Origin of the sequence: Pseudomonas sp. GD03862, assembly GCF_029840855.1 — a bacterium.
Taxonomy (GTDB): domain Bacteria; phylum Pseudomonadota; class Gammaproteobacteria; order Pseudomonadales; family Pseudomonadaceae; genus Aquipseudomonas; species Aquipseudomonas alloputida.
Window position 1 is genome coordinate 55786 of the sequence record NZ_JAOCDI010000005.1, and the last position, 114564, is coordinate 170349.

The window sequence follows — 114564 nt, forward strand, 5'->3', positions numbered from 1 at the left end:
CTTGATCTGCTTGGCCAGGAAATTGTTCGAAGGCACGACGATGTCATAGCCCGACTTGCCTGCCAGCAGCTTGGCTTCCAGGGTTTCGTTGCTGTCGAAGACGTCGTACTTGACCTTGATCCCCGTCTGCTTCTCGAACTTGGCGATGGTGTCCGGAGCGATGTAGTCCGACCAGTTATAGACGTTCAACACTTTGTCTTCAGCCTGAACAGCGGAGGCCATGGCACCCATCAGGGCGGCGGCCAGCAACGTCTTGCCCATTTTATTCATGCGTAATGCTCCAGATTTTTTATTTAGCAACTGTCCAGCAGCCAGAACCCACGGTGCAGAGCGCGCGGCGACTGAAACAGTCGCTAGTCTGGCAAGTTACAAGGCCCTGTATCAAGGAAAGCAGGGCCATGTAACGACTTAATGTCACAACGCTAGCCTAGCAAACGCTTATTGAATCGCCTCAAGGGTCAGGTCCAGGCACTTGCGCGCCTTTTCCACCAGTTCGTCGATCTCCGCATGGCTGATTACCAGCGGCGGCGCGATGATCATGGTGTCACCCACCGCACGCATGATCAGGCCGTTCTCGAAGCAGAAGGTGCGACAGATCATGCCAACGCCCTTGCCCTCGTAACGGCTGCGGGTGGCCTTGTCCTTGACCAGCTCGATCGCTCCCAGCATGCCCAGGCCGCGCACTTCACCCACCAGTGGATGGTCTTGCAGCTCGCGCAAACGCTTTTGCAAATACGGTGCCGCTTCCGTGCGCGCCTTCTCGACAATCTTCTCGTCACGCAGAATGCGCAGGTTTTCCAGGCCCACCGCGGCCGCCACCGGGTGGCCGGAGTAGGTGAAACCGTGGTTGAAGTCGCCGCCTTCGCTGATCACCTTGGCCACGGTGTCACGCACGATCACACCGCCCATGGGGATGTAACCGGAGGTCAGGCCTTTCGCGATGGTCATCAGGTCGGGCTTGAGGTCGTAGTAGTCCGAGCCGAACCACTCGCCGGTACGGCCGAAGCCGCAGATCACCTCGTCGGCGACGAACAGGATGTCGTACCTGGCGAGGATCTCCTTCACCTTCGGCCAGTAGGTTTCCGGCGGGATGATCACACCGCCAGCGCCCTGGATCGGCTCGGCGATGAAGGCAGCGACGTTGTCTTCGCCGACTTCGAGGATCTTCTTCTCCAACTGCTCGGCGGCCCAGACACCGAATTCGTCAGGGGTCATGTCGCCTCCCTCGCCGAACCAGTACGGCTGAGGGATGTGCACGATGCCCGGGATCGGCAGGCCACCCTGCTCGTGCATGCCGCTCATGCCGCCCAGGCATGCACCGGCGAAGGTGGAGCCGTGGTAACCGTTGATGCGGCCGATGATGGTCTGCTTGTGCGGTTTGCCCTTCAGCGCCCAGTAGTGACGCACCATGCGCAGCACAGTGTCGTTGCCTTCGGAGCCGGAGCCGGTGAAGAACACATGGGTCATACCTTTCGGCGCCACGTCGGTGATCGCCTTGGCCAGCTCGAGCGCAGGCGGGTGAGCGGTCTGGAAGAACAGGTTGTAGTACGGCAGCTCGCGCATCTGTTTTTCCGCCGCCTGCACCAGCTCTTCACGTCCGTAGCCGACCGCCACGCACCATAGACCGGCCATACCGTCGAGGATCTTGTGCCCCTCGCTATCCCACAAATGCACACCCTGGGCCTTGGTGATGATGCGCGGCCCCTTCTCCTTCAGCTGCTTGTAGTCACTGAAAGGTGCGAGGTGATGCTCCCCGCTCAGGGTTTGCCATTCACGGGTTTGCGGGTTGTTGACGCTCATGTGCTTCTCCGTTATTGGACCGCCGCGCTCCTGCGGCACCAGGGTTGATCAGACAGCGAACAGCAGGAACTCACGCTCCCACGAACTGATGACGCGCTTGAAGTTTTCATGCTCGGCGCGCTTGGTAGCGACATACCCGGTAATGAATTTCTTGCCCAGGTACTGCACCAGCGCACGGCTGTTTTCCATGCGTTCCAAGGCGTCTTCGATGGTCAGGGGCAGGCGCAGGTTGCGGCGTTCGTAACCACGGCCCTGCACTGGCGCGCTGGCCTCGATACCTTCGACCATGCCGATGTAGCCACACAGCAGGCTGGCGGCGATGGCCAGGTACGGGTTGGCGTCGGCGCCCGGCAGGCGGTTTTCGACGCGCCGGCTTTGCGGGCCGGCATCCGGTACGCGCAGGCCGACGGTGCGGTTTTCTTCGCCCCACTCCACGTTCACCGGCGCCGAAGTGTCGGGCAGGAAGCGGCGGAACGAGTTGACGTTGGGCGCGAACAGCGGCAGCGCCTCGGGGATGAACTTCTGCAGGCCGCCAATATGGTTGAGGAACAGCGCGCTCATGCTGCCGTCTTCATTGCTGAAGATGTTCTTGCCGGTGGCCACGTCGACCACACTCTGGTGCAGGTGCATGGCACTGCCCGGCTCGCCGGTCATCGGTTTGGCCATGAAGGTGGCAGCCACGTTGTGCTTGAGCGCCGCCTCGCGCATGGTGCGCTTGAACACCAGGATCTGGTCGGCCAGGTGCAGGGCGTCGCCGTGACGGAAGTTGATTTCCATCTGCGCCGTGCCGTCTTCGTGGATCAGCGTGTCGAGGTCCAGCTGCTGCAGCTCGCACCAGTCGTAGACGTCTTCGAACAGCGGGTCGAATTCGTTGGCAGCTTCGATCGAGAACGACTGACGGCCGGTTTCCGGGCGACCGGAACGGCCTACCGGGGGCTGCAGCGGAAAGTCCGGGTCTTCGCTGCGCTTGGTCAGGTAGAACTCCATCTCCGGTGCGACGATCGGCTGCCAGCCCTTGTCGGCGTATAGCTTGAGCACTTTCTTCAGCACGTTGCGCGGCGACAGTTCGACCGGGTTGCCCTTCTTGTCGTAGGTGTCGTGGATGACCTGTGCGGTCGGCTCGATGGCCCACGGGACGAGGAACACAGCGTTCTCGTCAGGGCGGCAGATCATGTCGATGTCTGCCGGGTCGAGCAGTTCGTAATAGATGTCGTCGTCGACGTAGTCGCCGGTCACGGTCTGCAGCAGCACGCTCTCGGGCAGCCGCATGCCTTTTTCAGCGATGAATTTGTTGGTTGGCGAAATCTTGCCGCGCGTGATGCCGGTCAGGTCGCTGATCATGCATTCGACTTCGGTGATCTTGTGCTCTTTCAACCAATCGGTGAGCTGGTCGAGGTTGTTACTCATAAATACCTCAGGAGGTAAGGTGGTCCGCGACTTGATTCTGGATGGAGTCGATTGCTAAAGCAAAAACCCACGCGCAGAGCCACAGTGGATACACTGAAATCAGCTGTGTCCGTAATGAGTTCAAAAGGCAGGAAGGTGAAGCGAAAGGCGGCAAGCCGCTGCGAGGACCGGTCCGGGAACGCGAAACGTCAATTATTGCGGCCAGGGCGACCACGCCATTGACGAAGCTTGCAAAAACGACGGATGTACCCGATGGCACTGCACAGGCAATGCTTTCAGGTCGCGGCAAGCGAACCATGTGACCCTCGTATTATTGTGTTTTGGGTTGAAACCGAGCTTAGCCTTGTTCATTTTTTTACACAACACCTCCGTAAAAAATAAAACACGGCGCACCGGAGATAGCCCTTTACCCGGGAAATAGCGGATAATGGATTGCCCCGATATGCAGCAAATCTGCCGTAGATGTGCCATTTCAGGGCATCATGGGGTCGGCTTGACATCAGTATCTCTTTTCGATTGACTGGTCTTGCAAGCCCCCCTTGATTGATATTTTTAACAACAAAGGTGTTGCATCATGTCGGTACCCCCGCGTGCCGTTCAGCTTAACGAAGCGAACGCGTTCCTTAAGGAACATCCTGAGGTTCTCTACGTTGACCTTCTGATTGCAGATATGAATGGTGTGGTGCGTGGCAAGCGCATAGAGCGCACCAGCCTCCACAAGGTTTACGAGAAAGGCATCAATCTGCCGGCCTCCCTCTTTGCCCTGGACATCAACGGTTCCACCGTCGAAAGCACCGGGCTGGGCCTGGACATCGGCGATGCTGACCGCATCTGCTATCCAATCCCCGACACGCTCTGTAACGAGCCATGGCAAAAGCGCCCCACCGCCCAGCTGCTGATGACCATGCACGAGCTGGAAGGCGAGCCGTTCTTCGCCGACCCGCGCGAAGTGCTGCGTCAGGTGGTGACCAAGTTCGACGAACTGGGCCTGACTATCTGCGCCGCATTCGAGCTGGAGTTCTACCTGATCGACCAGGAGAACGTGAACGGCCGCCCGCAGCCACCACGCTCGCCAATTTCGGGCAAACGCCCGCAGTCGACCCAGGTGTACCTGATCGACGACCTCGACGAATATGCCGACTGCCTGCAGGACATCCTCGAAGGCGCGAAAGAACAAGGCATCCCGGCCGACGCCATCGTCAAGGAAAGCGCCCCGGCGCAGTTCGAAGTCAACCTGCACCACGTGGCCGACCCGCTCAAGGCCTGCGACTACGCGGTACTGCTCAAGCGGTTGATCAAGAACATCGCCTACGACCATGAAATGGACACCACCTTCATGGCCAAGCCCTACCCGGGCCAGGCAGGCAACGGCCTGCACGTGCACATTTCCGTGCTGGACAAAGATGGCAACAACATCTTCACCAGCGAGGATCCCGAGCAGAACGCCGCGCTACGTCACGCTGTCGGCGGTGTGCTCGAGACCCTGCCCGCGTCCATGGCCTTCCTTTGCCCGAACGTCAACTCGTACCGCCGCTTTGGCGCGCAGTTCTACGTGCCGAACGCGCCAAGCTGGGGCCTGGACAACCGCACCGTAGCGCTGCGCGTACCGACCGGCTCGGCCGATGCCGTGCGCATCGAGCACCGCGTCGCCGGGGCCGACGCCAACCCGTACCTGATGATGGCTGCCGTACTGGCTGGCGTGCACCATGGCCTGACCAACAAGATCGAGCCAGGCGCGCCGATCGAAGGCAACTCGTACGAGCAGCTGGAGCAGAGCCTGCCGAACAACCTGCGCGATGCCCTGCGCGAGCTGGACGACAGCGAGATCCTGAACAAGTACATCGATCCGAAGTACATCGACATCTTTGTCGCGTGCAAGGAAAGCGAGCTGGAAGAGTTCGAGCACTCGATCTCCGACCTCGAGTACAACTGGTACCTGCATACCGTGTAAACGAAAACGCCGCCCCTCAAGGGCGGCGTTTTTGTTTGAGACCGGTGTCGCCCTCTTCGCGGGCTCGCCCGCTCCCACAGGGTTATTTCGAGGGCTGAAGCCTGTAACTTACCTGTGGGAGCGGGCGTGCCCGCGAAGAGGGCGGCCCAGGCTTACAGGGGCTTCTCGAAAATCTTCGAATTGCGCTGGTAGTTGTACAGCGAAGCCCGCGCCGCCGGCAGCCGCTCCACGCCACTCGGCGCAAAGCCGCGCTCGCGGAACCAGTGCGCAGTGCGCGTAGTCAGCACGAACAAAGTACTCAAGCCCATCTGCCGTGCCCGGCTCTCGATGCGTTCCAGCAGCTCATCGCCACGCCCGCCATGGCGGTACTCCGGGTTCACCGCCAGGCAAGCCAGCTCCCCGGCTTCGGAATCGGCAATCGGGTACAGCGCCGCACAGGCGATGATCATGCCCTCGCGCTCGACCACGCTGAACTGCTCGATCTCTCGCTCCAGCACTTCGCGCGAACGGCGCACCAGGATGCCCTGCTCTTCCAGCGGGCTGATCAACTCCAGCAGGCCACCGACGTCCTCGATGGTCGCCTCGCGCACCACTTCGAACTGCTCCTGCGACACCAGCGTACCGCCACCGCCCCGTGTGAACAGCTCGGTGAGCAGCGCGCCGTCCTCGGCATAGCTGACGATATGGCTGCGCGCCACACCGCCTTTGCAAGCCTCGGCCGCAGCATCCAGCAGTTCGCCCTGGTAGTCGCTGCCTAGACGCTGCAGATGCGGAGCAACCTGCTGCGGACGCAGTTCGCGCACCAACCTACCGTCAGCGTCCAACAGGCCCGGCTCGGCGCCGAACAGCAGCAACTTGTCGGCGCCCAGTTCGATGGCCGCGCGGGTAGCCACGTCTTCGCAGGCCAGGTTGAAGATTTCCCCGGTAGGCGAGTAGCCCAAGGGCGACAACAGCACGATGGAACGCTCGTCGAGCAGGCGGCTGATGCCCTTGCGGTCGACCCGGCGCACTTCGCCAGTGTGGTGGTAATCCACGCCTTCGAGCACGCCGATCGGCCGCGCGGTGACCAGGTTGCCGGAGGCCACGCGCAGGCGCGAGCCCTGCATCGGCGAAGCGGCGATGTCCATCGACAGCCGCGCTTCAATGGCCAGGCGCAGGGCGCCGACGGCATCGATCACGCAGTCCAGGGTGGCCGCATCAGTAATACGCATGCCCCGGTGGTAGTGCGGGGTCAGGCCGCGATCGGCCAGCCGGCTTTCGATCTGCGGGCGCGAGCCATGCACCAGCACCAGCCGCACGCCGAGGCTGTGCAGCAGCACCAGGTCGTGGACGATATTGCCGAAATTAGGGTGTTCCACCCCATCGCCAGGGAGCATGACCACGAAGGTGCAGTCGCGATGGGCATTGATATAGGGGGATGCATGACGCAGCCAGTTGACGTAATCGGGCATGACAGGGCCTGTGGATAAGTGGACGGAGAACGGCGATGCAGGGGGCGTTCAGGATCATCGTCGGAACAGGCTTGCGGTCACGCGCGGTCTCCTCTAGGCAGGAACGAATCAGTTCGATTGACGTTTAGTGCAGGCAATAGTGCCGGATCAGGTCACGCAATAGACGCACGGTAGGCTCGATTCGTGACATTTCAAGGTATTCGCCGGGCTGGTGGGCACAGGCAATGTCGCCAGGGCCCAGCACGATGGTCTGGCAGCCCAGTTGCTGAAGATAAGGTGCTTCGGTGCCGAACGCCACCGCTTCAGCGCGATGGCCGGTCAGGCGCTCCGCGACCTGTACCAGCTCGACATCGGCAGCCTGCTCGAACGGCGGCACCTCCGGGAACAGCGGCGCATAGTCGATGCGCACCTCATGGCGCTCGGCCACGGGTACCAGCTTTTCGCGAATGGCCGCGCGCAGCTGGTCCACGTCCATGCCCGGCAGCGGCCGCAGGTCGAACTCCAGGGCGCACTGGCCGCAGATACGGTTGGGGTTGTCGCCGCCGTGGATGCAGCCGAAGTTCATGGTCGGGGTCGGCACGGTGAATTGCGGGTTGCTATAGGTTTGTTGCCACTGCTGGCGCAGGCCCATCAGCTCGCCCATGACCGCATGCATGGCCTCCATGGCGCTGCGGCCCAGGCTTGGGTCCGACGAATGGCCGCTGCGACCGAGGATGTCGATGCGGTCCATGAGGATGCCCTTGTGCATGCGGATCGGCCGCAGCCCGGTAGGCTCACCGATGATCGCTGCACGGCCCAGTGGCCGGCCGGCCTCGGCCAGGGCACGGGCGCCGGACATGGAGCTTTCTTCATCGCAGGTGGCAAGGATCAGCAGCGGCTCCTTGAAGTCGTGCTCCAGCAGCGGGATGACCGCTTCGATGACCAGGGCGAAGAAGCCCTTCATGTCGCAGCTGCCCAGGCCGACCCAACGGCCATCGGTCTCGGTCAGCTTCAGCGGGTCGCTGGCCCACAGCTGTTCGTCATAGGGCACAGTATCGCTGTGCCCGGCCAGCACCAGCCCTCCCGGGCCCGTGCCACGGCTGGCCAGCAGGTTGAACTTGCCGGGGCTGACCTGCTGGATATCGCACTTGAAACCCAGGTCGCCCAGCCAACCGGCCAGCAGGTAGATAACCTGGCGGTTGGACTGGTCCAGCGCAGGTTGGGTACAGCTGACCGAAGGCGCGGCGATCAAGGCGGCAAACTGGTCTTTCAGCGTCGGCAACGGCATGCGCGTACTCCTCGGAAACGTTGCCCATCATAGGACTATCCGCTGTCTGGAATAAACCGTTGAGGGCTGACTGCTGTAGACTCTCTGCCAACCACGCCCCCTCTTTCGAGTCTGTGATGCACAAAGAAACCGAACTGAAGCTCCGCGCCAGCCGCGAGACCCTTGCCGCCCTGCGCGAGCACCCTCTGCTGAAAAAGCGCAACAAGTCCGGCTGGCAGACCCGTGAACTGCTCAACCAGTACTTCGACACCCCCGAGCGTGAGCTGTCCGCCGCCCGTGTCGCCCTGCGCCTGCGCCGCGATGGCGACGCTGTCATTCAAACCCTCAAGTGCCGCGGCCAGAGCGTGGCCGGCCTGTCCGAGCGCAACGAGTACGAATGGAACCTGGACAAGGTCAAGCTCGACCTGAAGAAGCTGGACGCCACCTGCTGGCCCGAGCAACTGGCCAACCTGGACAAGAAAACCATCAAGCCGCTGTTCACCACCGACTTCAGCCGTGAATACGCCGAAATCGCCTGGGGCCGTGGCAAGAGCAAGGTGGTGATCGAGGCTGCACTGGACCAAGGCTTCGTGATCGCCGGCAAGCGCAAGGAAGAGATCTGCGAGCTGGAGCTGGAACTGCGCGAGGGTGAACCGCAAGCACTACTGGAACTGGCCGCAGAACTTGCCGCCAGCCTGCCACTGATGCCGTGCGACATCAGCAAGGCTGAGCGCGGTTACCGCCTGCTGGAACCGGACAGCTACGAGCTGGACCTGCCGCACACCGCGCTGGAAGCCGAAATGGCCCTGGACGACGCCTATGCCGCCCTCGCCTGGCAGCTGCTGGGCAGCAGCCAGCGCCTGGCCGAGCAGTACCGCCACAACGGCCACTGGCGCCTGCTCCAGGACTGGGTCGAGTGCCTGAGCGAGCTGCGCGCGCTCACCGCCAGCCTGGGCCAGGCAGCACCGCGCGCCACCACCCGCGACCTGCGCGCCAGCCTTGATGCCTTGCTTGAAGACTGGCGCCCGCTGGTTCAGGCCGGCAACGATGACGAAGACATCCGTCGCGCCGCGCCCGAGCAGTTTGCCGAAGAGCTGGAAGACGTACGCTGGGGCCAGTTCTCGCTGGAAACCTCACGCTGGCTGATGGCCCGGACCTGGACCGCAGAGCGCAAGGGCCGCGGCGAACGCCAGGGCAAGGCGCAACTGGCCAGCTGGCTGGGGCACCTGCTGGGCGAGGAAGGCCGCGCACTGAAGCTGCCGCTGTACACCCAGCGCCCGGAAGACCTGGCCGAGCAGCTGCCACGTATCGAGCAGCTTCTGGCCTGGCTGCACCACGCCCGCCAGGTGCTGGAAGCGCCGCAAATGGACCGCTTGTACGGCGACCTGAAAAAGCTGCACGAGCTGGCCGAGCAGCCCATCAGCGATGAAGTGCTGGAAGCGCGTATCGAACAGGCTCGAGCGGTCGACCAGAGCCGCGGCTGGAAGCACCTGCTCAAGGCGTGATACCGCGTCGCCTGCTTCGCGGGTAAACCCGCTCCTACAAAGGTTCGCGCCAGGCGTAAGGCCGGTGTAGGCGCGGGTTTACCCGCGAATGGCCTCACCGGTGTAGGCACGGTTTACCCGCGAATGGCCTCACCGGTGTAGGAGCGGGTTTACCCGCGAATGGCTTCACCGCGGTAGCGGCAGGCTAGTGGTGGACTTGATCTCGGAAAGCGCCACAATCGAGTTCACCTCCTGAATCCCCGGCACGTTCGACAGTTTTTCGAAGAAGAACCGCTCGTAGGCCTCGATGTCCGACGTGACGATTCGCAGCAGAAAGTCCACGGCCCCCATCAGCACATAACACTCCAGCACCTCAGGGAACCCGCGGATCGCCTCGGTGAACTCGGTAAAGTTGGAGCGCCCATGGGCGTTCAGTTTTACTTCGGCGAAAATCTGCGTGTTCAGGCCGACCTTCTTGCGGTCCAGCAAGGTCACCTGCCCACGAATCACCCCCTCTTCCTTCAAGCGCTGAATGCGCCGCCAGCACGGCGATTGCGACAGCCCGACGCGCTCGGCGATCTGTGCACTGGACAGCGAAGCGTCCTCCTGCAGCAGCTCGAGGATGCGACGGTCGTAGGCGTCCAGCTCGCTGTGCATTATTTATTCTCCACACCATATTTTCTTGAATAAAAAAATTCGCCAACAGGGCAAAATCACCCAATCATAGCGAAAAAATACCGCCAGCAACGTGCAAGAATTTCTCCCTCATTTGCGGAGACCAGTATGAACGCACAGCCCCGTACCGACGCCTGGGCCGCCAACAACGCCCACAGCACCGTGCACTATCGCCTGCAGGCCGAGGCCGAGCCCGATAGCCTGTGCCGGGTGCTCAACCTGTTCGCCTTGCAGTTCCTGACCCCGCATAGCGTGCAGGTCAGCCAGCAGGATGACTGGCTGGATATCGAAATCGGCATTGGCGGGTTGAGCTGGCACCGGGCCGAAGTCATTGCACAGAAACTGCGTAACCTGGTGTGTGTGGGTGAGGTGAGCCTGACCAACTTGCAGCGAGTGGCGTTGGCAGTGGTCTGAACCACCCTTCAAGGCCCGTGCGATCCCTGTAGGAGCGGGTTCACCCGCGAAGCGTCCGGTACAGGCGCAGCAAAATCCCGAAACCTTTCACCTCCGATAGCCTCCCGCCGCCAGGCTAGCCTTGATCAGCACTACCCGATCAGGCACGGACGCCAACCATGCACACCCCCGACAACCCCGCACTCGACCTCAAGCGCGTGCTCCAGGCCCTGCTCGCTGACCAGCACCTGCACGCCAGCGATACCCTGCAAGTACTCGAGCACGCCGCTGCCCACCCCGCTAGCCACCCGCTGGAGCACATCGCCGCCTGCAGCCTGGAAAGCCGCCAGCACCCCGGCCAGCCCCTGGACTTGGAGCACCTTTGCCAGTGGCTGGCCGACAAGGTCGGCCAACCCTACCTGCGCATCGACCCCATGCAACTCGACCTGCCCCAGGTCACCAGCCTGATCTCCCCAGCCTTCGCCCAGCGCCACGGCATCCTCATCGTCGCGGCCGATGCCTCCAGCGTCACCGTCGCCAGCGCCCAGCCTTTCCAGAATGACTGGCAGGCCGACCTGGCCCGCAGCCTCGGCCGGTCGATCCGTCGCGTACTGGCCAGCCCGCAGCAGATCCGTCAGTCAGCGCAGTCGTTCCACCGCCTGGCCCAGTCGGTAAAAGGCGCGCAATATCAGCAGTCGGCGAGCCTGGGGGAACTTGAGCAATTGCTTGAGCTGGGCAAACGCCAGACCGAGGCCAGCGCAGACGACGCGCATATCGTGCATATCGTCGACTGGCTGTTGCAGTACGCCATCGAGCAACGCGCCAGCGATATCCACCTGGAACCACGCCGCGAACAGGGCCAGCTGCGCTACCGCATCGATGGCCTGCTGCACACCGTCTATGCCTTCCCCGCCGGGGTCACCCTGGCCCTCGTCAGCCGCCTGAAACACCTGGGCCGCATGGACGTTGCAGAGAAGCGACGGCCGCAGGACGGCCGGCTGCAAAGCCGCCTACCCGGTGGTGGCCAAGTGGAGCTGCGGCTTTCGACCCTGCCCACCCCGTTTGGCGAGAAACTGGTGCTGCGCCTGTTCGACCCGCACCAGTTGCAAGAGGGCTTCGACCGCCTTGGCCTGCACGGCCAGCAACTGGCCCAATGGCAGCGCCTGCTACGTCAGCGCCAAGGCATCATCCTGGTCACCGGCCCCACCGGCTCCGGCAAAACCAGCACGCTGTACACCAGCCTCAAACTGCTGGCCACCCCACAGGTCAACCTGTGCACCATCGAAGACCCGATCGAGCGCCTGGAGCCTGCCTTCAACCAGCTGCAGGTGCAGCCCGCGCTGGACCTGGGGTTTGCCAACGCGGTCAGGGCCATGCTGCGCCAAGATCCCGATATCATCATGATCGGCGAAATTCGCGACCGCGAAACCGCCCTGGTGGCAGTTCAGGCAGCGCTGACCGGGCACCTGGTACTGTCCACCCTGCATACCAACGACGCTTGTGCAGCGATTACCCGCTTGCAAGAGCTGGGTGTGGCCGACTACCTGATCAAGGCAACGCTTATCGGGGTGATGGCCCAGCGCCTGGTGCGGACTGTCTGCACCGACTGCCAGGCAGGTTCATCAGCCACCTGCCGAGCCTGCCGCGGCACCGGTTTTCAGGGGCGCACGGGATTATTCGAACTGCTCGAGCCCAGCGACACCTTGCGCGCATTGATCGGCCCTGATGCCGACCTGACCCGTTTGCGGCGCCAGGCGCTGGCCGATGGCCTGGTTGACCTGCGCCGTTGCGGCGAGGCCAAGGTGGCCGCTGGGCAGACCCGTGCCGAGGAAGTGCTGCGCGTCTGCAACTGACGAAAAGTCCTTTGTATTCAAGGAACTTGCCTTGCCCGAAAAGATCCAAGCGCGCATCTTCAACCATCACCCTTCGAGGTGTTTCAACATGCGTCTCAAAACCGCCATTGCCGCCGCTACCTTGCTTTCGCTGCCTCTTGGCTCGGCCATGGCCGATACCTTCTGGCGTAACGTGATGACTTCCGGTGCTACCACGGCGTCGAGCTACCTGACCTCGCGGGATCACAAGCTGGTAGTGGCCGCGCAGGATGACGCCAGCAGCTTCGTCGCCAGCGAAGGCGCGATCCGCGGGCCGTTCCTGGAAGCGGCCATGCGCGAGGCAAGGGCAGAGAACCCAGGGATGCAGGCTTCCGACATGGAGTTGGCCAATGCCATCCTGGCCAAGAATGCGGTAGCCGAGTAACTGCGTCGCCTGCTTCGCGGGTGAACCCGCTCCTACAGGCACCCGCGAAGCATCCAACACCAACCTCAGCGATAAGCCTCCACCGGCACACACGCACAGAACAGGTTCCTGTCCCCATACACGTTGTCTACCCGGTTCACCGCCGGCCAGTATTTGTGCTGGCGCACGTGAGTACTGGGGGCCACCGCCTGCTCCAGGCTATACGGTCTGTCCCATACCCCCAAGACATCAGCCAAGGTATGCGGTGCATGTTTCAGCGGGTTGTTCTCCGCTGGCCAGTTGCCCTGCTGTACTTCGTCAATTTCCGCCCGAATTGCCAGCATCGCCTCGACGAACCGATCCAGCTCGGCCTTCGATTCACTCTCGGTCGGCTCCACCATCAACGTGCCCGGCACCGGGAACGACATGGTCGGTGCGTGGAAGCCATAGTCCATCAGGCGCTTGGCCACGTCCTCTTCGCTGATGCCTGTCAGTGCCTTCAACGGCCGCAGGTCGAGGATGCATTCATGCGCCACGCGCTGGTTGCGCCCACGGTAGAGCACCGGGAACGCCGCGCCCAACTGGCTGGCCAGGTAGTTGGCCGAAAGGATAGCCACCTCGCTGGCGTCGGCCAGCTGCGGGCCCATCATGGCGATGTACATCCAGCTGATCGGCAAGATGCTTGCGCTGCCCCAGGGCGCGGCGCTGACCGCGCTATTGTTCGGGTCCAATCCAGGCACCGGCACTACCGGGTGGCTGGCGACGAACGGCTTGAGGTGCGCGCGGATACCGATCGGCCCCATACCCGGGCCGCCGCCACCGTGGGGAATGCAGAACGTCTTGTGCAGGTTCATGTGTGAAACATCGGCCCCAATGTCTGCGGGGCGCGCCAGGCCCACCTGGGCGTTGAGGTTGGCACCGTCCATGTAAACCTGGCCGCCGTGCTGGTGCACCACATCGCAGATTTCGCGTATCCCCTCTTCGTACACGCCGTGGGTCGAGGGGTAGGTGATCATCAGGCACGACAGACGTTCCCCGGCCGCATGCGCCTTGGCTTTGAGGTCAGCCAGGTCGACGTTGCCATCGTTGTCGCAATCGACGATCACCACTTCCATGCCGGCCATCTGTGCCGACGCCGGGTTGGTGCCGTGGGCCGACGACGGGATCAGGCACAACGTGCGCATCGGCTGGTGGCGGCTGCAGTGATAGCGGGTAATGGCCATCAGGCCGGCGTATTCACCCTGAGCACCGGAGTTGGGCTGCATGCAGATCGCATCGAAGCCGGTGATCGCGCACAGCCAGCTTTCCAGTTCGTCGATCATCGCCTTGTAGCCTGCTGCCTGGGCCGCCGGGGCGAAAGGGTGCAGCTGGGCAAAACCAGGCCAGGTGATGGGGATCATCTCACTGGTGGCGTTGAGCTTCATGGTGCACGAGCCCAACGGAATCATCGACTGGTTCAGCGCCAGGTCCTTGTTCTCTAGCTGCTTGAGGTAGCGCAGCATCTCTGTTTCGCTGTGATGCAGGTTGAACACCGGATGGGCGAGGAATGGCGTGCGTCGCACCAGGCTGGCGGGGATGCCTTCAGGCAGGGCCAGCTGGTCGAGGGCGGTGATTTCCAGGCCATGATCCACCCCCAGGAAGATGTCGAGCAGGCGCAGCACCGTCTGTTCGTTGCAGGTTTCGTCCAGGCTCACGCCCAGGTGCCCGCGACCGAGAATGCGCAAATTGATGTGCGCGGCCTCGGCGCTTTCAATGATGGCCGCCTGGGCACCGCCAACATTCAGGGTAAGGGTGTCGAAGAAGTGCTGATTGAGGCGTTTGATGCCTTTGGCCTCAAGGCCGGCAGCCAGGATGAAGGTCAGCCGGTGCACACGCTGAGCGATGCGTTGCAGGCCTTCCGGGCCGTGGTACACCGCGTAGAAGCCGGCGATGTTGGCCAGCAGCACCTGGGCCGTGCAGATGTTGGAGTTGGCCTTTTCGCGGCGAATATGCTGCTCGCGGGTCTGCAGGGCCATCCGTAATGCGGTGTTGCCACGGGCATCGCGCGACACGCCGATGATGCGCCCCGGCATGGCCCGCTTGTAGTCGTCGCGACAGGCGAAATAGGCCGCGTGAGGCCCGCCGTAGCCCATCGGCACACCAAAGCGCTGGGTCGAGCCCAGCACCACATCGGCGCCCAGCTCTCCGGGCGGTGCCAACACCACCAGGCTCAGCAGGTCAGCGGCTACGCAGGCCATGGCCTGCTGGCTGTGCAACTGGTCGATCAGCGGGCGCAAATCGCGCACTTCGCCGTGGGTGTCCGGGTACTGCAGCAAAGCGCCGAACACCGAGTGTTTGGCAAGGTTATCCACAGAATCGACGATCAGCTCGAAGCCGAAGCCTTCGGCGCGGGTCTTGAGTACCGATAGGGTCTGCGGATGGCAGTGCTCGTCGGCAAAGAAGGCGTTGCTCTTGTTGCGCGCCACCCGCTTGGCCAGGGCCATGGCCTCGGCGGCAGCGGTGGCTTCATCGAGCAGCGAGGCATTGGCCAGAGGCAGGCCGGTGAGGTCGATGACCATTTGCTGGAAGTTCAGCAGCGCCTCCAGCCGGCCTTGGGCAATTTCGGGTTGGTAGGGCGTGTAGGCGGTGTACCAGCCAGGGTTTTCCAGCACGTTGCGCAGGATGACCGTGGGGGTGATGGTGCCGTGGTAGCCCATGCCGATGAGGCTGGTCCAGACCTGGTTCTGTTCGGCATAACCGGCCAGCTTGGCCAGGGCGGCTTGCTCGTCCAGTGCCGCAGGGAGGTCGAGGGGGCGATTGAGGCGGATGTCTGGGGGAACGGTCTGCTCGATCAGCTCGTTGCGGCTGGCGATACCCAGCGCGTTGAGCATGGCCTGCTGCTCTGTGGCATCGGGGCCCAGGTGGCGGCGCAGAAATGGGTTGAGCTCTTGCAGTTGATGCAGGGATGGCGACTGGGACATGACGACGCTCTCTTCCTAGACCAGGCCTCATGGAGACTTACAAGTCTAGGAAGGGATTGCCGATTGTGCGGGGAAACTTGTCTGCAGGCCCGGCCTCTTCACGGCTAAAGCCGCTCCTACAGGGGCTGCACCCGTCTCGAATGCAGCGCTGTACCTGTGTAGGAGCGGCTTTAGCCGCGAAGCAAGCGACGCGGTCTTACTCGCCAATCAGCGCCTGGTAGCCAGCCGCATCCAGCAACTTGTCCAGCTCGGCCGGGTTGCTTGGCTTCAATTTGAAGATCCACGAACCGTAAGGCTCTTCGTTGAGCAGTTCCGGGCTATCGGCCAGCTCTTCGTTGACCGCAATCACTTCGCCACCGACCGGGGCATAGATGTCCGAAGCGGCCTTGACCGACTCCACCACACCTGCAGCGTCGCCAGCGCCAAACACTTTGCCGACTTCAGCCAGTTCGACGAACACCACATCACCCAAGGCTTGCTGGGCGTGATCGCTGATACCCACGGTCACACTGCCGTCGGCTTCCAGGCGAGCCCACTCATGGCTTTCGGCAAAACGCAGTTCGGCGGGGATATTGCTCATGTCTTGAATTCCTCGATTGGCTCAGCGGTACGCCCGCCGGTTATAAATTGTTCAGATCAGGATCTTGCCGTGGCGCACGAAGGTCGGTTTGACCACCCGCACCGGGTACCACTTGCCGCGAATTTCCACCTCGGCCCGATCACCGGTAGCCATAGGCACGCGCGCCAACGCAATGGACTTGCTCAGCGTAGGCGAGAAACTACCACTGGTGATCTCCCCTTCGCCAATGCCGGCTACACGCACGACCTGATGGGCGCGCAGTACACCGCGCTCTTCCAGCACCAGACCCACCAGTTTTTCCTGCACGCCGTGCTCGATTTCCGCAAGCAGGCCGACACGGCCGATGAAGTTGCGCTCGGCCGGTTCCCAGGCGATGCTCCAGCCCAGGTTGGAGGTGAGCGGGGTGTGGTTTTCGTCGATGTCCTGGCCGTACAGGTTCATGCCGGCTTCCAGGCGCAGGGTATCGCGGGCGCCCAGGCCGCTTGGGGCGATACCGGCGCCGACCAGGTCGTTGAAGAAGGCCACCGCCTGATCGCCCGGGAAGATGATCTCCAGGCCGTCCTCACCGGTATAGCCGGTGCGGGCAATGAACCAGTCGCCGTCAGCAACGCCCTCGAACGGGCGCAGTTCGCGGATGAGTGCAGCGCGCGCGGGGCTGAGCAGGGCCGCAACCTTTTCGCGGGCCCGCGGCCCCTGGATGGCAAGGATGGCCAGATCAGGGCGGACCTGGAAGTCCACGGAAAAACCGGCACGTTGCAATTGCAGCCAATCGAGCACCTTGGCACGGGTGGCGGCATTGGTGACCAGGCGATAGCCGGTTTCAGTGCGGTAGACGATCAGATCATCGATCACCCCGCCCTGTTCGTTCAGCAGCGGGCTATACAGCGCCTTACCGGTGTCGTCGAGGCGGGCCACGTCGTTGGCCAGCAGGCGCTGCAGCCAAACAGTGGCATCAGTGCCTTCGACATCGATCACGGTCATATGGGAGACATCGAAGACGCCGCAATCGCGGCGCACCTGGTGGTGCTCCTCGACCTGCGAGCCATAGTGCAGGGGCATGTCCCAGCCACCGAAATCGACCGTCTTGGCGCCTAGCGCCAGGTGCAGGTCATACAAAAGCGTGCGCTGTCCCATGGGTTTCTCCTTCCGGGCGTGGCGAAGCGGCAGCGGTCGATGACGTTGGGTCGTCAGCTTTTCTTGTTACTCACACCCGCCGCGCGAATGCCGCGCATTGTAGCCGCAAGGTCGCAAACTGACATCCTCAGTGACTGTGACCGGGTCGACGTGCCGAACGGCGAATCAGGCCGATGACCGGCAGCAGCCCCACCAATACCAAGGTCAGTGCCGGCAGCGAGGCGCGCGCCCACTCGCCTTCGCTGGTCATCTCGAACACCCGCACGGCGAGGGTGTCCCAGCCGAACGGCCGCATCAGCAAGGTGGCGGGCATTTCCTTGAGCACATCGACGAACACCAGCAGCGCGGCGCTAAGTGCCCCCGGCACCAGCAGCGGCAGATACACCTTGAAAAACAATCTTGCGCCGCCAACACCCAGGCTGCGCGAGGCTTCAGGGAGTGACGGGCGGATGCGCTCCAGGCTGCTCTCCAGCGGCCCGTAGGCCACCGCGATGAAGCGCACCAGGTAGGCCAGCAGCAACGCCGAGAGGCTGCCTAGCAGCAGCGGCTTGCCGGCGCCGCCCATCCAGCTGGACAGCGGGATGACCAGGTGGTTGTCGAGGTAACTGAAGGCCAGCATGATCGATACCGCCAACACCGAACCGGGCAGGGCATACCCCAGATTGGCCAGGCCAACCCCGGCGCGGATTCCGCCCGTCGGTGCCTGGCGCCGGGCGAAGGCCAGCAGCAGCGCCACGCATACCGTGACCAGCGCCGCCATGCTGCCCAGGTACAGGGTGTGCAGCACCAGGCCGACGTAACGCTCATCCAGGTCATGCCGACCGCGTTGCCAGAACCACACCAGCAACTGCGCCAGCGGGATGACGAAAGCGCAGGCAAACACCAGCAGGCACCAGCCACTGGCCAACAGCGCCTTGAGGCCGCGCAGGTGATACAGCGCCTGCGCGCGCGGCCGTTCGTTGCCGCTCCGGCTGGCACCGCGGGCGCGGCGCTCGCCGTACAGCACCAGCATCACCGCCAGCAGCAGCAGGCTGGCCAACTGGGCCGCACTGGACAAGCTGAAAAAGCCGTACCAGGTCTTGTAGATGGCCGTGGTGAAGGTGTCGAAGTTGAATACGGCCACTGCACCGAAGTCGGCCAGGGTTTCCATCAGCGCCAGGGCGATACCGGCACCGATCGCCGGCCGAGCCATGGGTAAGGCCACCCGCCAGAAAGCCTGCAGGGGCGATAACCCGAGTACCCGCGCCGCCTCCATCAGGCCCTTGCCCTGAGCCAGGAAAGCCGTGCGCGCCAACAAGTAGACATAGGGATAGAAGACCAGCACCAGGACGGTGATTACCCCACCGGTGGAACGCACCCGAGGCAGGCGCATTGGCCCGAACACCTCGCGCAGGGCACTTTGCACCGGGCCGGAAAAGTCCAGCAGGCCGACGAAGACGAACGCCAGCACGTAGGCCGGGATGGCGAACGGTAACATCAGCGCCCAGTCCAGCCAGCGTCGACCAGGGAAGTCGCAGAGGCTGGTAAGCCAGGCCAGGCTGACGCCCAGCACGGTGACACCAATGCCCACGCCCACCACCAGGGTCAGGGTATTGCCGAGCAGGCGCCCCATCTGGGTGTCGAGCAGGTGGGACCAGATCTGCAGGTCGATGGATTGCCAGGACAACAGCAGCACGCTCAGGGGCAGCAGCACCAAGGCGGCGATCAGGGAGACCGGGAGGTACCAGCGGCGTTGGGGGGTGTGGGGCAAATTGAATGTCTCTGTGGCTGATTTGCGACCGCTTTGCGGTCGTTCGCGGGTAAACCCGCTCCTACGGGGACCGCGCAAGGCAGTGCAGATCCTGTAGGAGCGGGTTTACCCGCGAAAGGGCCCTAACGGGCCCAAAGAGGATAAAGCCTGGCGCTTAGTTGTAGCCAGCCCGATCCATCAGGCGAATGGCTTCAGCCTGGCGCTTGCCGGCAATTTCCACCGGAATGCTGTCGGCCTTGAAGCTACCCCACGCCGCCACTTCCTCCGATGGTTTCACCTTCGGGTTGGCCGGGAACTCCTGGTTGATATCAGCAAACAGCTTTTGCGCTTCTTCGCCGGTCATCCATTCCACCAGTTTCTTCGCGGCTTCCGGGTGTGGCGCATGCTTGGTCAGGCCGATGCCCGAGAGGTTCACGTGCACGCCACGGTCACCCTGGTTGGGCCAGAAGATCTTCACCGGCAGGTTCGGGTTCTGCTTGTGCAGACGGCCGTAGTAGTAGGTGTTGACCACGCCCACATCACACTGCCCGGCCTCGATGGCCTGGATCACCGCGTTGTCGTCGGAGAACACATCGGTGGACAGGTTGTTGACCCACCCTTTGACGATTTGCTCGGTCTTGGCCTCACCGTGGGTTTCGATCAGGGTGGCGGTCAGCGACTGGTTGTACACCTTCTTGGCCGTGCGCAGGCACAGACGGCCTTCCCACTGTTTGTCAGCCAGGGCTTCGTAGGTGCTCAACTCCTCGGGTTTGACCCGCTCGGTGGAGTAGATGATGGTGCGGGCGCGCAGGCTCAGGCCGGTCCAGTCATGGGACGAGGCGCGGTACTGCGCCGGGATGTTCTGGTCGATGACGTCGGACTCGATCGGCTGCAGAATGCCCATCTGCTCTGCCTGCCACAGGTTGCCTGCATCGACGGTCAGCAGCAGGTCGGCCACGCCGTTGTCGCCCTCGGCCTTGATGCGCTGCATCAGCGGGGCTTCCTTGTCGGTGATGAACTTGATCTTGACCCCGGTCTTGGCGGTATAGGCATCGAACACCGGCTTGATCAGCTCGTCGATGCGCGAGGAGTACACCACCACTTCGTCCGCTGCCTGGGCAGTGCCGCCGAACAGGGTCAGGGCCAAGGCGGCCAGTAGGGGCTTGCGTGGCAACATTTGAAGCACTCCTCGATCGTATGAGAGGTGCGAATGGTAGTGAATCCCATTTTCTGGCTCACCTACCTAGGCGTTACCGGATGTTGCAAAGGACTGCCACAGGTGCATTGCGCCACGCTGTGGGAGCGGCCTTGTGTCGCGAAAGGGCCGCAGAGCGGCCCCGCCACTCTCAAGCCTTGGCCAGATCCGGCAGGTCACCACTCAAACCCAACGCCTGGCGCACAAACAGCGCCTTGGCCTCCGGCATCTGCTCCACCAGTTTCAACCCATTGTTGCGCAACCAGCGCAACGGCAGCGGATCGGCCTGGAACAACCGTTCAAACCCTTCCATTGCCGCCATTAGCGCCAGGTTGTGCGGCATACGCCGCCGCTCGTAACGGCTCAGCACCTTCACATCCGCCAACCGCTCACCACGCTCGCAAGCATTGACCAGTACCTCCGCCAACACCGCAGCGTCGAGGAAGCCGAGGTTAACACCCTGCCCGGCCAGCGGGTGGATGGTGTGCGCGGCATCGCCGATCAACGCCAGGCCTTCACCCACATAGCGCTTGGCGTGGCGCTGGCGTAGCGGCACGCATACCCTTGGGTCGGCCTGCAACACTTGGCCCAGGCGGCCCTCGAAGGCACGTTCCAGAGCCTGCAGGAAGGCAGCTTCATCCATCGCCATCAGCTGCTCGGCATGCTCCGGGGTGGTCGACCAGACGATCGAGCACCAGTCCTGCTGACCATCGCGGGTCAACGGCAGGAACGCCAGCGGACCTTCGTCAGTGAAGCGCTGCCAGGCCGTGGCCTGGTGCCCGGCGCTGCAACGCACGCTGGTGACAATGGCATGGTGCAGGTAATCCCACTCGCGGGTTTCGCAGCCGGCCAGACGCCGCACCGCCGAATTGGCACCGTCGGCAGCGATCACCAACGGTGCCCGCAGTTGCCGGCCATCCGCCAGCGTCAGCAGCCACTCATCGCCAGAGCGGCGTAATTGCTCCAGCCGCGCATTGGCCAGCAGGCCGATGTCGCTGTCGTGCAGGCGCTCCAGCAGGCCGTCCTGCACCACCCGGTTCTCGACGATATGGCCGAGCACCTGGGCATGCACACTGGCCGCCGAAAAGTGAATCTGCCCGGTGCCGCTGCCATCCCACACATGCATGTCGGAGTACGGCGTGGCGCGCCGCTTGGCAATGCCGTCCCAGGCGCCAAGGCGCTCGAGGATGCGCTGGCTGGCCGCCGATAGCGCGCTGACACGCGGCTCGAACGGGGCCTGGGCATCGAAGGGTACGACCGTCAGCGGGCCACCATCGAGCAACAAAATTTGCAGGCCACTGTGGCGCAACGCCAAGGCCAGGGCGCTGCCCACCATACCGGCACCGACAATCAACAGATCTGCGCGCATTTCCATGCCTTACGCCTGCCTCGCTTGCGGCTTGAGCCGCACGTATAGGGTTTTATCGACCCGCGCCACCAACTCGCCGGCGCCATCGCGGATATCGACCTGCAAACGCGGCAGGCATTTCTTGCCGGTGGCGGCCTGCTGGCGGATTTCGTCCAGCAGCGCATCATCGACGTGGAATTCGGCATAAACCGGGCCTTTGCCCGGCGAGATGAAATCGATGCTGGCGGCCTTGTCCCAGACGATGTAGTCGCGCCCCAGCTGCTCGATCAGCAGCAGCATGTAGAACGGGTCGACCATGGCATACAGGCTGCCACCGAACTGGGTACCGACGTAATTGCGGTTCCAGCGAGTCAGTTTCATCGCCACCTTGACGCTACGCAGGTCCGGGCTGATGTGCTGCACACGGATACCGGCACCCAGGTACGGTGGGTAGAGGTTCAGCATCCAGCGCAGCATGCGCGCCCGGCGCGCCAGTTTACGCGGGTTGCTCATGCCTGGCCCCGCGGATCAGGGCGGGTGCCCAGGCCCATGGCCTGGCGGGCGAACCAGCTTTTTGCCGGTGGCAACAAGTCGAGCCCAAGCAGGCCAAGGTTGCGCCCGGCAGCCAGCAACGGCTGATTGCTGCCGAACAGGCGGGTGACCTGGTCGGAGAAGCCGATGGTCATCGCCTGGTCCAGGCGCTGGCGCTGGTGATAGGCCTGCAACGTGGTCAGATCGCCAGGCTGCTGTGGACCCGCCAACAGCGCTTCGGCCAGGGTTTGCACGTCACGCAACGACAGATTGAAACCCTGGCCCGCGATGGGGTGCAGGCTGTGTGCTGCGTTGCCCAGCACCACCAGGTGCGGCCGCACCTGCTCCTGGGCCTCGATCAAGGACAGCGGGTAGAGGTGCCGTGCGCCTACCTGGCGCAGCGCGCCCAAGCGGTAGCCAAACACACCCTGCAGTTCGCGCAGGAAGCTGCGCTCGTCGATGTCGGCCAGGCGCCGCGCATCCATGCCCTGACGGGTCCACACCAGTGCGCAGCGGTTTTCCGGCAACGGCAGCAAGGCCATGGGGCCCTCTTCGGTGAAGCGCTCGAAAGCCTGGCCGCCGTGGGCCTCACCCGGGGTAATGTTGGCGATCAACGCGCTCTGCTGGTAAGGCGTGTGGCGCACATGGATGCCCAACTGCTCGCGCAGGCCAGAGCGGCCACCATCGGCCAGTACCGCCAGGTCACATTCCAGCTGGGTGTCATCGTTCAGCCGCAGGCGATAACCGCGCTCGATGGCCTGCATCGAGGTCACTTCGGCCGGGCAGCGCCAGCTCACCACCTCGCTGTCCAGCCCTTGCCAGAGGCACTGGCCGAGCCAGGCGTTTTCCACCACGTAACCCAGCGCCGGCACGCCCTCTTCCAGGGCATCCAGGCGGGTGGCGCCAAAACGACCACGGTCGGACACGTGAATCTGGCGAATAGGCTCGGCGCGGCGGCCGATGGCCTGCCACAGGCCCAGTTGCTGATAAATCTGCTGGGTGCCGAATGACAATGCCGAAGAGCGCGCATCGTAGCTGGGTTGGTAGCTGTCGCCGGGGGCGAACGGCTCGATCAGCAGGATCTTCCAGCCGCGCGCCTTGGCGCCGGCCTGCAGGGCCAACGCCAGGCTTGCGCCAACCAGGCCACCGCCGATGATCGCCAGGTTTACCCGGCTCATGCCACGGCCTTGCGGGCAGCCTGCATCAGCGCCTCGATCTCGGCGACCGTACGCGGCACGCCCGAAGTCAGGATTTCACAACCTTGCCTGGTCACTACCACGTCGTCCTCGATCCTTACCCCAATGCCGCGCCACTTTTTGGCCACGGCCTGATTGTCGGCGCCAATGTAGATGCCCGGCTCCACGGTCAGCGCCATGCCGGGTTCCAGTACCCGCCACTCGCCGCCTACCTTGTACTCGCCCACGTCGTGCACATCCATGCCCAGCCAGTGCCCGGCGCGGTGCATGTAGAAGGCGCGATAGGCTTCGCTGTCGATCAGCGCCTGCACATCACCTTCGAGCAAGCCCAGCTCCACCAGGCCTGCGGTGATGACCCGCACGGTCGCCTCATGGGCGTGGTTCCAGTGCTTGCCGGGGGCTATTTCGGCAAACGCCGCCGCCTGAGCCTTGAGCACCAGCTCGTAGATGGCCTTCTGCTCGGGCGAAAACCGCCCACTGACCGGGAAGGTGCGGGTGATGTCGCTGGCATAGCAGTCGATTTCGCAGCCAGCGTCGATCAGCACCAGGTCGCCATCCTTGAGCGGCGCGTCGTTCTGTTGATAGTGCAGGATGCAGCCATTGCGCCCGGCCGCAACGATCGAGCCGTAGGCCGGCATCTTCGCCCCACCCTTGCGGAATTCGTAGTCCAGCTCGGCTTCCAGGCTGTACTCGTGCAGCCCGGCGCGGCAGGCCTGCATGGCCCGCACATGGGCCCGCGCAGAAATGTCCGCGGCAGCACGCATCACCTTCACTTCCGCCGCCGATTTATACAGGCGCATATCGTGCAGCAGATGATCCAGCGCAACGAACTCGTTTGGTGGCTGGGCGCCCAGGCGTGCCTTGGAGCGGATCACATTGATCCAGTCCATCAGCCGGCGGTCGAACTCCGGGTTGCTGCCCATGGCGCTGTAGACCCGCTCGCGGCCTTCGATCAGGCCAGGCAGGATCTCGTCGATATCCGTGATGGGGAAGGCATCGTCGGCGCCGAAATCACGCACCGCCCCTTCCTGGCCGGCCCGCAGGCCGTCCCACAGCTCGCGCTCAGGGTTGCGTTCACGGCAGAACAGCACGTACTCGCCATGCTCGCGCCCTGGAATCAACGCAATCACCGCCTCGGGCTCCGGGAAGCCGCTGAGGTACTGGAAATCGCTGTCCTGGCGGTACACGTGCTCGACGTCGCGGTTGCGGATGGCAACCGCAGCGGCGGGCAGAATGGCGATGCTGTTGGGGACCATCTGCGCCATCAGCGCCTTGCGCCGACGGGCATACTCGGCCTTGGGAATGTGGCTCATGGGCAGACTACCCTTGGTTGATCAGTGCAGCGAGGGCTTGGGCGCGGGTGCGGCCGGCTTGGCCAGTTCGGAGAACAGCAGCAGGGGCGCCACGCGCAGGTATTCCATGACTTCCATGTAGTCGCTCTCACCGTCCTCGGACTCTTCGAGCGCTTCCTGGACCTGCGAAATGGCCACCAGGTCCTGCAGCACTTCCTTGGCCTCGTCGGACAAGTCCTTCCCGCCAGCGTTCAGGCCGAAACCGGTCACGAAGCCTTGGCACCACTGGCCCAGCGCGGTGGCGCGGTCGCTCAGTGCAGCATCATCGGTAGGCAGCAGCAGGACGATTGCCATGTCGTCGCTGGTCAGCTCGCCCTTGACCATTTCCTGCAAGCCGACCAAGGCATTGCGGACACTGTCACCAGGCTCGATTTCCAGCAGTTGGGCGGCATCGGCCAACCAGGCATCGGCATCGAAGCCGGCGCCGGCGCAGCTGCGGCCAATCAGCAGGCCGTGCAGTTCGGCCGGGGTGACAGGATGGCCATTGCTCGAGAGCAGCATGGCGAAAGCGTTGTAGGGCGATTGAGTATTGGGCATGGGCAGCTAGGCGCCAGACGGCGCAATGTCTAGAATGAAGACCTTGTATCCTAGCACCGGCAGGCGCGCCAAGACCATCGGCACTGGCCGTTGCCGCCCAGGGAGAGGCATCATCGCCAGGTGAGTCAACGACGGAGCGAATCGAGTGCAACCCACGCAAGAGAACGACCTGCAGGCACTGATGAGCCGATTCGAGTTGCTGATCGAACGCGTCGAGCAACTAAAACGGCAAAATGCACTCCTAGTAGCTCAGGAAAAATCCTGGCGCGAAGAGCGCGCCCACCTCATCGAAAAGAACGAGATCGCCAAGCGCAAAGTCGAGTCGATGATTTTACGCCTCAAGGCTCTGGAGCAAGACTCATGAGTTCAAGCAATAGCGTCACCGTGCAGATCCTCGACAAGGAGTACTCGATCATCTGCCCGCCCGAAGAGCGCAACAACCTGGTCAGCGCTGCGCGCTACCTGGACGGCAAGATGCGCGAGATTCGCAGCAGCGGCAAGGTGATCGGTGCCGACCGCATCGCGGTCATGGCAGCGTTGAACATTACCCACGAAATGCTGCACCGCCAGGAAGACCGCAACGATGCGCCGGTCACCGGCACGAACCGCGAACAGGTGCGCGACCTGCTGGATCGGGTAGATAAGGCTTTGTCCGACGACACGGATACCAAAATCGGCTGAGATTGGTATACTGGCGCCACTCCCTGGGGGATGCGCCAGTCGGTTATGTCCCTGAGCCGATACGCACAACCACGGGGGTTGCACGCTGGGGCCGGTGTGCATGTCCGCCCGACGGAAAGCCTTAACGCCCCCTGCAATCTCCACCTTGAACTTTCGGGTTCAAGGGCTACACCGATAGCGGTCTTATCGGGGAGCCTGAATTTTCTTGCCCGCCCCCAAGGCGGGCAATTCGTTTTGGCCGACTTTTTTCAAGCTTTGTACGACGATTCACCGCGCAGGCACTGTTCGTACCAAGCCAGCACATCTGGGATTGCCCGTGCCATGACCGAAAACGTGCCGCTCACCCGCCCCCAGCTTCGTCGCCTGCTTCGCAATGCCCGCCGCGCCCTTACCCCTGCCCAGCAACGCCAGGCCACCCTCGGCTTGTACCGCCAGCTGGCGCAACACCCCTTGTTCCGCCGCGCCCGCCACATTGCCCTGTACCTGCCCAACGACGGTGAAATCGACCCTCGCCTCCTGATGCGCGAAGCCCAGCGTCGCGGCAAGTGCATCTACCTGCCGGTGCTGCATGCCTGGCCGCGCACGCGCATGGTGTTCCAGCGTTTTGAGCAGGGTGAGAAGCTCAAGCCCAACCGCTTTCGTATTCCAGAGCCGATTATCGATCGCAAACGGCAGCGGCCGATCTGGGCGCTGGATCTGATTCTTCTACCGCTGGTCGGTTTTGACGAAGTGGGCGGCCGCCTGGGTATGGGCGGTGGCTTCTATGATCGCAGCCTGGCCTACCAGGCGCGTCGGCAAACCTGGAAAAAACCGTTGCTGCTGGGGCTGGCGCATGAATGCCAGAAGGTCGAGCGGCTGGCGCAGGCCAGTTGGGATGTTCCGCTGCAGGGCACGGTCTCGGACCGTGGCTGGTACCTGGCGCCACGTTGAGCGGCGCCAGCGGGGGGTATCAACGTTGTGGCTGGCTGGCGTCGACCGGCATCTGATAGGCGTTGTCCAGCTTGCGCTCCCAGAACCCTTGCGCATAACCGGTAGTGACCACACCCAGGCCAAAAATGAACACCAGGATCCACAGCAGATCCGGCTTTTTACGTTGATTCATCGAAGATTGCCCCCCAGGCAAACTGTTCAGTACTCGGCGATATTCTGGGTACCGCCGGCGCACGCGCTTTAAACGGGGCGCATTTTCCGACAACATGCGTCCGCACGCAAACCTTGACGCCAACCGGCTGTCGGTTTCGTGCAACAGGTTATTTCAAACCTTTTCAGGAGCAGCATTCATGGCTTACTGGCTGATGAAATCCGAGCCCGACGAGCTCTCCATCGAAGCCCTCGCACGCTTGGGTGAAGCGCGCTGGGACGGCGTGCGCAACTATCAGGCACGTAATTTTCTGCGGGCCATGAGCGTGGGTGACGAATTCTTCTTCTACCACTCCAGCTGCCCGCAACCCGGCATCGCCGGCATTGCCAGAATCACCCGCGCGGCCTACCCCGACCCGACCGCGCTGGACCCGGAAAGCCATTATCACGATGCCAAGGCCACGACCGACAGGAATCCGTGGAGCGCAGTGGATGTGGCCCACGTACAAACCTTCCCAAGGGTACTGGAACTGGGGCGGCTGAAACAGCAGGCCGGTCTGGTCGAGTTGCCGCTGGTGCAGAAAGGCAGCCGCCTGTCGGTCATGCCGGTAACGCCCGAGCAATGGGCGGTGATTGTCGCGTTGCGCTGAATGCGCAGCTAAGGTCAAGGGCTTGACCGATATCAACACGCCACACATGGCCGCCAGGCATGATGTACCGTGCATGACCGCAAGGATGCAGAACGATGAACCGATATGCCCCTAGAATCTTCGCCACTGCACTGATCGCACTGCTCGCTGCAGCCGGCGGGCTGGGGTACTGGAAGTCGCTCCACGACCAGTTGCCCGAAGGCCTGAGCATGGGCAACGGCCGCCTTGAAGCCACCGAAGTGCAGATCGCCAGCAAGATCCCCGGTCGCCTGGCCGAAGTACTGGTCGATGAAGGCGACAACGTGACCCGTGGCCAGCTACTGGCACGCATCGACACACGCACCATGGAAGCCCAGCGCAGCCAGGCCGAAGCCGAAGTGCTGCGCGCCCGGGAAAACTACGCCGCCGCCCAGGCCAGCGTGCAACTGCGCCAGAGTGAACTGCTGTTGGCCAGCCAGGAGCTCAAGCGCGTACGCGAAATCTTCCAGCGCAAGTTCGCCAGCCAGCAGTTGCTCGACCAACAGCAGGCGCGCTTTGACACGGCCAACGCAGCAGTAGTCGCTGCCCGCGCCCAACTGGCAGCGATCAAGGCCGCCATTGGCGCCGCCGAAGCCCAAGTGGCGCAGCTCACCAGTGAAATCGACGACAGCAGCTTGCGTGCGCCCATCAACGGCATCATCCAGCTGCGCCTGGCCGAACCCGGTGAAGTGCTGGGTGCCGGCGGCCGTGTGCTGATGCTGATCGACCCCAGCGACCAGTACATGAACCTGTACCTGCCGGCATCCATCAGCGGCCGACTGACCGTAGGCGACCAGGCGCGCATCGTGCTCGACGCCCTGCCCGAGCGCGCGCTGCCGGCCAAGGTGGCCTTTGTCGCAGCCAAGGCCCAGTTCACCCCCAAACAGGTGGAAACCCGCGACGAACGGCAAAAGCTGGTGTTCCGGGTCAAACTGCGCCTGAGCGACCCGGGCGCCGTGCCGCAAGCCAAACCAGGCATGCCAGGCGCCGGCTATGTACGCACGGCTGAGGTGGACTGGCCGGCCAACCTGCAATGAACGCCCCGGCACTGCTGGCCGAAGGCATCAGCCACCGTTACGGCGACCTGATAGCCCTCCACCCACTAGGCTTCAGCCTCCCTGTGGGTACCCGCTGCGCGCTGATCGGCCCTGACGGGGCTGGCAAATCGACCCTGCTGGGGCTGATCGCCGGCGTGAAACGCCTACAGCAGGGAGAGCTGCAGGTGCTGGGCGGCTCGATCCGCCAACGCCGCCATCGCACGGCGCTCTACCCCAAAGTGGCGTTCATGCCGCAGGGGCTGGGCAACAACCTGTACCCGGAACTGTCGATCAGCGAGAACATCCGTTTTTTTGCCACCCTGTTCGGGCTGGGCCGCCGTGAGTGTGAAAAGCGCATGGCCAATCTGTTGCAGGCCACCGACCTGCAGCGCTTTGCCCAGCGCCCGGCCGGCAAGCTGTCGGGAGGCATGAAGCAGAAGCTGGGCCTTTGCTGCGCGCTGATCCACGAGCCAGACCTGCTTATCCTGGACGAGCCGACCACCGGCGTCGACCCACTGTCGCGGCGGCGCTTCTGGGAGCTGGTTGAACAGGTTCGCGCACAACGCCCGCAACTGACCCTGCTGGTGGCTACCGCCTACATGGAAGAAGCCGAACAGTTCGAGCATTGCCTGATGCTCGATGGCGGCCGGCTGCTGGCCGCCGGCCCTAGCCACGAACTGGCTGCAGTCACCCCGAGCGGCAAGCTGGATGACGCCTTTACCCATTACCAGGGCGCGGGCAAGGCGCAGCATCAACCGCTGGCAATCCCGCCGCGCCAAGCCACGGACGGCCCGGTCGCCATCGAGGCACACGACCTGACCCTGCGCTTTGGCGACTTCACAGCGGTGAACAAGGTCAGTTTCGCCATTGGCCGCGGGGAGATCTTCGGCTTCCTGGGTTCCAACGGTTGCGGCAAGACCACCACCATGAAAGTGCTTACCGGCCTGATGCCGGCCAGCGAGGGCAGCGCCAGCCTGCTGGGTCGCCCGGTGGACGCCAGCGACCTGGCCACACGCAAGCGGGTCGGCTTCATGTCGCAGAGTTTCTCTCTGTATGGCGAGCTCAGCACCCGGCAGAACCTGGCCCTGCATGCCCGCCTGTTCGACTTGCCCAAAGCCGAGAGCGCCCAGCGCATCGATGAGCTGATCGAGCGCTTCGACCTCGCCGCTATCGCCGACCAACCGTCTGGCGCCCTGCCCCTTGGTTTGCGCCAGCGCCTGTCGCTGGCAGTGGCGGTTCTGCATCGCCCGGAAGTCTTGATCCTCGACGAACCGACCTCCGGCGTCGACCCCGCCGCCCGCGACGACTTCTGGCGCCTGCTGGTAGAACTGTCCCGCGAGCAGGGCGTGACCATTTTCCTCTCCACCCACTTCATGAACGAAGCCCAGCGCTGCGATCGTATTTCGCTGATGCACGCCGGGCAGGTGCTGGCCTGCGACACACCCGATTCCCTGCAGCACCAGTACCAGGGCGACACGCTGGAGGACGCGTTCGTCCGCTGCCTGGAACAGGCCCAGGAACTGGCCCCAGCCGCCACCGACAGCAGCGTGCTGGAACAGGCGTCCACCCCCACCCTACCGCTACGCCAGGGTTTCAGCCTGCGCCGCCTGATGGCAGTGGCCGGCCGTGAGGGCAAGGAGCTGCTGCGCGACAAGGTGCGCCTGGCCTTCGCCTTACTAGGTGCAGTGTTCATGATGGTGATCTTCGGCTACGGCATTTCACTGGATGTGGAAAACCTCGCCTTTGCCGTGCACGATCAGGACCAGAGCCCGCAAAGTCGTGCCTACCTCGAAGCCTTCCGTGGCTCACGCTACTTTGCCGAACAGGCACCGATCCGCGACAGCAGCGAGCTGCACCAGCGCCTGCAACGCTCGGAAATCAAACTGGCACTGGAGATTCCGCCCGGCTTTGGCCGCGACCTGTACGCAGGGCGCCAGCCGGTGGTGGCTGCCTGGCTCGACGGCGGCATGCCGTTCCGCGCAGAAACCAGCCGCAACTACGTGGAAGCCGTGCACCAGGCCAACCTGGAGCAACTGGCAAAGGCCAGCCCACAACCGCAGCCGCGCCAGGACCCGGTGCGCCTGGAAACGCGTTTCCGCTACAACCAGGATGTGGTCAGCGTGAACGCCATCGGCCCGGGCGTGATGGCACTGATACTGGCCTTCATTCCGGCCATGCTCACGGCACTGGGCATCGTGCGCGAGAAGGAGCTCGGCTCCATCACCAACTTCTACGCCACACCCCTCACCCGCCTGGAATTCCTGCTTGGCAAGCAGATGCCCTACCTGGCTGTGAGCCTGGTCAACCTAGCGCTGCTGGTGGCGATGAACCGCTGGCTGTTCGCCGTACCGCTCAAGGGCAGCGTACTGGCTTTGGCATGTGGCGGCGTAGCCTACCTGCTGGCAACCACCAGCCTGGGCCTGCTGATTTCGGCATTCACCCGCACCCAGATCGCCGCCATTCTTGGCACCATGATCATTACCAGCCTGCCGACCATCCAGTTTTCCGGGCTGATCGTGCCACGCTCGTCGCTGGACGGCGCGGCAGCGGTGATGGGCCAGTTGTTCCCGGCGGGCTACTTCCTCGACATCGCAGTCGGCACCTTCACCAAAGCCTTGGGCCTGCGCGAGTTGTGGCCGCAGTGCCTGATCCTGCTGAGCTTCTTTGCCGCATTCACCGGCCTGAGCCTGGCAATGCTGAAAAAGCAGGAGGCCTGACATGTCGCGCCTGAACCACACCCTGCGCCTGGGCCTGAAAGAACTGACCAGCCTGCGCCATGACAGCGTCCTGCTGCTGTTCCTGCTATATGCCTTCAGCGTGGCGATCTACATGCCGGCAGCCGGCTCGGTGATCGGCGTACACAACGCCAGCGTGGCGGTGGTGGATGAAGACCATAGCCTGCTCTCGCGCAAGCTCAGCGAAGCCCTGCAACCGCCCGAGTTCCAGCCAGCCGTGCCGCTGCCTCCGCAGCGCCTGGACCAGGCCATGGACAGCGGCCAGTACACCTTCGTCATCAACGTGCCGGTTAACTTCCAGAGCGACCTGCTGGCCGGGCGCTCGCCGGAACTGCAGATCAATGTCGATGCTACGGCCATGAGCCAAGCGTTCATGGGCGCCGGCTACATCGGCCGGATCTTCGAGCGTGAGCTGCTCGACTACAGCCAGCGTGGTAACGAGCAAAGCCCGGTGCTGATCAACCCCAAGGCGCTGTTCAACCCCAACCTGGAGGGGGGCTGGTTTCTGGCCGTGATCCAGATCGTCAACAACATCACCATCCTGGCGATCATCCTCACTGGCACCGCGCTGCTGCGCGAGCGTGAGCATGGCACCCTCGACCACCTGCTGGTGCTGCCGCTGACCGCGCTGGAGATCATGCTGGCCAAGATCGGCAGCAACGCGCTGGTGGTGGTGATCTGCACCTGGATTTCGTTGGTGGTAGTCGTCAAAGGTGCACTGGGCGTGCCGCTGTCTGGCTCGATGGGGCTGTTTTTGGCCGTGACCGCGCTGTACCTGTTCGCCAGTACATCGCTGGGCATTTTCCTCGCCACCCTGGCGCGCTCGACGCCGCAGTTCGGCCTGCTGGCGATCCCGGTGATCATCCCGATGCTGTTGCTGTCCGGCGGCAGCACACCTCTGGACAGCATGCCGCAGTGGCTGCAGTGGGTGATGCAAGGGTCACCCTCAACGCACTTTGTCAGCCTGAGTGCCGCAATCCTGTTCAGGGATGCCGGGTGGGCGGTGGTATGGCCGGATATCCTGGCGCTGACGCTGATCGGCCTGGTGTTCTTCAGCGTGGCCCTCGCGCGATTCCGCCGTACCCTGGCGTCCTGAAGGCATGCGCGAGCGTCCGCCGAAAATTGGAAAACTGGCACAAAGACAAAGGGCGCCTTTCGGCGCCCTACTCACAGACAGGTCGACTTGTCATCGCCATATACCTGCCCGGCTCTGTAATTGCTGGTTGAACCAGGATCCTCAGAGTCTTACAAGCCCCTTGCGGGAACAGGCTGATTATCACGCATCGAGCGTAACATTGACAACAGACCGCTCTGTTGCTGGATGTGTGAAACCCAGCGTAAAGCCAACTGCAGCCCTCACGGCGGCGAAATGCTCTGGCCGCATTGTAAAGGTCATGTATTCCCGACCACTTCCTTGCCGCGATTTGACCCGACATCTGTCCAATCTGGAGGTAGCCACCGTGTAGATCATGTCGCACTTGGCCCAGCATGTCAGGGCCGAACCAGGCAGATAACTCGGCAGCACAACGTGATGCCCTGCCATGTGATCCGGTGCAGTGGTACTCAACGGGACTATCGTCACTAACTGGCGATTTTGACTGTGCTTGCGAAGAACGACCACGGGACGCACCTTGATCATTTCAGGCACTTGAAAGCCTGAAAAGTCGCACATCAGTACAGTCGCCTCTTTCGGCTGGTACTTCAAAGCCATTGCCAACACTCTCGAGCAACTGAAGACAAGGCACAATCTAGCTTGGCCATGGCCCCAAAAACTGAAAACAGGCGGGCTTACAGGAAAGACAGAAGGGTCCTACACACGGGGTAAGCCTGAATTCAATCCAACTTACCAGTGATGGACCTCACACTGTTTCAGTGTCACTGCACAATCAGGTTGTTGAACAGCAGGTCCTCAACGATCGGCTTGCCCTCTTCCGCCTCCAGCACCTGCTGCACCTGTTTCAGCGCCTCTTGGCGTAGATGCTCCTTGGCCTCGACGTTGCTCATGCTGTCCACCGTCTGCTGGGTGAACAATGCCACCAGCTGGTTACGGATCAGCGGTTCGTGGTGCTTCACCGTCTTGGCCGCTTCGTCACCCGTCACGCGCAGGGCCACGTCAGCCTTGTACACGCGCAGCCGCGGGCTGCCGTCGAGCGCATAGTTGCCAACGAAGGGCGGGCTCAGACTGATGTAGGCGACCTTGGGCACCCCTTCCTTGGCTTCCTCGGCCATGGCCGCAGCCGGCAGCAGCAGCGCCAGCACCATCAAGATCCACGCTTTCACGAATTCGCTCCTCAATACAGTTGGCGCCAGCTTACCCAGCACACCGCTCAAACCCAAGCCCGGGCTTATGCCGGCCCATCAGGGCGGGCCATGCTCGTTGACCTGCCAAGCGGCCCTCCTACACTTATCGGCCACTACCCGCAAAGGAATAGCCCCGATGAAAGCTGTGTTGTGCAAAACCCTGGGTCCGGCGCGCAACCTGGTGCTGGAAGAGGTGGCCAGCCCACTGCCGAAGAAGAACGAGATCCTGCTGGACGTGCAGGCTGCCGGGGTCAACTTCCCCGACACCTTGATCATCGAAGGCAAGTACCAGTTCCAGCCACCGCTGCCGTTCTCTCCAGGTGGCGAGGCAGCGGGCGTGGTGGCCGCCGTCGGCGAAAAGGCCGGCGCGTTCAAGGTAGGCGACCGGGTCATGGCGCTCACCGGCTGGGGTGCGTTCGCCGAGCAAGTGGCGGTGCCGTTCTATAACGTTCTGCCGATCCCGGCGAGCATGGACTTCACCACCGCAGCGGCCTTCGGCATGACCTACGGCACCTCGATGCATGCCCTGCGCCAGCGTGGCCAGTTGCAAGCCGGCGAGACCCTGCTGGTACTGGGCGCTTCCGGCGGGGTGGGCCTGGCGGCGGTGGAGATCGGCAAGGCCATGGGCGCGCGGGTGATCGCGGCGGCCAGCAGTGCCGAGAAACTGGCCGTGGCCAAGGCTGCCGGGGCGGATGAGCTGATCGACTACAGCCAGGCCAACCTGCGCGAAGAAATCAAACGCCTGACCGGTGGCCAGGGCGTGGACGTGATCTATGACCCGGTCGGTGGCGAGCTGTTCGAACAAGCGGTGCGCGGGTTGGCCTGGAATGGCAGGCTGCTGGTGGTGGGTTTTGCCAGTGGCAGCATTCCACAGCTGGCGGCCAACCTGGTGCTGCTCAAGGGCGCGGCGGTACTGGGCGTGTTCTGGGGGGCATTTGCTCAGCGCCAGCCGGAGGACAATGCCGCCAACTTCCGCCAGCTGTTTGCCTGGCATGCCGAGGGCAAGTTGAAGCCGCTGGTGTCGCAGACTTATCCACTGGCAGAAGCCGGGGCTGCTATCGAGAAGCTGGGGCAACGGCAGGCTGTAGGTAAGTTGGTGGTGCTGGCCAGGTAAGGCAGTAGCGGCCCCTTCGCGGGTAAACCCGCTCCTACAGGTAGGGAATATGCAGTTCCTGTAGGAGCGGGTTTACCCGCGAATACGGTGGTGGCGGCAACGGTGAACGGCGGCTGGGGATTGGCCTGCAGGCCCGGCCCTTTCGCGGGTAAACCCGCTCCTACAGGCGACCGTGCAGGGTTTACCCGCGAAGAGGCCGGAACTGGTTGTTCACACTTCGCGCAGATTGTGGCAACGCCTGAATCGCGCTTCCAGGTTGCGATCGGGCATCTGGTGACTGCGCAGTGCATTCAAGGTCTGCTCGACATACTCCCGCGTGGTGCCATAACGCCCCTTGGCACTGGCCAGGATCTGGCTGAGCAAGGTATCCGGCAAGTTGCCGGCATAGCACGGCAGATGCCGCTCCAGTACAAAGCCCAAGGCCTGCACCTTGCTACCATCGCCCAGGCGGCAGTTGAGCCAGTGCGGCCGGTATGCCGGATAGGGCATCTCGCGTTGCCACAGGGCCATCAGTGAGTCGTCCAGGTTGCGTTCATCCAGCCGGTAGGCAAAGCCGCTGCAGGAACCACCGCGGTCCAGGCCAAACACCAGGCCGGGCGTTTCCGGGGTACCGCGATGTTCATGCGACCACAGGTACAAGCCACGGTGATAGCCATGTACCCGCGCGCGCTGGCGCTCCACCGAATTGCACTCTGGGCGCCAGATCAACGAGCCATAGGCAAACAGCCACACCGGCCCGCCCTGATGCCTGGACATGGTTGTCTTCATGGAGCTGAACAACTGTTCGCGAGTATGTTGCTGACCGAAATCAAGTGCCGGAGGGTATGAAACTTCCCAAGACATACTTTCAAGTGCCGACATAAGCTGCCGCCATTATTCCTGTGAACTACAGATGTAGCGAGATTCGATTACGCTGCGGCCCGAGGCCGCTTTACCAAGGGCGCTTGCAGTAACCATAGGCCAGAATTGCAGGAATACTCAAGCCTTTGAGCACGCGTTTCATACACGGCCCCGACGACTGGGAAGTACTATTTCAGCAGCGGTGAAAGTTATTGGCCAAGGCGGTAACAATTACCGCCTTATACCGATACTTTCAAACTTCGGTTATTAACCGCGCGGCGCGTAGGCAAACACATCGGCACGCATGCGGTGCGCATCCATACCGGCTTCGACCAGGGCGTCGAGCGTGGCATAGATCATGTTCGGTGAGCCGCTGGCATACACATGCACGCTATTGAGGTCGGCAATGTCTTCGCAGACCGCTTCATGCAGCATGCCGCAGCGGCCTTCCCAGCCGCACAGGTCGCTGACCACTTGATGCAGGAACAGGTTAGGCAGGCGCTGCCATTCGTCCCAGTGTTCGATCTGATAGAAATCCTCCGGCCGGCGTACCCCCCAGTACAGGTGTACCGGGTGCTTGAAGCCCTGAGCCCGGCAGTGCTCGACCAGGCTGTGCATCTGGCCCATGCCGGTGCCAGCGGCAATCAGCACCAGCGGCCCGTCAGGCAGCTCGGCCAGGTGGGTGTCGCCAAACGGCATTTCGATGCGCGCCAGGCCATCTCGCCTGAGCTGGTCGATCAGTTGCACCGCACTGGGCTCACGCGCCAGCACATGCAGTTCCAGTTCACGCCCGGCATGTGGCGCGGACGCCAGGGAGAAGGCTGCCTGCTTGCCGCCCTCACGTTCGATCATCAGGTATTGCCCCGCGTGGTAGCGCAGAGGCTTGCCGGCAGGCGCACGCAGGCGCACCCGCCAGACGTCGCCGCCGACGTCGACGCACTCACTGACGCTGCACGCCAGCTTGCGCACTGGCAGTTCGCCCAAGGCAAGCACACCGTCCCAGAGCAACACGCAGTCCTCCAGCGGTTCGGCAATGCAGGTGAACAACTCGCCATGGTCGCGGACTTCGCCATCCTGGCGAACCCGCCCTTCAACCAACAACGCGGCGCAAACATGGCAATTGCCATTGCGGCAGCTGTTTGGGCAGTCATAGCCCAGCCGCCGTGCTCCATCCAGGATCCTTTCCCCGGGTTCAAGCGCCAGCACCGCCCCGGACGGCTGCAACGTTACCTGCATCAATCTATTCCCAACTGATCCCACAGCTCATCGATACGGCGGGTGACGGCCTCATCCTTGACGATGACCCGGCCCCATTCGCGTGTAGTCTCGCCCGGCCACTTGTGAGTAGCGTCCAGGCCCATCTTCGAACCCAGCCCCGACACCGGTGACGCAAAGTCCAGGTAGTCGATCGGGGTGTTGTCAATCATTACCGTATCACGCTTGGGGTCCATGCGCGTGGTAATGGCCCAGATCACATCGTTCCAGTCACGAGCGTTGATATCGTCATCGGTGACAATAACGAACTTGGTGTACATGAACTGTCGCAGGAACGACCACACACCCAGCATTACGCGCTTGGCGTGGCCGGGGTACTGTTTCTTCATGGTCACCACCGCCATGCGGTACGAGCAGCCTTCCGGCGGCAGGTAGAAGTCGGTGATTTCCGGGAACTGCTTCTGCAGGATCGGCACGAAAACTTCGTTCAATGCCACGCCGAGAATGGCCGGCTCATCTGGCGGCCGGCCGGTGTAGGTGCTGTGGTAGATCGGTTTTTGCCGGTGGGTGATGCGCTCGACGGTGAACACCGGGAAACTGTCCACTTCGTTGTAGTAGCCCGTGTGATCGCCGTACGGGCCTTCCGGGGCCATTTCGCCCGGGTGGATCACCCCCTCCAGGATGATCTCGGCGGTTGCCGGTACCTGCAGGTTGCTGCCACGGCACTTGACCAGCTCGGTGCGATTGCCTCGCAGCAGGCCGGCGAAGGCGTACTCGGAGAGGGTGTCCGGGACCGGGGTCACCGCACCGAGAATGGTCGCCGGGTCAGCGCCCAGGGCCACGGCGACCGGAAACGGCTGGCCGGGGTTCTTCTCGCACCACTCTCGGTAGTCGAGGGCGCCGCCACGGTGGCTGAGCCAGCGCATGATCACCTTGTTGCGGCCGATCACCTGCTGGCGGTAGATGCCCAGGTTCTGGCGGTCCTTGTTCGGGCCACGGGTCACGGTGAGGCCCCAGGTAATCAGCGGCGCCACGTCGCCAGGCCAGCAGTGCTGAATCGGCAGCGTGCCAAGGTCGACATCGTCACCCTCGACCACCACTTCCTGGCACACCGCGTCCTTGACCACTTTTGGCGCCATCGACACGACCTTCTTGAAGATCGGCAACTTCGACCAGGCGTCCTTCAGGCCCTTGGGCGGCTCGGGCTCCTTGAGGAAGGCCAGCAGCTTGCCGATTTCCCGCAGTTCGCTGACCGACTCGGCGCCCATGCCCATGGCCACCCGCTCCGGAGTACCGAACAGGTTGCCCAGCACTGGGATGTCGAAGCCGGTGGGCTTTTCGAACAACAATGCCGGGCCCTTGGCGCGCAGGGTGCGGTCGCAGACCTCGGTCATTTCCAGGACGGGGGAGATCGGTACCTGGATGCGCTTGAGTTCGCCGCGCTGTTCCAGGCCACGGATGAAGTCGCGCAAGTCGCGATACTGCATGCAGGAGCCTCGTGTTGGCCGTATCGGTCGGGGTGCAGAGTGTAGCGCCGTTCGAGGCCTGTTTGGGGGCAAAAATGCACTGGGGCCGCCTTGCGCCCCTTCGCAGGCACGCCCGCCCCCACAAGGATTGTATTTAACCTGTGGGAGCGGGCGTGCCCGCGAAGGGCCGCAAGGCGGCCCCAATTACTGCCTGATCGGGAAGCTTACTTGCGCTTCATCGACAGGAAGAACTCATCGTTGGTCTTGGTCTGCTTGAGCTTGTCGACCAGGAACTCGATGGCAGCGATTTCGTCCATCGGGTGCAGCAGCTTGCGCAGAATCCACATACGCTGCAGCTCGTCGTCAGCGGTCAGCAACTCTTCGCGGCGGGTGCCGGAGCGGTTGATGTTGATGGCCGGGAACACACGCTTCTCAGCGATGCGGCGGTCCAGCGGCAGCTCCATGTTGCCGGTACCCTTGAACTCTTCGTAGATCACTTCGTCCATCTTCGAGCCGGTTTCAACCAGCGCAGTGGCGATAATGGTCAGCGAACCGCCTTCCTCGATGTTACGCGCAGCACCGAAGAAGCGCTTGGGCTTCTCGAGGGCGTGGGCGTCGACACCACCGGTCAGCACCTTGCCGGAGCTCGGGATCACGGTGTTGTAGGCACGTGCCAGTCGAGTGATCGAGTCCAGCAGGATAACCACATCTTTCTTGTGCTCGACCAGGCGCTTAGCCTTCTCGATCACCATCTCGGCAACCTGCACGTGGCGGGTTGGCGGCTCGTCGAAGGTGGAAGCAACCACTTCGCCACGCACGGTGCGCTGCATTTCGGTCACTTCTTCCGGGCGCTCGTCGATCAGCAGGACGATCAGGTGGCACTCAGGGTTGTTGCGGGTGATGTTGGCCGCAATGTTCTGCAGCATGATCGTCTTACCGGCTTTCGGCGGGGCAACGATCAGGCCGCGCTGGCCTTTGCCGATAGGGGCGCACAGGTCGATGACGCGACCGGTCAAGTCTTCGGTGGAGCCGTTACCGGCCTCCATCTTCAGGCGCTTGTTCGGGAACAGCGGCGTCAGGTTTTCGAACAGGATCTTGTTCTTCGCGTTTTCCGGACGGTCGAAGTTGATGGTATCGACCTTCAGCAGGGCGAAGTAACGCTCCCCTTCCTTCGGTGGGCGGATCTTGCCGACGATGGTGTCGCCGGTACGCAGGTTGAAACGGCGGATCTGGCTGGGCGAGACATAGATGTCGTCTGGGCCGGCCAGGTAGGACGCATCAGCCGAACGCAGGAAACCGAAACCATCCTGGAGAATCTCCAGCACGCCGTCACCCGAGATCTCTTCGCCGCTTTTCGCATGCTTCTTCAGCAGGGCGAAAATCACGTCCTGTTTGCGCGAACGGGCCATGTTTTCGATGCCCATCTGTTCGGCCATTTCCAAAAGATCGGTAATCGGCTTTTGCTTGAGTTCAGTCAGGTTCATAAGGGGAATGACGTAATCATGTAAGAAGGGAGAATTAAGCTTCTGGCTTAATGAGGCCGCGCCGCTGGATGGCGACAGGATCGCGTACTGATTCGAATTAGGGATGCTTCGGCGACGGCATGTAGAGGGCACTGGAAAAGCAGTGCGAGGCCGAATGTAACACTTGCTTTTTTCTGCGTCTAGTGCTCTGAAAAAGAAAAGCCCCGCATTTGCGGGGCCTTTTCACATCACAGGTGGGCGTCGAGGAATGCGGCCAGCTGCGATTTGGACAGTGCACCAACCTTGGTGGCTTCGACGTTGCCGTTCTTGAACAGCATCAGCGTCGGGATACCACGCACACCGTGCTTGGCCGGGGTTTCCTGGTTCTCGTCGATGTTCAGCTTGGCGACGGTCAGTTTGCCCTCGTAGGTGGAAGCGATGTCGTCCAGAACCGGAGCGATCATCTTGCATGGACCGCACCATTCAGCCCAGTAGTCGACCAGTACCGCGCCTTCGGCCTTCAGGACATCGGCTTCGAAGGAGGCGTCGGTGACATGTTTGATCAGATCGCTGCTCATGGATATCTCCAGGGTCGTAAGCAAAAAACGTGGCCCATGATAGCCGCACCTACGCCGGACAGGAAGCCACGGACGATTGAGTGTAACTATAGTTGCGCAAGACGCCGCGAATCGAAACTGTCATATGGCCGTCATAGAATCGAATGGCACATTGCCTTGCATCAAGGCCAGTACAACGGCTGAGTGTCACGCGTTGGCGATAGCCTGCTATCGTGGCACGATTGCCAGGTTAACGACCGAGAACAACCAGATCATGCCGCATACCATCGCGAAGAACCTGTCCCTGATCGCCGCCATCGACCTTGGCTCCAACAGTTTTCACATGGTCGTGGCCAAGGCCCACCATACCGAAATCCGCATCCTTGAGCGGCTCGGCGAGAAGGTTCAACTGGCCGCAGGCATCGACGAAGAGCGCATGCTCAGTGAAGAGGCAATGGAACGAGGCCTGGATTGCCTCAAGCGCTTTTCCCAGCTGATCAACGGCATGCCGGCAGGCTCCGTGCGTATCGTCGGCACCAACGCCTTGCGCGAAGCGCGCAACCGTAACGAATTCATCCAGCGCGCCGAAGCCATCCTCGGCCACCCGGTGGAAGTCATCTCCGGCCGTGAAGAGGCGCGCCTGATCTACCTGGGCGTGTCGCACACCCTGGCCGACACACCCGGCAAGCGCCTGGTGGCCGACATCGGCGGCGGCAGTACCGAATTCATCATTGGCCAGCGCTTCGAGCCGCTGCTGCGCGAAAGCCTGCAGATGGGTTGCGTGAGCTTTACCCAGCGCTATTTCCGCGACGGCAAGATCACCCCGGCCCGCTATGCCCAGGCCTACACTGCCGCGCGCCTGGAACTGATGAGCATCGAAAATGCCCTGCACCGCCTGACCTGGGATGAGGCCATCGGCTCATCCGGCACCATTCGCGCCATCGGCGCGGCCATCAAGGCCGGCGGCCTGGGCAATGGCGAGGTCAACGCCGAAGGCCTGGCCTGGGTCAAACGCAAGCTGTTCAAGCTGGGCGAAGTCGACAAGATCGACTTCGACGGCGTCAAACCAGACCGCCGCGCTATCTTCCCGGCGGGCTTGGCGATTCTCGAAGCCATCTTCGATGCCCTTGAACTGCACCGCATGGACCACTGCGACGGCGCCCTGCGCGAAGGTGTGCTGTTCGATCTGCTCGGCCGCCACCACCACGAAGACGTGCGCGAACGCACCCTGAACTCGCTGATGGAGCGCTATCACGTGGACCAGGGCCAGGCTGCGCGCGTCGAGCGCAAGGCGTTGCACGCATTCGACCAAGTGGCCGATGCCTGGGACCTGAAAGACGGAAACTGGCGCGATCTACTGGGCTGGGCTGCGAAAGTGCACGAAATCGGGCTGGACATTGCCCATTATCACTACCACAAGCACGGCGCCTATCTGATCGAGCACTCGGACCTGGCAGGCTTTTCCCGGGAAGATCAGCAGATGATGGCCCTACTGGTGCGCGGCCACCGCCGAAACATTCCCAAGGACCGTTACGCCGAACTGGGTGATGAAGGGGTCAAGCTGCTGCGCCTGTGCGTACTGCTGCGCTTTGCCATCCTGTTCCACCACATCCGCGGCACCCAGCAGATGCCAACGGTAGAACTGCACGGCGGGGACAACAGCCTGGATGTAGCCTTCCCTGAAGGTTGGCTGCAGCAGAACCAGCTGACCCAGGCCGACTTCGCCAACGAGGCGGAGTGGCTGGCCCGGGTCGGCTTCGTCCTCAGCGTACGTTGAGGACCGGGTTGCTCAGGCGCTCCAGCAGGGTCGCCTGAACGCTGCGCGGGTTCTGGTTGCCGGTCGGGGTGCTGCGCACGTAGCGCCCGTCTGGCTGCAAGGTCCAGGCGTGGGTATTGTCGGTCAGGTAGCCTTCCAGCTCCTTCTTCACCCGCAGCAACAGTTTCTTGCCTTCCACCGGGAAGCAGGTCTCGACACGCTTGTCGAGGTTGCGCTCCATCCAGTCGGCGCTGGACAGGTAGATCTGCTCTTCGCCGCCATTGAGGAAGTAGAACACCCGCGTGTGCTCGAGGAAGCGGCCAATGATCGAGCGCACCTGGATGTTGTGCGAAACCCCCGGAATGCCCGGGCGCAGGCAGCACATGCCACGCACCACCAAGTCGATTTTCACGCCCGACTGGCTGGCCTTGTACAGCGCCTTGATGACTTTGGCGTCGGTCAGCGAGTTGAACTTGGCGATGATGTGCGCCGGTTTGCCTTCGAGGGCAAACTGGGTTTCCCGCGCAATCATGTCGAGCATGCCCTTTTTCAGGGTGAACGGCGCATGCAGCAGCTTCTTCATGCGCAGGGTCTTGCCCATGCCGATCAGCTGGCTGAACAGCTTGCCGACGTCTTCGGTGAGCGCATCGTCAGAAGTCAGCAGGCTGTAGTCGGTGTACAGGCGGGCGTTGCCGGCGTGGTAGTTGCCGGTGCCCAGGTGCGCGTAACGCACGATCTCGCCCTGCTCGCGGCGCAGAATCAGCATCATCTTGGCGTGGGTCTTGAAGCCAACCACACCGTAGATCACTACCGCACCAGCCGCTTGCAGGCGGCTGGCCATCTGCAGGTTGGACTCTTCGTCAAAACGCGCACGCAACTCGATCACCGCAGTGACCTCCTTGCCGTTACGCGCCGCGTCCACCAGGGCGTCGACGATTTCCGAGTTAGCCCCCGAGCGGTACAGAGTCTGGCGCACAGCGAGCACGTGCGGGTCCTTGGCGGCCTGGCGCAACAGGTCGACCACTGGCGTGAAGGACTCGAACGGGTGCATCAGCAGGATGTCCTGCTTGCTGATCACACTGAAAATGTTGTCAGCGTTCGCCAGCAGCTTGGGGATCGCCGGGGTGAACGGTGTGTATTGCAGCTCCGGGTGGCTGTCCAGGCCGGTGATGCTGAACAGGCGGGTGAGGTTGACCGGGCCATTGACCTGGTACAGCTCACTTTCGCTGAGGCTGAACTGCTTCAACAGGTAGTCCGACAGGTGTTTCGGGCAGGTGTCGGCCACTTCCAGGCGCACGGCGTCACCGTAGCGGCGCGAGAACAGCTCGCCGCGCAGCGCGCGGGCCAGGTCGTCGACCTCTTCAGAGTCAAGCGCCAGGTCGGCGTTGCGCGTCAGACGGAACTGATAGCAGCCCTTCACCTTCATGCCCTGGAACAGGTCGTCGGCGTGCGCGTGGATCATCGACGACAGGAACACGTAGTTTGCGCCCGGGCCGCCCACCTCTTCCGGCACGCGAATAACCCGCGGCAGCAGGCGTGGTGCCGGAATGATCGCCAGCCCCGAGTCGCGACCGAAGGCGTCCACCCCCTCGAGCTCGACTATGAAGTTGAGGCTCTTGTTCACCAGCAGCGGGAACGGGTGAGTCGGGTCGAGGCCAATCGGAGTAATGATCGGGGCAATTTCGTCGCGGAAGTAGCGGCGTACCCAGGTCTTGAGCTTGGGTGTCCAGTAGCGGCGGCGGATGAAGCGGATCTGGTGCTTTTCCAGCTCAGGCAGCAGCACGTCGTTGAGGATCGCGTACTGGCGCTCCACCTCGAAGTGCACCAGTTCGCTGATACGCGCCAGCGCCTGGTGCGGCTGCAGGCCATCGGCGCCGGCCTGTTCACGGGCGAAGTTGATCTGCTTCTTCAGGCCGGCGACTCGAATCTCAAAGAACTCGTCAAGGTTGCTGGAGAAGATCAACAGGAACTTGAGGCGTTCCAGCAGCGGGTAGTTCTCGTCCAGTGCCTGCTCCAGCACCCGGATATTGAACTGCAGTTGCGAGAGTTCGCGATGAATGTACAGGCTGCTGTCGTCCAGACCAGGGACGGCGATGGCCGGGGACGGCGCGGGCACCGGAGCCACAGGCTCGACCACCTGTTCCGCTACAGGCTCGGCCACCGGAGGCAGGTCTGGCGGGGTCTGCAGCATCTCTTCTGGGAGCTCCTGAGCATCCTTGATCGCGACAGGGCTTAGCACTTCATTATTCATCTGGCGTTCCTGAGGACGTTAACGCCCTATCATCTATTGAGCGGCAAGATAAGCGCTCATTATGACGCCCGTGTTACACACATGGGCAAGCCGTGGCAAGTGGCTTGTGGCATTGTCTGCGCTGGAAATGTTCACGTCGAGACACATTTGGACACTTTCACGAACGCGCGCGAAGGGGTAGGCTGCGCGTTCATTTCGCCAGCACCTCAGAAAATGCTTCAACAATTCCTGCAGGATTTCGGCTACTTCGCCCTTTTTCTAGGCACCTTCTTTGAAGGCGAGACCATTCTGGTGCTTGCGGGATTCCTTGCGTTCCGCGGTTACATGGATATCAATCTGGTATGCCTGGTGGCCTTCTTCGGCAGCTACGCGGGCGACCAGTTGTGGTACTTCATGGGCCGACGCCACGGGCGCAGGATCCTGGCGCGCAAGCCGCGCTGGCAGGCAATGGGTGACCGGGCGCTGGACCACATCCGCCGCCACCCCGATATCTGGGTGCTGAGCTTCCGCTTTGTCTATGGTTTGCGCACGGTCATGCCGGTGGCCATCGGCCTGTCGGGTTACCCGCCACGCCGTTACCTGCTGTTGAACGGGATTGGCGCGGGCGTCTGGGCAGTGGCCCTGGGCGCCGCCGCCTACCACTTCGGCGCCATCCTCGAAGGCTTGCTGGGCAACGTCAAGCGTTACGAGCTATGGGTGCTTGGCGGCCTGGTGGCGCTGGGCGGCCTGCTGTGGCTGCGCCGGCGCTTCCGTACTCTGCGCGCGGAGCGCAGGGCGGCGAGCCAGGCCCAGCCCCCAGAGGCTGAGCAGGCTGTAGGCCACGAGCAGAAGCCAGGCCAGCGGCGCGACCACCGCTAAGCCCAAGGCGCCGGCCAGGTACAATGCCGGCGCATTCAGACACAACCGCGCCAACTCCAGGCGTGCAGACCAGGGCCGGTTCTCCAGCAACGCGCCCAGCACGAACAAACCGAACGCCATCAGTGACCAGCCGAGCACCAGCGCGGCGGCCGACACGCGGTCAGCCACGTCCATCAGGTAGCTGCCCAAGGCCACATAAACCACGAACTGCGCCGCCACATAGGCTTGTTGCCCGCGCCCCAGGGCAATCTCGAACTTGTGAAACAGCGCCAGGTCCTGTTTGGCCTGTGGGTAGCGTGCGGCCACATCGGCCGGGCGCCAGCCGGTAGGCATGAACCAGATACGCAGCTTGTCCCACAGGCTGGTGGTGCGCCGGGCGTCATGCCAGAGCTGGGCATAGAACTGCAGGTTGGCCCATAGCGGGTTCCAGCTGGCCAGCGGCGTGGTCACCCCGAACACCACGGGCTCGGCCGGGTCCTCCTCCTTGAAAGTGCCGAACAGACGGTCCCAGAGAATGAACACACCACCGTAATTGCGATCCAAGTAAGCAGGGTTTTGCGCATGGTGGACGCGATGATTGGACGGCGTGATCAACACCCACTCCAGCCAGCCAAGCTTGGGAATATGCCGGGTATGTACCCAGAACTGATACAGCAGGTTGAGCGAGGCCACGGTAATGAACACCAGTGGCGGCACGCCCAGCAGCGCCAGCGGCAGGTAGAACAGCCACGAGAAGATGAACCCGCTACTGGTCTGGCGCAGCGCCGTGGTGAGGTTGTACTCCTCGCTCTGGTGATGCACAGAGTGCGCAGCCCACAGCACGTTGCGCTCATGCCCCAGGCGGTGCAGCCAGTAGTAACAGAAGTCGTACAGGACAAAGGCCAGCAACCAGACCCACCCTGCCTGCGCCGGCAATTGCAGCAGCGCCAGGTGCTCGAAGGCCAGGGCATAGGTGACCAGCCCTACGCCTTTGGTCAGCAGGCCGGTACTGGTCGACAGTGCGCCGGTACTCAGGCTGTTGATCGAGTCGGCCAGGGTGAAATTGTGCTGGCCGCGCACGCGGTCGGCGACCAGCTCGACGGCTATCAGCACAAAAAAGAACGGTACGGCCAACAGTATCAGGTCCATGGGCGCGACCTCAGGTGTTATCCACCAAGATTAGGCCGCCCCCGCAGGAATCCCTATGGCGACATCTGCCAAACTAGAGGACATTTAGCGCCTCGACACTGGAGTAATGAGCATGACAAAAAAAGTAGCGGTGATTCTTTCCGGCTGTGGCGTGTATGACGGCGCCGAAATCCACGAAAGCGTGATCACTCTGCTGCGCCTCGACCAGCGCGGTGCGCAGGTGCAGTGCTTCGCGCCGAACATCGCACAGATGCATGTAATCAACCATCTGACCGGCGAAGAAATGCCCGAATCGCGCAATGTACTGGTGGAGTCGGCGCGCATCGCCCGCGGCGAGGTCAAGGATATCCGTGAGGCCAAGGCCGAAGACTTCGATGCGCTGATCGTGCCGGGCGGTTTCGGGGTCGCTAAAAACCTGTCCAACTTTGCCGTGGAAGGCGCCAACTGCAGCGTGAACCCAGACGTGCTGGCCTTGGCCGAAGCCTTTGCCGACGCCTGCAAACCCGTAGGCCTGATCTGCATCTCGCCGGCGCTGGCGGCGAAGATCTACGGGCCGGGCGTGGTCTGCACCATCGGGCGCGATGCCGGCACTGCGGCGGCTGTCGAAAAGATGGGCGGCACCCATGAAGAATGCGATGTACACGACATTGTCGAAGACACCCAGCGCAAGCTCGTGACTACCCCGGCGTACATGGAGGCCAAGTCGATCAGCGAGGCGGCGGGCGGGATCTACAAGCTGGTGGACCGAGTGCTGGAGCTGACGCACGAGTAAGTTACTGCGTCGGCTTCTTCGCGGGCATGCCCGCTCCCACAGGTCCAGCGCAGGCTTCAAGGCCACGCGGTACCTGTGGGGCAACTTCGCGATAGCCTGTGGGGCAACTGCGCGATCGCTTGTAGGAGCGGGTTTACCCGCGAACACCGGCAGAGCCGGTGCCATCCACCGCGCCAGCCTGGGCTGTCGCTACAGGAACCGGTGTCAGCGCTCAGCCTTTCGAGAGCCGGGCAATGATCCGGTCCAGTGCATTGGCAAACGCCTGTTTCTCACGTTCGCCATAGGCCGCCTGCCCGCCCCCCACCTGGCCCTGCTCACGCAGCTCGGTGAACAGGTTGCGCGCCGCCAGGCGGTCGCCCATGTTGCGCTCGTCGAACTCGCGCCCACGCGGGTCCAGCGCGGCCACGCCCTTTTTCACCAGGCGGTCGGCCAGCGGCACGTCACTGCAGATCACCAGCTCGCCCGGCACGGCGTTCTCCACAATGTAATCGTCGGCCGCATCCATGCCGCTGGGCACCACGATCAGGCGCACGATCGCGAACGCCGGCTTGGCCACCGCCTGCCCCGCCACCATCACCACCTCGAACTTGCGCTTGAGGGCGAACTTGACGATCAGATCCTTGGCCGCCTTGGGGCAGGCGTCGGCATCGATCCATACACGCATTGGACACTCTCTACATGAACTCAATGCGCCCATCATGCCTGAAGCGCAGCGAAAGCTGGAGCAGGCCAGCGCTGGAAAAATGGCGCCAAAATTTCAATTACCGCTTATCCGACCCCGCCACTCAGGCTAAACTCGCCACAGCTTCAATGGCCTGCCCGAGCGCGCAATGAACCACCCTCACGAAATCCGCCCTGACCTGGACGAAGGCATCGACCGCAAGGTCCTGGCGACATTGCGTGCGCGCTTCCTGCATCTGAACCAGGGCCGACTGCAGCGGGCTAAGGAAGGCCTGTCAACGCGCCAGCAACAGGTACTGTCATTGCTGCCGCTGCTGTTTCACGTGAACCACCCGCTATTGCCGGGTTACGTTTCCGGCAGCACCCCCGCGGGCGTATCGGCGTACGAGCCAAGCGCCGAGCTGGTGGCAGATGCCCAACGCCTGGCCCGCTCGTTCACCTACAAGGCCCAGCATGGCAACCCGCCACGCCCGATCCACGGCCTGTTCCTGATGGGCAGCCTGGGCTCGCTGGCGCAGGCCGAGCACAGCGACATGGACCTGTGGGTGTGCCATGCACCCGGCTTGCCCGAACAGCTGCTGGGTGAGCTGCGCCGCAAGTGCCAGCTGCTGGAGGCCTGGGCGGCAAGCCTGGGCGCCGAAGCACACTTTTTCCTGATCGACACACAGGGCTTCGCCCAGGGTCAGCGCGATGGCCAGCTCGGCTCCGACGACTGCGGCACCACCCAGCATTATCTGCTGCTGGACGAGTTCTACCGCACCACCCTGTGGCTGGCCGGGCGCACGCCACTGTGGTGGCTGGTACCGGTGTACGAGGAGCACAACTATTACAGCTACACCCAGACGTTGCTGTCCAAGCGCTTCATCCGCAGCCAGGAAGCCCTTGACCTCGGCAACCTGGCGCACATTCCGCCCGGTGAGTTCGTCGGCGCTGGCCTGTGGCAATTGTTCAAAGGCATCGACTCGCCCTACAAATCGCTGCTCAAACTGCTGCTGACCGAAGCCTACGCCAGCGAACACCCTGCGGTGCGCTGCCTGAGCCTGGACTACAAGCAGGCAGTGTTTGCCAACCAGCTCGACCTCGACGAGCTGGACCCCTACGTGATGGTCTACCGGCGCATCGAACGTTACCTGCTGCAACGCGGCGAAACCGCGCGCCTGGAGCTGGTAAGACGCAGCCTGTACCTGAAGGTGAACAAGAAGCTCAGCGACCAGGGCCGCAGCCATGGCTGGCAACGTCGGCTGCTGCAGCGCCTGGCCGACGAATGGGGCTGGGACCAGCGCCAGTTGGCCCTGCTGGACAGCCGCAGCCAATGGAAAGTGCAGCAGGTCGCCGTCGAGCGGCGTGAGCTGGTGGCCGAGCTTAACCTCAGTTATCGCTTCCTCAGCCAGTTCGCCCGCACCCAGAACGCCAGCAGCCGCGCCGACCAGCGCGACCTCAATGTGCTGGGCCGGCGCCTGTACGCCGCCTTCGAGCGCCGCGCCGGCAAGGTCGAAGTGATTAATCCCGGCATCGCCCCTGACCTCGCCGAAGACACCCTGACGCTGGTCCAGGCACCCAACCGCAAGGAGCCGGGCAGCTACCACTGGGAGCTGTACAGCGGCAACCTGAGCACCCATGAAGTACAGCACTTCAGCCCGATGAAGCGCTGCCGCGAGCTACTCGAACTGCTGACCTGGGCCCATCGCAACGGGGTGATCGACAGCAGCACCCGCATGGCGCTGCATCCAGGGGCCAGCGACCTCGGGGAGTTCGAGCTGTTCAACCTGCTGGGCTGTCTGCGGCAAAGTATCCCCCTGCCCTTGCCGACCGTCAGCGAAGTGCGCCTTTTGCAGCCCAGCGTTGCCGATGAGGTGTTGTTGCTGGTCAACGTCGGCGTCGACCCGCTGCGCCACCACCGCGACCTGAACGTGCTGATGACCACAGAGCGCACCGATGCGTTGAGCTACGCTGGCGTGCGCGAAAACCTGGTGCTGACCCTGGACCAGGTCACCGTCAACAGCTGGAACGAGGTGCTGGTCCAGCGCTATGACGGCGAACACGCGCTGGTGCGCTGCCTGCGCGACTTCCTCAACAGCCCGGCGCAACGCGGCCACCGGCCACGGGTGCGGGTACGCTGCTTCTGCCAAAGCCGCGCCCAGCCTATCGGCCAACGCGTAGAGGAAATTTTCGACACTGTGCAGCTGCTGCGGGACCAAGGGCTCCACCACCGCTACCTGCTACAAGTGGCCCAACACACCCATGTGCTGGAGCTTTTGCCCGAGCATGTCAGCCTGACGACCCTGGCCGAGCATGAGGCGCTGCTGGCCTACCTGGGCGAAGAACGCAGTGCCTACAGCCCGCTGTACCTGGATGCCAATGCCCTGCAGGATCACGACCTGCGCCTGGTGCTGGAGCAAGGCCGGCCAGCCTGTATTCAGGTGTTCTACCGCCTGCAGGGCGGCTGGGCCGACGTGTATGTGCTGGATGAATACAACGCATTGTGGCAACAACGCCTGCCGCTGCATGACGAAGCGCATCTGCTGTTGCCACTGCAACGCTTTCTGCGCTCGGTGGTGATGCGCCGCGATGCACGCCTGCCCCTCGATAGCCTGCGGCCCGCCTCGCTGGATATCCACTTCGCGCAGCTGTTGCCCACCGGCCCAGGCAAGGCACGCAGCATCGAGCCGCGCCTGGCCCCGGCCGAGGGCAGCGACCAGCCTTACTATGAGGTACAGGCGATTATCCAGGCCGGTGTAGCGGGTGTGGCGCATGTGACGTTGTACTGCGACCAGCAGGAGTTTTCCGAACTGGAACATGGTGAGCAGCTGTACGCGGTGGTGGCCCGGCAGATCATCGGTCAGCGCCGTGGCGCAGAGCGGTACCGGTGCTATATCACCGACCTGGATTTGTCCGAGCTGCTGGATGACCGGCTGGGGGCAACGCAGGTCTACCTGAGCTACAAGCGGGTGCTGGAGCAGGCTTTGAATGAGGGGCTGGAACAGGTTTTGGCGCAAGGCGCCTGAACTCGCAGCACAAGACCGCTGTGGAACAGCCTTGTGCTGCAAATGGGTCGCGAAGCGGCCCCTGGCCCTTACAGGTCGTAATCGCCCGCTGCTTCCGGCTGGTACTCCACTTCCAGCAGCTTCAGCTTGAGGGTCTTGCCCCCCGGTGCCGGCCAATCGATCTGCTCGCCCACCGACAGCCCCAGCAAGGCGCAGCCAATCGGCGCCAGGATCGAGACCTTGCCTTCCGGCCCGGCATCCTTGGGGTACACCAGTGTCAGGTGGTAGTCCTTGCCGCTGGCTTCCTCACGGCAGTGCACCCGCGAGTTCATGGTCACCACGCCCGCCGGCACTTCCTCGTGACCGACCACCTGCTCGGCGCGGTCAAGCTCGTCCTGCAGGGCGAGCACACCCGGCGTACTCTCGTCGAGGCTGTCGATCAGACGCTCCAGACGCTGTACGTCCAATCGGGTGAGGATGAGGGAAGGCTTGGTGCTCATGATCCAGTCAGACTCCTTTGAACAGGCAGTTTTCAATGTGCAAATAAAGCAAAACCCCGCCCAAGGGCGGGGTTTGAGAAGGCTTTGGCGTCACCGACGCAGAACCCGACACTACCACAGCCGGGCAAATACTCAAGCCCCTGCGCTCAGTGTGCCTTAGCCTGATCGCGCAAGACCTGGGCCTCGCGGCAGATCTGCCGGCGCCGTTCGTCATCGGCCGAGCGCCATTCGCGAATGTGCTCGACATGCCGATGGCAACCGGTGCACACCCGCTGTTCGTCCAGCCGGCATACGCTGATGCACGGTGACGGCACTGCAGGGCTGACGTTGCTGTAAAGCGGCTTGGGCGGCCGGGCCTGGGCGCTACTCATGTCAGATTTCGTCGAAGTCCAGCTTCTCGCCGGCCCGCTCCCAGACGATACGCTCGAGCATTTCCCCCAGCAACTCTTCGCTCTTTTCGCACACCCACTTGCCGCTGTCTTCGTCGTAATCGAAGTGGAAACCACCGGAGCGGTCGGCAAGCCACAGCTGGCGCAGTGGCTCCTGACGGCTGAAGATCAGCTGGGCACCGCCCTCGAACTTGACGGTCAGGACACCGGCGGAGTTCTCCATGTCCAGGTCCAGACCGCTCTCGTCGAACAGATCTTCCAGGGCCTGTTGGGTCGCGTCGACCAGATCATGGAAACGCGCTTCACTCAAACTCATTGCAGGAACCTCGAAATTGGCTGCGTTACAGGCAAGCCGGGCAAGATACGGGCGCTTGCCGCCGAATGCAAAGGTTTAGCCGTTGCCTTCACCGGCCTCTTCGCGGGCAAGCCCGCTCCTACAGGGGGCTGCGCAGAGGCTAAGCATAGCCCGCCCGGCGGACCGGTCCTTGCATAGGCAAGCCGCCGGTCGCTCGGTATACTCGGGCGCAATACTGCATTTTTCTAAGGATTTCACCCATGAAGCGCCTGATTTCCTCCTTCGCGGCGCTGGTCGCTGTTGCCTGCCTCGTTTCGGCCTGTGGCCAGAAAGGCCCGCTGTATCTGCCTGAAGATGGCGATAACGGCAAAGCGCACACGTCGCACCAGCACCAGCCAAAAGCCAAGTCGGCCCCGGCACAAGAACAGCAGCCCGAGCTGCAGTCCGAGTCCGAGCCCGAGCAGTCGCCAGCGCAGTAAGGAAACCAGATGAACGCTTTCAACTACCGCGACGGTGAGCTGTTCGCGGAAGGCGTGGCCCTGTCGGCCATTGCTGAACGTTACGGCACCCCCACCTACGTGTACTCGCGCGCCCACATCGAGGCCCAGTACCGTAGCTACGCAGACGCCCTGCAAGGCACCGAGCACCTGGTGTGCTTCGCGGTCAAGGCCAACTCCAACCTTGGCGTGCTGAACGTGCTGGCGCGCCTGGGCGCAGGCTTCGACATCGTCTCCGGTGGTGAACTGGAGCGTGTGCTGGCCGCTGGCGGGCGTGCCGACCGCGTGGTGTTCTCCGGCGTCGGCAAAACCCGTGAAGACATGCGCCGCGCCCTGGAAGTTGGCGTGCACTGCTTCAACGTCGAATCCACCGACGAGCTGGAGCGCCTGCAAGTAGTCGCCGCCGAAATGGGCAAGGTTGCCCCGGTGTCGCTGCGGGTCAACCCGGACGTCGATGCCGGTACCCACCCGTACATCTCCACCGGCCTTAAAGAAAACAAGTTCGGCATCGCCATTGCCGATGCCGAGGCCATCTACGTACGCGCCGCACAGCTACCGAACCTGGAAGTGGTCGGTGTCGACTGCCACATCGGCTCGCAGCTGACCACCGTCGAGCCATTCCTCGACGCCCTCGACCGCCTGCTGGTGCTGGTCGACCGCCTGGCCGAGTGCGGCATACACCTGCGCCACCTGGACCTGGGTGGCGGTGTCGGCGTGCGCTACCGCGACGAACAGCCACCACGGGTGGCCGACTACATCAAGGCCATCCGCGAGCGCGTGGGCGAGCGCGACCTGGCTCTGGTGTTCGAACCAGGCCGCTACATCGTCGCCAACGCTGGCGTGCTGCTGACCCGCGTGGAATACCTCAAGCACACCGAACACAAGGACTTCGCCATCATCGATGCAGCGATGAACGACCTGATCCGCCCGGCCTTGTACCAGGCCTGGATGGGTGTCAGCGCGGTCAAGCCACGTGCAGGCGAAGGCCGTGCCTACGACCTGGTCGGCCCTATCTGCGAGACTGGCGACTTCCTCGGCAAGGACCGCGTCCTCAACCTGGCCGAAGGTGACCTGCTGGCCGTAGAGTCCGCGGGCGCCTATGGTTTTGTCATGAGCTCCAACTACAACACCCGCGGCCGTTGCGCTGAAATCCTGGTCGACGGCGACCAGGCGTTCGAAGTACGCCGCCGCGAGACCGTCGCCGAACTGTATGCTGGCGAAAGCCTGCTGCCGGAGTAAGCCCATGCTGCTGCGTTTTACCAAGATGCATGGGCTGGGCAACGACTTCATGGTCCTGGACCTGGTCAGCCAGCACGCGCACATTCAGCCCAAGCACGCCAAGCAATGGGGTGACCGCCATACCGGTGTCGGCTTCGACCAGTTGCTGATCGTCGAGGCGCCGAACAACCCGGAAGTGGACTTCCGCTACCGCATCTTCAACGCCGACGGCTCCGAGGTCGAGCAATGCGGCAACGGTGCGCGCTGCTTTGCCCGCTTCGTGCTGGACAAGCGCCTGACCGCGAAAAAGCGCATCCGCGTGGAAACCAAGAGCGGCATCATCGTGCTGGACGTGCAGAACGACGGCCAGGTGAGTGTCGACATGGGCCCACCCCGCTTCATCCCTGCCGAAATCCCCTTCGTTGCTGACGCGCAGGCGCTGAGCTACCCACTGGAGGTCGACGGCCAGCTGCATTCCATAGCCGCCGTGTCCATGGGTAACCCGCACGCCGTGCTGCGTGTCGACGACGTGCATACTGCCCCCGTGCACGAGCTGGGCCCGAAGATCGAAAACCACCCACGCTTCCCACAGCGGGTGAATGCCGGCTTCATTCAAGTCATCGACCGCCACCGCGCCAACCTGCGCGTGTGGGAACGCGGCGCCGGCGAAACCCAGGCTTGCGGCACCGGCGCCTGCGCCGCGGCCGTGGCGGCGATCAGCCAGGGCTGGATGGACTCCCCGGTGTCCCTCGACCTGCCCGGTGGCCGCCTGCACATCGAATGGGCCGGCCCCGGCAAGCCCGTGATGATGACTGGCCCGGCCGTACGCGTCTATGAAGGACAGGTTCGTCTCTAAACGAGTAACCGCCATGACCGATCAGCCCAAGGTTGTACCCAAGCAGTCCGCCGAGCTCGATGCCGAAGCGGTGGTCGCCTACCTGCGCGCCCACCCCACCTTCTTCGCCGAGCACGACGAGCTGCTGATCGAACAGCACATCCCGCATCAGCGAGGAGACAGCGTGTCGCTGGTGGAACGCCAGCTCAAGCTGCTGCGTGACCGCAACATCGAAATGCGCCATCGCCTGTCGCAACTGATGGACGTGGCCCGCGACAACGACCGGCTGTTCGACAAGACCCGCCGGCTGATCCTTGACCTGCTCGATGCCGGCAGCCTGGAAGAAGTGGTAATGGCGGTCGAAGACAGCCTGCGCCAGGAATTCCAGGTGCCCTTCGTCAGCCTGATCCTGTTCGGCGACAACGTCGCGCCGGTCGGGCGCTGGGTCAGCAATGCCGAGGCGCAGCAAGCCATCGGTGCCCTGCTGGGCGGTGGCAAGACCGTCAGTGGCAACCTGCGCGAGCACGAGCTGGCGTTCCTGTTCGGTGAAGAACAGCGCCGGGAAGTAGGCTCCAGCGCCGTGGCAGCTCTTGAGTACCAAGGGCTGCATGGGGTTCTGGCCATCGGCAGCCGCGACCCGCAACACTACAAAAGCAGCGTCGGTACCCTTTTCCTCGGCTATATCGCCGAGGTGCTCGGCCGCGTTGTGCCACGCGTTACCCAGACCCTGCGCCCGGTACGCTGATGAAACGCCAGCTGGAGGCTTATTGCGCACACCTGCGCAACGAGCGCCAGGTGTCGGAGCACACCTCGCAGGGCTACCGTCGCGACCTGGAAAAAGTCATCGCCTACTGCGCAGAACACGGCATTGCCGATTGGCAGGCGCTGCAAATCCAGCAGCTGCGCCAGCTGATCGCCCGCTTGCACCACCATGGCCAATCTCCGCGCAGCCTGGCACGCCTACTGTCGGCAGTGCGCGGCCTGTACCGCTACCTCAACCGCGAAGGCCTGTGCCAGCACGACCCGGCCAACGGCCTGAGCGCGCCCAAAGGTGAGCGGCGGCTGCCCAAGGTACTGGATACCGACCGCGCACTGCAGCTGCTCGATGGTGGCGTCGACGACGACTTCATCGCCCGGCGTGACCAGGCGATCCTCGAACTGTTCTATTCCTCGGGCCTACGCCTATCGGAACTGACCAACCTCGATCTTGATCACCTCGACCTCGCCGCCGGCCTGGTGCAGGTACTGGGCAAGGGTGGAAAAGCCCGCGTACTGCCGGTGGGTCGCAAGGCTCGCGAGGCGTTGCAGGCCTGGTACCGTTTGCGCGGCATCGGCAACCCACGCGACCGGGCAGTGTTCATTACCCGCCAGGGCAATCGCATCAGCCCCCGGGCAGTGAGGCTGCGGGTAAAGGTTGCCGGTGAGCGTGAGCTGGGCCAACACCTGCACCCGCACATGCTTCGCCATTCCTTCGCCAGCCATGTGCTGGAATCATCCCAGGACCTGCGCGCGGTGCAGGAGATGCTCGGCCATGCCGACATCAGCACGACGCAAATCTACACCCACCTGGACTTCCAGCACCTGGCCGCGGTGTACGACAGCGCCCACCCTCGGGCCAAACGCAGCAAAGGCACAGACTCATGAGCATCAAGCTGATCACCTTCGACCTCGACGATACCCTGTGGGACACCGCGCCGGTGATTGCCACCGCGGAAGTCGTGCTGCGCGACTGGCTCGAAGCCAACGCACCAACCCTCGGTAGCGTGCCGGTGGAACACCTGTTCGCCATCCGCGAGCGCCTGGTGCAAGCAGAGCCCGGCCTCAAGCACCGCATCAGCGCCCTGCGCAGGCGCGTGCTGTTCCATGCCCTGGAAGAGGTCGGCTACAGCGAGCAGCACGCACAGGCGCTGGCCAACGAAGGCTTCGAAGTGTTCCTGCATGCGCGCCACCAGGTGGAGATCTTCCCAGAGGTACAACCGGTGCTTGAGATCTTGCGCCATCAATACATCCTGGGGGTGGTCACCAACGGCAATGCCGACGTCAGCCGGCTGGGGCTGGCCGATTACTTCCGCTTTGCCCTGTGCGCCGAGGACCTGGGCATTGGCAAGCCAGACCCCGCACCATTCCTTGAAGCGTTGCGCCGCGGCGAGGTGGACGCGGGTGCGGCGGTTCATATTGGCGATCACCCTGGCGATGATATTGCCGGTGCCCAGCGCGCCGGTTTGCGCGCGGTGTGGTTCAACCCGCAGGGCAAGGCCTGGACTGGCGATCAGGCGCCGGATGCCGAAATCCAGCGCCTGTCGCAGCTGCCCGACGTGCTCGCGCGCTGGCGCTGACGGAGGCCGCTTTGCGGCCCATTCGCGGGCACGCCCGCTCCCACAGGGACCGCGCAGGCCCTGGACCCTGTGGTGAACCTGTGGGAGCGGGCATGCCCGCGAAGAGGCCGGCACAGGCAACCCAAACCAAGCCCGCAGCGACGGCGTGCTACTTTGCTTAGCCGCCAGCAAACCTGCGCTGCATGTTTTGACGACGCAGCAACCACATCAATATGCCGCCTTTGATGAACTCTGAAATAACAATCAAACCGAGCATCAGCCACGGATTGTAGTCAGGTACCAAGCTAGCCCATACCAACAGCACCGAAAACGACGGAACAGCGAACAGCAGCCGCCAAGGTATTTGCGCTAACCCAACATAAATACCCGCCTTTCGAGCGCCCAGCAAAAGCGCCGCGCTGAAAATGATCGACGCCTGCATAACGAGGTTGATCACCATAAGTACCACAGTGAGCAAGCCTTGCTCGCTCCAAATGCTCAGCGTGTTCTGCAGGTCCGTAACTACCGGGAAATGCCCACGCCGAATACTTCCTACGACGTAGAGCAATAGATAAAGGGCATCCAGCCCTCCCCAAAACCGCATTACCCACCCCTCTACTTTTCGTCCGGCGGGCATCATTTTTTTTCTCGGTGTTCATAGGTTTCAAAAGGAAGGACCGGTTGCCAGTGCCAAGACTTTCCACTGATCTGCCACTTGTCCTCTCCCTCTAAGTACCGCTGGGTGATAGCCCGTAGCTCACCATAGCGATGAATGACAGATCGCGATACCAAGTGATCTTCGTGACTATCAAGGGGAACCCACTGCTGGGTCACGACGCGCGAAGTGTTGTCATAATCCTTGCCTTCCGAACCGAAAATACGACCCTCGTCACCTAGCGAGCCAAGGCGGTTCTGCAGCATGGAAAATGTATTTTTCAATCCGTCATAATCGATGTCGATGGTGCGCCACTTACCGGGACCTTTTTCGTTTTCAGCCAGCCTATTACTCTGCGCAGGCATAGGGAAGCATTGCGCCGCGCCGAAGTGATCATCGAGCCTCATAGGCCTAGTTGGATCGTTGGGCAAAAACAGCCACCTGCCGTCTCTGATCTCTTTTACTGCCCTTTCCAGATCTGGCTCAGAGAGCACTTGCCCGAGCGTGAAGCCGCAATCTCTCAGGAACTCTGTCTTACCGTGCAAGCACTCCCAGCCTCTGAGCGCACGCTTTACTCTCCCCTCAGCAAAGAAAGGGTCTTCCACCTTAGGCAAGTCTTCCTTGCGAAGCTCGCGACGACGAACCAATTTGTCCATAAGTCCTCCAGGCTTGAAGCGTGATGCTTGCCTGGCATCGCAAAGAAGATCTATCAGATACATCCTTTATACTTGTGGGAAATTTCTCTTATTTCCTGACGCCCACAAAAAAGCCCGCAGCGACGGCGGGCTTTTTTGCGATCAGCCACTCAGATAGGGCGGCTGCCGTACTTGTTGTCTGGCTTCTTGGGCGGGTCAGCGACCACGTTGGCCTCGACTTCCTGCACCTTGCCACCGCGAGAAAGGAATTCTTCCATCGCCTTGGCCAGTGCATCACGCTCTTTCTGCTTGGCTTCCATGCTCGGCATCTCGTCTACCGAGACTGCTGCCTTGGATTTGCCCTTGGCAACGGGTGCCGGGCTGCTGTCGTCATCGCCAGCGTCTTCCACGCCGTCGTCAGCCGCCCCTTCAAGGACCTCATCACCCTCGTCTTCGTCGCCTACTTCGAGGTCATCATTTTCCAGATCGTCGTCGCTCATGTTCTACCTCATGACTTGCGAAAAGCAGGTTGGTTATAGACCAGTGCAGCCGTAGACCGGCAGCCACCAGTGAAAATTCAACTGGCCGTGGGTTAGGCCACTGCCCTTGGGTCGGCACTCCTGATGGGAGGCGGCACCCAGCAGGCCCTGCTCCTGGCAGGACCTGACAAATCCATTAGCCCCTGCTGGCCACACGCTATTGGCAAGCCTAGCAAAGGCTGGCGAAGTGTGTGGACTACTCGTCAAACACCCTTCGGCGCGCATTCTAGCGCGCCCGTGGAAAAAGCAAAGCACCATAAACGCCCTGCGGCTTGTAAGTTTTTTACCTACGTCACGAACGTGTCGAATAAACCGTTTGCCGTGCGGGAAATGCTGAAAAACTGGCAAAAAAATGCCCGGCAAGCCGGGCAAGTTTTTACCGCGTCGCAGTTACAGGTTGTAGCCGCGCTCGTTGTGCTGAGCCAGGTCGAGGCCGACCGACTCTTCTTCTTCGTTGACCCGCAGGCCCATCACCACATCCAGCACCTTGAGAATCACGTAGGTGACGATGGCGGTGTAGACCACGGTGAAAATCACACCTTTGGCCTGGATCCAGACTTGCATGCCGATGTCGGTGACGGTACCGAAGCCGCCCAGCGCCGGAGCCGCGAATACACCCGTGAGGATGGCGCCGATGATGCCGCCAACACCGTGCACGCCGAAGGCATCCAGCGAATCGTCATAGCCGAGCTTGCGCTTGAGCGTGGTGGCGCAGAAGTAGCAGAGCACACCCGAAACCAGGCCGATGATCAGCGCGCCAATCGGCCCGACGGTGCCCGCAGCCGGGGTGATGGCGACCAGGCCAGCAACCACGCCCGAAGCGATGCCCAGAGCACTTGGCTTACCGTGACCGACCCACTCGGCGAACATCCAGCCCAGGGCGGCGGCGGCGGTAGCGATCTGAGTGACCAGCATGGCCATGCCGGCAGTACCGTTGGCGGCGGCAGCAGAGCCTGCGTTGAAACCGAACCAGCCGATCCACAGCATCGCTGCACCCATCAGGGTATAGCCGAGGTTGTGCGGGGCCATCGGCGTGGTCGGGTAGCCCTTGCGCTTGCCCAGTACCAGGCAGCAGACCAGGCCTGCGATACCGGCGTTGATGTGCACCACGGTGCCGCCGGCGAAGTCCAGTACGCCCCAGTCCCACATCAGGGCACCGTCACCGCTCCACACCATGTGGGCGATCGGCGCATACACCAGGGTGAACCAGATACCCATGAATACGAGCATCGCCGAGAACTTCATGCGCTCGGCAAAGGCACCGACGATCAACGCCGGGGTGATGATGGCGAACGTCATCTGGAAGGTGATGAACACCGCTTCAGGGAACAGCGCGGTGGCCGAGGTCAGGCTGTCGGGCGTGACGCCGCTGAGGAAGGCCTTGGAGAAGCCGCCAACGAAGGAGTTGAAGTTGAGCACGCCCTTTTCCATACCGGCGGTATCGAAGGCCATGCTGTAGCCGTAGACGACCCAGAGAATGCTCATCAGGCCGGTGATTGCAAAGCATTGCATCATCACCGACAGCACGTTCTTGGATCGCACCATGCCGCCATAGAACAGGGCCAGGCCCGGAATGGTCATGAACAGCACCAGCGCCGTTGCGGTCAGCATCCAGGCGGTGTCGCCGGAATTAAGCGCTGGGGCAGCTTCCTCTGCCAGGGCAAGCCCGGGCATTACGAGGGACAATAGGGCTCCTAGCCCTGCGATCTTACGCAGAGTCATGTTGTTTTCTCCTGGGGCGTTGGGTTTGGTGAGGCTTTTTTGCTGCTTAGATCGCGTCGGTATCGGTTTCGCCGGTACGGATGCGGATCGCCTGCTCCAGATTCACCACGAAAATCTTGCCGTCACCGATCTTGCCGGTGTTGGCTGCCTTGGTGATGGCTTCGATTACCCGATCAAGGTCTTTGTCATCGATGGCGACATCGATCTTCACCTTGGGCAGGAAATCGACCACATATTCAGCACCGCGATACAGCTCGGTGTGGCCCTTCTGCCGACCGAAACCTTTGACTTCGGTGACGGTGATGCCCTGCACGCCGATTTCCGACAGCGACTCGCGCACGTCGTCCAGCTTGAACGGCTTGATGATGGCTGTGACTAGCTTCATGAAACTCTCTCCCGATTTGGTGGACTTGCCCCAGGAAAACAAACCCGTCTCAAGTCTAAGCGCAGCGGTTGGCTTTGTAACGCGTCGTCGGCATCCGGCTCCGCGTGCGCACTGCCTGGTCACAAGGAACTGCTTCAGTGCATGGCTCGTACAGGTCTTTGCAGAAACCTTGCCAGTTCCGACAAAGCGCCGAAAAACAGCGCGTTATGTGATTTGGTCGGGATTGGCCAGTCGCCAGCATGGGAAACATGCACAATTTCGGTGCGCAGCAGCGGGGCAAGCTGCGCGAAAAATGTGCAACGGATTAGAAACCGCAGATAATTCTTTGTGGGAGCAACTGTCTTGCTCAATTTCTAAAAGTTGGCGCGATCGCTGGGAGCGGGCTTGCCCGCGAACACGGGCGAAGCCCGTGCCATCCACCGCGGTGTCTTCTTCGCGGGTAAACCCGCTCCTACGAAGGCCAATGTGCACTCAGGCGCCAGGTTTGTGCGTGCTACACTGGCGGCCATTTCTCCGTTTCAGTGGACAGCCCCATGCTCCCGCCCAAAGCCCTTCTCGATGCCCTGAGCGAACAGGCCTCGCGCCTGTTCAGCAGCGATGCCGCCCAGCCCCGTGCGGAACTGGAAAGCCAGTTCAAAGTGTTGATGCAAGGCGCCTTCAGCAAGCTGGACCTGGTCAGCCGCGATGAATTCGACAGCCAGATGGTCGTACTGGCGCGCACCCGCGCACGCCTCGAGGCCTTGGAAAAACAGGTAGCCGAGCTGGAAGCCCGGCTGAACCCAACTTCACAGGATGAATGAATGCAGCCCTCCAGCGCATACCCGGTACTGTTGTTTTCCTACGGCACCTTGCAGGATAAAGCCGTGCAACTGGCCAACTTTGGCCGTGAGCTGAACGGCCAGGCCGACCGTATGCCGGGCTACCGCCTGGACTGGGTCGAGATCACCGACCCAGGCGTACTGGCGACCAGCGGCAAGTCTCATCACCCCATCGTTTCCCCCAGCAGCCAGGCCAACGACAGCGTGGCCGGCATGGTCTTCCAGATCAGCGAAGACGAACTGGCAGCGGCGGACCGCTATGAAGTTGCCGACTACAAGCGCGTCGCAGTCACCCTTGCATCGGGCCTGACAGCCTGGGTTTATGTGCGCGCCTGAGCCCGTCCGATGCAGGTTGAACCCGCAACGACTCGGCATGGGTAAAGGCCTGTTTCGGTGGTAGTTCACTTGCATGCAGTGTGCCGCGGAACAATGCCGCCCCGCACTGAGTAAACAACGTCTTCACCCGGCTGTGCGAATTGAGGATCTGGGCCTGGATATCACCAATGGCCGAATCCCTTGGTTGCAAGCTGGCCGCTCGGTTGACCCATTGGATGGCGGCAAAGCGGCTTTGCTTGCGGGTGCCACGCCCCTGCATCCAGGCCAGCCCCAGTTCGGCGCTGGCACGCCCTGCAAGCCACGGGTCCGGGTGCTCGACCAGGCTCAGCAGGTAAGCAACCGCCTCACTTCGCTCCTGCGCCTCACCAAACCGGCGTAACAAAATCCCCAGGTGCAACCGCGCACACGCGTTGGTCTGCCCGTTGCCCAGCGCGTCGACAAGCAGGCGCCTGACCGCCAGCATGGCACTGCGCTCGTTCAGATCCTCATCGCCGTCCATGCGCAGGCAGGCCAGGTTGTACTTGGCCTGCCTGCTGCCCGCCTCCACCGCACGCTGCAGCCAGTAGCCGGCTGCCTCGTCATCCAGGTAATGCGCCGGGGTGTTGGCCATGCCGCCATGGTGCAGCTCATACAAGGCCAGGGCAGCACCCGGCAGGTTCAGTTCGGCGCAGCGTTCATACAGATAGCAGGCCACTTCATGCCGGTTGGCTGCCCACAGCAATCGCGCCACTTCAAGCACTTCGAACCCCGGTGCCTGACCCGCGAACTGGCGACTCACCGCCCGTTGCAACCATAGCCTTGCCTGCTCGGCCGAGCGTGGCAGCGCCCACAGCCCGAAACGGTGCCCGACAGCGCGTAATGCACAGGCAGCAGCATGTGAACGGCCGTCACACAGGCGCTCAATGGCGCTGTGTAACAGTTGCCTCTCATCTGCCATGCCATTGCGCAGTATCAGCTCGGCCAAACAGCGAAACGGCACGCCCATGGCGCGGATGGCGCCGAGATCGGCATTGCACGCCAAGCTCGCGGCAAAGTCGCGCATAGCGCCAGCATGGTCGCCCGATACCCTGCTGCGCAGTGCCCCCCGCCATGCCAGAACGACAGCACGTTCCCTGGGCCTCAACGGGCGTTGTGACCAGTCTTCGAACACGTGCTGCCAGTCGGCGACGGCCTGCAACGGATCAGCCTGTGGCAGCATCAGCCGGCCTTCGACGGCCATCCAGTGCAGCGCATTACGCAAACGCTCGTCCCAGGTTGCGCACAACGGGCCACTGATCAACAGCTCGAACGCATCGAGGCTGCCGCCCCAGCGGGGCAGCAGGTACACAGCAAGGGCCTGGATCGCTTCGAAGCAGCCGGGGCGGGCGATCAGCGCATGGCGCAGCCAGTAATAGCGAGGGTCCTCGTTTTCATGGTCGACCCGCTTGCCCAGGTAGCGCGGCAGCGCCTGTGGCAGCTCGGCCAAGGGCAACAGCCCATGCCTCACCAGCAACGGCGCTGCAGCTTCCTGTACCTCTACATCGGCATGGGCACTGGGCCTGAAGCGTGCAGGCTCCCCCTGAAACAGTTGCAGCAACCAACCAGGCTCATGGAACTGCGCACTGATGCGCAGCATGCCAATGGCCGCTGCCACGGGGTGCGCAGAGCGGTCCATTGCACGCAACAGGTGCGCGGTGGCGGATTCACAAATTTGCGCGACAGCCAGCAAGCGTGCAGCGTTGCGCTGGCCATCAACCTGCACCTGGCAGGCCCGGTGGAAGCAGTGCATACCCATTACCACCTGTGGGTGGTAAGCCCTGGGGCACGCGTCGATCCAGGCTCTGAGCACTTGGCTCAGGGCCCTGTCACTCTGGTTTTCCTGGTCGAGCAGCATGTGCCCTTCAATGGCCGCCAGGTAGGCCGGGAACTCGCCGGGCGGGGCCTGACGCCACTGAGCCTCAAGCCTGTCGAAAAAGCGGTTGAGTTCAACGAATGCACTGGCCTGCACCAGTTCGCGCATTACCTGGTGCGTGCGGGTGGGCATTTGCACGGTGCAATACCTCAAGTCCATTTGAAAGAAGACGCAGTGCCATCCCATGGCAACTGCGGTTGCCCAACAACACTAAGTCATACCTGACGCCTGCGCAAAGCCTATTGGATCCATTTTTGCCGAAGCACATGAAAACGCAGGGAAAACCCCTGCCCTGAAAAACCACGACGCACACTTGTTGCGCCGGCGTTGGCAGCACTGGCTATTCTTTGCCCAGCCGCAGGAAGCGGCATTTTCCAGCAACAACGGAGCGTTCATGTCCCTAGCCCTCGTCCACAGCCGCGCCCAGGTAGGCGTGCAGGCACCGGCGGTCAGCGTCGAAACCCACCTGGCCAACGGCCTGCCTCATCTCACCCTGGTCGGCCTGCCGGAAACCACGGTCAAGGAAAGCAAGGACCGGGTGCGCAGCGCCATCGTCAACTCCGGGCTGAAGTACCCGCAGCGGCGCATTACCCAGAACCTCGCCCCCGCCGACCTGCCCAAGGATGGCGGCCGATATGACCTGGCCATCGCCCTGGGCATCCTCGCCGCCGACGGCCAGGTGCCGATTGCCACCCTGGTCGATATGGAATGCCTGGGCGAACTGGCGCTGTCGGGGAAATTGCGCCCGGTGCAGGGCGTGCTGCCTGCGGCACTGGCGGCACGCGAAGCAGGCCGGGCGCTGGTGGTACCACGGGAAAACGCCGAGGAAGCCAGCCTGGCGGGCGGGTTGGTGGTGTATGCGGTGGGCCACCTGCTGGAGTTGGTCGCCCACCTGAACGGCCAGGTGCCGCTGCCGCCCTACGCTGCCAACGGCCTGATCCTGCAGCAACGCCCCTACCCGGATTTGAGCGAAGTGCAGGGCCAACTGGCAGCCAAGCGCGCCTTGCTGCTGGCTGCGGCCGGGGCGCACAACCTGCTATTCACCGGGCCGCCCGGCACCGGCAAGACCTTGCTCGCCAGCCGCCTTCCCGGGCTGCTGCCACCGCTGGACGAGCACGAAGCGCTGGAAGTGGCGGCAATCCAGTCGGTCAGCGGGAAAGCGCCGCTGAACAGCTGGCCACAGCGACCCTTTCGCCACCCCCATCACTCTGCGTCCGGCCCGGCGCTGGTCGGTGGCGGTAGCCGACCGCAACCAGGTGAAATCACGCTCGCCCATCACGGCGTGTTGTTTCTCGACGAACTTCCGGAGTTTGAGCGGCGCGTACTGGAAGTGCTTCGCGAGCCACTGGAGTCAGGTGAAATCGTGATTGCCCGTGCCCGCGACAAAGTGCGTTTCCCCGCGCGCTTCCAGCTGGTGGCGGCGATGAACCCCTGCCCTTGCGGCTACCTGGGCGACCCCACTGGCCGCTGCCGCTGCAGCACCGAGCAGATCGCGCGCTATCGCAACAAGCTGTCCGGGCCACTGCTGGACCGCATCGACCTGCACCTGACCGTGGCTCGCGAGAGCACTACATTGAACAACCAGCCTTGCGGTGAAACCAGTGCCGATGTCGCCGTCAGGGTGGCTGAAGCGCGGGAGCTGCAGCACAGGCGACAAGGGTGTGCGAATGCATTTCTCGACCTTGAAGGTTTAAGGCACCACTGTGGGTTGGTAGCGGCGGATCAGGTCTGGCTGGAAGGGGCCTGCGAGCGGCTGACCTTGTCGCTACGGGCGGCGCACCGGTTGTTGAAGGTGGCGCGGACACTGGCGGACCTGGAGGGATGCGAGACGATTGGCCGGGCGCACCTGGCCGAGGCCCTGCAGTACCGACCGGGGAGCAGTTAGATTGCCAGGGTTGTGATGCCCCCCTGTTAGGAGCGGGTTCACCCGCGAAGAGGCCGGCACAGCCATACCTCACTGACCGCCAGCCAAAGCCTCTTCAACCACCTTCAGCAGCACCTCTTCAGAAAACGGCTTGCCCAGGCAGGCCAGTGCCCCAAGGCCCATCGCTGCCCGTACCGAGCCATCGTCCCAATGTGCCGACATGCAGATCACCGGCAAGCGCCACCCCCGCTGTGCCAGCTCACGCTGTACCTCCAGCCCGCTCATTCCCGGCATCTTCAGGTCCAGCAACACACAACCCGCCTCGCCCGCCAGTGGCGAAGCCAGGAATGCGTGCCCGGCGGAAAACGACAAGGTCTCGAACCCCGCCGAGCGCAGCAGGTTGGCCAGGCTTTTGCGCACCGAGGCATCGTCGTCGACGATGCACACCCCTCTGCTCATGCGCCGCCCAGGCTCGCAGACCGCGCTCCGAGGAGGTTGTGCATGGCCGCAAGCTCCAGCAGCGAGCGGGACTGCATCTTGTTCATGATGTTCTTCTTGTGCACCTTGGTCGTCACCTCGCTGGTGCCGATCTGCCTGGCGATCTGCTTGTGCGACAAGCCGCCTACCACCAGCGAGAAGACCTGGCGCTCACGCTGAGTCAGGCGCTGGTACTTTTCCTCGACCTGCCGCGCCTGCAGCCACTTGCGGCCTTCGGCCACGGCCCGGGCGCGCACTGTCTGCAACAGGGTCAGCAACTGGTCTTCATCGAACGGCTTGGTCAGAAACTCCACCGCCCCGGCGCGCATGGCCTGGACGGTCATCGGGATGGTGCCGAAACCAGTCATGAACACGATCGGCCAGGGCAGCGCCAGCCGGCACAGTGCATCCTGTACCTCCAGGCCACTTGTGCCAGGCAAGTGCATGTCCAGCAGCAGGCAGGCACAGGGGGTTTCCAGGCGGGCCTCGAACAGCGCCTCGGCACTGGCAAACAAGTGGTGCGGGATGTCCTGCGAGCGCAACAGCCGGCCCAACGCGGTGCGCACCGACGAGTCGTCATCCACCACCAACACCGGCACATTCACGCGCTCATCGAGCGGCTCGACAGTCTCGACCAGGCTGCGCAGCAACGACCTGCCCAATGCCTCACCAGGCTCCTCGAGGCTGATCTGCGCGGCCAGGCGATAGCCCCGGCGCGGCACGGTCTGGATCAGGCCACGGTCGCCAAAGGCCTTGCGCAGCAAGGACACCTGAACCTGCAAGTTATTGTCCTCGACCACCGTGCCGGACCACACCTGGCTGAACAACTCGTCCTTGCCGACCACGCGGCCCTTGGCCCTGATCAGCGTGGCCAGCACGTCGAAAGCACGCCCACCCAACAGGATCGGCTTGCCATCGACAAAGACTTCGCGCCGCTCCAGCGACACCTGGGCATTGCCTATTCGGATCATGGCTTCCTCGCGCGGGCACGGGCGTTTTCGCTGCCCTGGGCAGCCTAGGCCAGCGTTGGCGTTCAGACAATTATCCCGAGGGATAGGTTGGCCCAAGGACTATACAAAAGCCCGCCTGCCCCAAGGGGACGATAACGGACAACAGCGTGCCCGTTCCTGCCAAGCAGGCTGTAACCCGCATCCATGCTGGGCCCGCTGCGTATACTCGCGCCTCAGGATGTCGCTAGCGGGGGTGCTTTATGCTCGATGAACGCCTTGCCCACAGGCCCATCGATTACGACCAGTCAATCGACGAGGGCTGGCTGAAGCGGTGCGAGATCAGCGCGCTGGGCCAGGAAGGTGAACTCAGCTATTTCCGCCTGCGCGACCCAGCCACAAATCAGGCCTGGATCGCCGTGCGCGCGCCGCTCGAGGCTCCTTCCGCCTGTCAGCGCCTGGAACGTGACTACCGCCTGCAACTGGACCCGCAGTGGGCGGTGATCCCCTCGGCGTTCGTGCGCTCGGCCGAAGGCCCGTTGCTGGTGTACCCGGCCGGGCGCTCAGTCGCCGACCTGATCGCTGAAGGCCCTGCGGCGCTGGAGCCGTTTCTCGACATCGCGGTGAACGCTGCCCATGCGTTGGCGCAAGCGCACGAACGCAATGTGCTGCACGGTACATTGCAGCCTGAACATGTGTACCTGCGCGCCCACCAGCGGGTGCGCCTGGGCTTCTTTCGTGCCGACCCAGCAGAGCGGATCAGCGAACAGGGCACCCCGCTCGGCAACTGGGCCTACCTGGCGCCGGAGCAGGTTTGCCCGCACGGTAGCAGCAGCGACCGACGCAGTGACATCTATGCCCTGGGGGCAATCCTCTACCAGTTGTTGGTAGGCGAGCTGCCGCTGGCCGGGCGCGACACTCAGCACTGGCGACAGCTGCATGCTGGTGTGCAGCCGCGGGCGGCCAGCGAAGTGGACAGCAAGGTGCCGCCCCCCCTCAGCCTGGTCCTGGCAAAGGCCTTGGCCAAAGAGCCGGACGCCCGCTACCAGAGCGCGCGCGCCCTTGCAGTGGACTTGGCTCACTGCCAGCGGCAGTGGGCCGCCCACAAATCCATGGCGCCCTTCACCCCAGGCTGCGCCGACCCGGTAGCGCCCGGCCACGCGCGCCTGTTTGGCCGCGGCGCCGAGCAAAAGGCTATCACCCTGCTGCTCAAGGCCTTGCATCGCGATAGCAAACCACAAGCCCTGGTCATCAACGGCGCTGCTGGCATGGGCAAATCGAGCCTGGTCGAAGCCGCTCTCAAGGCCAACGCCGAAGGTTACTGGGCCGTCGGCAAATGCAACAGCCACACCCAAGCAGTGCCCTACACGCCCTGGATCGAAATACTCGGTGCCCTGACTACCCAGTTGCTGGCCAAGAACAGTCAGGACCTCGTCACCCTGCGCCGCGAAATCCAGCGCCGCATCAAAAGTCATGGTCGTCTGCTCGGCAAACTGGCCCCGGACCTGCAACTGATTCTCGGCCCCCTGCCCCAATTACCCGCCAAGCCCACGCGCCTTGCGTTGCAGAAGGAACTGCACGCGATCATTGAATTCCTGCAGGTTTTCAGCCGGCCTGGCCAACCGCTGGTGCTGTTCTTCGACGACCTGCAATGGGCCGACGACGCCACTCGGCACCTGTTGGCCCAACTGCTGGCTGAAGCGCCGGCCAACCTGCTGCTGATTTTTACCCGGTGCAACGATACGCCCACCACCAGCGCAACGCTGGCCATACCCGCAGCGGTGCGCAGCACCACGCTGAACCTGCGGCCGCTGGCCGTTGGGGCGGTGGCCGAGCTGATTGGCGAGCGCTTCCATGTTGCCCCCGAGGCCGCATTTCAACTGGCCGAACGGGTGCATGGCAAGACGGCGGGCAACCCGTTTTTCATCAACCAGATCCTCAGGGCCATGGTCGAAGACCAGCTGTTCATCTTCGACACCCAGGCCATGCGCTGGTCTTGGTGCCTGCAGGCCGTGGCCCGGCACTGCTACTCCGACAATGTCGCCGACCTGATGGTCCACCGCCTGGAGCGCCTGCCGGCACCGCAACGCGACCTGTTGCGGGTCGTCAGCGCAGCGGGCAGCCACTGCGATGAACACCTGCTTCGGCAAGTGCTCGCCCAACCGCCAGGCGAACCCCTGAAAGCCTTGATTGGCGCTGGCTTCCTGCAACCGGGCCAGAACGGCTTGGGCTTCACTCATGACCGGGTGATGGAGGCCGCTTATGCACTCACGCCCGTGCACCAGCGCGCCTCGCTGCATGCACGTATCGCCCTGGCCATGCGCCAGGCTTGGCCAGGGCGAACGCACGAGGTGTTGTTCGAGCTCGCCAGCCAGCTACAACGCGCCACCCCATGCGGGTTTGCAGCGGATGACTGCGAAGCGTTCCTGCAGCTTTTACGCGAAGCCGCATCATGCGCACGCGACGCGGGCACCTTCGAGCAGGCCGCTGGTTACCTGCACACCGCCGAGCAGTTGCTGCAGCACAGCGCCACGCTGGAAAGCCGCGCCACGCATGGCTTTGCCATCGCCTGCATGGCGACGGAGTGCGACATGCAACTGTCACGCACGATCGCGGCCGAGGCCCGTCTCACTGAATGCCGCCAGCGTGCCCGCTCGGTGTTGGACCAGGCGCGGGCGTGCCGGCTGCAGGCACTGCTGTACACCTCGCGCGGTGACTATCAGGCGGCTATCGACAGCGCCCTGGCCGGCCTGGACTTGCTGGGTATCAGCCCGGTGCGGGGCCTCGACTGGCAACAGGTCGAGGCCAGTCATGCCCATGTGCAGGCGTTGATCGAACAGAAGGACCGGCATTGCCTGGAGTCACTGCCGCGCACCGATTCGGAGGAAGTGACGGTTGCCATCAGCCTGCTGGCCACTCTGTCATCATCCTTCTTCGTGAAGGACGACATCTGCTTCCTGCACCTGGCCAAGCTCATGGAGATGTCGCTACTGCACGGCGTTGCCCCTGGCAGCACCTACGGCATGGCCTGGTACGGCGTGATGATTGCCGAGCGTTTTGGCGCTTACCATGATGGCCATGCCTGTTGCCTGGCCGCGCTCAAGCTGATCGAACGGCACGGTTTCGACGCTGATCTGACCAGCGCGCTGCTGGCCCTGGACCAGGTCAGCGCCTGGACCTCGCCCATGGAATTCGCCCGACGTACCGCGCTGGACGCGGTCGACTCGGCGCGCCTGAGCGGTGACCTGGCAATGAGCTGCTATGCCTGCAACCATCTGGTTTCAGATTCGCTGTTCATGGGCCGCTACCTGCCGGACGTGGTCGAGGAAGTGACGCAAGGCCTGGCCACTGTGCGTCGCCACGGCTACGGCGATATCGAGCAGATCCTGCTGGCCCAGCAAGCGTTCGTCGCCAACCTGAGCGGCATGCCCTGCCCCGCCCCGGCCACCGCCTCGAGGTCGCCCACCACGCGGTTCTTCCAACACCTGTTCGCCGCCATGTGCGCCTTCTACATGGGCAATATCCCGAAGGCCATGCGCGACCTGGCATTGGCCGGCGACAACACCTGGGCCGCACCGGCGCACATCAACCTGGCCGACTATCACCTGTTCCGCGGCCTGGCCCTGGGCAGCCCCGAGGCCCACGGCAGCCTTGCCGACAAGCTGCGCGAGCTGCAGGCCCTGCGCGAGCGCTTCAGCCGCTGGGCCGGCTTCAACCCGGCCACCTTCCGCAGCAAGCAGTTGCTGATCGAGGGCGTCATCGCCAAGCTCGAAGGCGACGGCCTGGCCGCGATCCGCTGCTTCGACCAGGCGCAAATCGCCGCCACCGCTGCCGGCTTCATCCACGAGCAGGCGCTGGCCCATGAACAGCTGGCCGAGGTGTGCATCCCCAGCGGCCTGATCTCGGGCGCCAACCTGCACCTGCGCATTGCCCGCGACTGCTTCCACATCTGGGGCGCGACCGGCAAGGTGCACCAGCTGGAGACGTTGCATCCGTTTTTGCGTACCCAGCCGATTCAGGAGACCTATCGCGCCACCCACCAGGCCAGGCTGGACCTCGAAGCCGGCATCGAAGCCGCGCGGGCGCTGTCCGAGGAAGTGCTGCTCGAAGGCCTGATCGAAACCCTGATGGGCCATCTGACCCAGCACTCCGGTGCCGACCATGGCGCGCTGCTGATTGTAAGCGGCGCCGAGTTCCAGATGGCCGCCCTGGCCTATATCGACGATGCCGGGCTGCACGTGAGCATGGACAACTGCCAGAAGTTCATGACCCAGGCACCGTTGTCGGTCATCAACACCACCATGCGCACCCGCAAACCGCTGGTGCTCAACGATGCCCTCAGTGAGTGCCCGGAGGCCTTCCGCCAACAGCTGCAGGCGCGCAACGCCCGCTCGGTGCTGTGCCTGCCGCTGGTGATCCAGGGCGTGCTGATCGGCCTGGTGTACCTGGAAAACCGCCTCGTGCCCAACCTGTTCGGCAGTCAGCGCCTGGCCATGCTGGAAATCCTCGCCTCGCAGGCAGCGGTGTCGCTACAAACGGCCAAGTTCTACACGCGCCTGGCCGAGGAAAACCAGATCCGCACCCAGATGGAGGCTGAGTTGCGCCGCTCGCGTGCGGAACTGGCGCGCAGTGCGCACTTGCAGGCGATGAATGAGCTGTCAGCGTCCATCGCCCACGAAATCAGCCAGCCGCTCCTGGGCATCGCCTCCAATGCCGCGGCCAGCCTGCGCTGGCTGAAACGCGCCAAACCCGACCTGGAAGAAGCGATTGCCGGCCTGGAAGACATCCGCAACGACAGCGAACGGGCCGGCAACATCGTGCGGGCGCTGCGGTCCCTGGCCAAGCAGTCACCGATGCAACTCAAGGCGGTGAAGCTGGACGAATTGATCCGCGAGGTGGTGCGCCTGACCTCGGCCGACGCCGCCAAGGGCAAGGTGGATGTGCAGACACGGTTGAAGGCCGGGGTGTGCGTGACAGCCGACCCGGTGCAGTTGCAGCAGCTGGTGTTCAACCTGATTACCAATGCCCTGGAAGCGTTGGCGGGATATCGCTGTGACGGGGTGCTGAAGATTACGTCGGCGGTAGTCGAGGACGAGGTGGAGATCTGCGTGGACGACAACGGGCCGGGGATCGCGGCGGACGAGCGTGAGCGCGTATTCGATGCGTTTCATACCACCAAGACCGGTGGCATGGGGATGGGCTTGGCGATCTGCAGTTCGGTCGCTCAGGCCCACGGCGGGCAGCTGCAGGCGCTGGTGTCGCAGTTGGGTGGATGCCGGATTCGTTTCAGTCTGCCTGTGAGTCACGCATAGCCTGTGCCGGCCTCTTCGCGGGTAAACCCGCTCCTACGGTCGGCGCGGCTGTAGGAGCGGGTTTACCCGCGAAGAGGCCAGTACAGGTTTACATCAACGCGAGGCCAGCGCCGCGTAGCTGTTCATCAGGTTGCGGTAGTTGGGGATACGCTGCGAAAGCAGGTTACCCAGCCCTTCGATGTCGTTGCGCCAGTCGCGGTGCAGTTCGCAGGCCACCGAGAACCAGTTCATCATCTGCGCACCCGCCTGGGTCATGCGTACCCAAGCCGCTTGCTGCACGGTTTCGTTGAAGGTGCCCGAGGCATCGGTCACCACGAACACTTCAAAACCTTCCGCCAGCGCCGACAGGGTCGGGAATGCCACGCACACATCGGTCACCACACCGGCGATGATCAGTTGCTTGCGGCCCGTGGCCTTGATTGCCTTGACGAAGTCTTCGTTGTCCCAGGCGTTGATCTGGCCGGGACGGGCAATGTACGGCGCATCCGGGAACATCTCTTTCAGCTCGGGCACCAGCGGGCCATTCGGGCCTTGCTCGAAGCTGGTGGTGAGGATGGTCGGCAGGCCAAAGAACTTGGCCAGGTCGCCCAAGGCCAGCACGTTGTTCTTGAATTCGTTGGGCGAAAAATCCTGCACCAGCGAGATCAGACCGGTCTGGTGGTCGACCAGCAGCACCACGGCGTCGTCTTTGTTCAGGCGCTTGTAATCGGGTTGGCTCATGGGGTGACTCCTTGGGTTGGGATAACGGGCCGGCACTGTCCGCAGGGGTTATACCGGTGGATAGCATTGGCTTAAGAAAGTGTCTGCGCCTGCCGCCAGGCCTTGGGTGGCTGGCCGACCAGGCGGCTGAAAGCACGGGTGAAATGGGCCTGGTCACAAAAGCCGCATTCCAGGCTCACGTGGGTGATAGGCGCCTCGGTGGCAAGCAAGCGCTTGGCCTTTTCCATGCGCGCCAGCAGGCGCCAGGCCTGCGGCGAAAGGCCGGTGTTGACTTTGAACGCGCGGGAAAAATGGCTGCGGGTAAGGTTGCATACCGCGGCGATCTCGATGATCGACAACGGGCTATGCAACATCAGCTCCTTGGCCCGGCGCAGCCGCGCGGGCGTGAGTGCGCCGGGGGTTTGCAGCGGCGCTTCGGGCGTCCCAGGGTACATGGCGACTCTCCTGTTCAATACGGAAAGTCTCGCCCCCGGCACATGACGAAGTCCTGAGCCAAACCTGAATTGTTGTTAATTGTGCGCTGCTGGCCCTGGGCGTTTTGCCGATACCTTAAGATGCGTTTCGTATTCAGCTTCTGGCCGCTAACCGCGGCCGGCATTCAAGGCGAAAGAGGTATGCAGGAAAAACCCGCCCACCGCACCGTGGCCATGGTGCTGTTCAATGATGTGCTACTGCTGGATGTCACCGGTCCCATGGATGCATTTGCCATCGCCAACCGGTTCTTGCCTGCAGCACGGCAATATCGGCTGCTGACCTTGGCCGAGGGGCAGGCGGTGGTACGCGGCTCATGCGGCCTGAAGGTAGTGGCCGACCGGCGCCTGGAAGACTTGCCGGAGGCCGTCGACCTGTTGCTGGTGCCGGGCGGCCCTGGGGCCTATGACATCGCCCTGCCAGGGATCGAGCGCTGGCTGCCCAAGGCCGTACGCCAGGCGAAGCGCTTCGGTGCCATCTGCACCGGGGTGTTCCTGCTGGGGCGGGCCGGGTTACTCAATGGCTATCGCTGCACCACCCACTGGAATTACGTGGAGCGCCTGGCACAGGCGTTTCCCGAAGCCAAGGTGGAGACCGAGCAGATTTACGTGATGGACCGCTGCCTGATCACCTCGGGCGGTATCACTGCAGGGATCGACCTGGCACTGGCGGTGGTCGCCGAGGACCATGGCAAGGCGCTGGCCCTGGAAGTAGCCAAGGTACTGCTGGTAGCCCGCCACCGTCAGGGTGGGCAGACACCCTACGGGCCATTGCTGGCTGCGGTACCACGCGATGACTCGCCGATTGCCCGGGTGCAGGCCTATATCGTCGACCACATCGAGCAGGCGTTCACCGTGCAGAAAATGGCCGAACTGGTGGCCATGAGCGGGCGTAACTTTGCCCGGACGTTTCTGCGCGAGGTGGGCATTACGCCGCTGCAGTACCTGCAGAATGCGCGCATCGACCGTGCGCGCAAGCTGCTCGAATGCGGTGACCTGCCGATGAAGGTGGTGGCGGCGCAGTGCGGGTTTGGCAGTGACCGACACATGCGCAAGGTATTCTTTGAGCGAATTGGCATGACGCCGGCGCAGTATCGGGCACAGTTTGGTGGCGGTGAACAGTCGGATTAGCGCTGCCTTCTTCGCGGGCGCGCCCGCTCCCACAGAGATAGCACAGGCCTTGAGCCCAGATAAGCGCCGGCACCGATTGTCACCCTGAACAGGACAATGTTTCTTCCCGTTAGATGATTGTCTGACGCCACCCTACCCCTCAGAATTGTCCGTCAAACTGTTCGAACGCTGCCCCGGCAGCTCATGGAGTAAGAGCCAATGCCACACGAAGGCAGCCTTCTGCAAACCGCGGTGATCTTCCTGCTTGCCGCCGTCCTCGCCGTCCCCCTGGCCAAGCGCTTGCAACTGGGTGCCATGCTCGGCTACCTGCTCGCCGGTGTGGTCATCGGCCCGCAAGCACTTGGCCTGGTCCACGACACAGAAAGGGTGGCGCACATTTCCGAACTGGGCGTGGTCTTGCTGCTGTTCATCATCGGCCTGGAGCTGTCGCCCAAACGCTTGTGGCTGATGCGCAAGTCGGTGTTCGGTGTTGGCACTGCCCAAGTGTTGCTGACCGGCGCGGTTATCGGCGCCATCGCCCTGTTCGGCTTCAGCCAGACGCTGCCCGCGGCCATCGTGCTCGGTCTGGGCCTGGCGCTTTCGTCAACCGCCCTTGGCCTGCAGAGCCTGGCAGAGAACAAACAGCTCAATGCCCCGCACGGCCGTCTGGCGTTCGCCATCCTGTTGTTCCAGGACATCGCCGCGATCCCGCTGATCGCCTTGGTACCACTGCTGGCCGCCACTGGCCCGGAAACCAGCAGTGGCGACAGCCTGGAGAATGGGCTGAAGGTATTCGCCAGCATCGCCGTGGTCATCATCGGTGGCCGCTACCTGTTGCGCCCGGTGTTCCGCACCGTGGCTCGCACCGGCCTGCCGGAAGTGTCCACTGCCACCGCCCTGCTGGTGGTGATCGGCACCGCCTGGCTCATGGAACAAGCCGGTATTTCCATGGCCCTGGGCGCCTTCCTCGCCGGCCTGCTGCTGGCAGACTCGGAATACCGCCACGAGCTGGAATCACAGATTGAACCCTTCAAGGGCCTGCTGCTGGGGCTGTTCTTCATCAGCGTCGGGATGGGTGCAAACCTGCACCTGCTGCTGGAGATGCCGCTGGTGGTGCTGGGCCTGACCCTGTTGCTGGTGGCCGTGAAGCTGGTGCTGCTGGTCGGCACCGGACGCCTGGTCGGCGGCCTGAGCGGCGCCAGCGCGCTGCAACTGGGCATGGTGCTGGCCGCCGGCGGCGAGTTTGCCTTTGTGGTGTTCAAGCTGGGCAAGGACCAGGGCCTGTTCGATACCCAGACCTACGACCTGCTGCTGATGACCATTACTCTTTCGATGGCCATCACCCCGCTGCTCATGATTGGCTGCGCCCGTGCCCTCAAACGCGCGCAGCCAGTGCGTGAAGTGCCCGACCATTACAAGGCCATCGACGCCGGCACGCCGCGGGTGGTAATCGCCGGCATGGGCCGCATGGGCCAGATCGTCGCGCGTATCCTGCGGGCACAGAAAATCCCGTTCGTTGCCCTGGAAACCTCGGTGGATGCCATCGAGATGACCCGTATGTTCGAACAGGTGCCGGTGTTCTACGGTAACCCGCTGCGCCCCGAAGTACTGCATGCGGCCAAGGTGGGTGAGGCGGAGTACTTCATCATCACCATCGATGACCCGGAAGCCGCCATTCGTAGCGCTGAACGGGTGAAACGCCTGTACCCGCACCTGAAAGTGCTGGCCCGCGCGCGTAACCGCCAGCACGTGCACAAACTGGCGGATGTGGGCGCCGAGCCGATTCGCGAGACATACCACTCCAGCCTGGAAATGGCCCGCCGGGCACTGGTGGGGTTGGGCCTGAGCGATGAACAGGCGGCGGACCGCATTGCACGGTTTACCCAGCATGACGAAGAGGTGCTGGAGGCCCAGGGGCAAGTGCGTGATGACCGGGCCAAGGTGATGCAGACGGGCAAGGAGGCGCGGGTGGAGCTGGAGCGGTTGTTTGATTCGGATGCGGACTGAGGCCTTTTGGCGCATGCCTTGAGGGTTGTAGTGCCTGTGAGATCGAGCGCCGCCCGCGCGGCGCTTCGCGGGTAAACCCGCTCCTACATTTGTTTCGGGCCAATTATTCCTGTGGGACGCGCACGCGAGCCCCTCTGGCGCACGCCTCGATATCGCGTCGTACAAACAAGGCGGTCGCGCGCGCCTGGCACAGGAGGGACTGGCCAGAAACAAACAAGGAGCGGGTTTACCCGCGAAGCGCCGCGCGGGCGGCGCTCGATCTCATGGGCGCCCAAAAACTATCGCCAGGCACCTGGAAGCCATCATGCAATTTCCTGACGATCACCTCGCCGCCATTACGCGAACTCACAAAAACCATCACAAATCGTCTAGTTCTCAGCTGGGTCCTACTTCCCCGCGAACCATTTCCTACGTTCACGCCAATCCCAAGGAATTATCCTACACACCGTGTCGACGCCCGTCTGATTGTCCAAGGAAGGCCTGCTCTCTAGGCTGACCGGGTCGCTGTCGGTTCAGCGATCGGGTGTGGAAACCCGGATGTGATGAAGGGCTGCCGTTATGGCAGTTGTGCGCGTGAGGCCGTTTGGCCTACCGGCTTGCCTTCTCACCGGTTTTCCACCCCGCGCACAACTGCCGCCTTCTGCGTGGAAACGGGTGGTTGCAGTTCAATCCTGGAGAAGGAATTGCCATGAAAAGAATCGTCCCCGATCCACCCCTCCCCAACACCACACAACGCTCTTTCAGCCGCTGCGATGCCGGCCATCCCCCATTGTTCACCGTAAACCCCGGCGTTTCCGCCCACGATGCCCTGGTGCATGTCGCCCAATACCTGCGCGGTGCCTATGACTGTGGCTACAAAGCCTTGGAGCATCTGGATGACACAGGCAAGAGCCTGTTCTGGAGCAACCTGAACGCACTCGAAATGGCAGAAGGGTTGGTTGAGGCATTGCTGGATGGGATTGAGTCACAGCCCATGAACTGAGTCGCCTGTATCGGCCTCTTCGCGGGTGAACCCGCTCCCACAGAGTCCTCGTCGACACGGGTGTCAGTACCAACCACAGAAAAGGGCCACTGTTTCCAGTGGCCCATCAGATGCTCGATATTCATATGCACACCTCAAGCCGGGGTGTGGAGGTCTCACCCTACACTGATGATTCAGCCATCGATGGGGTTCCTGATCCAGTTACTGCCGCTGAATGACAACTGGCTTCGCGCTCGGGTGAAACGCTAACAATGCCGCCAATACAGGTCAACGACTGGAACAAAGCGCAACAAAAAAACCGGCTCCCTACAAGAGAGAGCCGGCCTTTGTGCGCGTTGCTGATGGTTGATTACTTACCCGCAGTCAGCGCGTTATAGCTGGTCATCAGGTTGCGATAATCCGGAATGTGGTTGGAGCAAAGTGCAGCCAGCCCTTCGACATCGTTGCGCCAGTCGCGGTGCAGCTCGCAGGCCACGCCGAACCAGGTCATCAGTTGGGCACCCGCCTGGCTCATGCGGTCATGCGCGGCATCACGGGTCATCTCATTGAAGGTGCCGGAAGCATCGGTCACCACGAACACCTCAAATTCTTCCTCCAAGGCCGACAGCGCCGGGAACGCCACGCAAACCTCGGTCACAACACCTGCAATGATCAGCTGCTTCTTGCCGGTCGCCTTCACCGCCTTGACGAAGTCCTCGTTGTCCCAGGCGTTGATCTGGCCAGGGCGGGCAATGTACGGCGCATCCGGGAACAGGGCTTTCAGTTCCGGCACCAGCGGGCCGTTGGGGCCTTGCTCGAAGCTGGTGGTGAGGATGGTCGGCAGGTTGAAGAACTCGGCCAGGTCAGCCAGCGCCAGCACGTTGTTCTTGAACTTGTCTGGCTCGATATCGCGCACCAGCGACAGCAGGCCAGCCTGGTGGTCGACCAGCAGTACGGCAGCGTCGTCTTTGTTCAGGCGGTTGTAGGTGAATTTGCTCATGGTCTGTGCTCCCAAGGGTTATGAATTTTTCAGCAATCCGGGGTGTTTCGCGTTGATGGGCACAGATTAAAATCATCACCTTTGCGGCGGTAGTTAGCAGAATCTGGCTTTAGCGTTCTGATTTATGAACGATGGATTTGTAGGGGCTGTGCCGGCCTCTTCGCGGCTAAAGCCGCTCCTACAAGCGAAGAGGCCGGCACAGGCAACCAAATACCCGGAGACCGATCATTGGAAGACCTCAACTCCCTCTACTACTTCACCCAGGTCGTCGAACATGGCGGCTTCGCCCCGGCCGGGCGGGCGCTGGACATGCCCAAGTCGAAGCTCAGCCGGCGAATCGCCGACCTTGAAGACCGCCTGGGTGTGCGGCTGTTGAACCGCACCAGCCGTCACTGCTCGCTGACCGAAATCGGCCAGGCCTATTACAACCGCTGCCTGGCCATGCGCGTGGAGGCCGAGGGCGCAGCAGAGATCATCGAGCGCAACCGCAGCGAACCGCGCGGCTTGGTCCGCATCAGTTGCCCGACCACCCTGCTCAATTCCTGGGTCGGGCCGATGCTGACCCGCTACATGCTCAAGTACCCGCAGGTGGAGCTGTTCATCGAAAGTACCAACCGCCGTGTCGACCTGTTGCACGAGGGCTTCGATATTGCTCTGCGGGTGCGCTTTCCGCCGCTGGAGAACACTGACATGGTGATGAAGGTGCTGAGCAACAGCACCCAGTGCCTGGTCGGCCAGCCTCAATACCTGGCGCAACTGCCCAAAGGGTTTGACCCACAGCTGCTGGGCACACTACCCAGCGTGCATTGGGGCAGTGCACAGCGCGAGTACCAGTGGGAACTGTTCCAGGGTGAGGACAACAGCCGCAGCATCGTCATTCCGCATACGCCACGTATGGTGACTGATGACCTGTTTGCCTTGCGCCACTTCGTGGTAGCCGGAGTGGGGATCGCCCACTTGCCGCGGGTGGCGGTGCGTGAGGATCTGGCGGCGGGACGTCTGGTTGAGCTGATTCCGGACTGGCACCCGCGTTGCGGTATCGTGCATGCGATCTTCCCATCGCGACGTGGGTTGCTGCCTTCGGTGCGAGCGCTGATCGATCATCTGGCTGAGGAGTTCGCCATCAGCGACATGGCTTGAGTGCCTGGCTGGCTGAGCCGGCCTCTTCGCGGGCATGCCCGCTCCCACAGGTATTGCACAAGGCTCGGGGCCAGTGGTGGCCCTGTAGGAGCGGCTTTAGCCGCGAAAGGGCCGGTACAGGCAATGCAAATCCCCACCCAGCACACCCTTACAAGACCTTGGGTCTACTCTTCTTCCACACTCCCGGATCATCCCCCGGAGCCCCTCATGATCCGCGCCACTCACGGACCAAGCCGCGCCCTGCTCGCCACCCTCGCCCTCTGGCCGGCGCTCAGCCAGGCCGATGAACCCGGCTGGTCGCTGCTCAGCCGCAACTATTTCCTGCACAGTGACTTCCGCTCGCCCTCCGGCAGCGGCCAGAACTACCGCCAGGAATGGGCCCAAGGCTTCATCGGCGAGGTGCGTTCCGGTTTCACCGAAGGCACTGTCGGCGTCGGCATCGATGCCCATGGCTTTCTCGGTCTCAAGCTCGACGGCGGCCGCGGCCATAGCGGCACCGGCCTGCTGCCACGCGACAGCGACAGCCGCGCCGAGTCCGAGTACTCCAGTGCCGGTGCCGCGCTCAAAATGCAGTTAGGCAACACCCAACTGCGCTATGGCGAGATGATGGTGGAAACCCCGGTGTTCGACACCGGTGACAAACGCCTGCACCCGGAATACGCCACCGGCTGGTGGGTGGAAAACACCGACCAGCCCGACTGGCGCGTGCAGGCCGGGCGTTTCACTGCCTTCAACAACCAGGACAACAGCTCCACCCACGACGACTTCAGTGGCTACGGCGCGACCACCCACAACCGGGCCATCAGCCTGGCCGGTGCCACCTTCGCACCCAACGGGCCGTTCGGCGCCGCACTGTATGCCGGGCAACTGGAAAACACCTGGCGCCAGGCCTACCTCAACCTGAACCTGGCCCAAGGCAACTGGCGCCTGGACGGCAACCTGTACAAAACCCGCGACACCGGCAACGCCAGCGCCGGGGCGATCGACACCCTCGCCTATAGCCTGCTGGCCAAGTACAGCTTCGGCGCCCAGGCGCTGAGCGTGGCCTACCAGAAGGTCGAGGGCGACACCCCGTTCGACTTCGTCGGCGGCGACTCCATCTACCTGGCCAACGCGATCAAGTACGCCGACTTCAACGGCCCTGGCGAGCACTCGTGGCAACTGCGCTATGACCTGAACTTCGCCACCCTCGGTGCACCTGGCCTGAGCCTGATGGGCCGCTATGTCAGCGGCCGCGGCATCGACGGCAGCCATGCGCCTGCGGGCGGCGCCTATGTGAACCAGTACGGCGACGGCGGCAAGCACTGGGAGCGCGACATCGACCTGAAATACGTGGTGCAGTCGGGGGCTGCCAGGGACCTGAGCCTGTCGCTCTCCCACGTCAGCCACCGCGCCAACCAGGCCCAGGCGGGCGATGATATCGACCGCATCTACCTGATCATCGAATACCCACTCAAAGGCAGCTTCTGACATGAGCACATCACCTTCAGGTGCCTGGAGCCCGTTGCGTAACACCACCTTCCGCATGCTGTGGATCGCCACCATCGCCTCCAACATCGGCACCTGGATGCACGAGGTGGGCGCCGGCTGGCTGATGACCACGCTGTCAGCCAGCCCGCTGCACGTGGCGTTGATCCAGGTAGCCGGCTCGCTGCCGATGTTCTTCCTGGCCCTGCCGGCCGGCGCAGCGGCGGACATCGTCGACAAACGCCGCTACCTGTTGCTGGTGCAGCTGTGGATGTCTTGCGTAGCGGTGGTGCTGGCGGCCCTGACCTTGCTCGGGATGATGAACGTCACCTTGCTGCTGGTGCTGACCCTGGCACTGGGCATTGGTACAGCGCTGATGATGCCGGCGTGGAGCGCACTGACACCGGAACTGGTGGGCAAGGAGGACCTGGCCAACGCGGTGGCGCTCTCCAGTGTCGGCATCAACGTGTCACGGGCCATCGGCCCGGCGCTGGCGGGGGTGGTGGTGAGCATGGTCGGCCCGTGGCTGACCTTTGCCCTGAATGCCATCTCGTTCGCGGGTGTGATTCTGGTGTTGTTCCTGTGGAAGCGCGAGGTGAAGGAACCACTGCTGCCGGCCGAACGCTTCGTTGGCGCCATGCGCACCGGGTTGCGCTTTGCCCGCAGTGCCAAGCCTTTGCAGGCCGTGATGCTACGCGCGTTGGCGTTCTTTTTCTGCGCCAGCGCAGGCACTTCGCTGCTGCCACTGATCGTGCGTGGCGAGATGCACGGCACTGCAGCGGACTTCGGCCTGCTGCTGGCGGCCATCGGTATTGGCGCAGTGGCGGGCGCCACCTTGCTGCCGCGCCTGCGTGAGCGCATCAGCCGTGACCGCCTGGTGTTACTGGCCAGCCTGCTGTATGCCCTGTTCCTGCTGGCCCTGGCGTTGGTACGCAATTTCTATGCGCTGCTGCCCGCGATGCTGCTCAGTGGCGCGGCGTGGATCGCGGTGCTGTCCAACCTGCAAGTGGCTGCGCAGACTTCGGTGCCAGCCTGGGTACGGGCGCGGGCTTTGTCGGTATACATTCTGATTTTCTTCGGCGCCATGGCCTGTGGTGGCCTGCTGTGGGGCACGCTGGCCAGCCATGCAACGCTCACCTTCAGCCTGCTGGTGGCCGCAGGCGGCCTGGCGCTGGGTACCTTGCTGACCTGCAAGGTGGCGCTGCCGGAAACCGAGGCAGAGGAGTTGACGCCGTCGCTGCATTGGCCGGTGCCGGTGTTGAGCGATGACATGGACAAGGAAGTCGGACCGGTGATGGTCACCGTCGAGTACCACATCGCCCCCACCAAGGCCGAGGCCTTCCAGCAGGCGGCGCAGGAGCTGGAAGCGATGCGCAAGCGCAATGGCGCATTGTCGTGGGGGTTGATGCGGGACAGTGCTGATCCGGCGTTGTGGCTGGAGTTCTTCTTCGAGGAATCATGGCTGGAGCATCTGCGGCATCACCATCGGGTGACCCGTGGCGAACTGAAGATCGAGGCGCGGGTCAGGATGCTGCAGACCGATGGGGTTGAGGTGCGGATTCGGCATTTGTTGGCTGGCGGGGAGCATAAGGCACACCATTGATGCCGGCCCTTACGGCCCATTCGCGGGTGAACCCGCTCCTACACATGATCTGCGGTAGACACACACCGGACGTTGGAAACAGGCCGTTGTAGGAGCGGGTTTACCCGCGAAAGGGCCGGCACTGAAAACACAAAAAAGGGGCCAGTTATTGGCCCCCCGTTCTTCACATCAGCTCACCTTAGAAAGCGAAGCACGAGCAGCCCAGCGCCCCCCAGAAGCCTTGGAAGTCATTGACCGGAACACTCGATTTGCGCGCCTTGTCATGGCTGTGTGCATGCACCCCGCACGGCCCCGAGCACTGGTGCACGGCGGCTGCCAACGATGGCGTACCGACGCGCCAGTGCCCAGGCACCTTGGTCACCGGCGACCACTCCGGCAGCACCGGCACCTGCGGAGGGCCAAGCTTGTCGAACTCGCCAGCACCGTACACCACCTTGCCATCAACGATGGTCAGCACCGACTCGATGCCCTTGATCGCCTCTTCATCGACACTGAAGAAGTCCAGCGACAATGCTGCCAGGTCAGCCAGCTGGCCCACCTTGATCTGGCCCTTCTTGCCTTGCTCGCTGGAGAACCAGGCGCTGCCCTGGGTGAACAGTTGCAGCGCGGTGTCACGGCTCAGACCTTCCGGGTACAGCTCCATGCCACCGACCGTCTTGCCACTGACCAGCCAGTACAGTGAAGTCCATGGGTTGTAGCTGGACACCCGAGTGGCATCGGTACCCGCGCCCACTGGCACGCCCATCTCGAGCATGCGTTTGATCGGCGGGGTCTGCTCGGCGGCCTTGGCGCCGTAGCGGTCGACGAAGTACTCACCCTGGAAGGCCATGCGGTCCTGGATGGCAATACCACCGCCCAGCGCACGCACACGCTCGATGTTCTGCGGGGTGATGGTTTCAGCGTGGTCGAAGAACCAGGGCAGGCCGTTGAATGGAATGTCGCGGTTGACCTTCTCGAACACGTCGAGCATGCGCGTGATCGATTCGTTGTAGGTGGCGTGCAGGCGGAATGGCCAGCGCTGCTCGACCAGGTGGCGCACCACCGGCTCCAGTTCCTCTTCCATGGTCTGCGGCAAGTCCGGGCGCGGCTCGAGGAAGTCCTCGAAGTCGGCGGCAGAGAACACCAGCATTTCGCCAGCGCCATTGTGGCGCAGGAAGTCGGTACCGCTGTGCAGCTTGACGCTGGAGGTCCACTTCTTGAAGTCGTCCAGTTCTTCCTTGGGCTTCTGGGTGAACAGGTTGTAGGCGATGCGTACGGTCAGCTGATCGTTGTCGGCCAGCTCCTGGATCACGGAGTAGTCGTCGGGGAAGTTCTGGTAGCCGCCGCCGGCGTCGATGGCGCTGGTCAGGCCCAGCCGGTTGAGCTCACGCATGAACTGGCGAGTGGAGTTGACCTGATACTCCAGCGGCAGCTTAGGCCCCTTGGCCAGCGTGGCGTAGAGGATCATCGCGTTCGGGCGGGCGATCAGCATGCCGGTGGGGTTACCAAACTTGTCGCGCTGGATCTCGCCACCTGGCGGGTTCGGCGTTTCCTTGGTGTAGCCGACGGCCTTGAGCGCGGCGCGGTTGAGCAACGCGCGGTCGTACAGGTGCAGCAGGAACACCGGGGTGTCGGGTGCGGCCTGGTTGATTTCTTCAAGGGTGGGCATGCGCTTTTCGGCGAACTGGAACTCGTTCCAGCCACCGACCACGCGCACCCACTGCGGGGTAGGCGTGCGCGCAGCCTGGTCCTTGAGCATGCGCAGGGCATCGGCGACTGACGGCACCCCTTCCCAACGCAGCTCGAGGTTGTAGTTCAGACCGCCACGGATCAGGTGCAGGTGCGAGTCATTGAGGCCCGGGATCACCGTGCGCTGCTTGAGGTCGATGATCTGCGAGGCAGCACCCTTGTGGGCCATGGCCTCGGCGTCGCTGCCCACGGCGATGAAGCGGCCGTCCTTGATGGCGACGGCGGTCGCGGTGGGCTTTTCGCGGTCAACGGTGTGCAGTTTGCCGTTGAACAGAATCAGGTCGGCGGTCATGGAACCTCCTTGCGTGGATGCGTGAGCGGAACCGGCTGGGCCGGTAAAAGGCAATGCGGACCAGAGCGCGCCAGCGGCACCGAGCACAGTGCTGGTGGCGAGGAACTGGCGACGGGTCTTGTCGTTGCGATCCTGGGACATGGGCTTCTCCGACTAGGGGCCGGCAGGGGGACTGCGAAGCATGCCGGTTGATGCAAGGCCTGGGCTTGAATGGATGTGCGGTGGGTTGAAGAAGGTTAGCCCTGGTCAAGCTTTTTGCTGCCTGGGCCGGCCTCTTCGCGGGTAAACCCGCTCCTACAACGTCTGTAGGGGCGGGTTTACCCGCGAATGTTTCCCACAATTACCGCTGAAGGAACGCCAGCAAGTCCTCATTCAGCTGCTGCGCATGGGTCACCGCAAACCCGTGCGGCGCCCCGGCATACACCTTCAGCTCGGCACCGCGAATCAGCTCCGCCGCCTGCTTGCCAGTGGTCTCGAACGGCACGATCTGGTCGTCATCGCCATGGATCACCAACGTCGGCACATCGACCTTGGCCATGTCGGGACGGAAATCGGTCTCCGAGAAGGCCGTCACACAATCCAGGGTGCCTTTGATGGACGCCATCAGCGCAATGTTCAGGGTCTGCGTCTGCACACCCTGGGACACCTGCTGCCCATGGTTCAGGCCGTAGAACGGCGTGGCGAAATCGGCGAGGAACTGCGCGCGGTCAGCACGCAGGCCGGCCCGGATGCCCTCGAACACCGACAGGTCGACACCGTCAGGATTATCGTCACGCTTGCCGAACACTGGCGTCACCGCGCCCAGCAACACCAGCCCGGCCACCCGCTCGCTGCCGTGGCGGGCGATGTAGCGGCTGACATCACCGCCCCCCATCGAGAAGCCCACCAAGGTGACGTCGCGCAGGTCGAGGTGCTCGATCAGCTGGGCAATGTCATCGGCGAAGGTGTCGTAGTCGTAACCGTTCCACGGCTGGCTCGAGCGGCCGAAACCCCGGCGGTCGAAGGCGATGGCGCGGTAACCGCGGCTGGCCAGGAACTCCATCTGCGAATCCCACATGTCGGCATCCAGCGGCCAGCCGTGGCTGAACAGCACGGGCTTGCCGCTGCCCCAGTCCTTGAAATAGATCGAAGTGCCATCGCGGGTAACGAACGTGCTCATAGCGGTATCTCCTTGAAAGTGTCGAGATGAAGGCGTCGGCTCAGCCGCGCAGCCAGTCGGCGCAGCGGCGGGTTACCCAAGGCATGATGTAGAACACCACGGGCAGGATGACGAACAGGTTGACGATCAGGTTGCCGGTAATCACGCCGCCCAGCTGCGGGAAGCGCGCAAACAGCGGCGCCAGCAGTTGCGGGATGACCATGGTCATCGGGCAGATCACCAGGTAGGTCAGCAGTGCCTGCTTCCAGCGCGGCGGTTGCGCTGCCGGGGTGCCCGGCGAGCCATCAAGCACCTTGTGTTGCAGGCATACGGTCACCACTTCGCGGTTGTCATGGAGTGCGGTGTTCATCGGCGTTCCTTGGGATGAGCTTGCCCGCATCCACTGTGCAACGGCGGACGGGCGCTGGATTGGATAGGTGTGCTGCCCTGGGCGGGCACCGATTGGCGGTGCCCGCGGCGATTGGGCTTACTTGTTGGCGTTGAAGGCGTTGTAGCTGGTCATCAGGTTGCGGTAGTCGGGGATGTGGTTGGAGCACAGCGCGGCCAGGCCTTCAATGTCGTTGCGCCAGTCGCGGTGCAGCTCACAGGCCACGCCGAACCAGGTCATCAGTTGCGCACCTGCCTGGCTCATGCGGTCGTGGGCGGCGTCACGGGTCATGGCGTTGAAGGTACCGGAGGCATCAGTGACCACGAACACGTCGAACTCTTCTTCCAGGGCCGACAGGGCCGGGAAAGCTACGCACACTTCAGTCACAACGCCGGCGATGATCAGTTGCTTCTTGCCAGTGGCCTTCACCGCCTTGACGAAGTCTTCGTTGTCCCAGGCGTTGATCTGGCCAGGGCGGGCAATGTACGGGGCGTCCGGGAACAGGGCTTTCAGTTCTGGCACCAGTGGGCCGTTGGGGCCTTGCTCGAAGCTGGTGGTAAGAATGGTCGGCAGGTTGAAGAACTTGGCCAGGTCGGCCAGGGCCAGCACGTTGTTCTTGAACGCGTCCGGCTCGATGTCGCGCACCAGGGACAGCAGGCCCGCCTGGTGGTCGACCAGCAGTACAGCGGCGTCGTCTTTGTTCAGGCGGTTATATTTGAAGTGGGTCATGGGGGTAGCTCCTAAGGGTTTTGATGTTCAGTAAGTTGGGTGTTTCGCGTTGATGGGAGAAGATTAAAACCACCACCTTTGGAGCGGTAGATAGCGGTTTTTGCCTTTAGCGTTCTGTTTTAGGAACGATAGATTGGCGTTGGTTTTGCTGGCCTCTTCGCGGGCTCGCCCGCTCCCACAGGGATCGCACAAGATTCAAAACCAGCGCTTTAACTGTGGAAACGGGCAAGTCGCGAAGGGGCCAGCACAGGCTTGCATTGCCTGCCCGGAAAACCTGCTCTATTACTACCCACAGCCCTCCCCTCACCCCCGAGATCACCATGCTGGCGTTCATCCAGTCGTCCCCGTTGTTGCTCGGTTGCGCCCTGATCCTGCTCGACCTCGTGCTTTGGCAACTGATCCCCATTCAGCGCCATGCCTGGCGCATCAGCGCGCGCCTGGTGATCTTCCTGCTGTTCAGCTCAGTGCTGATGGCCGCCGGCATGAGCCCGCTGCAACCACCGCCGTGGCCCGACGATGTCTCGCGCAACCTGATGGCCACGGTATTGGCCATCGGCTGGTGGCTGTTCGGTGCGCGCACGGTAACCGTGGTATTCGGCCTGTTGCTGGTGGCACGTGGCAGCCATGGCGGGCGCTTGCTGCAGGATGTGCTGGGGGCGTTGATCTTCCTCGCCGCCGTGGTCGCGGCCGCAGGTTATGTGCTGCAACTGCCGGTGAAGGGCCTGCTGGCCACCTCCGGGGTAATGGCCATCGTCATCGGCCTGGCGCTGCAGAGCACACTGGCTGACGTCTTCAGCGGCATCGTGCTGAACACCACGCGGCCCTATCAGATTGGCGACTCAATCTCCATCGACGGCACCGAAGGCAAGGTCCTGGATATCGACTGGCGCGCCACGCGCCTGCTAACCGGTACCGGCAGCCTGGCGGTGATCCCCAACTCGGTAGCGGCCAAGGCGCGGCTGCTCAACCACAGTCGCCCGGCCGATGTGCACGGGGTATCGATCAGCGTGGTGGTCCCGGCCAAGGTGCGGCCAAAGCGTGTGTTCGATGCGCTGGAAAAAGCCTTGCAGGGCGTCAGTGCCATCCTTGCGACCCCGAAGCCGAAGGTGACGGTAAAGGCCTCGACACTGGAGTCGGTGGAGTACGAGGCCAGCGGCTTCGTGGCCGATGCGGGCGCCAAGGGCGATGCACGTAACCAGCTGTTCGACCTGGCGCACCGGCACCTGGAGGCCAGCGGGGTGATGTGGAACGTCGACCTGGCCGTGCCGCCGCGCAGCCGCCAGCGCGAGGTGCTGGATGAGGTGCGAGTGTTCCGCTCGCTGAGTAACGAAGAGCGCGATGCGTTGAGCCAGCGCATGACTGCAGTCGAGTACCTGGCGGACCAGGTGATCCTGGGGGTGGGCGAGCATTCCGATCATCTGCTGGTGATTGGCAGCGGTGTGGTATCGGCCTCGGTGCGCGACGGAGACAAGCGGCTGGAGGCCGGGCGCATGGGGCCGGGAGAGGTGCTTGGGATCGAGGGGATCATCGACGACGAAGACTCGCTGGCCGAATTCCGCACGCTGACCAGTTGCGTGCTGTACCGGATCGACAAGGAACAGGTGAAGAGCTGTTTGCAGCAGCGTGGCGAAGTGCAGACGGCGTTGAGCAAATTGCAGCGGTTCCGGCGGCAGAGCCGGGAGTCGTTGTTGTTGCAGAAGCCGGCCCTGATCAAGAAAGGTGGCTTCCTGAGTTGGTTGCACAAGTGAGCCTGTGCTGGCCTCTTCGCGGGTAAACCCGCTCCTACAAGTTGTGCACCGCCTGAGAGGGCTGTGGTGAACCTGTAGGAGCGGGTTTACCCGCGAAGAGGCCAGTACTTACAACACAACCCTGAGGCACTGCCCCGCGTGGTACAGCGAAAAACCGGACTCATAGAACGCCGTGCGCAGCGAAGGCGCGCTCACACCGCTCATCGGCGAAAACGGAATCGGCAGGCTGTCCGCCTCGCCCTTGAGCAGGAACTCGGCAAACGCACGCCCGATCACGGTGCCGGTCGTGTTACCCCGCCCGTTGTACCCAGTCACCGCCACCAACCCAGGCGCCGGCTCGAACAGGCGCATCAGGTGGTCAGGGGTGAAGTCGATGCAGCCAGTCCAGTGCATTTCCCACTCGACCTTGCCCAGCTCCGGGTAATAGTGGCTCTGGATGCGATCGGCCCAGCTGCGCACGAACCAGGCTGGCTTGTTGTCGACCCGGCCCAGGCTGCCGAGCAGCAGGCGGCCCTGATCGTCACGGCGGATGCTGCTGAGCACGGTGCGGGTGTCCCACGAACCTTGGCCATGTGGCAGTACCTTGTCGGCTGCGATGCCCTGCAACGGTTTGGAGGCTACCTGATAGTAATAACCGCGGAAGAACTGCTTCTGCAGGTTGCTCCAGTCACCTTCGGTGTAGGCGCCGGTGGAAATTACCACTTTCTCGGCGCGCACAGCGCCACGCGCGGTCTTCACCCGCCAGCCATCACCTTCACGCTCCAGGCCTTCGACCGAAGACTGCTGGAAAATTTTGCCGCCCAGGCGCGCCACGGCAGCCGCCAGGCCCTGGGTGTAGCCCATGGGGTTGATGGTGCCGGCACGGCGATCAAGCAGCGCAGCGGAAATCTTGTCAGTACCGCAGTATTCCTGGCACTGGGCACCGGTCAGCAGCTCGACGTCGGCACCTCGGCGGCGCCATTGTTCGTGACGCGCTTCGAGGTCGGCGATACCGGTGGCGTTGTGCGCCATGTGCAGCGTGCCTTTGTGCTGGGCCTGGCAGTCGATGCCGAGGCGCTCGATCATGGCGAACACTTCAGCCGGGGCTTCGCCAAGCACCTTGTTCAGGCGGCTGCCCTGCTTCTGGCCAAGGGTGGCCTCGACGTCGTCGGGTCGGATCCACGTGCCGGCGTTGACCAGGCCGACGTTGCGCCCGGAGCCACCGTGGCCGATCTTCCAGGCCTCCAGCACGATCACCGACTTGCCCTGTTCGAGCAGGTGGATGGCCGCCGACAGGCCGGTAATGCCGCCGCCGATCACACAGACATCGGCCTTGTGCTCACCGGCCAGGGCCTGGGCGGCGACGGTCGGTTTGCTGACGTGTTCCCACAAGCATTGTTGACGCAGTTCGGACATGGCCGGCTCCAGCAATTTGTTCTTGTTGGGGCCGCAGGGCGGCCCTTTCGCGGGTAAACCCGCTCCTACAGGGGTCGGTGTCGCTTGGACGAACCCTGTAGGAGCGGGTCTACCCGCGAACCGGGGGCCAGGCCCCCGGCCATGCAGCATCAATCCATCAGTCGAACACGATACCCTGCGCCAGTGGCAGCTCGCGCGAGTAGTTCACGGTGTTGGTCTGGCGACGCATGTAGCCTTTCCAGGCATCCGAGCCAGACTCACGGCCACCGCCGGTTTCCTTCTCGCCACCAAACGCACCGCCAATCTCGGCGCCGCTGGTACCGATGTTGACGTTGGCGATGCCGCAGTCGCTGCCCGAGGCACTCTGGAAGCGCTCGGCTTCACGGATGTCGGTGGTGAAAATGCACGACGACAGGCCTTGTGGCACTTCGTTGTTCAGGCGCAGGGCCTCCTCGAAGTCGTCGTAGGCCAGCACGTACAGGATCGGTGCGAAGGTTTCGTGGCGCACCACGTCACTTTGCGCCGGCATTTCAGCAATGGCTGGCGAAACGTAGTAGGCGTTCGGGTACTGGTCGGCCAGCTGACGCTCACCACCGAATACCTGGCCACCTTCGTCGCGGGCCTTGGCCAGTGCGCCCTGCATGGCATCGAACGACTGCTTGTCGATCAGCGGGCCGACCAGGTTGTCTTTACGTGGGTCGCCGATGCGCACTTTGCCGTAGGCGGCTTTGACGCGGGCAACCACTTCGTCCTTGATCGAACGGTGCACGATCAGGCGGCGCAGGGTGGTGCAACGCTGGCCGGCAGTGCCGACAGCCGAGAACAGGATGCCGCGCACGGCCAGGTCCAGGTCGGCGCTCGGGGCCAGGATCATGGCGTTGTTGCCGCCCAGTTCCAGGATGCTGCGGCCGAAGCGGGCAGCAACGCGTGGGCCGACTTCGCGACCCATGCGGGTGCTGCCAGTGGCGCTGACCAGCGGTACGCGCGGGTCGTCGACCATGGCTTCGCCAGCTTCACGACCGCCGATCACCAGTTGTGCCAAGCCAGCCGGAGCATCGCCGAAGGCTTTCAGGGCTTTTTCGAACAGCGCCTGGCAGGCCAGGGCGGTCAGCGGAGTCTTCTCGGACGGTTTCCATACCACCGAGTTGCCGGCCACCAGGGCCAGGGCGGTGTTCCAGGCCCACACGGCAACCGGGAAGTTGAAGGCGCTGATCACGCCGACCACACCCAGCGGGTGCCAGGTTTCACGCATGTGGTGGCCCGGGCGCTCGGAAGCGATGGTCAGGCCGTACAGCTGGCGCGACAGGCCAACGGCGAAGTCGCAGATGTCGATCATTTCCTGCACTTCGCCCAGGCCTTCCTGGGTGATCTTGCCGGCTTCGATCGAGACCAGCTCGCCGAGGTCGGCCTTGTGCTCACGCAGCACTTCGCCGAACAGGCGCACCAGTTCGCCACGGCGCGGAGCAGGCACACTGCGCCAGGCTTCGAAGGCGCTCTGGGCCTGATCGATGCGGGCGATGGTCTCGGCCTTGCCGAGCAGTTTCACCGAGGCGATCTGGCTGCCGTCGATCGGCGTGTGAACAGGGTAGTCGCCCTGGGTGTAAGCCTCGGCGGCAACGCCAAGGCGCTCGAGCAATCCAGCAACCATTTGTGCATCTCCTACATCGGTGATGGGGTGGAAAAATGATGTGGATCAGTATTAATCCGATCACATAGGTACAACAAACGACCTTTATTCCGCATATCATTCCGTCAGGTAATGATTTGAGCCGCAGAGACCGCTATGTCAAAACGCCTGGTACCCTCCATGACCGCCCTGCAGTGCTTTGAAGCTGCAGCCCGCCATCTGAGTTTTACCCGTGCCGCTGAAGAACTGCACCTGACCCAGAGCGCGGTCAGCAAGCAGGTGGCACAGCTGGAAGACATGCTGCGCCACCACCTGTTCCTGCGCATCCGCCGGCGCTTGCAGCTGACCCCGGCCGGCAGCCTGTACCTGGCCGAGGTCAACAAAATCCTGACCCAGGTGGATATGTCCAGCCGCTATGTGCTCACCTACGGCGAGCAGACCGAGATACTGAAAGTAGCCACTCAACCGAGTTTTGGCGTGCGCTGGTTGATCCCGCACCTGAAGGGTTTTGGCAAACGGCACGGCAATATCCACCTGGACATTCGCAACGAAATGGAGCCGTTCGCCCTGCTGCAAGGCTCGGCTGACGTGGTGTTCTTCTATGGCCAGGGCACTTGGCCGGGGGCCACTTGCGTGGAGTTGTTCCGCGAAGAGGTGGTGCCGGTGTGCGCGCCAGAGCTGCTGGCCGGGCGCAAGCTGGCCGGTGCCGAGGAGCTGGCCGAGCTGGTGCTGCTGCAAAGCACCTCTCGGCCGGAGGCCTGGCATGAGTGGTTCCTGGAGCAGGACCTGCAGAGCGTCAGCGCCTACCACGGGCCGCGCTTCGATACGTTCTATATGGCGTTGAGCGCAGCACAGGCCGGGTGCGGGGTAGCGCTGGTGCCGCGCTACCTGGCGGCGAAGGAACTGGCCGACGGTAGCCTGGTGGTGCCGTGGAACCATGCGATGCGCAGTGCCGGGGCGCATTACCTGGCGTACGCCGAACATGCGGCAGAGGTGCCAAAGGTGCGGGCGCTGGTGGAATGGATTGGCGAGCAGTTGCAGGTTTGACGGCCTCTTCGCGGCTAAAGCCGCTCCTACGGGGACCGCGTAGGCGCGGTTTTAGCCGCGAAAGGGCCGTCGAGGTCGATCAAAAAAGGAATGACACACTCACTTTTTTTCGCTTGTGAGCAAAGTGCATTCCCAGCTTTCATGTAAGCGTCCGAACCCAACCAGGAAGCTAGCGATGCCCGCCAACGATTTCGTCAGCCCAGACAGCATCCGCGCGCAGTTCTCTGCCGCCATGTCGCTCATGTACAAACAGGAAGTGCCGCTGTACGGCACGCTGCTGGAGCTGGTGAGCGAAATCAACCAGCAGGTGATGGCCCAGCAACCCGAAGTAGCAGAGGCCCTGCGCTGGACCGGCGAGATCGAGCGCCTGGACCAGGAACGTCACGGCGCCATCCGCGTCGGCACCGCCGAAGAACTGGCCACCATCGCCCGCCTGTTCGCCGTCATGGGCATGCAGCCGGTCGGCTACTATGACCTCAGCTCCGCTGGCGTACCGGTGCATTCCACTGCCTTCCGCGCGGTGCACGAGCAATCGCTGCATGTCAGCCCGTTCCGTGTGTTCACCTCGCTGCTGCGCCTGGAGTTGATCGACAACCCGCAGTTGCGCGAGCTGGCACAGGGCATCCTGGCCAAGCGCCAGATCTTCACCTCCCGCGCCCTCGAACTGATCGCCCAGTGTGAGCGCGAGGGTGGCCTTGACGCCGCGGATGCAGAGACGTTCGTGCAGGAAGCGCTGCACACCTTCCGCTGGCACCAGGACGCTACCGTCACGGCCGAGCAATACCAGCAGCTGCACGACCAACACCGCCTGATCGCCGATGTGGTGGCCTTCAAGGGCCCGCACATCAACCACCTGACCCCGCGTACCCTGGATATCGATGCAATCCAGCTCGGCATGCCTGCCAAGGGCATCCCGCCGAAGGCCGTGGTTGAAGGCCCGCCCACCCGCCGCCACCCGATCCTGCTGCGCCAGACCAGCTTCAAGGCCCTGCAGGAAACGGTCGCCTTCCGCGACCAACAAGGCCGCGAAGGCAGCCACACCGCGCGCTTTGGCGAAATCGAGCAACGCGGCGCGGCGCTGACGCCGAAAGGTCGCCAGCTTTACGACAAGTTGCTCGACGCTACCCGCGCTGCGCTGGGTGGCGCTCCAGCCGAAGCCAATGCCGAGCGTTACATGGCGCTGCTACAGGCAAACTTTGCCGAGTTCCCGGATGACCTGGCGCAGATGCGTGAACAGGGCTTGGCGTACTTCCGCTACTTCGCCACCGAGAAAGGCCTGGCCGCACGCGACCAGGAAGGCCGCCCGACCACCCTGCAAGGCTTGATCGACGCGGGCCACGTGCACTTCGAGGCGCTGGTGTACGAAGACTTCCTGCCGGTGAGTGCGGCGGGGATCTTCCAGTCCAACCTGGGCGACGATGCGCAGGCCGAATACGGCAGCAACGCCAACCGCGAAGCGTTCGAAGCGGCGCTGGGGTTGCAGGTACAGGATGAGCTGGCGCTGTATGCGCAAAGCGAGCGCCGGTCGCTGCAGGCCTGTGCACAGGCGTTGAACCTGGGTTCGATGTAAATCTGTACCGGCCTCTTCGCGGGCTTGCCCGCTCCCACAGGTACAGGGCATACGACCTGTGGGAGCGGGCGAGCCCGCGAAGAGGCCGGTGCAGGTGATCAAAGACGCGGCAGAATTTCCACATCCGGCAAATCCATCGCCGCCACCTCGTCTTCCAGAAACGCACTCAACCGCCGCAAACGCTCGCCACTCGGGCGAGTACGCGGCCACACCAGGTAGTAATCCATGCCGCTGGGCACCGCCGTCGGCCATGGCAGGCTCAAGCGCTTCTGCGCCACATCTTCGGCCACCATCAGCAGGTCGCCCATGGATATCCCGTAGCCACGCGCCGCGGCAATCATGCCCAGCTCCAGGGTATCGAACACCTGGCCGCCCTTGAGCGACACCTGGTCGCCAAGCCCCATCCGCTCCAGCCATTCCCGCCAGTCACGCTTGTCCACAGTGGGGTGCAGCAGTTCGACAGAGGCCAGCCTGCAAACATCCCAGGGCTCCTCGTCGAGCAGGTCCGGCGCGCCGACCGGGATCAGTAGCTCAGGGAACAGCTTGCGCACCTCCCACTCCGGCGGGAATACCCCGTCGCTGAGCAACACCGCGCAATCGAACGGCTCCTGGTTGAAATCCACATGGTCGACATCCATCCAGGCGCTGGTCAGCTGCACTTCATTGCCCGGCTGCAGATGCCGAAAGCGGCTAAGGCACGCCAGCAACCAGCGCATGGTCAGGGTCGAGGGGGCTTTCATGCGCAATATGTCGTCTTCACCGCACAAGGTTTCACAGGCCCGCTCAAACGCCGCGAAGCCCTCGCGCACGCCCGGCAGCAGTACCCGCCCCGCTTCGGTAAGTTGCAGGCTGCGGCCACTGCGCACGAACAGGCGGCAGGCAAAATGCTCCTCCAGCGTACGGATATGCCGGCTGATGGCGCTTTGGGTGATGGACAGCTCTTCGCCCGCACGGGTGAAGGAGCTTAGCCGCGCGGCAGCTTCGAATGCGCGCAGGGCATACAGCGGTGGTAGCTGGCGTGGCATGAGGCACCTGCAATATGGGCGTGTGAGGCAAATCCCCGAGAAACCTATATACATGAGTTCAACTCATGCCAACTATCGCATTTATCCTTTTGTGCAAAGTTGACCGAAGCCTCAGAATCGCCCTTCGTTGATCACCCCAGAATGAAGGACTGCCCCCATGCACGTCGCGCCCACCACAGAACTCAAGGCTTTGCTGCGCCTGGCCGGGCCGCTGATTGCCTCGCAGTTGGCGCACATGCTGATGGTGCTGACCGACACCCTGATGATGGCCCGCATCAGCCCTCAGGCTTTGGCGGGGGGTGGCCTGGGGGCAGCCAGCTATTCGTTCGTGTCGATCTTCTGCCTGGGCGTGATCGCCGCCGTCGGCACGCTGGTGGCCATTCGCAAGGGTGCCAACGACATCGAAGGCGCCACCCGACTGGCGCAGAACGGCCTGTGGCTGGCCTGGGCCTTGGCGCTGTTCGCCGCGCTGGTGTTGTGGAATCTTGAACCTGTGCTGCTGCTTTTCGGGCAGAAGCCCGAGAACGTGGCCTCGGCCGCCGAATTTCTCACCCTGCTGCCACTGGCCCTGCCCGGTTATCTGACCTTCATGGCCTTGCGTGGCTTCACCAGCGCGCTGGGTCGCTCGACCCCGGTGATGGTCATCAGTTTGTTCGGCACGGTGCTCAACTACCTGTTCAACGTGGCACTGATCGAAGGCATGTTCGGCCTGCCCAAGCTGGGCCTGATGGGTATCGGTCTGGTCACTGCAGTGGTGTCGATGGGCATGGCCACTGCCTTGGCGTTGTATATCCGCTGGCATCCGGCCTATACCGCCTACCCGCTGCGCAAGGGCCTGTCACGCCCATCACTGGCGGCCCTGCGCGAGCTGTGGCGGCTGGGCCTGCCGATTGGCGGTACCTACATGGTGGAAGTGGGCCTGTTCGCCTTCGCCGCGCTGTGCATGGGCGTGCTGGGCAGCACCGAGCTGGCGGCGCACCAGATTGCCCTGCAGATCGTGTCCACGGCATTCATGGTGCCGACTGGCTTGTCCTATGCGGTGACCATGCGCGTCGGCCTGTACTACGGCGCTGGCAACCTGCTGGCGGCGCGCAGCGCCGGGCGGGTGGGCATAGGGTTTGGGGCCATGATCATGTTTGCCTTCGCCGCGCTGTTCCTGCTGCTGCCCGAAGCACTGGTAGGGCTGTTCATCGACCGTAATGACCCGGCCTTTGCCGCGATCTTCCAGGTGGCCGTGCAGTTGTTGATGGTGGCGGCGTGGTTCGAACTGTTCGACGGCATGCAGACGATTGCCATGGGCTCGATCCGTGGCCTGAAAGATGCCAAGACCACCTTCCTGATCGGGCTGGTGTGCTACTGGCTGGTGGGGGCGCCGAGCGCCTGGTTGTTCACCTTTACCCTGGGCGGTGGTGCAGTAGGGATCTGGTGGGGGCTGGCGCTGGGGCTGGCATGTGCGGCGGTGGCGCTGACGTTTGGCTTTGAGTGGCGGATGAAGCGGTTGTTGGGGAAGGCTTGGGCTGCCGGGAAGGCGACGGCTTCGGCCTGACGTGGGGGCCTCTTCGCGGGTAAACCCGCTCCTACAGGATTGCGCGGCCCTTGTAGGAGCGGGCTTGCCCGCGAATACGGAGGTGGCGGCAACGGTGAACGTCTGGTGGAGATTGGCCAGCAGGCCCGGCCCATTCGCGGGTAAACCCGCTCCTACAGGACGGCCTCCAACTGGCGTCCGGGCGCCTGCAGCAAATACGCCATCAATTCCCCTATCGGTAGCGGTTTGCTGACCAGGAAGCCTTGCACCTGGTCGCAGCCAAACCCGCGCAACAACGCCAGCTGCTCTTCACTCTCCACACCCTCGGCCACCACCTCGAGGTTGAGGTTGTGCGCCAGGTTGATCATGGCGTGTACCAGCTTGCGATTCTCTTCGCGCATTTCCATTTCCGCAACAAAGCTGCGGTCCACCTTGAGCAAGGTGATCGGCAGGCTGTTGAGGTGCACGAACGAAGAAAACCCGGTGCCGAAATCATCGAGCGAGAAGCGCACGCCCAGGCGGCCCAGCGCGTCCATGGTCTGGCGCACCACCTCGTTGCGGCGCATCACCGCCGTCTCGGTCAGCTCGAACTCAAGCCAGCGGGCATCCACACCGTGCTCAAGGATCAGGCGACTCAACGTGGCCAGTAGCTGGCTGTCCTGGAACTGACGGAAACTCAGGTTGACCGCCATGTGCAGCGGTTCCAGGCCACGCTCGCACAATGCCTGCATGTCACGCAGGGCACGGGAAATAACCCAATAACCCAAGGGCACGATCAGGCCGCTCTGCTCGGCCAGTGGCACGAACTCGCTAGGCGGCAGCAGCCCGCGTTCGGCATGGCGCCAGCGCACCAGCGCCTCCAGGCCAACAATGCGCCCGTCAGCCAGGTTCAGCCGGGGCTGATAGTGCAGCTCCAGTTCGTCGCGGCGCAGGGCGCGGCGCAACTCGCTTTCCAGGTCGGCAAGGCTGCGTGCGTTGCGGTTGATGCGTTCGTTGAACACATGGAAGGTGCAGCCCTGGCTGCCCTTGGCCTGACGCATGGCGATGTGCGCGTGCCACATCAACGGATCGGCGCCGCTCTGCGCGCGAGCATGTGCAAGGCCCAGGCTGCAGCCCAGCAGCAGGCTCTCGCCGTCGATCCAGTAGGGCTCGGCCAAGGCCTCGACGATGCGTTCGGCAATCCATTCGGCGCGGTTGGCATCACGACGGGTGTCGATCAGCAGGGCGAACTCGTCGCTACCCAGACGTGCCAGCTGGTCACCCGCCTCCAGCTGATGCTTCAGCCGTGCCACCACCTGCAGGATCAACCGGTCACCGCTCTGGTGGCCCAGGGCGTCGTTGACGTGGCGGAAGTTGTCCAGGTCCAGGTGGCCAAGCGCAACACCACGGCCTTCGTTTTCGGCCAGGCGTGCATTGAGCAAAGCCTGGAAGCCCTGGCGGTTGGCGATGCCGGTCAGCGGGTCCTGCTCGGCAAGGCGCTGCAAGGTGGCGACCAGCACCCCGCGCTCTCGCACATGACGCAGTGAGCGGCGCAGAGTATCGGCGTTGAGCTGGTCGCGCACCAGCCAGTCGCTGACAGCGCTGGGCGCGGCCTCAGGCTCGTGGTCAAGCAGCAGGATGGTCGGCAGCTCGCAACGCCCGGGGGCAGGCTGCAAGCCTGGCGTTGCCAGCACGACGGCCTGGCGATCATGGCTGAACAGGCTGTCGACCGCCTCCCAGTTTGGCGCAGTCAATAGCACGGCGCTGCCACCCAGTGCGGGCATGCACGCGTGCAACGAGGCAGCCCATTCCGGCTCATCGGCCAACAGCAGCAAACGCAAAGGTTCGACAGGCGTGGACAAGCGGGCTCCTTAGGGCTTGACGGTGCAACGAGATCTGGAGGGGATGCTACTGCATTCAATGAAAATGATTTTCACTTTTATACATGGTTTTTTCGAGCGTAGCATTCCGACGTATTTTGTCGTGCATCCTGCGCGAAACGAGTCAAACCGGCAAATATGATTTTTTCAGCTACTAGCATTAGTGACACTAATAATTAGGCGGACAAAAGTCTGACTCAGACGTCAGACGGTCGCGCCACAACGGCCCCATGCCTGTTAGAATGCGCGGCTATTTTCTGGCGACCCCCGGTTTCTAGCATGTCCCGACTCAATCCCCGGCAGCAGGAAGCCCGTGACTATGTCGGCGGCCCTCTTTTGGTGCTCGCCGGTGCAGGTTCGGGCAAGACCAGCGTGATCACGCGCAAGATTGCCCACCTCATCCAGAACTGCGGCATCCGCGCCCAGTACATCGTGGCGATGACCTTCACCAACAAGGCTGCGCGCGAGATGAAGGAGCGGGTCGCCACCTTGCTGCGCCCGGGGGAAGGCCGTGGCCTGACCGTGTGTACGTTCCACAACCTGGGCCTGAACATCATCCGCAAGGAACACGAGCGCCTGGGCTACAAACCGGGTTTCTCGATCTTCGACGAGTCCGACATCAAGGCGTTGCTGTCGGACATCATGCAGAAGGAATACTCCGGCGACGACGGCATCGACGAGATCAAGAACATGATCGGTGCCTGGAAGAACGACCTGGTCCTGCCGCCAGAAGCCCTGGAAAAGGCGCGCAACCCGCGCGAGCAGACCGCCGCCATCGTCTACACCCACTATCAGCGCACGCTCAAGGCGTTCAACGCGGTGGACTTCGACGACCTGATCCTGCAGCCGGTCAAGCTGTTCCAGGAACACCCCGAGGTGCTGGAGCGCTGGCAGAACCGCGTGCGCTACCTGCTGGTGGACGAATACCAGGACACCAACGCCAGCCAGTACCTGCTGGTGAAGATGCTGATCGGCATGCGCAACCAGTTCACCGTGGTGGGCGACGACGACCAGTCGATCTACGCCTGGCGCGGCGCACGCCCTGAGAACCTGATGCTGCTCAAGGAGGACTACCCCTCCCTGAAGATCGTCATGCTCGAGCAGAACTACCGCTCCACCAGCCGCATCCTGCGCTGCGCCAACGTGTTGATCGCCAACAATCCGCATGCGTTCGAAAAGCAGCTGTGGAGCGAAATGGGCGTGGGCGACGAGATCCGCGTGATCCGCTGCAAGAACGAGGAAGCCGAGGCCGAACGCGTGGCCATGGAAATCCTCACCTTGCACCTGCGCACCAACCGCCCGTACAGCGACTTCGCCATCCTCTACCGCGGCAACTACCAGGCCAAGCTGATCGAGCTGAAGCTGCAGCATCACCAGGTGCCGTATCGCCTGTCGGGTGGCAACAGTTTCTTCGGCCGCCAGGAGGTCAAGGACCTGATGGCCTACCTGCGCTTGCTGGTGAACCCGGACGACGACAACGCCTATTTGCGGGTAATCAACGTACCGCGCCGGGAAATCGGCTCCACCACCCTGGAAAAGCTCGGCAACTACGCCACCGAGCGCGGCATTTCGATGTACGCCGCCAGCGAGGAACTGGGCCTGGGTGAGCACCTGGACGCCCGCTACACCGAGCGTTTGCAGCGCTTCAAGCACTGGCTGGATGGGGTGCGCCACAAGGTTGCCCTGGAAGACCCGATTGCCGCGTTGCACGAAATGATCCGCGACATCGACTACGAAAACTGGATCCGCCAGCAGACCGCCAGCGACAAGGCTGCAGAGTTCCGGATCAGCAACGTCTGGTTCCTGGTGGAAGCGCTGAAAAACACCCTCGAGAAGGACGAAGAGGGTGACATGACCATCGAAGACGCCATCGGCAAGTTGGTGCTGCGCGACATGCTCGAGCGCCAGCAGGAAGAAGAAGAGAACGCCGAAGGTGTTCAGATGATGACCCTGCATGCCTCCAAGGGCCTGGAATTCCCCTACGTGTTCATCATGGGCATGGAAGAGGAAATCCTCCCGCACCGCTCCAGCATCGAGGCCGACACCATCGAAGAGGAACGCCGCCTGGCCTACGTGGGCATCACCCGCGCGCGCCAGACCCTGGCCTTCACCTTCGCCGCCAAGCGCAAGCAGTACGGTGAAATCATCGACTGCACGCCCAGCCGGTTCCTCGACGAACTGCCTCCGGACGACCTGGCCTGGGAGGGCCTGGACGATGCGCCGGTCGAGGTGAAGGCCGCTCGCGGCAACAACGCCCTGGCCGATATCCGGGCAATGCTCAAACGCTGATCAACCATTACTCTTTAACTTTGCCGCTTTTAGCGGCCACGGTGGTTTGTATGGCCGATTTGAGCTCACAGATCGCCCATACAGACCACTATCTACATCGAGGAAATCACAGTGGAAGCACTGCATCAGAAGATTCGCGAAGAAGGCATCGTGCTTTCCGATCAGGTTCTCAAAGTCGACGCGTTTCTCAACCACCAGATCGATCCCGCGCTGATGCAGCTGATCGGTGACGAGTTCGCTCGCCTGTTCGCCGACGCCGGCGTGACCAAGATCGTCACCATCGAAGCCTCGGGCATTGCCCCGGCGGTGATGACCGGTCTGAAACTGGGTGTGCCGGTCATCTTCGCTCGCAAGCACCAGTCGCTGACCCTGACCGAGAACCTGCTGACCGCCTCGGTGTATTCCTTCACCAAGCAGACCGAGAACACCGTGGCCATCTCGCCGCGTCACCTCAACAGCAGCGACCGCGTGCTGGTGATCGACGACTTCCTGGCCAACGGCAAAGCCTCGCAGGCGCTGATCTCGATCATCAAGCAGGCAGGTGCCACCGTGGCGGGCCTGGGTATCGTGATCGAGAAGTCGTTCCAGGGCGGCCGTGCCGAACTGGACAGCCAGGGCTACCGCGTTGAATCGCTGGCCCGGGTGAAGTCGCTGGAAGGTGGTGTGGTCAGCTTCATCGAATAAGGCCTCACCGCCCCGGCGTAGGAGCGGGTTTACCCGCGAATGCGATGGCAGATTCAATATCGCATTCGCGGGTAAACCCGCTCCTACACGGGGCCAGTGTGCGCAGGCGATTAACTTGTAGCCTGTAAGCCTGCCAGCAGTAGCCGCTGATAAAGCTCCTCTTTCAACCCTTGCGGAACCTCCAGCCCCATCCGCGCCAGATGCCGCTCATACCCTTCCGGGCCCGGTGCATCCAACGCTGCCTTGCCCAGCTCCAACACCTCGCTCAGCTTGAACTTGCTCTTCAACCAGTTCAGCGCCCGCAACAGATCCCGCTCCTCGGCCGTAAAGTCGGTGCCCATCGGATACTCCGGGAACAGCCGCGCATGCTGTGCCCTGATTGCCTCCAGGCGTTCCGGGGTATTGTCGGTAAAGCGCGCCTCCAGCTGAAAGTCGTCGGCAAGCTTGCCAGCTTCTTTTGCCTGCTTGATCAGGCCCGACTGGAACCGCGAATCGCTCACCGCCAACAACCGCGCTATCACTTCGCTGTCAGTCTGCCCACGCAAGTCCGCAATGCCGTACTCGGTCACCACGATATCGCGCAGGTGCCGGGGAATGGTGCAGTGGCCATAAGTCCAGAACAGGTTCGAGGTCACCTCTCCGCCTGCCTCGCGCCAGCTGCGCAATAGCAGGATCGAACGCCCGCCCTCCAGCGCATGGCCCTGGGCAACGAAGTTGTACTGCCCGCCCACGCCACTGAGCACGCGGCCGTCTTCAAGCTGGTCAGCCACCCCGGCGCCGAGCAGGGTCATGCCGAACGCGGTGTTGATGAAGCGCGCATCACGACGTTGTCGGCGCTTGAGTGCCTCCTGCCCATATAGCTCGTTGATGAAGCTGATACGAGTCATGGCAAACTGCGCGCGCTGCTCCAGCGGCATCTCGCGCAAGCGCTGGTAGAACGCCTGCGGGCCGAGGAAAAAGCCGCCATGCAGTATTGCGCCCTGCTCGTCCGCCGGGCGTCGTAGCAGCCCTGCTTCAGCCAGCACCAGCAGGCCGTTGACGAACATCTCGCTGCAGCCGTACAGGCCGTGGGCAAAGGTGTCCAGGCCCCCTTCTCGCTCGATCAATGCCTGCCACGGTCCGACATCCAGCGCCTTGAGCACCGCACGGTAACCGGCGTTGTCGCCCTGACGTGCCAGCAATGCCGCGGCAACCGCATCGCCCATGGCACCAATGCCGATCTGCAGCGTACCGCCATCGCGTACCAGGCTGCTGGCGTGCAGGCCGATGCAGTGGTCCTGAATGCCAACCGGCATGTTTGGAGTGGAAAACAGCCGACGTTGCTCTACTTCATCGAGCAGCAGGTCGAAGGCATCGATGGGCAGCTCGGCATCGCCTGGCATGTAGGGCAGTTCGGCATGCACCTGGCCCAGCATGAGGATGGTTTCGCCTGCAGCGCGGCGCTTGGCGATCATCGGCAGCAGGTCGAGGGTGATGTCTGGGTTGCAGGCCAGGCTCAGGTGCACGGGCTTTTCGGGGGTGGCGGCCACCAACTGGGCGACCAGGTTCAGGCCCTTGGCGTTGATATCACGTGCGGCGTGGCTGTAGTTGCTGCTGACGTAGTCCTGCTGGGCCGATTCGCTGTGCAGCAGGCTGCCGGGCTGCATGAAGAACTGTTCGACCCGAATATTGGGTGGCAACGTGTCGTTGCGCAGGTCTGCGAGGTAACTGAGCTCTTCGTAGTCAGCGAAGACACGCTCGACGAAGGGTTCGAGAAAGCGCCGCTGCAGGCCATCGCCCAGTGGCGGGCGGCCGAGGGAAAGTGCGGTATAGATGGTCAGGCGCCGTTCGGGCAGCTCGCGTACGCGGGCGTAAAGCGCGTTGACGAAGGCATTGGGTTTGCCCAGGCCCAAAGGCAGGCCCATGTGGATATGGGCTGGCAGCCGGGACAAGACCTGCTCGACAGCCTGGTCGATGGAGCAGAGGTGCATCTGGGCCTCCTGAAACATCCATGGGTTCAGGAGTTGGACATGGATTCTAAAGGTTGGTTGCCGGGCCTCTATCGGCTAGGCACCACCTCGCAAACGTTGCATTTCCATGCAGCACAGAGGTCTCAGGGTCCGATTGGCCAAACTTGCTAGTCAGAATGTGTCGCCGTTGAGTTGATGGAGAAGCCTAAGCGGCATTCTAACTTCTGACCGCACAATAATATTGCTGAACGTAGGCGGCCTAATCAGCAGAATGTCAGGACTCGGACGATCAAATTGCACGCCCACTCTCCACCGCTCAACTCCTCTTCCGTACACCGCAAAAATCCGTCCATCCTTTCCAGCATACTTGTTAGCGTGCCTATAATTTGTCGATACATAGAACCCTTTGCCTAAAAGATCGCGCTTCAAAAGGCTTGCATTCACTCCAGCCTCCAACGACTGCGTATGCTTATTCTGGCTACCATGAAAGCCAATCAAAACATAATCATCTGACACTCTGTCAGTTTTCTTGACAACGTTGATTCTGTATTCATCTGGGATATTGCGGTAACTAACGAAATGCGTTTCGGTCTCCGCTGATGCGAGCTGGTTTACAATGGGAGGCAAGTTCAGTTTTTTGGGGATGAGACGTCTGTAGAGTTTAACGAAGGACCTAACAACCGAATTTTCACCACTGGGATCATGTCGGTTTATGGGATCTCCAAGGCAGTACGCGTACGAATTCAATCCGCCAGTTGCGAAGGGACTCATCCTGTCCGGGCTAATGAACCGCATCAATGATGTGCTGAATGATCGATGGCCATTGCCCAGTGGATAGTAACCGGAAGCAGGATCCAGGCGGTCACCATTGAAGCCGAGCAGACTCGGGGTGGTCGCTTGGTAGCCGTATGGTGTATACCCCAGACCTTGATGAGAGCTGCCGGTAATCAGCCTTGCCGATTGCCTTAGACTGACGGCGTTTTGTTCCGAACAGTTTCCGCCCGCTGGAACCGAATCCATTGTTCCATACCCACCACCTTAAGATGCTCCAGTATTCGGCGGAAAATCCGTAGATACAACTGGTAGAAAAGCTAGTTGTACAGAATCTCTCTCAATGTCGTCACGGCGTTGATTGGTTGCCTGTGCAGGCCCGTTCGCGGCAAAGCCACTCCTACGGGGATCGCGTTGCCCGATAGGAGCGGCTTTGCCGCGAACGGGCCGGTAAAGACGCCCCAAAAACAAAGCCCGCCATCAACGGCGGGCCTCATGCAATTCAGCTGTAAATCACAGCCCGGACATTTTCTTGATCGCCCCTTTCAGGTCTTCATCCGAGCAGTCTGCACAGGTGCCCTTTGGCGGCATGGCGTTGATGCCAGTAATGGCCTTGGCCAGGATGCCGTCCAGGCCGCCCTGGTGGTCGGCGCGTTCTTTCCACGCCGCGGTGTCACCAATTTTAGGCGCGCCGAGCAAGCCGCTGCCATGGCAGGCATTGCAGTGCTTGGCGATGATTTCATCCGGCGTTTTGGCTCCCCCGCCACCCGCTGCAGCGGCCACTTCCATGCCTTTGCACTCCTGGCCCTGGACGCACACCTGGCCAACCGGCTCCAGGCGCTTGGCGATGTCGTCATTGGTCGCAGCGGTTGCGCTCATTGCCCAGAGGGCGAATACGGCTGCTGGTACGGCCAGCATCTTCTTGATTTGATTCACGCGAACACCCTCATGGTGGCTAATCACGCTCGCGGCCACGGATCGGCGAGCGTTGAAAAGTATAGCGGGAACCCAGAGGCCGTGAAACGACCCCACACAGGAAAGGGGTATTGCCGACTCAATGCACTGCGCTGGATCAAAAGTTTGAAGGCGTCGCCGCACTGATCAGCCGCGCCGGCTGGTCGAATGGGTTGCGGAAGCGATGCGGGCGGGTGCTTTCGAAGTAGTAGCTGTCGCCTTCTTCGAGAACGAAAATCTCGTTGCCGACCACCAGCTCCAGGCGGCCTTCAAGCAGGATACCGGTCTCCTCGCCGTCGTGGGTGAGCATCTCGGCACCGGTGTCCGCACCTGGCGGGTACACCTCGGTCAGAAAAGCGATGGCACGGTTGGGGTGCGACTTGCCCACCAGCTTCATGGTCACAGCACCGTCCGAGATATCAATCAGCTCATGGGCCTTGTAGACGATCTGAGTGGGGCTTTGGGGCTCCAGCTCGACCGAAAAGAATTCGACCATGGACATGGGAATGCCGCTCAGCACTTTGCGCAGCGAGCTGATAGAGGGGCTTACGCTGTTCTTCTCGATCATCGAGATGGTGCTGTTGGTCACGCCAGCACGCTTGGCGAGTTCGCGCTGCGACAGGCCCTTGAGCTTGCGGATGGCTTGCAGTCGTTCGCCGACGTCCAAAGCTGGAGCCTCCTGAAACGGTAAAAGGGGGGTGGATGTGAACGATATCATGGCAATGCCGTTCAGTATTTACAACACACCGCCCCCAACCTGTCCGCTTCAGCGTCTCATTCGCCGATGTAGTCCCGTGGTACCCGCTTCAGGTTACAGAAGATCTGATAGGGAATAGTGCCCGCATGCGCGGCCACTTCACTGGCCAGCACCTGCTTGCCCCAGAATTCGACCGGGCTGCCGACAGTGGCTTGCGGTACGTCGGTGAGGTCGATGCTGAGCATGTCCATCGACACCCGGCCGATCAGCTGGGTGCGCTTGCCAGCGACCAGCACCGGGGTGCCGTTGGGCGCCTGGCGCGGGTAGCCATCGGCATAGCCCATGGCGACCACACCCACGCGGGTCGGCCGAGGGCTGACGAACTTGGCACCATAGCCAACCGGCTCGCCGGCAGGCAGCTCGCGCACGCTGATCACCCGCGATTGCAGGGTCATCACCGGTTGCAGGCGGGCGGCCTCGGCCTGCGCCACTTCGAACGGCGTGGCGCCGTACAGCATCAGGCCTGGGCGCACCCAGTCGCTGGGCGCTTGCGGCCAGCCCAGCACGCCGGGCGAGTTACGCAGGCTGCATTCGGCGGCCAGGCCCTGTCGGGCAGCTTCGAACACAGCGATTTGCTGGGAGGTAGCGTCAGCGTCCAGTTCGTCGGCGCGAGCGAAGTGGCTCATCAACACGATGCGCGAAACCTTGCCGCTGGCCAGCAGTCGCTGGTAGGCATCGTGGTAGTCCTTGGGGTGCAGGCCAACGCGGTGCATGCCACTGTCCAGCTTCAGCCAGACGTTGAGCGGTTTGTGCAGCGGGGTTTTATCGATGGCGTCCAGTTGCCACAGCGAGTGCACCACGCACCACAGGTCGTGCTCGGCGATCAGCGCCAGTTCGCTGGCTTCGAAAAAACCTTCCAGCAGCAGTACCGGGGCTTTGATACCGGCGGCGCGCAGTTCCAGCGCCTCTTCGATGCAGGCCACGGCAAAGCCGTCGGCTTCGGCCTCCAGGGCCAGGGCGCAGCGCACGGCGCCGTGGCCGTAGGCATCGGCCTTGATCACGGCGAGGGCTTTGGCACCCGTCAGTTCACGGGCCAGACGGTAGTTGTGGCGCAGGGCCTGGAGGTCGATCAGGGCGCGGGCGGGACGCATGGCGGCTGCCTTATGGTGGTTCGGGTTGAAATCGGTGGTGGATTCTTCGCGGGCTTGCCCGCTCCCACAGGTAGTGCACAGCGTTCAAAAGCTGTGGTGTACCTGTGGAATGGGCCGGCACAGGCTATTACTGCTGGTGAACCGGCGCGCTTTGCCCGTGCTTGGCCACTTCCCGGCTGTTGCCATAACGGGAGATATCCAGGCCTTCGGCACTGATCTGCGGCTTCTTGCGCGCAATCAGGTCGGCCAGCAGGCGGCCGGAACCGCACGCCATGGTCCAGCCCAAGGTACCGTGACCGGTGTTCAGGAACAGGTTGCGGAACGCCGTGGCACCCACGATCGGTGTGCCGTCCGGGGTCGCCGGGCGCAAGCCGGTCCAGAAGCTGGCCTGGCTCAGGTCACCGCCGCGAGGATAAAGGTCGTTGACGATCATCTCCAGCGTTTCGCGCCGACGCGGGTTCAGCGACAGGTCAAAACCAGCGATTTCAGCCATGCCCCCAACGCGGATGCGGTTGTCGAAACGGGTGATGGCAACCTTGTAGGTCTCGTCGAGAATGGTCGAAGTCGGGGCCATGTCGCTGTTGGTGATCGGCACGGTCAGCGAATAGCCTTTCAGCGGATACACCGGAGCCTTGATGCCCAGCGGCTTGAGCATCTGTGGCGAGTAGCTGCCCAGCGCCAGCACGTAGCGGTCTGCCGTTTCCAGCTTGCCGTCGATCCACACGCCATTGATGCGGTCACCCGCGAAGTCCAGGCGCTGGATGTCCTGGCCGAAGCGGAACTCCACGCCCAGCTTCAACGCCATGTCGGCAAGCTTGGTGGTAAACAGCTGGCAGTCGCCAGTCTGGTCGTTCGGCAGGCGCAGGGCGCCGGCCAGGATATCTTTCACGCCGGCCAGGGCGGGTTCGACGCGGGCAATGCCGTCGCGGTCGAGCAGCTCGTAGGGCACACCGGACTGTTCGAGTACGGCAATGTCCTTGGCCGCAGCATCGACCTGGGCCTGGGTGCGGAACAGCTGGGTGGTGCCCAGGCTGCGGTTTTCGTAGTTGATGCCGGTTTCGGCGCGCAGCTCGTCGAGGCAGTCACGGCTGTACTCGGACAGGCGCACCATGCGCTCCTTGTTCACCGCGTAGCGGCTGGCAGTGCAGTTGCGCAGCATCTGTGCCATCCACAGGTACTGGTCGACGTCGCCCGTGAGCTTGATGGCCAGGGGGGCGTGACGCTCCAGCAGCCACTTGATGGCTTTGAGCGGTACGCCAGGGGCAGCCCAGGGCGAGGCATAGCCGGGCGAGATCTGGCCGGCGTTGGCAAAGCTGGTTTCCATGGCCACCGCCGGCTGGCGGTCGACCACCGTGACTTCGAAACCTTGCCGGGCCAGGTAGTAGGCACTGGCGGTTCCGATTACACCGCTACCAAGTACCAGAACTCGCATCGTTTTATCCCTCACACGCGGCGCGCCGCACACTTTTATTGAAATGGCATGAATGGGCGCAGTATAGGAATTTGAGACCAGTGCAATTCACTATATAAAAGCCTATTATTGGCGAGAATTCTCGGCAAAATCGCCTTTCACGGAGGGGCATCCCCTATGAGAACCCAGCACCAGACCAAGCGTGAACTGGACAAGATCGACCGCAACATCCTGCGTATCCTGCAGAATGACGGGCGTATTTCCTTCACCGAACTGGGCGAGAAAGTTGGGCTGTCCACCACCCCTTGCACCGAGCGGGTTCGCCGCCTGGAGCGCGAGGGCATCATCATGGGCTACAACGCCCGCCTGAACCCGCAGCACCTCAAGGGCAGCCTGCTGGTGTTCGTGGAAATCAGCCTGGACTACAAGTCGGGCGATACCTTCGAGGAGTTCCGCCGCGCGGTTTTGAAGCTGCCCCACGTGCTGGAATGCCACTTGGTGTCGGGCGACTTCGACTACCTGGTGAAAGCGCGTATTTCGGAAATGGCCTCATACCGCAAGCTGCTCGGCGACATCCTGCTGAAACTGCCCCACGTGCGCGAATCGAAGAGCTACATCGTGATGGAAGAGGTGAAGGAGAGCCTCTGCCTGCCGATCCCGGACTGAGGCTAGACCAGCACCTGGCGGGTGGTGGCAATGAACTGGTGGACCAACTGTTCAGCGGCGGGGTCGATCATCGGTTCAGGGCCACGACCCCGCGGGCAGGCCATGCGCGGGGTGGTGCCGAACAGCCGGCAGATCATCGGCCGCTCTTCATACACCGTGCAGCCGTTGGGGCCCAGGTGCACGCAGTCCAGACGCTCCAGAGCAGCGTCCTGCTCGGCCTGGGACTTGCGCGGCAGGCGGGCCATTTCCTCCGCCGAGGTGGTGACCGGGCCGCAGCAGTCGTGGCAGCCGGGCTCGCACTCGAAAGAGGGGATGAGTTCGCGCAGGAAGTGGATCTTGTGGCGGTTGCAGGACATGACGGGATACAAGCTGACAAATTGATTGGATTATAGGCTTATTCGCGGGTTAACCCGCGAACGAGTATGAAGCCCTCGCTGGTTGCCCGGCCGCGATGGCACAGCTTATCCTCGTCCCCCCTCCATTTTTCAGGGCCGCCCCAATGATCCACAGCGCGCAGCACGCCGCCTCCTATTACGCCGCCAGCAGCGCGCCACACCCCGACCACGCCTTCCTGCAAGGCGAACACATCGCCGACGTGTGCATCATTGGCGGCGGCTACTCGGGCCTGAACACCGCCATCGAGCTGGCCGAGCGTGGTTTCTCGGTCATCCTGCTGGAAGCGCGCAAACTTGGCTGGGGCGCCAGTGGGCGCAATGGCGGGCAACTGATCCGAGGGGTCGGCCATGGTCTGGAGCAGTTCCTCCCGGTCATCGGCGAAGAAGGCGTGCGCACCATGAAGCTAATGGGCCTGGAGGCCGTACAGATCGTGCGCGAGCGGGTAGAAAAGCATGCTATCGCCTGCGACCTGGCCTGGGGCTACTGCGACCTGGCCAACAAACCCGCCGAGCTGCTGGGCTTTGCCGAAGACGCCGAGGAGCTGCGCAGTCTGGGCTATGCACATGAGCTGCGGCTGGTCGGCAAGGACGATATCCACAGCGTGGTGGGTGCCGACTGCTATGTGGGGGGGCTGGTCGACATGGGCTCCGGGCATCTGCATCCGCTCAATCTGGCACTGGGTGAAGCCGCCGCAGCCGCCCGCCTGGGCGTGAAGTTGTTCGAGCAATCCGAAGTCACCCGCATCGACTACGGCACTGAAGTAAAGGTGCATACTGCCCAAGGCCGGGTACGCGCCAAGACCCTGGTACTGTGCTGCAACGCCTACCACAACGACCTCAATCGCGAGCTGGGCGGCAAGGTGCTGCCGGCCGGCAGCTACATCATCGCCACCGAGCCGCTGGGCGAAGAACGCGCACGCGCATTGCTGCCGCAGAATATGGCGGTGTGTGACCAGCGCGTGGCGCTGGACTACTACCGCCTGTCCGCCGACCACCGCCTGCTGTTTGGCGGTGCCTGCCACTATTCAGGCCGCGACCCGAAGGACATCGCCGCCTATATGCGGCCGAAGATGCTCAAGGTGTTCCCGCAGCTTGCCGACGTGCGCATCGACTACCAGTGGGGCGGCATGATCGGCATTGGTGCCAATCGCCTGCCGCAGGTTGGCCGCCTGGCCAGCCAGCCGAACGTGTATTACGCCCAGGCCTACTCGGGCCATGGGCTCAACGCCACCCACCTGGCCGCGCGCCTGCTGGGTGAAGCCATCAGTGGCCAGGAAAGCGGGCGCTTCGACCTTTTCAACAAGGTGCCGCACATCACCTTCCCTGGCGGCAAGCACCTGCGCTCGCCACTGCTGGCGCTGGGGATGCTGTGGCATCGCCTGAAAGAGCTGGCCTGAAAGTCCCCATCCTTGTGGCAGCAACTGTCTTGCTTAAAATCTAAAAGCTGACGCGCCCCCTGTGGGAGCGGGCGTGCCCGCGAACACGGGCGAAGCCCGTGCCATCCTCCGCGACTTCTGCTTCGCGGGCATGCCCGCTCCCACAGGGTCGGTGCAGGTTTTAAGTCTGGGGCACAACAGGCCCTCCTGCGACCATCGTGTCAGTCCTTCCAGAAGGGTTTCCGCCCTTCGATCCGGGCCTGCTCCCAGCTCAGCCCGACATCGCGCAACTCGTCATCGGTCAGCTGCAGCAACGCCCTGCGGGTATGCCAGCGATGCAGCATCAGCCCCCAACGCCCCAAACCCTCTGGCGCGTTGAACACCTTGGCCTGCTGCCCGGCTTCCAGTTCCTTGGCCAACAGTTGCAAGCGCACATCGCTCATGCCACCCATCACCGCATCCTCCCGTTCAGTTGTTACCGTGGAGAAAGCATGCGCGTCGGCACCCTCGACAATACAGATCCAATACAGCCTTATTATTCCCATACAGAATTGGCCGCTGGCCGACTGAATGCTGTATTTTCAGCCCAACTGTACCGGTCGCTATGCCAATGCAGCGCAGGAGTATGCCTTGACCCTCTACCTGAATCTCGCCGAAATACTCGGCGCCCGCATCGAGCAGGGCCTCTATCGCCCTGGCCAGCGCCTGCCGTCTGTACGCGCACTGAGTGAGGAGCACGGGGTCAGCCTGAGCACCGTGCAGCAGGCCTATCGCATGCTCGAAGACAGCGGCATGGTCTCGCCGCGGCCCAAGTCCGGCTACTTCGTCAGCGACCAACGGCAGTTGCCGGCACTGCCCGCAGTCAGCCGCCCGGCCCAGCGCCCGGTGGACATCTCGCAGTGGGAACAGGTGCTGGAGCTGGTGCGCAGTACGCCGCGCCATGATGTGGTGCAACTCGGCCGCGGCATGCCCGACATCGACAGCCCTACCCTGAAGCCGCTGCTGCGCAGCCTTGCCCAGTTGAGCCGGCGCCAGGACATGCCTGGCCTGTACTACGACAACATCCACGGTAACCTGGCCCTGCGCGAACAGGTGGCCCGGCTGATGCTCGACTCCGGCTGCCGCCTGGGGCCGGCCGACCTGGTGATCACCACCGGCTGCCATGAGGCGCTGTCATGCAGCATCCGCGCAGTCTGCGAGCCAGGCGACATCGTCGCGGTCGACTCGCCCAGCTTCCACGGCGCCATGCAAACCCTCAAGGGCTTGGGCATGAAAGCGCTGGAAATCCCCACCGACCCGGTCACCGGCATCAGCCTGGAGGCGCTGGAGCTGGCCCTGGAGCAGTGGCCGATCAAGCTCATCCAGATCACCCCCAGCTGCAACAACCCGCTGGGCTACATCATGCCTGAGGCACGCAAGAAGGCCCTGCTGAGCCTCGCCCAACGCTATGACGTGGCGATTCTGGAAGACGATGTGTACGGCGACCTGGCCTATACCTACCCACGCCCACGCACCCTGAAGTCGTTCGACGACGATGGCCGCGTGCTGCTCTGCAGCTCGTTCTCCAAAACCCTCGCGCCTGGCCTGCGGATCGGCTGGGTGGCGCCCGGGCGCTACCTGGAGCGCGTGCTGCACATGAAATACATCAGCACCGGCAGCACCGCCAGCCAGCCTCAGCTGGCCATCGCTGACTTCATCGCCGCCGGGCACTACCAGCCCCATGTACGGCGCATGCGCAGCCAGTACCAGCGTGGCCGCGACCTGATGGGCGACTGGGTGACCCGCTACTTCCCGGCGGGCACCCGGGTCAGCCGGCCCCAGGGCGGCTTCATGCTGTGGGTGGAATTACCCGAACATCTCGATACGCTTCGGCTGAACCGCGCTTTACTGGAGCAGGGCGTGCAGGTTGCCGTGGGCAGCATCTTTTCGGCCTCGGGCAAGTTTCGCCACTGCCTGCGCATGAATTTCGCCGCCAGGCCAACGCCGCAGATCGAAGCCTCCGTGCGCAAGGTTGGTGAAACCGCCCTTCGTCTACTGGATGACGAAAGCGCCGACGCGTAACTTTACGCCGCCCGTCACGGTCAAACCCCTAAAGCCCTTGCTGTAACAGGACGGTCCACCCTTGAGACTCCAGCGAGCCTTGCCTCTGCTGCTGGTGTTGTTGCTCGGCCTTGCCGGTTGCACAAGCATCAGCGCGCCCCGGGAAACCAGCCAGGCGTTGCCTGCCCACGAATCGGCCTTTGGCCGCTCGGTGCTGCGCCAGGCCGCGCCCTATGGCGGCCGCTCGGGCTTTCGCCTGCTGCCCAACAGCAACGAGGCATTTCGCGCCCGCGCCGAACTGATACGCAACGCCCAGGCGAGCATCGACCTGCAGTACTACATCGTCCACGACGGCCTCAGTACCCGCGCCCTTGTGCATGAACTGCTGCGCGCCGCCGACCGTGGCGTGCGCGTGCGCATCCTGCTCGACGACACCACCAGCGACGGCCTGGACACCGTCATGGGCACCCTCGATGCCCACCCGAACATCCACATTCGCGTGTTCAACCCACTGCATCTGGGGCGCAGTACCGGCGTTACGCGCGCCGTGGGCCGGCTGTTCAACTTGTCGCGCCAGCACCGACGCATGCACAACAAGCTGTTCCTGGTGGACAACAGCATGGCCATCGTCGGCGGTCGCAACCTGGGCGACGAGTATTTCGATGCCGAGCCCAACCTCAACTTCACCGACATCGACCTGCTGGGCGTGGGCCCGGTGGCCGAGCAGCTGGGGCACAGCTTCGACCAGTACTGGAACAGCGCCCTCAGCCGGCCGATCACCGATTTCCTCTGGCATGACCCGGATGCCAACGACCTGCGGGCCAGCCGCCAGCGCCTGGAAGTGTCGCTGGCCAAAGCCAGGACCCAGCGCAAGGCCCTGTACGACCGCTTGATGGCCTATCAGTCGCAGCCGCGCCTGGATGTGTGGCGCAACGAGCTGATCTGGGCTCACGCACAGGCCCTATGGGATGCGCCCAGCAAGGTGTTGGCCGAAGACGAACCGGACCCGCAATTACTGCTGAGCCAGCAACTGGCTCCGGACCTGGCTAACGTGCACCGCGAGTTGGTCCTGGCATCGGCCTACTTTGTACCAGGCGAACCGGGGCTGCTGTACCTGACCGGCCGCGCCGACGCTGGCGTTTCGGTGAAGCTGCTGACCAACTCGCTTGAAGCCACCGACGTGCCGGCAGTGCATGGAGGCTATGCCCCCT

Annotated in this window: 100 protein-coding genes, 1 other RNA gene and 1 pseudogene (2 of these 102 cut by a window edge); 45 read left to right on the forward strand and 57 right to left on the reverse strand. The window is 62.9% G+C overall.

The window, feature by feature from the left end:
• The 3 genes from N5D53_RS05020 to N5D53_RS05030 all read right to left on the reverse strand — a co-directional run.
• On the reverse strand, positions 1-270 hold the 5' portion of the coding sequence (locus N5D53_RS05020; RefSeq protein WP_104962765.1) for a polyamine ABC transporter substrate-binding protein. 828 nt of this gene lie to the left of the window's left edge; 270 of the gene's 1098 nt are visible here — the first part of the coding sequence; the start codon lies at positions 268-270; its stop codon lies off the left edge, out of view.
• Between the two features lie 168 nt (positions 271-438).
• Positions 439-1800 (reverse strand): aspartate aminotransferase family protein, encoded by a 1362-nt coding sequence (locus N5D53_RS05025; protein ID WP_010955709.1) that lies wholly within the window; start codon positions 1798-1800, stop codon positions 439-441.
• A gap of 48 nt (positions 1801-1848) precedes the next feature.
• Positions 1849-3207, reverse strand: a complete 1359-nt coding sequence (locus N5D53_RS05030) for a glutamine synthetase family protein (protein ID WP_010955710.1) — start codon at positions 3205-3207, stop codon at positions 1849-1851.
• Between the two features lie 41 nt (positions 3208-3248).
• Here N5D53_RS05030 and N5D53_RS05035 point away from each other — a divergent pair, with 41 nt between their 5' ends.
• Both N5D53_RS05035 and N5D53_RS05040 read left to right on the forward strand, forming a co-directional pair.
• Positions 3249-3509 (forward strand): hypothetical protein, encoded by a 261-nt coding sequence (locus tag N5D53_RS05035; protein ID WP_020193883.1) that lies wholly within the window; start codon positions 3249-3251, stop codon positions 3507-3509.
• A gap of 272 nt (positions 3510-3781) precedes the next feature.
• Positions 3782-5158, forward strand: coding sequence for a glutamine synthetase family protein (locus N5D53_RS05040; protein ID WP_010955711.1), 1377 nt, complete (start codon positions 3782-3784; stop codon positions 5156-5158).
• Positions 5159-5310: 152 nt separating this feature from the next.
• On the opposite strand, the gene argA is transcribed toward N5D53_RS05040, so the two are convergent.
• Together argA and argE are read right to left on the reverse strand one after the other, a co-directional pair.
• Entirely contained in the window at positions 5311-6609 is a 1299-nt protein-coding gene (gene argA / locus N5D53_RS05045) for an amino-acid N-acetyltransferase (RefSeq protein WP_003253723.1), read from the reverse strand.
• A 124-nt stretch (positions 6610-6733) separates the two neighbouring features.
• Positions 6734-7876, reverse strand: coding sequence for an acetylornithine deacetylase (gene argE, locus N5D53_RS05050; protein WP_274139557.1), 1143 nt, complete (start codon positions 7874-7876; stop codon positions 6734-6736).
• Positions 7877-7992: 116 nt separating this feature from the next.
• Between argE and N5D53_RS05055 the strand changes: the two genes are divergently transcribed.
• A complete protein-coding gene (locus N5D53_RS05055; RefSeq protein WP_003253720.1) occupies positions 7993-9360 on the forward strand; it encodes a CYTH domain-containing protein in 1368 nt (455 codons plus the stop codon).
• Positions 9361-9525: 165 nt separating this feature from the next.
• On the opposite strand, the gene N5D53_RS05060 is transcribed toward N5D53_RS05055, so the two are convergent.
• Positions 9526-9996, reverse strand: coding sequence for an Lrp/AsnC family transcriptional regulator (locus N5D53_RS05060; RefSeq protein ID WP_010955714.1), 471 nt, complete (start codon positions 9994-9996; stop codon positions 9526-9528).
• Positions 9997-10122: 126 nt separating this feature from the next.
• Here N5D53_RS05060 and N5D53_RS05065 point away from each other — a divergent pair, with 126 nt between their 5' ends.
• The 3 genes from N5D53_RS05065 to N5D53_RS05075 all read left to right on the forward strand — a co-directional run bounded on the left by N5D53_RS05065 (position 10123) and on the right by N5D53_RS05075 (position 12663).
• On the forward strand, positions 10123-10428 hold the full coding sequence (locus N5D53_RS05065) for a hypothetical protein (protein WP_010955715.1): 306 nt from the start codon (positions 10123-10125) through the stop codon (positions 10426-10428).
• Between the two features lie 158 nt (positions 10429-10586).
• Entirely contained in the window at positions 10587-12260 is a 1674-nt protein-coding gene (locus N5D53_RS05070) for a GspE/PulE family protein (RefSeq protein WP_279840162.1), read from the forward strand.
• An 88-nt stretch (positions 12261-12348) separates the two neighbouring features.
• Positions 12349-12663 carry a DUF2388 domain-containing protein gene (locus N5D53_RS05075; RefSeq protein WP_003253711.1) on the forward strand — a complete coding sequence of 105 codons (315 nt, stop codon included), beginning with the start codon at positions 12349-12351 and terminating at the stop codon, positions 12661-12663.
• Between the two features lie 65 nt (positions 12664-12728).
• Here N5D53_RS05075 and gcvP read toward each other — a convergent pair whose 3' ends face one another.
• From gcvP to N5D53_RS05125, 10 genes are all read right to left on the reverse strand, one after another.
• On the reverse strand, positions 12729-15602 hold the full coding sequence (gene gcvP / locus N5D53_RS05080; RefSeq protein WP_279840163.1) for an aminomethyl-transferring glycine dehydrogenase: 2874 nt from the start codon (positions 15600-15602) through the stop codon (positions 12729-12731).
• Between the two features lie 196 nt (positions 15603-15798).
• Positions 15799-16182: a glycine cleavage system protein GcvH gene (gene gcvH / locus N5D53_RS05085; RefSeq protein WP_020191591.1), complete on the reverse strand. Its 384-nt coding sequence runs from the start codon at positions 16180-16182 to the stop codon at positions 15799-15801.
• Positions 16183-16233: 51 nt separating this feature from the next.
• Positions 16234-17316 carry a glycine cleavage system aminomethyltransferase GcvT gene (gene gcvT, locus N5D53_RS05090; RefSeq protein ID WP_279840164.1) on the reverse strand — a complete coding sequence of 361 codons (1083 nt, stop codon included), beginning with the start codon at positions 17314-17316 and terminating at the stop codon, positions 16234-16236.
• 127 nt (positions 17317-17443) lie between these two features.
• Positions 17444-19066: an iron ABC transporter permease gene (locus N5D53_RS05095; protein ID WP_190869843.1), complete on the reverse strand. Its 1623-nt coding sequence runs from the start codon at positions 19064-19066 to the stop codon at positions 17444-17446.
• Positions 19067-19220: 154 nt separating this feature from the next.
• Entirely contained in the window at positions 19221-20222 is a 1002-nt protein-coding gene (locus N5D53_RS05100) for an extracellular solute-binding protein (RefSeq protein WP_004575832.1), read from the reverse strand.
• 169 nt (positions 20223-20391) lie between these two features.
• Entirely contained in the window at positions 20392-21609 is a 1218-nt protein-coding gene (locus tag N5D53_RS05105) for a 2-octaprenyl-3-methyl-6-methoxy-1,4-benzoquinol hydroxylase (protein WP_177429918.1), read from the reverse strand.
• Positions 21610-21618: 9 nt separating this feature from the next.
• Complete coding sequence (locus N5D53_RS05110; protein ID WP_010955722.1) at positions 21619-22101, reverse strand: DUF4442 domain-containing protein; 483 nt, start codon at positions 22099-22101, stop codon at positions 21619-21621.
• Complete coding sequence (ubiH, locus tag N5D53_RS05115) at positions 22098-23297, reverse strand: 2-octaprenyl-6-methoxyphenyl hydroxylase (protein WP_104962770.1); 1200 nt, start codon at positions 23295-23297, stop codon at positions 22098-22100. Before ubiH ends, N5D53_RS05110 begins: the two co-directional genes overlap by 4 nt.
• Positions 23294-24628: a Xaa-Pro aminopeptidase gene (gene pepP / locus N5D53_RS05120; protein WP_003253692.1), complete on the reverse strand. Its 1335-nt coding sequence runs from the start codon at positions 24626-24628 to the stop codon at positions 23294-23296. The genes ubiH and pepP overlap by 4 nt, the downstream gene beginning before the upstream one ends.
• Positions 24629-24649: 21 nt before the next feature.
• Positions 24650-25204, reverse strand: coding sequence for a YecA family protein (locus N5D53_RS05125; protein ID WP_010955725.1), 555 nt, complete (start codon positions 25202-25204; stop codon positions 24650-24652).
• A gap of 181 nt (positions 25205-25385) precedes the next feature.
• Between N5D53_RS05125 and N5D53_RS05130 the strand changes: the two genes are divergently transcribed.
• The 4 genes from N5D53_RS05130 (at position 25386) to N5D53_RS05145 (ending at position 26815) form a co-directional block, all read left to right on the forward strand.
• Positions 25386-25568 (forward strand): TIGR02449 family protein, encoded by a 183-nt coding sequence (locus tag N5D53_RS05130; RefSeq protein WP_029886233.1) that lies wholly within the window; start codon positions 25386-25388, stop codon positions 25566-25568.
• Entirely contained in the window at positions 25565-25885 is a 321-nt protein-coding gene (locus N5D53_RS05135) for a cell division protein ZapA (RefSeq protein ID WP_010955726.1), read from the forward strand. Before N5D53_RS05130 ends, N5D53_RS05135 begins: the two co-directional genes overlap by 4 nt.
• A 17-nt stretch (positions 25886-25902) precedes the next feature.
• A non-coding RNA gene (gene ssrS, locus N5D53_RS05140) (6S RNA) lies at positions 25903-26082 on the forward strand.
• A 124-nt stretch (positions 26083-26206) separates the two neighbouring features.
• A complete protein-coding gene (locus N5D53_RS05145) occupies positions 26207-26815 on the forward strand; it encodes a 5-formyltetrahydrofolate cyclo-ligase (RefSeq protein ID WP_010955727.1) in 609 nt (202 codons plus the stop codon).
• 19 nt (positions 26816-26834) lie between these two features.
• Here the strand turns inward: N5D53_RS05145 and N5D53_RS05150 are convergent, their stop codons facing one another.
• Positions 26835-26987 (reverse strand): hypothetical protein, encoded by a 153-nt coding sequence (locus N5D53_RS05150; protein WP_003253683.1) that lies wholly within the window; start codon positions 26985-26987, stop codon positions 26835-26837.
• Positions 26988-27165: 178 nt separating this feature from the next.
• Between N5D53_RS05150 and N5D53_RS05155 the strand changes: the two genes are divergently transcribed.
• The 4 genes from N5D53_RS05155 to N5D53_RS05170 all read left to right on the forward strand — a co-directional run bounded on the left by N5D53_RS05155 (position 27166) and on the right by N5D53_RS05170 (position 32501).
• Positions 27166-27615 (forward strand): EVE domain-containing protein, encoded by a 450-nt coding sequence (locus N5D53_RS05155; protein ID WP_104962772.1) that lies wholly within the window; start codon positions 27166-27168, stop codon positions 27613-27615.
• A 95-nt stretch (positions 27616-27710) separates the two neighbouring features.
• Positions 27711-28670: an HlyD family efflux transporter periplasmic adaptor subunit gene (locus tag N5D53_RS05160; protein ID WP_104962773.1), complete on the forward strand. Its 960-nt coding sequence runs from the start codon at positions 27711-27713 to the stop codon at positions 28668-28670.
• On the forward strand, positions 28667-31387 hold the full coding sequence (gene rbbA, locus N5D53_RS05165; RefSeq protein WP_104962774.1) for a ribosome-associated ATPase/putative transporter RbbA: 2721 nt from the start codon (positions 28667-28669) through the stop codon (positions 31385-31387). Before N5D53_RS05160 ends, rbbA begins: the two co-directional genes overlap by 4 nt.
• Position 31388: 1 nt before the next feature.
• Complete coding sequence (locus tag N5D53_RS05170) at positions 31389-32501, forward strand: ABC transporter permease (protein WP_064491267.1); 1113 nt, start codon at positions 31389-31391, stop codon at positions 32499-32501.
• Positions 32502-32681: 180 nt separating this feature from the next.
• On the opposite strand, the gene N5D53_RS05175 is transcribed toward N5D53_RS05170, so the two are convergent.
• Positions 32682-33116 carry a type II toxin-antitoxin system PemK/MazF family toxin gene (locus tag N5D53_RS05175; RefSeq protein WP_060489058.1) on the reverse strand — a complete coding sequence of 145 codons (435 nt, stop codon included), beginning with the start codon at positions 33114-33116 and terminating at the stop codon, positions 32682-32684.
• Between the two features lie 164 nt (positions 33117-33280).
• Positions 33281-33685: a flagellar basal body-associated protein FliL gene (locus N5D53_RS05180; RefSeq protein WP_003253671.1), complete on the reverse strand. Its 405-nt coding sequence runs from the start codon at positions 33683-33685 to the stop codon at positions 33281-33283.
• A 157-nt stretch (positions 33686-33842) separates the two neighbouring features.
• Between N5D53_RS05180 and N5D53_RS05185 the strand changes: the two genes are divergently transcribed.
• Positions 33843-34820 carry an NADPH:quinone oxidoreductase family protein gene (locus N5D53_RS05185; RefSeq protein WP_266021935.1) on the forward strand — a complete coding sequence of 326 codons (978 nt, stop codon included), beginning with the start codon at positions 33843-33845 and terminating at the stop codon, positions 34818-34820.
• Positions 34821-35030: 210 nt separating this feature from the next.
• On the opposite strand, the gene N5D53_RS05190 is transcribed toward N5D53_RS05185, so the two are convergent.
• From N5D53_RS05190 to trxA, 5 genes are all read right to left on the reverse strand, one after another.
• Positions 35031-35681: a gamma-glutamylcyclotransferase gene (locus N5D53_RS05190; protein WP_020192777.1), complete on the reverse strand. Its 651-nt coding sequence runs from the start codon at positions 35679-35681 to the stop codon at positions 35031-35033.
• A gap of 246 nt (positions 35682-35927) precedes the next feature.
• A complete protein-coding gene (locus N5D53_RS05195; protein WP_010955736.1) occupies positions 35928-36896 on the reverse strand; it encodes a CDP-6-deoxy-delta-3,4-glucoseen reductase in 969 nt (322 codons plus the stop codon).
• Entirely contained in the window at positions 36896-38362 is a 1467-nt protein-coding gene (gene ubiD / locus N5D53_RS05200) for a 4-hydroxy-3-polyprenylbenzoate decarboxylase (protein ID WP_003253663.1), read from the reverse strand. The genes N5D53_RS05195 and ubiD overlap by 1 nt, the downstream gene beginning before the upstream one ends.
• 203 nt (positions 38363-38565) lie before the next feature.
• Positions 38566-39825, reverse strand: coding sequence for a transcription termination factor Rho (rho, locus tag N5D53_RS05205; protein ID WP_003253661.1), 1260 nt, complete (start codon positions 39823-39825; stop codon positions 38566-38568).
• Positions 39826-40052: 227 nt separating this feature from the next.
• On the reverse strand, positions 40053-40382 hold the full coding sequence (trxA, locus tag N5D53_RS05210) for a thioredoxin TrxA (RefSeq protein WP_003253660.1): 330 nt from the start codon (positions 40380-40382) through the stop codon (positions 40053-40055).
• Between the two features lie 253 nt (positions 40383-40635).
• On the opposite strand from trxA, the gene ppx reads away from it, so the two are divergent.
• A complete protein-coding gene (gene ppx / locus N5D53_RS05215; protein WP_104962777.1) occupies positions 40636-42138 on the forward strand; it encodes an exopolyphosphatase in 1503 nt (500 codons plus the stop codon).
• On the opposite strand, the gene ppk1 is transcribed toward ppx, so the two are convergent.
• Positions 42125-44368 (reverse strand): polyphosphate kinase 1, encoded by a 2244-nt coding sequence (gene ppk1 / locus N5D53_RS05220; RefSeq protein ID WP_104962778.1) that lies wholly within the window; start codon positions 44366-44368, stop codon positions 42125-42127. The two genes, ppx and ppk1, sit on opposite strands and share 14 nt — an antisense overlap.
• 213 nt (positions 44369-44581) lie before the next feature.
• Here ppk1 and N5D53_RS05225 point away from each other — a divergent pair, with 213 nt between their 5' ends.
• On the forward strand, positions 44582-45226 hold the full coding sequence (locus N5D53_RS05225) for a DedA family protein (RefSeq protein ID WP_080771103.1): 645 nt from the start codon (positions 44582-44584) through the stop codon (positions 45224-45226).
• Positions 45227-45727: 501 nt separating this feature from the next.
• Here N5D53_RS05225 and N5D53_RS05230 read toward each other — a convergent pair.
• Positions 45728-46354: pseudogene (locus tag N5D53_RS05230) on the reverse strand (sterol desaturase family protein); the annotation flags it as partial.
• A gap of 112 nt (positions 46355-46466) precedes the next feature.
• Between N5D53_RS05230 and elbB the strand changes: the two are divergent.
• Positions 46467-47126, forward strand: coding sequence for an isoprenoid biosynthesis glyoxalase ElbB (gene elbB / locus N5D53_RS05235; protein ID WP_104962780.1), 660 nt, complete (start codon positions 46467-46469; stop codon positions 47124-47126).
• A gap of 211 nt (positions 47127-47337) precedes the next feature.
• Here the strand turns inward: elbB and N5D53_RS05240 are convergent, their stop codons facing one another.
• Positions 47338-47790 carry a YaiI/YqxD family protein gene (locus tag N5D53_RS05240; RefSeq protein WP_266021925.1) on the reverse strand — a complete coding sequence of 151 codons (453 nt, stop codon included), beginning with the start codon at positions 47788-47790 and terminating at the stop codon, positions 47338-47340.
• Positions 47791-47956: 166 nt separating this feature from the next.
• Here N5D53_RS05240 and N5D53_RS05245 point away from each other — a divergent pair, with 166 nt between their 5' ends.
• On the forward strand, positions 47957-50812 hold the full coding sequence (locus N5D53_RS05245) for a class I adenylate cyclase (RefSeq protein ID WP_104962781.1): 2856 nt from the start codon (positions 47957-47959) through the stop codon (positions 50810-50812).
• Between the two features lie 68 nt (positions 50813-50880).
• Here N5D53_RS05245 and rnk read toward each other — a convergent pair whose 3' ends face one another.
• The 3 genes from rnk to cyaY form a co-directional block, all read right to left on the reverse strand.
• A complete protein-coding gene (gene rnk, locus N5D53_RS05250; RefSeq protein ID WP_003253652.1) occupies positions 50881-51291 on the reverse strand; it encodes a nucleoside diphosphate kinase regulator in 411 nt (136 codons plus the stop codon).
• 146 nt (positions 51292-51437) lie between these two features.
• On the reverse strand, positions 51438-51662 hold the full coding sequence (locus tag N5D53_RS05255) for a DUF1289 domain-containing protein (protein ID WP_104962782.1): 225 nt from the start codon (positions 51660-51662) through the stop codon (positions 51438-51440).
• Position 51663: 1 nt separating this feature from the next.
• On the reverse strand, positions 51664-51996 hold the full coding sequence (gene cyaY, locus N5D53_RS05260; protein WP_004575827.1) for an iron donor protein CyaY: 333 nt from the start codon (positions 51994-51996) through the stop codon (positions 51664-51666).
• Positions 51997-52235: 239 nt separating this feature from the next.
• Between cyaY and N5D53_RS05265 the strand changes: the two genes are divergently transcribed.
• Genes N5D53_RS05265 through N5D53_RS05290 form a run of 6 tightly spaced genes read left to right on the forward strand, consistent with a single transcriptional unit; the run spans position 52236 to position 56861 of the window.
• Positions 52236-52454 carry a lipoprotein gene (locus tag N5D53_RS05265; RefSeq protein ID WP_190869838.1) on the forward strand — a complete coding sequence of 73 codons (219 nt, stop codon included), beginning with the start codon at positions 52236-52238 and terminating at the stop codon, positions 52452-52454.
• A gap of 9 nt (positions 52455-52463) precedes the next feature.
• The gene (gene lysA / locus N5D53_RS05270; protein ID WP_010955746.1) at positions 52464-53711 is read left to right on the forward strand and encodes a diaminopimelate decarboxylase; all 1248 of its coding nucleotides are present in this window, start codon (positions 52464-52466) and stop codon (positions 53709-53711) included.
• A gap of 4 nt (positions 53712-53715) precedes the next feature.
• Positions 53716-54546: a diaminopimelate epimerase gene (gene dapF / locus N5D53_RS05275; RefSeq protein ID WP_014592814.1), complete on the forward strand. Its 831-nt coding sequence runs from the start codon at positions 53716-53718 to the stop codon at positions 54544-54546.
• 13 nt (positions 54547-54559) lie between these two features.
• Entirely contained in the window at positions 54560-55270 is a 711-nt protein-coding gene (locus N5D53_RS05280) for a DUF484 family protein (RefSeq protein WP_014592815.1), read from the forward strand.
• On the forward strand, positions 55270-56169 hold the full coding sequence (gene xerC, locus N5D53_RS05285; protein ID WP_064491273.1) for a tyrosine recombinase XerC: 900 nt from the start codon (positions 55270-55272) through the stop codon (positions 56167-56169). The genes N5D53_RS05280 and xerC overlap by 1 nt, the downstream gene beginning before the upstream one ends.
• Entirely contained in the window at positions 56166-56861 is a 696-nt protein-coding gene (locus tag N5D53_RS05290; protein ID WP_010955750.1) for an HAD-IA family hydrolase, read from the forward strand. The genes xerC and N5D53_RS05290 overlap by 4 nt, the downstream gene beginning before the upstream one ends.
• A 157-nt stretch (positions 56862-57018) precedes the next feature.
• Here N5D53_RS05290 and N5D53_RS05295 read toward each other — a convergent pair whose 3' ends face one another.
• The 5 genes from N5D53_RS05295 to glnK all read right to left on the reverse strand — a co-directional run bounded on the left by N5D53_RS05295 (position 57019) and on the right by glnK (position 60776).
• The gene (locus N5D53_RS05295) at positions 57019-57480 is read right to left on the reverse strand and encodes a hypothetical protein (RefSeq protein WP_190869837.1); all 462 of its coding nucleotides are present in this window, start codon (positions 57478-57480) and stop codon (positions 57019-57021) included.
• On the reverse strand, positions 57477-58151 hold the full coding sequence (locus N5D53_RS05300) for a hypothetical protein (protein ID WP_190869836.1): 675 nt from the start codon (positions 58149-58151) through the stop codon (positions 57477-57479). Before N5D53_RS05300 ends, N5D53_RS05295 begins: the two co-directional genes overlap by 4 nt.
• Positions 58152-58300: 149 nt before the next feature.
• Complete coding sequence (sutA, locus tag N5D53_RS05305; protein WP_003253643.1) at positions 58301-58630, reverse strand: transcriptional regulator SutA; 330 nt, start codon at positions 58628-58630, stop codon at positions 58301-58303.
• A gap of 429 nt (positions 58631-59059) precedes the next feature.
• Positions 59060-60391, reverse strand: a complete 1332-nt coding sequence (locus tag N5D53_RS05310) for an ammonium transporter (protein ID WP_010955751.1) — start codon at positions 60389-60391, stop codon at positions 59060-59062.
• Between the two features lie 46 nt (positions 60392-60437).
• Positions 60438-60776, reverse strand: a complete 339-nt coding sequence (gene glnK / locus N5D53_RS05315; protein ID WP_002555808.1) for a P-II family nitrogen regulator — start codon at positions 60774-60776, stop codon at positions 60438-60440.
• Positions 60777-61309: 533 nt separating this feature from the next.
• Between glnK and N5D53_RS05320 the strand changes: the two genes are divergently transcribed.
• Positions 61310-61576: an accessory factor UbiK family protein gene (locus tag N5D53_RS05320; RefSeq protein ID WP_014592818.1), complete on the forward strand. Its 267-nt coding sequence runs from the start codon at positions 61310-61312 to the stop codon at positions 61574-61576.
• Positions 61577-61930: a gamma-glutamylcyclotransferase family protein gene (locus tag N5D53_RS05325; RefSeq protein ID WP_020190994.1), complete on the forward strand. Its 354-nt coding sequence runs from the start codon at positions 61577-61579 to the stop codon at positions 61928-61930.
• Here N5D53_RS05325 and N5D53_RS05330 read toward each other — a convergent pair.
• Positions 61884-63953, reverse strand: a complete 2070-nt coding sequence (locus tag N5D53_RS05330) for a DUF4034 domain-containing protein (RefSeq protein ID WP_223843616.1) — start codon at positions 63951-63953, stop codon at positions 61884-61886. The two genes, N5D53_RS05325 and N5D53_RS05330, sit on opposite strands and share 47 nt — an antisense overlap.
• A gap of 262 nt (positions 63954-64215) precedes the next feature.
• Here N5D53_RS05330 and N5D53_RS05335 point away from each other — a divergent pair, with 262 nt between their 5' ends.
• On the forward strand, positions 64216-65706 hold the full coding sequence (locus N5D53_RS05335) for a YifB family Mg chelatase-like AAA ATPase (RefSeq protein WP_190869834.1): 1491 nt from the start codon (positions 64216-64218) through the stop codon (positions 65704-65706).
• 69 nt (positions 65707-65775) lie between these two features.
• On the opposite strand, the gene N5D53_RS05340 is transcribed toward N5D53_RS05335, so the two are convergent.
• Together N5D53_RS05340 and N5D53_RS05345 are read right to left on the reverse strand one after the other, a co-directional pair.
• Entirely contained in the window at positions 65776-66144 is a 369-nt protein-coding gene (locus N5D53_RS05340; protein WP_010955756.1) for a response regulator, read from the reverse strand.
• The gene (locus N5D53_RS05345) at positions 66141-67133 is read right to left on the reverse strand and encodes a response regulator (RefSeq protein WP_104962804.1); all 993 of its coding nucleotides are present in this window, start codon (positions 67131-67133) and stop codon (positions 66141-66143) included. Before N5D53_RS05345 ends, N5D53_RS05340 begins: the two co-directional genes overlap by 4 nt.
• A 239-nt stretch (positions 67134-67372) precedes the next feature.
• On the opposite strand from N5D53_RS05345, the gene N5D53_RS05350 reads away from it, so the two are divergent.
• Positions 67373-72421 (forward strand): ATP-binding sensor histidine kinase, encoded by a 5049-nt coding sequence (locus tag N5D53_RS05350; protein ID WP_104962805.1) that lies wholly within the window; start codon positions 67373-67375, stop codon positions 72419-72421.
• 93 nt (positions 72422-72514) lie between these two features.
• Here the strand turns inward: N5D53_RS05350 and ycaC (N5D53_RS05355) are convergent, their stop codons facing one another.
• Positions 72515-73141, reverse strand: a complete 627-nt coding sequence (gene ycaC, locus N5D53_RS05355; RefSeq protein WP_003253573.1) for an isochorismate family cysteine hydrolase YcaC — start codon at positions 73139-73141, stop codon at positions 72515-72517.
• 71 nt (positions 73142-73212) lie between these two features.
• Positions 73213-73575 carry an AraC family transcriptional regulator gene (locus N5D53_RS05360; RefSeq protein WP_020192890.1) on the reverse strand — a complete coding sequence of 121 codons (363 nt, stop codon included), beginning with the start codon at positions 73573-73575 and terminating at the stop codon, positions 73213-73215.
• Positions 73576-73755: 180 nt separating this feature from the next.
• Between N5D53_RS05360 and N5D53_RS05365 the strand changes: the two genes are divergently transcribed.
• The 3 genes from N5D53_RS05365 to N5D53_RS05375 all read left to right on the forward strand — a co-directional run bounded on the left by N5D53_RS05365 (position 73756) and on the right by N5D53_RS05375 (position 77710).
• A complete protein-coding gene (locus N5D53_RS05365) occupies positions 73756-74742 on the forward strand; it encodes a GlxA family transcriptional regulator (protein ID WP_014592824.1) in 987 nt (328 codons plus the stop codon).
• A 198-nt stretch (positions 74743-74940) separates the two neighbouring features.
• Entirely contained in the window at positions 74941-76728 is a 1788-nt protein-coding gene (locus N5D53_RS05370) for a monovalent cation:proton antiporter-2 (CPA2) family protein (protein ID WP_104962806.1), read from the forward strand.
• 688 nt (positions 76729-77416) lie between these two features.
• The gene (locus N5D53_RS05375) at positions 77417-77710 is read left to right on the forward strand and encodes a hypothetical protein (protein WP_012054079.1); all 294 of its coding nucleotides are present in this window, start codon (positions 77417-77419) and stop codon (positions 77708-77710) included.
• A gap of 349 nt (positions 77711-78059) precedes the next feature.
• Here the strand turns inward: N5D53_RS05375 and ycaC (N5D53_RS05380) are convergent, their stop codons facing one another.
• Positions 78060-78689 carry an isochorismate family cysteine hydrolase YcaC gene (ycaC, locus tag N5D53_RS05380; RefSeq protein ID WP_129931891.1) on the reverse strand — a complete coding sequence of 210 codons (630 nt, stop codon included), beginning with the start codon at positions 78687-78689 and terminating at the stop codon, positions 78060-78062.
• A 228-nt stretch (positions 78690-78917) separates the two neighbouring features.
• Between ycaC (N5D53_RS05380) and N5D53_RS05385 the strand changes: the two genes are divergently transcribed.
• From N5D53_RS05385 to N5D53_RS05395, 3 genes are all read left to right on the forward strand, one after another.
• On the forward strand, positions 78918-79829 hold the full coding sequence (locus N5D53_RS05385; RefSeq protein ID WP_010955764.1) for a LysR substrate-binding domain-containing protein: 912 nt from the start codon (positions 78918-78920) through the stop codon (positions 79827-79829).
• A 207-nt stretch (positions 79830-80036) separates the two neighbouring features.
• On the forward strand, positions 80037-81299 hold the full coding sequence (locus N5D53_RS05390) for an OprD family porin (protein ID WP_104962807.1): 1263 nt from the start codon (positions 80037-80039) through the stop codon (positions 81297-81299).
• Position 81300: 1 nt separating this feature from the next.
• Positions 81301-82899 (forward strand): MFS transporter, encoded by a 1599-nt coding sequence (locus tag N5D53_RS05395; protein ID WP_129931890.1) that lies wholly within the window; start codon positions 81301-81303, stop codon positions 82897-82899.
• 178 nt (positions 82900-83077) lie between these two features.
• On the opposite strand, the gene N5D53_RS05400 is transcribed toward N5D53_RS05395, so the two are convergent.
• The 4 genes from N5D53_RS05400 to ycaC (N5D53_RS05415) all read right to left on the reverse strand — a co-directional run bounded on the left by N5D53_RS05400 (position 83078) and on the right by ycaC (N5D53_RS05415) (position 87174).
• The gene (locus N5D53_RS05400) at positions 83078-85060 is read right to left on the reverse strand and encodes an amidohydrolase (protein WP_190869833.1); all 1983 of its coding nucleotides are present in this window, start codon (positions 85058-85060) and stop codon (positions 83078-83080) included.
• A gap of 199 nt (positions 85061-85259) precedes the next feature.
• On the reverse strand, positions 85260-86078 hold the full coding sequence (locus N5D53_RS05405) for an alpha/beta hydrolase (RefSeq protein ID WP_190869832.1): 819 nt from the start codon (positions 86076-86078) through the stop codon (positions 85260-85262).
• 40 nt (positions 86079-86118) lie between these two features.
• Entirely contained in the window at positions 86119-86427 is a 309-nt protein-coding gene (locus N5D53_RS05410) for a hypothetical protein (protein WP_190869831.1), read from the reverse strand.
• Positions 86428-86544: 117 nt separating this feature from the next.
• Positions 86545-87174 (reverse strand): isochorismate family cysteine hydrolase YcaC, encoded by a 630-nt coding sequence (gene ycaC, locus N5D53_RS05415; RefSeq protein ID WP_003253552.1) that lies wholly within the window; start codon positions 87172-87174, stop codon positions 86545-86547.
• Positions 87175-87494: 320 nt separating this feature from the next.
• Between ycaC (N5D53_RS05415) and N5D53_RS05420 the strand changes: the two genes are divergently transcribed.
• Positions 87495-88922, forward strand: coding sequence for a mechanosensitive ion channel family protein (locus N5D53_RS05420; RefSeq protein ID WP_190869830.1), 1428 nt, complete (start codon positions 87495-87497; stop codon positions 88920-88922).
• Positions 88923-89030: 108 nt separating this feature from the next.
• Here the strand turns inward: N5D53_RS05420 and N5D53_RS05425 are convergent, their stop codons facing one another.
• Positions 89031-90317, reverse strand: a complete 1287-nt coding sequence (locus tag N5D53_RS05425) for an FAD-binding oxidoreductase (RefSeq protein WP_014860498.1) — start codon at positions 90315-90317, stop codon at positions 89031-89033.
• 157 nt (positions 90318-90474) lie between these two features.
• Complete coding sequence (locus tag N5D53_RS05430; RefSeq protein WP_003253547.1) at positions 90475-91965, reverse strand: aldehyde dehydrogenase family protein; 1491 nt, start codon at positions 91963-91965, stop codon at positions 90475-90477.
• A 135-nt stretch (positions 91966-92100) separates the two neighbouring features.
• Between N5D53_RS05430 and N5D53_RS05435 the strand changes: the two genes are divergently transcribed.
• Both N5D53_RS05435 and N5D53_RS05440 read left to right on the forward strand, forming a co-directional pair.
• Positions 92101-92991, forward strand: a complete 891-nt coding sequence (locus N5D53_RS05435; protein ID WP_010955772.1) for a LysR family transcriptional regulator — start codon at positions 92101-92103, stop codon at positions 92989-92991.
• A gap of 175 nt (positions 92992-93166) precedes the next feature.
• Positions 93167-94561: a VOC family protein gene (locus N5D53_RS05440; protein ID WP_019436536.1), complete on the forward strand. Its 1395-nt coding sequence runs from the start codon at positions 93167-93169 to the stop codon at positions 94559-94561.
• 98 nt (positions 94562-94659) lie between these two features.
• Here the strand turns inward: N5D53_RS05440 and N5D53_RS05445 are convergent, their stop codons facing one another.
• Positions 94660-95586, reverse strand: coding sequence for a LysR substrate-binding domain-containing protein (locus tag N5D53_RS05445; RefSeq protein WP_020193762.1), 927 nt, complete (start codon positions 95584-95586; stop codon positions 94660-94662).
• Between the two features lie 157 nt (positions 95587-95743).
• Here N5D53_RS05445 and N5D53_RS05450 point away from each other — a divergent pair, with 157 nt between their 5' ends.
• Entirely contained in the window at positions 95744-97132 is a 1389-nt protein-coding gene (locus N5D53_RS05450) for a NorM family multidrug efflux MATE transporter (protein ID WP_020193763.1), read from the forward strand.
• A gap of 152 nt (positions 97133-97284) precedes the next feature.
• On the opposite strand, the gene N5D53_RS05455 is transcribed toward N5D53_RS05450, so the two are convergent.
• On the reverse strand, positions 97285-98952 hold the full coding sequence (locus N5D53_RS05455) for a bifunctional diguanylate cyclase/phosphodiesterase (RefSeq protein WP_014592838.1): 1668 nt from the start codon (positions 98950-98952) through the stop codon (positions 97285-97287).
• A gap of 297 nt (positions 98953-99249) precedes the next feature.
• Between N5D53_RS05455 and rep the strand changes: the two genes are divergently transcribed.
• Together rep and N5D53_RS05465 are read left to right on the forward strand one after the other, a co-directional pair.
• Positions 99250-101259: a DNA helicase Rep gene (gene rep, locus N5D53_RS05460; RefSeq protein ID WP_003253537.1), complete on the forward strand. Its 2010-nt coding sequence runs from the start codon at positions 99250-99252 to the stop codon at positions 101257-101259.
• A 111-nt stretch (positions 101260-101370) separates the two neighbouring features.
• Entirely contained in the window at positions 101371-101943 is a 573-nt protein-coding gene (locus N5D53_RS05465) for a xanthine phosphoribosyltransferase (RefSeq protein WP_003253535.1), read from the forward strand.
• Between the two features lie 110 nt (positions 101944-102053).
• Here N5D53_RS05465 and N5D53_RS05470 read toward each other — a convergent pair whose 3' ends face one another.
• The 6 genes from N5D53_RS05470 to dadA all read right to left on the reverse strand — a co-directional run bounded on the left by N5D53_RS05470 (position 102054) and on the right by dadA (position 108897).
• Positions 102054-103913, reverse strand: coding sequence for an acetyl-CoA hydrolase/transferase family protein (locus N5D53_RS05470; protein ID WP_190869829.1), 1860 nt, complete (start codon positions 103911-103913; stop codon positions 102054-102056).
• Between the two features lie 150 nt (positions 103914-104063).
• Complete coding sequence (locus N5D53_RS05475; protein ID WP_279840165.1) at positions 104064-104912, reverse strand: RHS repeat-associated core domain-containing protein; 849 nt, start codon at positions 104910-104912, stop codon at positions 104064-104066.
• Between the two features lie 264 nt (positions 104913-105176).
• Positions 105177-105581 (reverse strand): c-type cytochrome, encoded by a 405-nt coding sequence (locus tag N5D53_RS05480; RefSeq protein ID WP_033723760.1) that lies wholly within the window; start codon positions 105579-105581, stop codon positions 105177-105179.
• 154 nt (positions 105582-105735) lie between these two features.
• Positions 105736-106284, reverse strand: coding sequence for a cupin domain-containing protein (locus tag N5D53_RS05485; protein WP_003253526.1), 549 nt, complete (start codon positions 106282-106284; stop codon positions 105736-105738).
• A 107-nt stretch (positions 106285-106391) separates the two neighbouring features.
• Entirely contained in the window at positions 106392-107465 is a 1074-nt protein-coding gene (gene alr / locus N5D53_RS05490) for an alanine racemase (RefSeq protein ID WP_104962817.1), read from the reverse strand.
• Positions 107466-107592: 127 nt separating this feature from the next.
• Positions 107593-108897 carry a D-amino acid dehydrogenase gene (dadA, locus tag N5D53_RS05495; protein WP_014592842.1) on the reverse strand — a complete coding sequence of 435 codons (1305 nt, stop codon included), beginning with the start codon at positions 108895-108897 and terminating at the stop codon, positions 107593-107595.
• Positions 108898-109053: 156 nt separating this feature from the next.
• On the opposite strand from dadA, the gene N5D53_RS05500 reads away from it, so the two are divergent.
• Complete coding sequence (locus N5D53_RS05500) at positions 109054-109542, forward strand: Lrp/AsnC ligand binding domain-containing protein (protein WP_003253520.1); 489 nt, start codon at positions 109054-109056, stop codon at positions 109540-109542.
• A 2-nt stretch (positions 109543-109544) separates the two neighbouring features.
• Here the strand turns inward: N5D53_RS05500 and N5D53_RS05505 are convergent, their stop codons facing one another.
• Positions 109545-109898 carry a YkgJ family cysteine cluster protein gene (locus N5D53_RS05505; RefSeq protein WP_003253518.1) on the reverse strand — a complete coding sequence of 118 codons (354 nt, stop codon included), beginning with the start codon at positions 109896-109898 and terminating at the stop codon, positions 109545-109547.
• A 143-nt stretch (positions 109899-110041) separates the two neighbouring features.
• Here N5D53_RS05505 and N5D53_RS05510 point away from each other — a divergent pair, with 143 nt between their 5' ends.
• Positions 110042-111334 carry an FAD-binding oxidoreductase gene (locus N5D53_RS05510; protein ID WP_129931883.1) on the forward strand — a complete coding sequence of 431 codons (1293 nt, stop codon included), beginning with the start codon at positions 110042-110044 and terminating at the stop codon, positions 111332-111334.
• A 200-nt stretch (positions 111335-111534) separates the two neighbouring features.
• Here N5D53_RS05510 and N5D53_RS05515 read toward each other — a convergent pair whose 3' ends face one another.
• The gene (locus N5D53_RS05515; protein ID WP_003253515.1) at positions 111535-111765 is read right to left on the reverse strand and encodes a DUF1127 domain-containing protein; all 231 of its coding nucleotides are present in this window, start codon (positions 111763-111765) and stop codon (positions 111535-111537) included.
• A 178-nt stretch (positions 111766-111943) separates the two neighbouring features.
• Between N5D53_RS05515 and N5D53_RS05520 the strand changes: the two genes are divergently transcribed.
• Together N5D53_RS05520 and N5D53_RS05525 are read left to right on the forward strand one after the other, a co-directional pair.
• Positions 111944-113374, forward strand: a complete 1431-nt coding sequence (locus N5D53_RS05520; RefSeq protein WP_162497232.1) for a PLP-dependent aminotransferase family protein — start codon at positions 111944-111946, stop codon at positions 113372-113374.
• A gap of 61 nt (positions 113375-113435) precedes the next feature.
• Positions 113436-114564: the 5' portion of a phospholipase D family protein gene (locus tag N5D53_RS05525; RefSeq protein WP_104886905.1), read on the forward strand. Its footprint extends 425 nt past the window's final position; 1129 of the gene's 1554 nt are visible here — the first part of the coding sequence; the start codon lies at positions 113436-113438; the stop codon falls past the right edge of the window.

Coding starts and splice junctions, on each gene's coding strand:
- N5D53_RS05435 (WP_010955772.1), top strand. CDS start 92,101: ATGTCAAAACGCCTGGTACCCTCCATGACCGCCCTGCAGTGCTTTGAA.
- rho (WP_003253661.1), bottom strand. CDS start 39,825: ATGAACCTGACTGAACTCAAGCAAAAGCCGATTACCGATCTTTTGGAA.
- N5D53_RS05360 (WP_020192890.1), bottom strand. CDS start 73,575: ATGTACCCTGGGACGCCCGAAGCGCCGCTGCAAACCCCCGGCGCACTC.
- N5D53_RS05500 (WP_003253520.1), top strand. CDS start 109,054: ATGAGAACCCAGCACCAGACCAAGCGTGAACTGGACAAGATCGACCGC.
- N5D53_RS05150 (WP_003253683.1), bottom strand. CDS start 26,987: ATGAATCAACGTAAAAAGCCGGATCTGCTGTGGATCCTGGTGTTCATT.
- N5D53_RS05470 (WP_190869829.1), bottom strand. CDS start 103,913: ATGCACCTCTGCTCCATCGACCAGGCTGTCGAGCAGGTCTTGTCCCGG.
- ppk1 (WP_104962778.1), bottom strand. CDS start 44,368: ATGAATAATGAAGTGCTAAGCCCTGTCGCGATCAAGGATGCTCAGGAG.
- xerC (WP_064491273.1), top strand. CDS start 55,270: ATGAAACGCCAGCTGGAGGCTTATTGCGCACACCTGCGCAACGAGCGC.
- N5D53_RS05145 (WP_010955727.1), top strand. CDS start 26,207: ATGACCGAAAACGTGCCGCTCACCCGCCCCCAGCTTCGTCGCCTGCTT.
- N5D53_RS05070 (WP_279840162.1), top strand. CDS start 10,587: ATGCACACCCCCGACAACCCCGCACTCGACCTCAAGCGCGTGCTCCAG.
- ycaC (WP_003253552.1), bottom strand. CDS start 87,174: ATGACCCACTTCAAATATAACCGCCTGAACAAAGACGACGCCGCTGTA.
- N5D53_RS05450 (WP_020193763.1), top strand. CDS start 95,744: ATGCACGTCGCGCCCACCACAGAACTCAAGGCTTTGCTGCGCCTGGCC.
- glnK (WP_002555808.1), bottom strand. CDS start 60,776: ATGAAGCTAGTCACAGCCATCATCAAGCCGTTCAAGCTGGACGACGTG.
- N5D53_RS05185 (WP_266021935.1), top strand. CDS start 33,843: ATGAAAGCTGTGTTGTGCAAAACCCTGGGTCCGGCGCGCAACCTGGTG.
- N5D53_RS05125 (WP_010955725.1), bottom strand. CDS start 25,204: ATGCCCAATACTCAATCGCCCTACAACGCTTTCGCCATGCTGCTCTCG.
- N5D53_RS05510 (WP_129931883.1), top strand. CDS start 110,042: ATGATCCACAGCGCGCAGCACGCCGCCTCCTATTACGCCGCCAGCAGC.
- N5D53_RS05110 (WP_010955722.1), bottom strand. CDS start 22,101: ATGAGCAACCCGCGTAAACTGGCGCGCCGGGCGCGCATGCTGCGCTGG.
- N5D53_RS05310 (WP_010955751.1), bottom strand. CDS start 60,391: ATGACTCTGCGTAAGATCGCAGGGCTAGGAGCCCTATTGTCCCTCGTA.
- N5D53_RS05410 (WP_190869831.1), bottom strand. CDS start 86,427: ATGAACACCGCACTCCATGACAACCGCGAAGTGGTGACCGTATGCCTG.
- N5D53_RS05425 (WP_014860498.1), bottom strand. CDS start 90,317: ATGTCCGAACTGCGTCAACAATGCTTGTGGGAACACGTCAGCAAACCG.
- N5D53_RS05430 (WP_003253547.1), bottom strand. CDS start 91,965: ATGGTTGCTGGATTGCTCGAGCGCCTTGGCGTTGCCGCCGAGGCTTAC.
- ycaC (WP_003253573.1), bottom strand. CDS start 73,141: ATGAGCCAACCCGATTACAAGCGCCTGAACAAAGACGACGCCGTGGTG.
- N5D53_RS05480 (WP_033723760.1), bottom strand. CDS start 105,581: ATGCTGGCCGTACCAGCAGCCGTATTCGCCCTCTGGGCAATGAGCGCA.
- rnk (WP_003253652.1), bottom strand. CDS start 51,291: ATGAGCACCAAGCCTTCCCTCATCCTCACCCGATTGGACGTACAGCGT.
- N5D53_RS05100 (WP_004575832.1), bottom strand. CDS start 20,222: ATGTTGCCACGCAAGCCCCTACTGGCCGCCTTGGCCCTGACCCTGTTC.
- gcvP (WP_279840163.1), bottom strand. CDS start 15,602: ATGTCCCAGTCGCCATCCCTGCATCAACTGCAAGAGCTCAACCCATTT.
- elbB (WP_104962780.1), top strand. CDS start 46,467: ATGACAAAAAAAGTAGCGGTGATTCTTTCCGGCTGTGGCGTGTATGAC.
- argA (WP_003253723.1), bottom strand. CDS start 6,609: ATGCCCGATTACGTCAACTGGCTGCGTCATGCATCCCCCTATATCAAT.
- N5D53_RS05445 (WP_020193762.1), bottom strand. CDS start 95,586: ATGCCACGCCAGCTACCACCGCTGTATGCCCTGCGCGCATTCGAAGCT.
- N5D53_RS05440 (WP_019436536.1), top strand. CDS start 93,167: ATGCCCGCCAACGATTTCGTCAGCCCAGACAGCATCCGCGCGCAGTTC.
- cyaY (WP_004575827.1), bottom strand. CDS start 51,996: ATGAGTTTGAGTGAAGCGCGTTTCCATGATCTGGTCGACGCGACCCAA.
- N5D53_RS05420 (WP_190869830.1), top strand. CDS start 87,495: ATGCTGGCGTTCATCCAGTCGTCCCCGTTGTTGCTCGGTTGCGCCCTG.
- lysA (WP_010955746.1), top strand. CDS start 52,464: ATGAACGCTTTCAACTACCGCGACGGTGAGCTGTTCGCGGAAGGCGTG.
- dapF (WP_014592814.1), top strand. CDS start 53,716: ATGCTGCTGCGTTTTACCAAGATGCATGGGCTGGGCAACGACTTCATG.
- N5D53_RS05345 (WP_104962804.1), bottom strand. CDS start 67,133: ATGATCCGAATAGGCAATGCCCAGGTGTCGCTGGAGCGGCGCGAAGTC.
- N5D53_RS05375 (WP_012054079.1), top strand. CDS start 77,417: ATGAAAAGAATCGTCCCCGATCCACCCCTCCCCAACACCACACAACGC.
- argE (WP_274139557.1), bottom strand. CDS start 7,876: ATGCCGTTGCCGACGCTGAAAGACCAGTTTGCCGCCTTGATCGCCGCG.
- N5D53_RS05190 (WP_020192777.1), bottom strand. CDS start 35,681: ATGTCGGCACTTGAAAGTATGTCTTGGGAAGTTTCATACCCTCCGGCA.
- N5D53_RS05040 (WP_010955711.1), top strand. CDS start 3,782: ATGTCGGTACCCCCGCGTGCCGTTCAGCTTAACGAAGCGAACGCGTTC.
- N5D53_RS05290 (WP_010955750.1), top strand. CDS start 56,166: ATGAGCATCAAGCTGATCACCTTCGACCTCGACGATACCCTGTGGGAC.
- gcvT (WP_279840164.1), bottom strand. CDS start 17,316: ATGGGACAGCGCACGCTTTTGTATGACCTGCACCTGGCGCTAGGCGCC.
- N5D53_RS05320 (WP_014592818.1), top strand. CDS start 61,310: ATGCTCCCGCCCAAAGCCCTTCTCGATGCCCTGAGCGAACAGGCCTCG.
- N5D53_RS05400 (WP_190869833.1), bottom strand. CDS start 85,060: ATGTCCCAGGATCGCAACGACAAGACCCGTCGCCAGTTCCTCGCCACC.
- ubiH (WP_104962770.1), bottom strand. CDS start 23,297: ATGAGCCGGGTAAACCTGGCGATCATCGGCGGTGGCCTGGTTGGCGCA.
- sutA (WP_003253643.1), bottom strand. CDS start 58,630: ATGAGCGACGACGATCTGGAAAATGATGACCTCGAAGTAGGCGACGAA.
- N5D53_RS05255 (WP_104962782.1), bottom strand. CDS start 51,662: ATGAGTAGCGCCCAGGCCCGGCCGCCCAAGCCGCTTTACAGCAACGTC.
- N5D53_RS05030 (WP_010955710.1), bottom strand. CDS start 3,207: ATGAGTAACAACCTCGACCAGCTCACCGATTGGTTGAAAGAGCACAAG.
- N5D53_RS05515 (WP_003253515.1), bottom strand. CDS start 111,765: ATGGGTGGCATGAGCGATGTGCGCTTGCAACTGTTGGCCAAGGAACTG.
- N5D53_RS05160 (WP_104962773.1), top strand. CDS start 27,711: ATGAACCGATATGCCCCTAGAATCTTCGCCACTGCACTGATCGCACTG.
- trxA (WP_003253660.1), bottom strand. CDS start 40,382: ATGAGCAGCGATCTGATCAAACATGTCACCGACGCCTCCTTCGAAGCC.
- N5D53_RS05505 (WP_003253518.1), bottom strand. CDS start 109,898: ATGTCCTGCAACCGCCACAAGATCCACTTCCTGCGCGAACTCATCCCC.
- N5D53_RS05225 (WP_080771103.1), top strand. CDS start 44,582: ATGCTTCAACAATTCCTGCAGGATTTCGGCTACTTCGCCCTTTTTCTA.
- N5D53_RS05075 (WP_003253711.1), top strand. CDS start 12,349: ATGCGTCTCAAAACCGCCATTGCCGCCGCTACCTTGCTTTCGCTGCCT.
- ubiD (WP_003253663.1), bottom strand. CDS start 38,362: ATGCAGTATCGCGACTTGCGCGACTTCATCCGTGGCCTGGAACAGCGC.
- N5D53_RS05105 (WP_177429918.1), bottom strand. CDS start 21,609: ATGCGCGCAGATCTGTTGATTGTCGGTGCCGGTATGGTGGGCAGCGCC.
- N5D53_RS05340 (WP_010955756.1), bottom strand. CDS start 66,144: ATGAGCAGAGGGGTGTGCATCGTCGACGACGATGCCTCGGTGCGCAAA.
- N5D53_RS05175 (WP_060489058.1), bottom strand. CDS start 33,116: ATGGCTTTGAAGTACCAGCCGAAAGAGGCGACTGTACTGATGTGCGAC.
- pepP (WP_003253692.1), bottom strand. CDS start 24,628: ATGAGCCACATTCCCAAGGCCGAGTATGCCCGTCGGCGCAAGGCGCTG.
- N5D53_RS05035 (WP_020193883.1), top strand. CDS start 3,249: ATGGAGTCGATTGCTAAAGCAAAAACCCACGCGCAGAGCCACAGTGGA.
- N5D53_RS05330 (WP_223843616.1), bottom strand. CDS start 63,953: ATGCCCACCCGCACGCACCAGGTAATGCGCGAACTGGTGCAGGCCAGT.
- gcvH (WP_020191591.1), bottom strand. CDS start 16,182: ATGAGCAATATCCCCGCCGAACTGCGTTTTGCCGAAAGCCATGAGTGG.
- alr (WP_104962817.1), bottom strand. CDS start 107,465: ATGCGTCCCGCCCGCGCCCTGATCGACCTCCAGGCCCTGCGCCACAAC.
- rep (WP_003253537.1), top strand. CDS start 99,250: ATGTCCCGACTCAATCCCCGGCAGCAGGAAGCCCGTGACTATGTCGGC.
- N5D53_RS05280 (WP_014592815.1), top strand. CDS start 54,560: ATGACCGATCAGCCCAAGGTTGTACCCAAGCAGTCCGCCGAGCTCGAT.
- N5D53_RS05155 (WP_104962772.1), top strand. CDS start 27,166: ATGGCTTACTGGCTGATGAAATCCGAGCCCGACGAGCTCTCCATCGAA.
- N5D53_RS05130 (WP_029886233.1), top strand. CDS start 25,386: ATGAGCCGATTCGAGTTGCTGATCGAACGCGTCGAGCAACTAAAACGG.
- N5D53_RS05065 (WP_010955715.1), top strand. CDS start 10,123: ATGAACGCACAGCCCCGTACCGACGCCTGGGCCGCCAACAACGCCCAC.
- N5D53_RS05060 (WP_010955714.1), bottom strand. CDS start 9,996: ATGCACAGCGAGCTGGACGCCTACGACCGTCGCATCCTCGAGCTGCTG.
- N5D53_RS05390 (WP_104962807.1), top strand. CDS start 80,037: ATGATCCGCGCCACTCACGGACCAAGCCGCGCCCTGCTCGCCACCCTC.
- N5D53_RS05240 (WP_266021925.1), bottom strand. CDS start 47,790: ATGCGTGTATGGATCGATGCCGACGCCTGCCCCAAGGCGGCCAAGGAT.
- ppx (WP_104962777.1), top strand. CDS start 40,636: ATGCCGCATACCATCGCGAAGAACCTGTCCCTGATCGCCGCCATCGAC.
- N5D53_RS05300 (WP_190869836.1), bottom strand. CDS start 58,151: ATGGACAAATTGGTTCGTCGTCGCGAGCTTCGCAAGGAAGACTTGCCT.
- N5D53_RS05025 (WP_010955709.1), bottom strand. CDS start 1,800: ATGAGCGTCAACAACCCGCAAACCCGTGAATGGCAAACCCTGAGCGGG.
- N5D53_RS05335 (WP_190869834.1), top strand. CDS start 64,216: ATGTCCCTAGCCCTCGTCCACAGCCGCGCCCAGGTAGGCGTGCAGGCA.
- N5D53_RS05170 (WP_064491267.1), top strand. CDS start 31,389: ATGTCGCGCCTGAACCACACCCTGCGCCTGGGCCTGAAAGAACTGACC.
- N5D53_RS05295 (WP_190869837.1), bottom strand. CDS start 57,480: ATGATGCCCGCCGGACGAAAAGTAGAGGGGTGGGTAATGCGGTTTTGG.
- N5D53_RS05245 (WP_104962781.1), top strand. CDS start 47,957: ATGAACCACCCTCACGAAATCCGCCCTGACCTGGACGAAGGCATCGAC.
- N5D53_RS05405 (WP_190869832.1), bottom strand. CDS start 86,078: ATGAGCACGTTCGTTACCCGCGATGGCACTTCGATCTATTTCAAGGAC.
- N5D53_RS05055 (WP_003253720.1), top strand. CDS start 7,993: ATGCACAAAGAAACCGAACTGAAGCTCCGCGCCAGCCGCGAGACCCTT.
- N5D53_RS05325 (WP_020190994.1), top strand. CDS start 61,577: ATGCAGCCCTCCAGCGCATACCCGGTACTGTTGTTTTCCTACGGCACC.
- N5D53_RS05475 (WP_279840165.1), bottom strand. CDS start 104,912: ATGGATTCGGTTCCAGCGGGCGGAAACTGTTCGGAACAAAACGCCGTC.
- N5D53_RS05395 (WP_129931890.1), top strand. CDS start 81,301: ATGAGCACATCACCTTCAGGTGCCTGGAGCCCGTTGCGTAACACCACC.
- rbbA (WP_104962774.1), top strand. CDS start 28,667: ATGAACGCCCCGGCACTGCTGGCCGAAGGCATCAGCCACCGTTACGGC.
- N5D53_RS05350 (WP_104962805.1), top strand. CDS start 67,373: ATGCTCGATGAACGCCTTGCCCACAGGCCCATCGATTACGACCAGTCA.
- ycaC (WP_129931891.1), bottom strand. CDS start 78,689: ATGAGCAAATTCACCTACAACCGCCTGAACAAAGACGACGCTGCCGTA.
- N5D53_RS05370 (WP_104962806.1), top strand. CDS start 74,941: ATGCCACACGAAGGCAGCCTTCTGCAAACCGCGGTGATCTTCCTGCTT.
- dadA (WP_014592842.1), bottom strand. CDS start 108,897: ATGCGAGTTCTGGTACTTGGTAGCGGTGTAATCGGAACCGCCAGTGCC.
- N5D53_RS05365 (WP_014592824.1), top strand. CDS start 73,756: ATGCAGGAAAAACCCGCCCACCGCACCGTGGCCATGGTGCTGTTCAAT.
- N5D53_RS05135 (WP_010955726.1), top strand. CDS start 25,565: ATGAGTTCAAGCAATAGCGTCACCGTGCAGATCCTCGACAAGGAGTAC.
- N5D53_RS05265 (WP_190869838.1), top strand. CDS start 52,236: ATGAAGCGCCTGATTTCCTCCTTCGCGGCGCTGGTCGCTGTTGCCTGC.
- N5D53_RS05195 (WP_010955736.1), bottom strand. CDS start 36,896: ATGCAGGTAACGTTGCAGCCGTCCGGGGCGGTGCTGGCGCTTGAACCC.